The sequence below is a fragment of the Enterobacter sp. V87_3 genome, assembly GCF_029967835.1.
Classification (GTDB): domain Bacteria; phylum Pseudomonadota; class Gammaproteobacteria; order Enterobacterales; family Enterobacteriaceae; genus Enterobacter; species Enterobacter cancerogenus.
Genome location: NZ_JASCAM010000024.1, coordinates 1 through 115,343 on the forward strand (window position 1 = coordinate 1; position 115,343 = coordinate 115,343).

The window sequence follows — 115,343 nt, forward strand, 5'->3', positions numbered from 1 at the left end:
CCGTAGCGCCGATGGTAGTGTGGGGTCTCCCCATGTGAGAGTAGGGAACTGCCAGACATCAAATAAGTGAAGAGGCCATCCGAAAGGATGGCCTTTTTGCGTTTTGGGCCGTATGAATCTGCAGGCCCGGTAAGCGTAGCGCTTCCGGGCACAAAACGCTTAATGGATCACCTGAGATAAAAACGCCCGTGTACGCTCTGACTTAGGATGATCAAAGAACTCATCTGGCGGAGCCTGCTCAACAATTTCACCGCGATCCATAAAGATCACCCTGTCAGCTACGGTTCTCGCAAATCCCATCTCATGCGTCACGCACAGCATGGTCATCCCCGATTGCGCCAGCCCGATCATGGTATCCAGCACCTCTTTGACCATTTCCGGATCGAGAGCGGACGTTGGCTCATCAAACAGCATGATTTTCGGTTTCATGCACAGCGACCGCGCGATAGCGACGCGTTGCTGCTGACCACCGGAGATCTGTCCCGGGAATTTATGAGCATGTTCTGCAATGCGCACGCGTTCCAGGTAGTGCATCGCCAGCGCTTCAGCCTCTTTTTTCGGCATCTTTTGAACCCAAATGGGTGCCAGCGTGCAGTTCTGCAAAACGGTCAGGTGCGGGAACAGATTAAAGTGCTGAAACACCATCCCCACTTCCTGGCGAACGCGTTCGATATTGCGGATATCTTCATTCAGCTCAATACCATCCACCACAATCCGCCCCTGCTGATGCTCTTCAAGATGGTTAATACAACGAATTGTCGTTGATTTTCCCGATCCAGAAGGACCGCACAGGACAATCCTTTCCCCCTGTTTTACCTTCAGATTAATGTCTTTTAACACGTGAAACTGCCCGTACCATTTATTGACGTTTTCCAGCGTAATCATCGCGTCGGCGGGGGTCATTGTTATTTGGCTCATCATTTCCTCAGTGCGGTGTACGCCCGGTGTTAAAGCGCTTTTCCAGGTGTTGGCTATAGCGCGACATGCTAAAACAGAAGATCCAGTAGATCAGCGCGGCAAAGACATACCCTTCCGTGGACATCCCGAGCCAGGCGGGATCAACGGTGGCTTGCTGCACGCTGCTAAAGAGATCGAACAACCCGATGATGATCACCAGGCTGGTATCTTTAAAAAGCGCGATGATCGTGTTGACCAGCCCGGGAATAACCAGCTTGAGCGCCTGGGGGAGGATCACCAGCCCCTGCGTTTTCCAGTAACCCAGCGCCAGGGATTCTGCGGCTTCGTACTGTCCTTTAGGCAGCGCCTGAAGTCCGCCACGAACCACTTCAGCCACATAGGCGGACTGGAAGAGAATGACCCCGACCAGGGCACGGATCAGCTTGTCTATGGTGGTGCCCTCCGCCATAAACAGCGGCAGCATGACCGATGACATAAACAGAACGGTGATGAGCGGCACGCCGCGCCAGAATTCAATAAAAATAACGGAGAGCACGCGTACCACCGGCATGGTGGAGCGCCGTCCCAGTGCGAGCAAAATCCCCCACGGCAACGCGCCGGCAATCCCAACGGAAGCAATGATCAACGTCAGCGTCAGGCCGCCCCACTGGCGGGTTTCGACGCGTTCCAGCCCCAGAAAACCACCGTACAGCAGCACCCATACGACAACGGGATACACAACCGCCCAGCAGGCGATATAGCGTCCACGGTGAGGCACTTTTTTCCAGAACATAACGGCGATGGAGAACAACCCGATCGCCAGCGCCAGATTGATCCGCCAGCGCTGTTCATGAGGGTATAACCCATACATGAACTGGCCAAATCGCTGGTGAATAAACACCCAGCATGCCCCCGCTTTAGTACAGTCTTCGCGAGTCGTCCCCGTCCAGTTTGCCTGTAATAAGGCCCAGTTCAGCAGCGGAGGAAGTAGTTCCCACATCAGCCACAGGCAAACCACTGTCAGAAGCGAGTTACCCCAGCTGGAAAACAGATTCTTACGTGCCCAGGTTACATAGCGCCCGCCCGGAGAGAGGGATGGGCGCGAAGAGTGAGACAATATTGCTTTACTCATCATCGTTCCTTAGCGCTCAACCAGCGCGATGCGGCGGTTGTAGAGGTTCATCAGCAACGAGATGACCAGGCTGATGATCAGGTAGACGGACATGGTGATGGCGATGGTTTCAATCGCCTGGCCGGTCTGATTAAGCACGGTTCCGGCGAACAGCGACACCATATCCGGATAGCCAATCGCGGCAGCTAGCGACGAGTTTTTCACAATATTCAGATACTGACTGGTCAGTGGCGGAATGATGACCCGTAGAGCCTGAGGAATAATGACCTGGCGCAGCGTCACCGTATTTGGCAAGCCCAGAGAGCGTGCGGCCTCGTGTTGTCCATAGGGTACGGCCTGGAGCCCTGCGCGAATGATCTCAGCAATAAACGCTGAGGTATAAATAGACAGTGCCAGCGTCAGGGCGGCCAGCTCCGGGATTAAAACCATGCCACCCTGGAAATTAAACCCGCGCAGGTGGGGAACATCCCAGTGCAGCGCGGCGCCAAACAGACTCCGGGCAGCCCATGGCAGGACAACAATCAACGCTAGCGCGAACGGCCATGTCTTACGAAGTTGTCCGGTTTTAACCTGGTGTTTCCGGTTATAGCGAAACAGCCCGCCAGAGATGACAAGCGCAAGTGCAATAGCGATAACAAAGGCGTGTATCCCCTCAGCAACCTGAGGGGAAGGGATGTAGAGCCCCCGGTTGCTGAGAAAAAGCAGGTCGAAAGCGTCTATGGCCTGGCGCGGCCCCGGGAGGTTGCGCAGGACAGCGAAATACCAGAAAAAGATCTGCAACAAGGGCGGGATATTGCGGAACGTCTCGATGTAAAAGGTCGACAGTTTCCTCAACAGCCAGTTATCGGAAAGCCGCGCCAGGCCAATGAAGAACCCAAGCAGCGACGCGAAAACGATGCACAGAGCCGAGATCAGTAGCGTATTCAGCAGACCAACCACAAACACGCGCCCGTAGGTATCACCTTCCTGGTAATCGATAAGATGCTGAACAATTCCAAAACCCGCGCTGCGATCCAGGAATGCAAAGCCGGATGTAATACCGCGATTATTCAGATTGGTCACGGTGTTATGAATCAAATAAGCGGCAATGACGATAACCGCGATAACAGCAATAATCTGGAATAGCCAGGCGCGGACCGCGGGATGAGAAAAGGATAGCGATCCTTTTATGGCAGAGCGGCGATGGGGCATAAACAAACCTCGGTAACCATGTCTCCGGAGTGGGCACCGCGTGCGCAGTGCCCGTTACAGCCGATGCTTAACGTACAGGTGGGGCGTACTGAATGCCGCCGTTGTTCCAGAGATTGTTCTGGCCGCGTTTTATCTTCAGCGGACTTTCAGAACCCACGTTGCGCTCAAAAATTTCGCCATAATTCCCGACCTGTTTAACGATGTGGTAAGCCCATTTGTTATCAAGCTTCAGGTCTTTGCCGAAATCGCCCTCTTTGCCCAGCAGGTGTGACATATCCGGTGTCGATGGATTTGCAGCTTTCTCATCGACGTTTTTCGAGGTGATGCCCATCTCCTCTGCATTCAACATGGCGAACAGCGTCCAGCGCACGATGGAGAACCAGTCTTCATCACCACGGCGAACGACGGGGCCGAGAGGTTCTTTAGAAATAACCTCAGGAAGGACAATCCATTCAGCCGGATTACTCAGCTTAATTCGCAGGGCATACAGCTGCGACTGGTCCGACGCCAGCGTATCGCAACGTCCTGATTCCAGCGCTTTCGCTGACTCATCTGAGCGGTCAAAGGTGACCGGGGTGTACTTCATGCTATTTGCTTTGAAGTAATCTGCGACGTTAAGCTCAGTATCCGTTCCCGCCTGAATACACACAGTTGCGCCGTCCAGCTCTTTGGCACTTTTCAGGCCAGCTTTATTGTGGGTGAGGAACCCGATACCGTCGTAATAGGTTACGCCGGTGAATGACATGCCCATACCGGCATCACGTGAAGATGTCCAGGTGGTATTACGCGACAGCATATCCACTTCGCCTGACTGCAACGCCGTGAAACGTTCTTTTGCCGTAAGCGGGGTATATTTCACTTTGCTGTCATCACCGAAAACCGCAGCGGCAACGCCACGGCAGACATCAACGTCGATGCCGGTAAATTTGCCGTTTGCATCGGCATAAGAGAAGCCAGGCAAACCGTCGCTGATCCCACATTGTACAAAACCTTTCTTTTTAACGGCATCCAGCGTCGTGCCCGCATGGGCCTGGCTGGCAACAGCAAACAACACGCCCGCTGCGGCCAGGCTGGCTATCATCGTCTTTTTCATAATGCATCCTGTGTGGCGAAATTATCGTTATAAAGGCGTTTTGAAACGCTTTGACCTGTCTGTGGATGTGGCCGACGTTTATAAAGCAAACGTAATGCCAGGTTTACGCCCGATAAAATAAACGAGAACAGGGCGCACAATGCTGAGTGTAGACAGGGTTAAATAAATCGAATGCTCTGGAATGGTGCGAAATTCCAACCTGCGCCACAAATTGGAGCAAAAGTTTATTTAAGCGCATGTTTAAACGAAAGATAGTTTCTGACGTGAATATTGGCAGGGTATTGAATGTAATTAATATGTGAAAATAATCACGAAGGAAGATGAAATTAAATAGACGATACAAAAAAAGATGTGACGGGTTTTTGAATGACGGTTTTTCCTGAATTTAACATTAATCTTTTACGTCCAGGGAGGGGGAAGCAAAAGCGCGGACAGAGCCGCGCTTTCAAAGACGTTTTTATTTGGTCAGGGCGACGATGCCCAGCGTCAGACCTGCGATAGCGGCAGCGCCACCGGCAATGGCCCCTGCGGTTTCCCAGTTATCCTGAGTGGTGCCTTTCATGCAGGTATTGGTATGAACCAGTCGGCCCTGATCGTCGTATACCGGTACACATGGAGAATCGTGTGCGCAACCGGCAAGCAGCGCAGCGAGAAGTGCAACGGAAATGAATCTTTTCATGATGTTACCTCAGTGTTTTCTCACATTCGCTTTAAAGCCAGAGCGGCAATTAACGAATTAGCGCCTATTTTACCACTGCTATAAGCCCATCCCGCATGGGGAATAATCTCAAATTATGTGGTTTGTAAAAATCATGGAGAAAAACGGACGTTAAAAGTAATTAATGGAGAAAGTGTGGAGCACATGGAACGTTATTTTCGCGGGAATTAAAAAAGGCACCAGAGGTGCCTTTTCAGTCATTCATTAATCTTTATGTTTCGTGAAACGTCGCCGCACCACCACAAAGAAGACGGGCACGAAGAAGATGGCCAGCAGGGTCGCTGAAAGCATCCCTCCCATTACGCCCGTGCCGACGGCGTTTTGCGCACCGCTGCCTGCACCACTGCTAATGACCAGCGGCATGACGCCGAGAATAAATGCCAGAGACGTCATCAGGATAGGGCGCAAGCGCATTCGCGAGGCCTCAAGCGTCGCTTCGATAATGCCTTTACCCTCTTTATCCATGAGATCTTTAGCAAATTCAACGATCAAAATGGCGTTCTTGGCTGCCAAACCGATGGTTGTGAGCAGGCCCACCTGGAAGTAAACATCGTTGTTCAGCCCGCGCAGCGATGCGGCAAGAAGCGCACCGATGACGCCCAACGGTACAACCAGCATGACTGAGAACGGAATAGACCAGCTTTCATAAAGAGCGGCCAGGCATAAGAACACCACAATCAGTGAAATGGCGTACAACGCCGGTGCCTGGTTACCGGAAAGTCGTTCCTGGTAAGACATCCCCGTCCAGTCATAGCCGATGCCAGCAGGCAGTTTTGAGGCCAGGCTTTCCATTAACGCCATTGCTTCACCGGTACTTTTTCCCGGTGCGGACTCACCAAGGATCTCCATTGACGGCATCCCATTGAAGCGCTCCAGACGTGGCGAACCGTACACCCAGTGCGAGCTGCTAAAGGCCGAGAAGGGGACCATTTCACCGTTCGCGCTACGGACATACAGGCTGTTAATATCGCCAGGCAACATACGGAAACGGGCATCGGCCTGAACGTACACTTTTTTCACGCGTCCATGGTCGATAAAGTCGTTTACATAGGTGCCACCCAACGCCGTTGAGACGGTCTGGTTTACATCAGAAACGCTTACGCCTAAGGCCTGGGCTTTCTCCTGATCGACATCCAGCTTGAACTGAGGCGTATCTTCCAGGCCGTTAGGACGCACGCGAACCAGCAGGTCAGGATGCTCTCTTACCATACCAAGCAGCTGATTACGTGCCTGCGTAAGTTGCGTATGTCCCAGGTTTGCCTGATCTATCAACTCAAAGTCGAAGCCAGTCGCGGTACCCAGCTCAATAATAGCGGGTAGGTTGAACGGGAAGACCAGGCCATCTTTGATTTGGCTGAAGGCTTTCGTTGCGCGGCTCACAATTGCACCTACGCCATTTTCCTTACCCGGACGTTCTTCCCAGGGCTTGAGACTGACAAACGCGATGCCTGAGTTTTGGCCCTGGCCGCTAAAGCTGAACCCGTTTACCGTGAAGACAGATTCAACGTTCGCTTTCTCTTTCGTCAGATAGTAATCCTGAACCTGATCCAACACCTTCTGGGTGCGCATCTGCGTAGCACCGGCTGGCAGCTGCACCATCGTCATGAACACCCCCTGATCCTCTTCGGGCAGGAAGGAGGTCGGCAGGCGCAGGAACAGCACCGCCATGCCGCCGACGATAATGAGATAGACCAGCAGATAACGCCCGGTTTTGCGTAAGATCCCGCTCACGCTGTTACTGTAATGATCCACGCTTCTGTCAAACAGCGCGTTAAACCAGCCAAAGAACCCCCCTTTCTTCTCGTGGTGATCGCCGGAAACGGGTTTAAGCAGTGTGGCGCACAGCGCAGGCGTTAAAATCAGCGCAACCAGCACCGAGAGCGCCATGGCAGAGACGATAGTCAGTGAGAACTGGCGGTAGATGGCGCCGGTCGAGCCGCCAAAGAAGGCCATCGGAATAAAGACCGCCGAAAGAACCATGGCGATGCCGACCAGGGCGCCCTGGATCTGTTCCATCGACTTCTGCGTCGCCTCTTTGGGCGGCAGTTTGTCTTCAACCATGACGCGCTCGACGTTCTCGACGACCACGATGGCATCATCCACCAGCAAGCCTATCGCCAGCACCATCCCAAACATCGTCAGGGTGTTTATGGAGAAACCAAACGCCGCCAGGATGGCGAAGGTGCCAAGCAGCACGACCGGCACGGCAATTGTCGGGATCAGCGTTGCCCGCAGATTTTGCAGGAACAGATACATCACCAGGAAAACGAGAATGATCGCTTCAAACAGCGTTTTCACCACTTCGTGAATAGAGATCTTCACGAAAGGTGTGGTGTCGTACGGATAAACGACTCTCAGGCCCTGTGGAAAGAAGGGTTGCAGCTGCGCCAGCTTGCTCTTAATGGCGGCAGCTGTATCCAGCGCGTTTGCACCGGTAGCCAGTTTGATCCCAAGGCCGGTTGCCGCCTGGCCATTTATCTTGGTGACCATGTTGTAGTTTTCGCCGCCCAACTCAATTCGGGCAACATCCTTCAGATGCACCATTGAGCCATCCGGGTTGACCTTCAGCGTGACCCGACCAAACTCTTCCGGCGATTTCAAACGCGTTTGAGCAATAATTGAGGCGTTTAACTGCTGTCCGGGTATAGACGGTGTACCGCCTAACTGACCCGCTGCAATCTGGTTGTTCTGCGTCTTTAACTGGTTAATCACATCCAGAGGGGTAAGCTGGTATTTGTTCATGGCGTTACTGTCGAGCCAGATACGCATCGCGTACTGCGCACCAAACAGCTGAACATCGCCAACCCCTGAGGTCCGGCTAATCGCATCTTTCACGTTCGAGGCGACATAGTCAGAGATGTCATCCTGGCTCAGACTTTTATTATCAGAAACAAATCCCGCCACCAGCAGGAAGCTACTGCTGGATTTTTCTACGCCGATCCCTTGCTGCTGTACTTCTTGTGGGAGCAGCGGCATCGCCAGCTGAAGTTTGTTTTGAACCTGAACCTGAGCAATGTCAGGGTCGGTCCCCGACTGGAACGTCAGGGTAATGGTCACATTACCTGCGGAATCGCTGGTGGACGACATGTACATCAGGTTATCGATGCCGTTCATGTTCTGCTCGATAACCTGGGTGACGGTATCCTGAACCGTCTGCGCATCCGCACCCGGGTACGTCGCCGTGACGGCGACCGCAGGGGGAGCAATGGTTGGATATTGTGCGACGGGCAGTTTTAAAATGGCGAGGCCGCCCGCAATCATCAAAATAATGGCGAGCACCCAGGCGAAAACTGGCCGCTGAATAAAGAAATTAGCCATGAAGTCTTCCCTTAACTGGCAGGAGTAGCGGCGGTATCAGGCGTTGCCACAACGGTGACGCCAGGACGGACTTTCTGCAGGCCGCTAACGATCACGCGCTCCCCATTTTTCAGCCCTTTCGTTACCAGCCAGCGATCGCCAATGGCCTGTGGCGCAACGATCGTACGTGTTTCAACCTGATTTTTGTCGTTCACGACCAGCACGGTTGCATCGCCGCGTGGCGTACGGGTGACGCCCTGCTGCGGAACCAGAATGGCATCCGGTTGCGTACCTTCATCTATGCGGGCGCGCACAAACATGCCGGGTAAAAGTATGTGCTGTGGGTTCGGGAACAGCGCTCGCAGGGTGATAGATCCGGTGCTTTCATCGACGGTGACATCGGAGAACTGAAGCGTGCCTTTCAGCGGATAGGGTTGACCATTTTCCATGATCAGTTCAACCGAGCTGGCATTTTCGCCTTTCTGCAGGCTCGTCTGCTTCAGACGCATAAATTCGCCGCTGGATTGGGTAACGTCGACATAAATCGGGTCGAGCTGTTGCACCGTCGCCAGCGCAGTAGACTGCCCGTTCGTGACGAGCGCGCCTTCGGTGACGCTGGATTTACCAATACGACCGTCAATAGGAGAAGTGACTTTGGTATAGGCAAGATTGATACGTGCGCTTTCCATACCGGCTTTTGCTGCCACGACGCTGGCATCGGCCTGTTGCGCGTTTGCCACGGCCTGATCGTACTCTTGCTTACTGACGTACTGCGTACCGACCAGGGGGACATAACGCTTCACGGTCAGATGAGCAATATTCGCCGCCGCCTGTGCTTTTACCAGATCGCCTTTTGCGCTGTCGTAAGCCGCCTGGTAGGTGGCAGGGTCGATTTGATAAAGAGACTGGCCCGCTTTGACATCACTGCCTTCAGTAAAATTACGACGCAGAATGATTCCACTCACCTGAGGACGAACCTCCGCAACGCGAAAAGCATCCGTTCTGCCCGGTAACTCTGTGGTGACCGCCAGCGGGGCGCTTTTAACGATGTGAACGCTAACCTGTGGCGGCTGCGCATGCTGCTGTACATTATCCTGCCCATCACATCCGGCGAGCAGCGCGGCGCAGACAATGAAACCGGATAAAGGTAAGAGTCTGAAATGATTGGTCATTACGGTTCCTTTAAATACCCGTTTACCGATATTTGTCGTGAATCGGTGAACAGGGTAGGGGGCAAAAAATAAAAATGTAGCTGCGTATAATAGTGAGGAAAGATAATGTTTTTTAATTTATAAGTGCGACGCCAGGTCGTGCGAGTTAAAAATCGGAATCTGACCAGGTGCTTTTATGAATAAACTTCTGGCAATTTAGTTAGATAATGGAGGATGTAGTTAAACTACATTCATAAATTACGTGAATTTAATCGTGATGATGTATTTGCCATAATTATAAATAAATGCAATTGACCTTTTTTGTGCAAACTTATTTCCCGTTATAGGGAATACTTTTGTTTACACGACAATCCCGCTTTTCTTCATAGTGCATTCATCCTGAGAGCAATGAGTAGCAATTTATGGCGCGAAAAAAGAAAGAAGATGCACAGAAAACCCGACAACAGCTGATTGAAGCTGCCATCGAACAGTTCGCCACGCGTGGCGTCACCAACACGACCCTCACCGACATTGCGGACGCCGCGCAGGTGACGCGCGGGGCGATCTACTGGCATTTTTCCAGTAAATCAGAAATATTCAACGCTATCTGGGAACAACAGCTTCCCTTGCGCGACATTATTCGCGAACGCCTGCCGTTCACCGAAAATGACGACCCTTTAAGGATGCTTCGCGAACAATTTATCGCGGCGCTGCAATATATTGCCCGGGAGCCACGCCAGTGCGCCCTGTTACAAATTCTGTATCATAAATGTGAATTTAATAACGATATGATTTCAGAGTGTGAAATTAGACGGCGTATCGGCTTTAATGATGAGCATCTACGCGCGACGCTGGAAAAGTGTATCGCCAGAAAATTTATCTCTCCGCAGGTAAATATTGATCTGGTCCTGATCGTTTTTCATGGTTTCTTTAGCGGAATAATTAAAAACTGGTTAATGAACAGTACCCGTTTCAATCTTTATCAACAGGCACCCGCGCTGGTGGATAATATTTTGACGACGCTGCAAATCACGCGAGTGCCGTCAGTGGCATACGATACGGCGTCATGATGAGGTATGTGAAGGTGAAAACGTCCCGCTCTGGCAAAGCGCTTCAACGGCTTGTGCGGTAACAGGTTTCCCCAGGAGATAACCCTGCAGCGTATTGCAGCCGAGTTGCGTTAAAAATGCCTGCTGGGCTTCGGTTTCAACACCTTCCGCCACCACTTTCAGATTCAGCGTTTTTGCCAGCGCCACAATGGCCGAGACGATGGTGGCGTCTTCGCTCTCTCCACTCAGTTCCTTCACAAAGGCGCGGTCAATTTTCAACTCGCAGGCCGGGAGCTTTTTGAGATAGAGCAGGCTGGAATAGCCAGTACCAAAATCGTCAATCGACGCCTTCACGCCCGCGTCAGTAAGCTCCGTCAGCACTCGCACGCTTTCATCGGGATCGCTCATCGCGGTGGTTTCCGTCACTTCAAGGATCAGCATCTCCGGCGGCACGTTATGGCGCGCCAGACAGTCGAGCACCGTCTGCACCAGCGAAGGCTGTTCGAACTGCAGCGTTGACAGATTCACCGCCATCGACCAGTCGTTATGCCCCTGAAGATGCCACTGGCGCAGCTGCCGGCAGGCTTCATCGATAACCCAGTTGCCAATCGGAACGATCAGCCCTGTTTTCTCCGCCAGAGGCAGGAAAAGGTCCGGCGTCAGTAACCCCTGCGTGGGGTGTTGCCAGCGCAGCAGCGCCTCAAAACCCAAAACAGGCCCGGCGGGCGCGTGGAATTTTGGCTGATACAGCAGGCGCAGCTCGGCACGATCCACGGCCATCCACAGGTCGTTCATCAGCTGCAAATGGGTCTGCGCCAGGGTGTTCATCGACGGCTGGAAGAAGTGATAGCCATTTCGGCCCATATGTTTGGTGTGATACATCGCCGCATCGGCGTTAAACATCAGCTCGCGATCTGTTTTACCGTCGTGAGGATAGAGCGCAATGCCGATGCTGAGCGTCACCACCAGTTCGTAAGGCTCCAGGGCAAACGGGCTATCAATGGCACGAACCAGGGCGCTGGCCAACGAGGCGGCATCGTCTGGCCCGTCAGTCTCGGCGAGAAGCACAAACTCATCCCCGCCAATACGGGCAAGCGTGTACTGTCCCTTCAGGGGCTGCAGCAGGCGCTGTGTGACCGCCACCAGCAGCTTATCGCCCACGTCATGACCATAGGCATCATTCACCGTTTTAAACCCGTCGAGGTCCATAAACATGAGCGCGAAATGGCGGCCTTCCCGATCGGCTTTACTGATGGCCTGGCCGAGACGGTCCTCAAGCAGGAGCCGGTTTGGCAGGCGGGTCAGCGTATCCTGAAGTGCCAGCTGGGCCAGCTCGCGGTTGGCTTCCGCCAGGGAGGAGGCCAGCAGAGACGTGCGTGCCTGAAGCCGTGCATCGAGTATCGAGACCAGCAGGGTGATGCCCAAAATGGAGAGCGCAATGACGCTCACCAGTACCGCCAGCCAGCTGCCGTTAATGCCATGGTGGTGAAGCATGGTTGACGTCGGGAACTGCGCCGCCTTCATGCCCGCGTAATGCATACCGGCAATGGCGACCCCCATGGTGATGGCGGCGCCCAGCCTCATCAGCGCAACCTGCGCGGCATCATGACGCAAACGAAACGTCAGCCACAGGGCGACCAGGGAGGCGGCGAGGGCGATCGCCACGGAAACCGCCACCCATACTTTATCCCAGACGATGCCGGGCGTGACTTCCAGGGCCGCCATGCCGGTGTAATGCATGGCGACGATACCCGTCCCCATGACCAGTGCGCCAGGGAGGAGTCGGCGTAAACGAAGCCGATCGCAGCTGACGAGCCACAGGGCAAAGAGCGACGAGCCGATGGCGATGATCATCGAGAGCACCGTCAGCGCGATGCTATAGCTCATGCTCATGGAGAGGTCCATCGCCAGCATGCCAATAAAGTGCATGGCCCAAATGCCGATACCCATCGAAATGCCGCCACCGGCCAGCCAGACGCGGGACGCCATGCCCTGACTTCCGGCAACGCGCGCAGCCATATTCAGCGCGGTGTAGGCGGCCAGGATAGCAACGACGAAGGAGATGACGACAAGGATTTGGTTGTATTGGCTAACCAGCATGGTTGTTCACTCGTAATGAGAGATTTAACAAGGGCAGTTAAGAAGGGCTGAGACATTATCATCGTCAGATAATGACTAAAAGGGATTTAAGGCCCTGTTTTTAGTAGGTAATAACAGGGTTTTTGAACGACGTCAGGCAGTTAGTCGAGTTCGGAACAGTTCACAAGTTTCAGTGGATTGACGGAATTCATATTGCGGCACTTATCGGTTTCAGTACTTAACAGTTCAATCCACTGCATCAGCAGGGCATCGAAAAGGAAAACTGAGACAGCAAAGACAACCAGCCACCAGTATTTACGAATCATTGTGTCATTCCGGACGAAAAGAGCCTGTAAGGTGGTGGAAATATACACGAAATGCGGGCGTTTAAAAGTGGGAGAGCTGAAGGTTTACAAAGCGTTGACGGACGAGCAAAACAGGCGATAAAAAAGGCGCTTCCCCATGCCGAGTAGCGCCTTTTTAAACAAGCATTTCGCTAATCGAAATTAGTTCATGCCGTATTTTTTCAGCTTCTTACGAAGGGTACCACGGTTGATACCCATCATCAGGGCAGCGCGGGTTTGGTTACCGCGGGTGTATTGCATCACCATGTCCAACAGTGGCTGTTCAACTTCAGCCAGTACCAGCTCATACAGGTCATTAACATCCTGACCGTTCAGTTGAGCAAAATAGTTCTTCAGTGCCTGTTTAACCGAGTCACGCAGGGGCTTTTGAGTCACCTGATCCTGAGAGTTAACGGTAGAAACGGTCAGTACGTCAGAATTTACGCGTTGTTCGAACATAGTTCTGTCAGCTCTTTATTTCATTACGCAAAATTTTCGAAGTATGCCTCCAACGCCTCCAGCTGTACGCTGGCATCCTCTATGGCGTTGAATGTGCGCCGAAACTGGTCATTTGGAGCGTGCTCCTGGAGATACCAGGAAACGTGTTTACGCGCAATTCGGTACCCTTTTGCCTGGCCGTAAAAGTCATGCAATTCCCGAACGTGCGAACAAAGCAAGCGCTTAACCTCTGCCAGAGGCAGTGGAGCAAGCAGCTCTCCAGTGTCCAGATAATGCTGGATTTCCCGAAAGATCCAGGGTCTTCCCTGAGCTGCACGTCCTATCATCAGAGCATCAGCTCCCGTATAGTCGAGCACAGCTCTGGCTTTAAGCGGGTCAGTAATGTCACCATTCGCGATAATCGGAATGGAAACTTTCTGCTTAACTGCCCGAATGCTGTCGTATTCAGCGTAACCATTGAACAAGCAGGCGCGAGTGCGTCCGTGTATGGTCAGAGCCTGAATGCCACAATCTTCGGCCAGTTGGGCAATCTCTACACAGTTACGGTGTTCCGGCGACCAACCCGTGCGAATCTTTAACGTAACAGGAACGTCCACTGCGCTGACAACCGCCGTCAGGATCGCTTTGACCTGGTCGGGGTATTGCAGAAGGGCTGAGCCTGCAAGCTTGCGATTCACCTTTTTGGCCGGGCACCCCATATTGATATCAATAATCTGGGCACCACTTTCCACGTTAATACGCGCGGCATCTGCCATCTCTTCAGGCACGCTTCCGGCAATTTGCACGGTGCGAATACCTGGCTCATCAACGTGCACCATCCGTAGACGGGACTTATCGCTTTCCCAAACCTGCGGGTTAGACGACATCATCTCGGAAACGGTTAATCCGGCTCCCATCTCGTAGCACAGCGTCCTGAACGGCCGGTCGGTAATACCTGCCATAGGGGCTGCGATCAGGCGATTTCTGAGCTGGTGGTGTCCGATGCGCATGAGTTAAGAAATGACCATACTGTGACTGCAAGGCGGCGTATATTACGCATTTTTTGCACGAGATGAAAGGCCAAACTTTGAACAATCCTCTGTTGTAGATCAAGGAATCAGCGGCCTGACGTGGTGATGAGATTTATTCACTATTTAAATCATTGAGTTATGTGTTAACGCTTATTTTATAGGCGCTTACAATTTCCCGTAACTTCTCATCGTTTCTGAATAAATGAATCGGTTTAGCGGGATAATCTGCTGTTTTTAGCAGCAGTTTATCCCGCTTCAATGCGATCTGCGTCGCATTTTAGAACATGATCTTAGTGCGAAAAATGCACATTACTCCACGACGACACGGCCATGGAGTGACTGTACCGAGCGGTTATTATCGTGGTGCATGGTATGGGTGAATTTCTCCAGTTGTTCAGCAGAGAGCGTCAAAGGATGTTTAAGGACAACCCAGATAACGCCTTCGGAACACGGAGGAGTAGTAAGCGAGCCGCTAAAACGCCAGTAGGTTTTGTCTTTCGGCAGAAGGTTATTCAGATTAAGGTTCTGATTAATGGTCGCATTTTGCTCCGCATGTTCAGGCATCACTTTCCACAGCTTTTCCAGCTCGGCGTTCGGTGCGCCCTTATCAAACATTACCGCAACCACGACCAGTTCGCCTTCAGCATTCTTGTGCACCAGGTGCATTTCCATCGCATAGTTTTTGCCATGGATCGTGTTTTCACTCGGCGCATGGAAATGGAATTGCTGAAGAGACCAGGTCTGTTTATCCAGGGTAATGCTGTCGCGCGTGTCCGCTTTTTCTCCAGCCTGAATGGTGTGCCCGTTGTTCGTCAGCGTGATGGGACCCTCAGTGTAGTGCGTTTGTAACGGGGTGAGGTGGGCCTTAAGTGTGGAATCAATGTTAATCGGGGACTGATTCATACCGCTTTGACAGGTTTTATACGCCTCATCCAGTTCGCCCCAGTGCTCCGGAGCGCCTTCGCCTTCATAGCTCCAGTGTGATGCATACGCTGAAGCGGAAATGATGCTCAGCGCCAGCAGCGCTGCCTTGCCAGTGATGTGTTTCATAATATTCTTCCGGTGAATTTTATTGTTCAAATCATTTAATTAACGCATGATCTGTAAGGGTATTTTACCGGAGAAAACCAGGAGGCGGGAGCAATATCAGAGAGGAAAGGCGTGGTCAGATGACCACGCCAAAAGATCACTTTTTACGGCCGGTAATACGGCACCACTCTTCTTTCTCAACCACCGGATCGAGCGTAAAGAGATCGGCATAGGCTTCGCAGACGCTGTCGGCCTGGCTGGCGAGGATGCCGGAAAGGCCCAGCAGGCCGCCTTCAACGGGCAGCACGCTGATTAACGGTGCCAGCTCGCGCAAAGGGCCTGCCAGAATGTTCGCGACGACGACGTCGGCTTTCATCGCTTCTGGCTGCGCGTCTGGCAGGTACAGCTCCAGACGATCGGAGACGCCGTTACGTTCAGCGTTATCGCGGCTGGCCTGGATAGCCTGGGGATCGATGTCGATCCCGATCGCTTTCGCAGCGCCCAGCTTCAGCGCGGCAATCGCGAGGATCCCCGAGCCGCAGCCAAAGTCGATCACGGTCTTGCCTTCCAGATCCAGCCCGTCCAGCCACTGCAGGCACAGCGACGTAGTAGGGTGCGTGCCTGTACCAAATGCCAGACCCGGATCGAGCATAACGTTCACCGCGTTTTCATCGGGAACGTCGCGCCAGCTCGGGCAGATCCACAGGCGTTTACCGAACTGCATTGGATGGAAGTTATCCATCCACTCGCGTTCCCAGTCTTTGTCTTCGATCTGCTCGATCTTATGGACAAAGCCTGCGCCCAGAAGCGGGTGGTTTTCCAGAATCGCGACGACCTCGTTCATGTCGGTTTCGGCATCGAACAGGCCGATAACGTCGGTGTCGCCCCACAGGCGGGTTTCACCCGGAAGCGGCTCGAAAACCGGCGTATCATGCGTGTCCTGGAAGGTGATGGAAACCGAGCCGGCCTCCATCAGCGCATCGCTCAGCTCTTCGGCATTCGCGCCGGTTGTATTCAGTTTCAGTTGGATCCACGGCATGGCAAAACTCTTTATTTATCAGTAGAAATCATAGCGGGCTGTGGGACGGGTTGACCAAAACGGTTCCCTACCACAAACGCCAGTAAGCTTAACAGTAACGAAGGCACAATCGGATGGAAGCCCAGATACTGAATATTAAACGTCGCAAGAACGGCGTACAGCACGCCGCCGACAATCATAGCGCTCAGCGCGCCTGCGGCATTGGCCCGCTCCCAGTAAAGCCCCAGCACCAGCGGCCACAGGAAGACCGCCTCAAGCCCACCGAACGCGAGCAGGTTGAGCCAGATGATCATCTCCGGCGGACGCCAGGCGGCCAGCAGCAACAACGCCCCTAACAGCAGCGTAATCACGGCTGACATCCGCTTCAGGCGTCGCTCGTTTTCGACCTGCTCCGGGCGCAGGTTCAGATAGAGGTCTTTAATGATCGTAGCGGAACTTTGCAGGAGCTGAGCATTGATCGTCGACATAATGGCGGCCATAGGTGCGGCGAGGAATATCCCGGCAGCAAAGGGCGGAAGCACTTTGACCATCAGCGTTGGGATCACTAAATCGGGGACCGTCAGGTCCGGGATCACCGCGCGGCCTAACGCGCCTGCCAGGTGCATACCAAACATCAGGATCGCCACAACGATGGTGCCGATGATGATGCCTCTGTGCACCGCTTTGCTGTCTTTATAAGAGATGCATCGCACTGCGGTATGTGGCAGGCCAATCACCCCAAAGCACACCAGCACCCAGAACGAGGTCATAAACGTCGGGGAGAGGATATCGTCCGCGCCCTGCGGCGAGACCAGTTTCGGGTCGATCGCTTCCAGGGTTTCCACGGCATGGCTCAGGCCGCCTGCCGCATGCACAATCCCCACCAGCAGAACGATAGTGCCAATAAGCATCACCATCCCCTGCATCGTATCGTTCAGCACGCTGGCACGGAACCCGCCAAAGGCGGTGTACAGCGCAATACTCACCCCGAAGATGATAAGGCCGGTCTCATAGGGGATCCCCGCTGCCGTCTCCAGCAAACGCGCGCCGCCGATAAACTGCACCGTCATCGCACCAATAAAGGCGACCAGCAGGCTCAGGCTTGCGAGCCAGACCAGCAGACGGCTCTGATAGCGCGCAAACAGCATATCGTTGAGCGTCACGGCGTTATAGCGGCGAGCCAGAATGGCAAATTTTTTGCCAAGGATCCCCAAAGAGAGCCAGACGGCAGGCAGCTGGATCATCGCCAGCAGCACCCAGCCTAACCCGTATTTATAGGCGGCACCGGGACCACCGATAAACGAGCTGGCGCTGATATAGGTGGCGGTAAGCGTCATGGCCAGCACAACGCCGCCCATCGAGCGGCTACCGAGAAAATACTCATTCAGGAAGGTGCCGGTGGTCCTCTTACGCATCGCATAAACGGACAAACCAAACACCACTAACAGGTAAGCGATAAGCGGCAGAATGACTTCAGGCTGCATCATCGTCCTCCAGCGGAATATCGCGATAAATGAATTTCACCATTGCCCAGCACAGCAGGATAAAGACCAGCGGCACCAGCAGACACGCCATCTCAAACCAGTGAGGCAGGCCGGTAATGCCGATAGCTGAATCAGGTAAGTAAGCGGTTACTAACCAAGCGGCGAGATAGAGAAGGGTCAGCCACAGCGCCCAGCGCGCTTCTTTATGGGCCTGAACAAAACGCTTGTCCATTTTTTGTCCCTTGTGGATGAAGAAAGCGGGGATTGTACATGATGGGGCATAGCTCCCCCCAGAAATAAAAAAAGGCCGGATTAACCGGCCTTTTCGCGTTGCTGCAAACTTACTTCTCGTTCAGACCGAGTTTCTTCTCCAGATAGTGGATGTTAGTTCCACCATTCTGGAAGTGCTCGTCGCTCATGATGCGCATCTGCAGATCAATGTTGGTTTTGATACCGTCGATGATCAGCTCCTGCAGGGCGTTCTTCATGCGGGCAATCGCCACGTCACGGTTCTCGCCGTAGCAGATGAGTTTACCGATCATTGAGTCATAGTACGGCGGTACGGTGTAACCGGCGTAAATATGAGACTCCCAGCGCACACCAAAGCCACCCGGCGCGTGGAAACGCGTGATTTTACCCGGGCTTGGCAGGAAGGTGTTCGGGTCTTCGGCGTTGATACGGCATTCTACCGCATGGCCTTTGACCACAACTTCATCCTGCTTGATGGACAGAGGCTGGCCGGCAGCGATACGCAGCTGCTCTTTGATCAGGTCAACGCCGGTGATCATTTCGGTAACCGGGTGTTCAACCTGAATACGGGTGTTCATCTCAATGAAGTAGAACTCGCCGTTTTCGAACAGGAACTCGAAAGTACCCGCGCCGCGATAGCCGATATCCACACAGGCCTTGGAGCAACGCTCGCCGATGTAGCGACGCAGTTCCGGAGTAATGCCCGGTGCTGGTGCTTCTTCGACCACTTTCTGGTGACGACGCTGCATGGAGCAGTCGCGTTCTGCCAGATAGATGGCGTTACCCTGACCGTCAGCCAACACCTGAATTTCGATGTGGCGTGGGTTTTCCAGGTACTTTTCCATGTAAACCATGTCATTGCTGAAAGCCGCTTTCGCTTCCGCTTTTGTCATGGCAATGGACTGGGCCAGTTCTGCATCGCTGCGCACAACGCGCATACCACGACCGCCGCCGCCGCCGGACGCCTTGATGATCACCGGGTAGCCAATGCGTTTCGCATGGGCACGGTTAACATCCATATCGTCGCCCAGAGGGCCGTCGGAGCCTGGTACGGTTGGAACACCGGCTTTCTTCATCGCGGTGATCGCAGACACTTTGTCGCCCATCAGGCGAATGGTGTCGGCTTTCGGGCCGATGAAGATAAAGCCAGAGCGTTCAACCTGCTCGGCAAAGTTGGCGTTCTCAGAGAGGAAGCCGTAACCCGGATGAATTGCCACCGCGCCGGTGATTTCAGCGGCGCTGATGATAGCCGGGATGTTCAGATAGCTTTTTACGGACGGAGCCGGGCCAATACAGACCGTCTCATCCGCCAGCAATACGTGTTTTAAATCGCGATCCGCGCTTGAGTGCACGGCCACGGTCTTGATGCCCAGTTCTTTACAGGCACGAAGAATACGCAGTGCAATCTCGCCACGGTTGGCGATAACAATTTTATCCAGCATGTTCGCCTCGTTACTCGATGACGACCAGCGGCTCGTCAAATTCTACCGGCTGACCACTTTCGACCAGAATCGCTTTCACAGTACCTGACTTGTCAGCTTCGATCTGGTTCATCATTTTCATGGCTTCGACGATGCACAGGGTATCGCCTGCATTGACTTTCTGACCCACTTCGATGAACGCTTTCGCGTCCGGGCTCGGGGTGCGGTAGAAAGTCCCAACCATTGGGGAACGTACGATGTGACCACTGATTTCTGCGGCAGCGGCAGGTGCAGCGTCTGCTGCTGGTGCAACGGCTGCGGCAAGCGCAGGCTGCTGCTGCATCATCGGCGTTGCATAAGCCTGCTGCATTACCGGGAAGCTAGCGGCTGGGGCTGCACGGCTGATGCGTACAGACTCTTCGCCTTCAGAAATTTCCAGTTCGGAGATGCCTGATTCTTCAACCAGCTCGATCAGTTTTTTAATCTTACGAATATCCATGAGTGGGTTCCGTACTCTTGTTTAGTGTGATTGTGACAGGCGTTTTACCGCTGTCTGTAAAGCGTATGAATAACCGTCTGCACCCAGTCCACAGATAACACCAGCGGCGATATCCGACAGGTAGGAATGGTGGCGGAACGGTTCTCGGGCATGCACGTTACTCAGGTGGATCTCGATAAACGGGATACTCACCGCAAGCAGTGCGTCGCGGATAGCAACACTGGTGTGCGTAAACGCGGCCGGATTGATCAGGATATAGTCCACATTGTCTTTAGCCTGATGAATACGGTCGATGATTGCGTACTCCGCGTTTGACTGAAAATGATCCAAATCCACATCTAATGACGCTGCTTCCGTACCCAGACGGTTAACAATTTCACTCAATGTTAGCGTGCCATACTTCTCTGGCTCACGGGTTCCGAGCATGTTCAGGTTCGGTCCGTTAAGGACTAAGATTTGAAATTTACCAGCCATTGTGCCGCTATCTCCTGCGAATCTCGGGTAAAAAACAAAATATACCTTCGATGCGCGATTGTCACCTTTTCAGAGGCCTAAAACCCCTGTCAGGAAAACCAAAGTCGCACATTATAACGATTTCGTAGCATTTGGCAGCTAAATACTGGTCTTATCAGGGAAGATTATCAACCGCAAACCCAAAAAGATTCACGGATGATAAGTATTCTGCGGGAAAACGCACAGTTTCGCGCACTATCGCAACCACTGGCGGAACTTCTTATAACGCCACGCCAGCAGGCCCAGCGCCAGGAGCGCATAGAGGATGGGCTGCGGCGAGAGAATTTTCACCGACCACAGGTAATGAATGGGGGCGAGGATCGCAACCAGATAGACGACGTTGTGCAAATACTGCCACCGTCGGCCCAGTTTTCGCTGGGCATACTGCGTGGAGGTGAGCGTCAGCGCCAGCAAAATCAGCCAGCTCACAATGCCCAGCGTCAGGTAGGGGCGCGTCACCAGTTCGCGGCCCAGTAGCGACAAATTGTTAATCCCCAGCTCAAGCAGCGCATAGCTGGTGAGATGGATCGTCGCCCAGGCAAAACACCATAGCCCTAACAGACGACGGGTGCGTATCAATAATGGCTGTTTAGCGTAACGCGCCAGCGGTGAGACCAGCAAGGTCGCCAGTAAAAATTTCAGAGCCATCCTACCCGTAAAGTGCTGGATATCCTTCGCCGGGTCGGCGCTGAACGCGCCTGCATTCACCGCCCAGAACAGCCAGATAAAAGGAAGCAAACCGGCCAGGTGCAGCAGCACCTTCAGCCAGACGATCTGCTTTGCGGTTAAGCGCACTAGAAATTCTCCCGTAAATTCAGCCCACGGTACAGAGACGCCACCTCATCCGCGTAGCCGTTAAACAGTAGCGTCGGCTGGCGTTTAACGTCCAGCGCACCGCCCGACCCGATAAACCGTTCGGTGGCCTGCGACCAGCGCGGGTGATCCACATGCGGGTTCACGTTCGCAAAAAAGCCGTATTCGCCCGGTGCCGCCAGGTTCCAGGTGGTGGGTGGGCGCTCGCGGGTGAGTTTGATGCTGACAATGGACTTAATCCCTTTAAAGCCGTACTTCCACGGCACGGTCAGGCGAATGGGCGCCCCGTTCTGCGGCGGCAGCGCTTTGCCGTAAACGCCCACGGTCAGCAGCGTAAGCGGATGCATGGCTTCGTCGAGGCGCAATCCTTCCACATAGGGGTATTCAAGCCCGCCGCCGATAAAGCGGTCCTTTTGACCCGGCATCTCGTCTGGCGCATAGCGCGTCTGGAACGCGACGTACTTCGCGTTGCTGGTGGGCTCAACCATCGCCAGCAGCTTATGCAGCGGGAAGCCAACCCATGGAACCACCATGGACCAGGCCTCCACGCAGCGCATCCGGTAGATGCGCTCCTCCAGCGGAAAACGGGTGGTGAGGTCGTGGTGATCCAGCGTCAGCGGTTTAGCAACCTCGCCGTCAATTTTCAGCGTCCACGGATCGGTTTTCATGCTGCCCGCGTTGGCCGCAGGATCGGCCTTATCAAGGCCAAATTCATAGAAGTTGTTATAGCCCGTGACTTTATCTTCTGGCGTCAGCGCCAGTTTATTTTGCCATTGTGCGGGTTTCGTAAAGGTGAGGGGCGCACCGGAGGGCGCTTTTGGGCGGTCGTTACCCTTAAACCAGTCGAGCAGGTCGGCGTGGGCCGCAGGGGTAAGCGTTAAGGCGGTCGCGCTGATGCCAAGCATTTTCAGGATCTGGCGGCGCTGTAACATAAAGACAGATTCAGACGTTACGTCGGCTTCCGTCAGCTTTCGGGTTTTCATGGCATCCTCCGTCATGCGTTTTTGTAAGCATGACGGAGGAGAGCGGTTAGCGCGAATATGTCACGAAAATTTGAAGATTAGGCTATTTTCACCAGCGCGCGGCCATGGAACTGGTTGTCCATGATCTTATTGGCATAGTCAGGTGCCTGGCTGAGAGAAATTTCGGTGGCACTTTGGGTAAAGAAGGACTCCGGCAGATCACGCACCAGACGCTCCCAGGCTTCAGCGCGACGGGCCGCAGGCGTCATCACAGAATCGACCCCCTGCAGACGCACGTTACGCAGAATAAACGGCATCACGGTGGTTGGCAGGGCAAAACCGCCCGCCAGGCCGCAGGCTGCCACGCAGCCGCCGTAGTTCATCTGCGCCAGGACTTTCGCGAGCACTTTGTCACCTACGGTATCAACTGCGCCTGCCCAAAGCTGTTTTTCCAGCGGACGGGTTTCGGCAAACTCTTCCCGGCCAAGGATGCGGCTCGCCCCCAGTTGACGCAGGTAGTCATGCGTACTCTCACGGCCAGAGACGGCCACAACCTGATAACCCAGCCTGTGCAGCAGGGCAACGGCGGTGCTGCCTACGCCACCGCTCGCGCCGGTCACGACAATTTCGCCGGATTCCGGGCGGATCCCGGCGTCTTCCAGCGCCATCACGCACAGCATAGCGGTAAAGCCGGCTGTCCCTACGATCATCGCTTTACGGCCATCTAACCCCGCCGGCATCGGTACCAGCCAGTCGCCCTTCACGCGCGCCTGAGAAGCCAGGCCACCCCAGTGGTTTTCACCCACGCCCCAGCCGGTGAGCAGCACCTGCTGCCCGGCGTGGAAGCGCGGATCTTCGCTGGTGTGCACATGGCCCGCAAAATCAATTCCTGGCACCATCGGGAAATTTCGGATGATTTTACCTTTGCCGGTAATCGCCAGCGCATCCTTATAGTTCAGGCTGGACCAGTCAATGTCCACGGTGACGTCGCCTTCGGGCAGACGGCCCTCTTCAATGGCTTGCACCGAGGCAAGGGTTTTACCGTCCTGCTGTTCTAAAATCAAAGCCTGCATACTGGTTCCTCACGACTCAGATGATTGGAAAATAATTCCTTAAGACTATACTCGCACAATGAAACGTTATGCCGATTTAACGCAATAAATTGCCAGATAGGCCAGGTTTGGTAGTATGTCGCATCTCAAATGCAAGTTAGCGCTTACTCGCTATTCCATCAACCCACGGAGTAATCTCAAGGATGCGATTAACCACGAAATTTTCAGCGTTTATCACGCTGCTGACGGGGCTCACCATCTTCGTCACGCTGATTGGCTGTTCCCTGAGCTTTTACAATGCCATTCAGGATAAGCTGGTCAATCGCGTTCAGTCGGTGGCATCGGTCATTGATACCCGTCTGATTACCACCTCGCTCCCGGCGCTGTCGCGCGAGCTGGACGAGCTGATGGTGCCGGTAGATATTGTTCAGATCGATATCACCCAGGGCAAAAAAACGGTTTTTAGCCATGCCCGACAAACAAGCTATCGGCCTGCCGGCACGGTGAATCAGTACCGGGAGGTCGCGGTTAATTCGCTCAAACATCCCGGCATGACCATCAGGATGGTCTATCTGGACCCGATGTCCAATTACTTCCGCTCGTTGATGACCACCGCGCCGCTGACCATGGCCGTTGGCTTTATCGTGGTGTTGATTTTTCTCGCCGTGCGCTGGCTGCGTCGTCAGCTCTCGGGCCAGGAGCTGCTGGAGAACCGTTCGGTACGAATACTGAACGGCGAACGTGGTCCGCAGGTGCGCGGTTCGGTCTATGAATGGCCGACACGCACCAGCAGCGCGCTGGACGTTCTGCTGTCTGAAATTCAGTTCGCCAGCGATCAGCGTAGCCGCATGGATACCTTGATCCGCTCCTACGCCGCGCAGGATAACAAAACGGGCCTGAATAACCGTCTCTTCTTTGATAATCAGCTGGCCACGCTGCTGGATGATGCCGAAAAGGTGGGGGCGCACGGGGTGGTGATGATGATCCGCCTGCCTGATTTCGATCTGCTGCGCGATACCTGGGGCCGCCGCGTGGCGGAAGAGAATCTCTTTACGCTCATCAACCTGCTCTCAACGTTTATCATGCGCTACCCGGGTTCGCTTCTGGCGCGCTATCACCGCAGTGATTTCGCCGTGTTGCTCCCCCATCGCACGCTGAAAGAGTCAGAGAGTATTGCCAGCCAACTGCTGAAAGCCGTCGATGCCTTGCCGCAAAGCAAGTTGTTCGACAGAGACGATATGGTGCACATTGGCATCTGCGCATGGCGCGGCGGGCAGGCAACCGAACAGGTGATGGAGCATGCGGAAGCGGCAACCCGCAATGCGGTCCTGCAGGGGGCGAACGGCTGGGCGATTTATGATGATTCGCTGCCGGAAAAGGGGCGCGGCAACGTGCGCTGGCGTACGCTGATCGAGCAGATGTTAAGTCGCGGCGGGCCGCGCATTTACCAAAAACCGGCGGTTATGAAAAATGGCCTGGTTCATCATCGCGAGCTGATGTGCCGTATTTTTGACGGCACGGAAGAGGTCATCTCCGCCGAATACCTGCCGATGGTGCTGCAGTTTGGCCTGTCCGAAGAGTACGACCGCCAGCAAATCTCCCGCCTGATCCCGTTCCTGTCGTTCTGGCCCGAGGAAAACCTGGCATTACAGGTCACCGTTGAGTCACTGATTCGCCCGCGTTTTCAGCGCTGGCTACGCGATACGTTAATGCAATGCGAAAAATCGCAACGTAAACGCATTATTTTTGAACTTGCAGAGGCAGATGTAGGTCAACACATCAGCCGGTTACGTCCTGTGGTACGGTTAATCAATGCGCTTGGTGCTCGCGTCGCGGTGACGCAGGCGGGCCTGACGCTGGTCAGTACCAGCTGGATCAAGGAGCTGGGTGCCGAGCTACTGAAGCTGCATCCGGGGCTGGTAAGGAATATTGAAAAACGCACGGAAAACCAGCTGCTGGTACAGAGCCTGGTGGAAGCGTGTAAGGGAACACAAACACAGGTATTTGCCGCTGGCGTGCGCTCGCGGGGTGAATGGCAGATGTTGACAGAGCGCGGGGTTGCAGGTGGTCAGGGTGATTTTTTTGCCGCCTCTCAGCCGCTTGACACCAATGTGAAAAAATATTTGCAAAGATACTCTGTTTGACCTGCCGTTTAATCAGTTTTCACGTAGAATATCGCGCCTGTAGCTTTGAGTATGACGAGCAGAAGCCAGTGAACGACCTTTAACGGGTTACAAATGCAAGTGAGGACGCTACTGTTTACTCAGCCCTGAGGGATTCAGGGGATGAATTTGTAACAAAGGAAACGTACTGCACTAATTTTCACCGTAGCTGACGATTTTTGCGCCTTGTCGCTGCTACGTGTGGTTGGTAAAGTAAGCGGATTTTGTATTCCGCCCCAGCTTTCAGGATTATCCCTTAGTATGTTGAAAAAATTTCGTGGCATGTTTTCAAATGACCTGTCCATTGACCTGGGTACCGCGAATACCCTTATTTATGTAAAAGGACAAGGCATCGTACTGAATGAGCCTTCCGTTGTGGCCATTCGTCAGGATCGTGCCGGCTCGCCAAAAAGCGTAGCTGCAGTCGGTCATGATGCGAAGCAAATGCTGGGCCGTACCCCAGGCAACATCGCCGCGATCCGCCCAATGAAAGACGGCGTTATTGCTGACTTCTTCGTGACTGAGAAAATGCTTCAGCACTTCATCAAGCAGGTTCACAGCAACAGCTTCATGCGTCCAAGCCCGCGTGTTCTGGTGTGTGTGCCGGTTGGCGCAACCCAGGTAGAACGTCGCGCAATCCGTGAATCCGCTCAGGGTGCAGGCGCGCGTGAAGTGTTCCTGATTGAAGAACCTATGGCGGCAGCTATCGGTGCAGGCCTGCCGGTTTCTGAAGCGACCGGTTCCATGGTTGTGGATATCGGTGGCGGTACCACTGAAGTGGCCGTGATCTCCCTGAACGGTGTGGTGTACTCCTCTTCCGTGCGTATCGGGGGCGACCGTTTCGACGAAGCCATTATTAATTATGTGCGCCGTAACTACGGTTCCCTGATCGGTGAAGCCACCGCAGAACGTATCAAACACGAAATCGGTTCTGCTTACCCAGGCGATGAAGTGCGTGAGATCGAAGTGCGCGGTCGTAACCTGGCAGAAGGCGTTCCACGTGGCTTTACCCTGAACTCCAACGAAATCCTCGAAGCGCTGCAAGAGCCGCTGACCGGTATCGTGAGCGCGGTGATGGTTGCGCTGGAACAGTGCCCACCAGAACTGGCGTCTGATATCTCCGAGCGCGGTATGGTGCTGACCGGTGGTGGTGCGCTGCTGCGTAACCTCGACCGCCTGTTGATGGAAGAGACAGGTATTCCTGTCGTAGTTGCAGAAGATCCACTGACTTGCGTCGCCCGTGGTGGTGGCAAGGCGCTGGAAATGATCGACATGCACGGCGGCGACTTGTTCAGCGAAGAGTAGTCGGGTGTGAAAGGGTAGCAAATGGCTACCCTTTCTCTCTGACGCGAGAAGACGCATAGCCTATGAAGCCAATTTTTAGCCGTGGCCCATCGCTACAGTTTCGCCTTATCCTGGCGGTGCTGGTTGCGCTTGGGGTCATTATTGCCGATAGCCGCCTCGGTACGTTCAGCCAGATCAGAACGTACATGGATACCGCCGTCAGTCCTTTCTACTTTATATCAAATGGTCCCCGTGAATTACTCGACTCCGTTTCGCAAACGCTGTCTTCGCGTGACCAACTCGAACTCGAAAACCGGGCGTTACGCCAGGAACTGCTGCTGAAAAACAGCGAGCTGTTAATGCTGGGTCAATATAAGCAGGAAAACGCGCGACTGCGTGAACTGCTTGGCTCGCCGCTGCGTCAGGATGAGCAGAAAATGGTCACCCAGGTGATCTCAACCGTCAACGATCCTTACAGCGATCAGGTTGTTATCGATAAAGGTAGTGTTAACGGCGTCTATGAAGGTCAGCCGGTCATCAGCGATAAGGGCGTTGTCGGCCAGGTGGTGGCGGTTGCTAAATTGACCAGCCGCGTGCTGCTCATTTGTGATGCTACCCATGCGCTGCCGATTCAGGTGCTGCGTAATGATATCCGCGTGATCGCGGCCGGTAACGGCTGCACGGACGATCTGCAGCTTGAACATCTACCTGCCAATACGGATATCCGTGTGGGCGACGTGCTGGTGACATCAGGTCTCGGCGGTCGTTTCCCTGAGGGCTATCCGGTTGCGGTGGTCTCCTCCGTGAGGCTTGATACGCAACGTGCCTACACCGTGATTCAGGCGCGTCCAACGGCCGGGTTACAGCGTCTGCGCTATCTGCTGCTGCTGTGGGGGGCCGATCGTAACGGATCAAATCCGATGACGCCGGAAGAGGTGCACCGCGTGGCGAATGAGCGTCTTATGCAGATGATGCCGCAGGTTCTCCCTTCGCCGGATTCGATGGGGCCGCCTGCGCCCGTCCCGGCTCCTGCAACGGGCTTAACGCAGCCGCTGCCGGACGCACCGCCACCGCCTCAGCGCTCGTCGGGAGGGCAGTAGTGGCAAGCTATCGTAGCCAGGGACGCTGGGTTATCTGGCTCTCATTTCTTATCGCACTGCTGTTGCAGATTATGCCCTGGCCGGACGACATCCTCGTTTTCCGGCCTAACTGGGTATTGCTCATTCTGCTCTACTGGATCCTGGCCCTGCCGCACCGCGTAAATGTCGGCACGGGTTTTGTGATGGGTGCCATACTGGATCTCATTAGCGGCTCTACGCTTGGCGTGCGTGCCTTATCCATGAGCATTATCGCGTATCTCGTCGCGCTTAAATTCCAGCTTTTTCGTAATCTCGCGCTCTGGCAACAGGCGCTGGTGGTGATGTTGCTGTCGCTCGCTGCGGATGTTGTTGTTTTCTGGGCAGAGTTTTTAGTGATCAACGTCTCTTTCCGACCGGAAGTGTTCTGGAGTAGTGTAGTAAACGGTGTGCTCTGGCCATGGCTGTTCCTGCTGATGCGTAAAATTCGCCAGCAGTTTGCCGTGCAATAAAAGGTTTCTATGACGTCTGTTTATCTTGCTTCTGGTTCACCGCGTCGTCAGGAGTTGCTCACGCAGCTGGGCATCTCCTTCGAGCGCATCGTTACGGGTATCGAAGAGAAACGTGCAGAGGGCGAAAGCGCACAGCAGTACGTTTGCCGCCTGGCGCGAGAAAAAGCGCAGGCTGGTGTGGCGCAAGTGCCGCACGATCTTCCGGTGTTGGGTGCCGATACCATCGTCATCCTGAACGGTGAAGTGCTTGAGAAACCGCACGACGCGGACCATGCGGCGCGCATGCTGCGCAACATGTCCGGGCAAACGCATCAGGTCATGACGGCGGTCGCACTGGCCGACAGTCAGGATGTGCTGGATTGCCTGGTGGTGACGGACGTCACGTTCAGAGTGCTTACCGATGACGAGATCGCCGCCTATATCGCGAGCGGTGAACCGATGGATAAAGCAGGTGCATACGGTATTCAAGGGTTGGGTGGCTGTTTTGTCAGGAAGATTAATGGCAGCTATCACGCCGTAGTCGGCTTACCGCTGGTGGAAACGTATGAGTTGCTGAGCAATTTTAACTCACTGCGTGAGGGAAGGGATAATTATGACGGCTGAATTGTTGGTAAACGTAACGCCCTCGGAAACCCGTGTGGCCTACATTGATGGTGGCATTCTTCAGGAAATTCACATTGAGCGTGAGGCGCGACGCGGAATAGTAGGCAATATCTACAAAGGTCGGGTCAGTCGCGTACTGCCGGGTATGCAGGCGGCTTTTGTAGATATTGGACTCGATAAAGCCGCGTTTCTGCACGCCTCCGACATCATGCCGCACACCGAGTGCGTGGCGGGTGAAGAGCAGAAGCAGTTTGCCGTACGCGATATTTCTGAACTGGTGCGCCAGGGCCAGGACCTGATGGTGCAGGTGGTGAAAGATCCGCTCGGCACTAAAGGCGCGCGTCTGACCACCGACATCACCTTACCTTCCCGCTATCTGGTCTTTATGCCGGGTGCCTCGCACGTCGGGGTGTCGCAGCGTATTGAGAGCGAAAGCGAGCGCGAGCGCCTGAAAAAGGTGGTCAGCGCCTACTGCGACGAGCAGGGTGGGTTTATCATCCGTACCGCAGCGGAAGGGATCAGCGAAGAGGATCTGGCCTCCGATGCGGCCTATCTTAAGCGTGTCTGGACCAAGGTGATGGAGCGTAAAAAACGCAACCAGACCCGTTATCAGCTTTACGGTGAGCTGGCGCTTGCCCAGCGCGTACTGCGTGATTTCGCCGATGCGCAGCTCGACCGCATTCGCGTGGACTCCCGTCTGACCTACGAAGCGCTGCTGGAGTTTACCGCCGAGTACATCCCTGAGATGCCGGGCCTGCTGGAGCACTACACCGGGCGTCAGCCGATTTTCGATCTCTTTGACGTCGAAAACGAAATCCAGCGCGCGCTTGAGCGTAAGGTGGAGCTGAAATCCGGCGGCTATCTGATCATCGATCAGACCGAAGCCATGACCACCGTTGACATCAATACCGGGGCGTTTGTCGGCCATCGCAACCTGGATGACACCATCTTCAACACCAACATCGAAGCGACGCAGGCCATTGCGCGCCAGCTTCGTCTGCGCAATCTGGGCGGCATTATCATCATCGACTTTATCGATATGAATAATGAGGATCACCGCCGCCGCGTGCTGCATTCCCTGGAGCAGGCGCTGAGCAAAGACCGCGTAAAAACCAGCATCAACGGCTTCTCGCAGCTGGGTCTGGTGGAAATGACCCGGAAACGGACCCGTGAAAGCGTGGAACATGTGCTGTGTAACGAGTGTCCTACCTGTCATGGACGCGGCACGGTAAAGACGGTGGAGACCGTCTGCTACGAAATCATGCGTGAAATTGTCCGCGTTCATCATGCCTACGACTCCGACCGTTTTCTGGTCTATGCTTCCCCTTCGGTGGCGGAAGCGCTCAAAGGCGAAGAGTCCCACGCGCTGGCAGAAGTGGAAATTTTTGTCGGCAAGCAGGTCAAAGTGCAAATTGAACCGCTCTACAATCAGGAGCAATTTGACGTAGTCATGATGTAAGGCGCGATGCGCTGCGAGAATAAAGGCTGACAAGGAGAGACGCGTGAGGCGATTGCCGGGGATTTTACTGCTTACAGGGGCAACGCTCGTCGTGATTGTCGCGTTGCTCGTGAGCGGGCTGCGTCTCGTTTTACCGCATCTGGACAGCTGGCGTCCGCAGCTGCTGGCGAAAATCGAATCCTCCACCGGGGTGCCGGTGGATGTCAGCCAGATCAGCGCCAGCTGGCAAAACTTTGGCCCGACGCTGGACGTGCGGGATATCAATGCCAGCCTGAAAGACGGCGGCTACCTCAAAATTAAACGTGTCACCCTGGCGCTGGACGTCTGGCAAAGTTTGCTGCACCTGCGCTGGCAGTTCCGCGATCTCACCTTTTACCAACTTAGGTTCCTGACCAACACGCCGATCAGCAGCGATGGCTCCAGCAAGGGGCTAGAGACCAACCGGTTTAGCGATCTTTTCCTGCGCCAGTTCGATCACTTCGATCTGCGTGACAGTGAGGTGAGCTTCATTACGCTTTCCGGCCAGCGATCGTCGCTGGCGATCCCCCAGCTGACCTGGCTTAATGGCAAAGACCGCCATCGCGCCGAAGGGCAGGTGAGCCTCTCGAGCCTTAACGGGCAGCACGGTGTTATGCAGGTGCGAATGGATCTGCGTGATGACGATGGCTTGTTAAACAACGGCAAAGTGTGGCTGCAGGCTGACGACGTGGATGTCAAGCCGTGGCTGGGCGACTGGATCCAGCAAAATATGCAGCTCGAAACCGCCCGTTTTAGCCTGGAAGGCTGGATGACCCTGACGAAAGGGGAATTTGCCAGCGGGGATATCTGGCTGAAGCAGGGGGGCGCAAGCTGGAAAGATGAAAAACAACCACATCAGCTCTCCGTTGATAACCTCACCGCGCATGTGACCCAGGTGAAAGGGGGCTGGCAATTTGCCATTCCCGATACGCGTATCACCATGGACAGCAAGCCCTGGCCGCGCGGCGCGCTGACGCTCGCCTGGATGCCGGAGCAGGATGTGGGAGGCACGAACAGTAAACGCAGCGATGAGCTGCGCATTCGTGCCAGCAATCTCGATCTGGAGGCGATAGAAGGGCTGCGCTCAATGGCGACGAAGCTCTCTCCGGAACTTGGTGATATCTGGCTGGCAACACAGCCAACGGGAACGGTAGACGCGCTGGCGCTGGACATTCCGCTGCAGGCAACAGAGAAAACCCGATTTCTCGCGTCCTGGACCGGTCTTGCCTGGAAACAGTGGAAACTCTTGCCGGGCGCTGAACATTTCAGCGGTAAGCTGGAAGGCAGCGTGGAAGACGGCAGGCTGACGGCAGAAATGCGCGATGCCAAAATGCCGTACGAAACGGTTTTCCGTGCTCCGCTTGAGATTGAAAAAGGCTCCGCCGTTCTCAACTGGCTGCACAACGATAAAGGCTTTCAGCTGGATGGCCGCCAGATCGATGTAAAAGCCAAAGCGGTGCATGCGCGCGGTGATTTCCGCTATTTGCAGCCTAAAGGCGAAGAGCCATGGCTGGGTATTCTGGCGGGGATCAGCACCGACGATGGCGCGCAGGCCTGGCGTTATTTCCCGGAAAATCTGATGGGCAAAGCGCTGGTGGACTACCTCAGCGGTGCGATCCAGGGCGGCCAGGCAGATAACGCCACGCTGGTTTATGGAGGCAATCCGCATCTCTTCCCGTACAAACACAACGAAGGGCAGTTCCAGGTGCTGGTGCCGTTACACAACGCGACCTTTGCCTTCCAGCCGGACTGGCCTGCGCTGCAAAACCTCAATATCGAACTGAACTTCCTCAATGACGGGCTGTGGATGAAGACGGACAGCGTGGCGCTGGGCGGCGTAACCGCCAGCAACCTGACGGCAAACATCCCGGATTACTCCAAAGAGAAGCTGCTCATTGATGCGGACATCAAGGGGCCCGGCAAGGCGGTTGGCCCCTACTTTGAAGGAACGCCGCTAAAGGAATCGCTGGCGGCAACGCTCGATCAGCTGCAGCTGGATGGCGATGTGAATGCTCGCTTACATCTGGACATCCCGCTTGATGGCGAAATGACGACCGCTAAAGGTGACGTCCGGCTCCAGAACAACAGCCTCTTTATCAAGCCGCTGAACAGCACGCTGACCAACCTCAACGGGCAGTTCAGCTTTGTAAACGGCAACCTCAAGAGCGAGCCGCTCAACGCTACCTGGTTTAACCAGCCGATCAATATCGATTTTTCCACCACCGAGGGTGAGAAAGCCTACCAGGTGGCGGTCAACATGAATGCCAGCTGGCAGCCATCGCGCATGGGCGTGCTGCCCCGGCAGATCGAAAGTGCGGTCGGCGGCGCGGTTGACTGGAGTGGCAAGGTTGGTATCGAGCTGCCTTATCACGCCGGGGCGCGGTATAACGTAGATATCACCGGCGATCTGAAAAACATCAGCAGTCAGTTGCCTGCCCCGCTGGACAAAAAAGCCGGGCAGCCGCTGCCGGTGAAAATCAACGTGGCGGGTGGCCTCAACAGCTTTGACTTAACCGGCAGCGCGGGCGGGACAAACCACTTTAATAGCCGCTGGCTGCTTAACCGCAAGCTAACGCTCGACAGAGCCATATGGACGACGGACAGCCGAAGCACGCCTCCGCTGCCTGAGCAGGCGGGCGTTGAACTGAACCTGCCTCCTCTGGACGGCGCTGAATGGCTGGCCCTGTTCCAGAAAGGCGTGGGACAAAACGCGAACGATGTCGTGCAGATCCCACAGACCATCACCGCGCGCACGCCAGCGCTAACGCTGGGCGGGCAAACGTGGAATAACCTCAGCATCGTTTCGCAACCTGCGGCAAACGGTACGAAGGTTGAGGCGCAGGGACGGGAGATCAACGGCACCCTGACCATGCGAGATCACGCCCCATGGCAGGCGGCGATCCGTTACCTTTATTACAACCCTGCCACGGCGAAGGCAAAAGAGCCGTCTGCGAGCACGCCGCCGCTGAGCAATGCTTCTCGCGTGGATTTCAGCGGCTGGCCCGATCTGCAACTGCGCTGCGCGGAGTGCTGGCTGTGGGGACAAAAATATGGCCGCATCGACGGTGATTTCGCTATTCGCGGGAATACGCTGAGTTTGACCGGCGGCCTGGTGGATACCGGCTTTGGCCGCCTGACGGCGCAGGGCGAGTGGGTGAACAATCCTGGCGGGCAGCGCACCTCGCTGAAGGGCGATATCAAAGGCAATAAGCTGGACGCCGCCGCCAACTTCTTTGGCATCAGCACGCCGCTTCGCGGCTCGTCCTTTGATGTTAACTACGACCTGCACTGGCGCGCGGCACCGTGGACGCCAGACGAGGCCTCTCTGAACGGCATCCTGAAAACCCGCTTCGGTAAGGGCGAAATTGCGGACGTGAGCACCGGCCACGCCGGACAGATTTTGCGCCTGCTGAGCTTCGATGCCCTGCTGCGTAAGCTGCGCTTCGATTTCAGCGACACCTTCAGCGAAGGTTTCTACTATGACTCCATTCGCAGCACAGCGTGGATCAAGGACGGTGTGATGCACACTGACGATACGCTGGTGGATGGTCTCGAAGCAGACATTGCCATGAAAGGCTCGGTAAACCTCGTGCGCCGCGAACTGGATATGGAAGCCGTGGTTGCGCCGGAAATCTCCGCCACCGTGGGCGTCGCGGCGGCCTTTGTGGTGAACCCGATTGTCGGCGCGGCGGTGTTTGCCGCCAGTAAGGTGCTGGGGCCGCTGTGGAGCAAGGTCTCCATTCTGCGCTACCGCATTACCGGCCCGATCGATAAACCGCAGATTAATGAGGTGCTGCGCCAGCCGCGCAAAGATGCACAGCAATGATTTGACGTGGGCGGGTAATTGCCTCACTCTCAATAAATATGAATTTTTTACCGCCCAAGCGGCAACGAACGAGTAGCAATACGATGAGTCTGAACCTGGTAAGTGAACATTTGCTCGCAGCGAACGGCCTGAGCCATCAGGACCTGTTCTCCATTCTTGGTCAACTGACCGAACGCCGTCTCGACTACGGCGATCTCTATTTCCAGTCGAGCTATCACGAATCCTGGGTTTTAGAAGACAGCATCATCAAAGATGGCTCTTATAACATTGACCAGGGCGTTGGTGTGCGCGCCGTCAGCGGCGAGAAAACCGGCTTTGCCTATGCCGACCAGATTAGCCTGGCGGCACTTGAGCAGAGCGCGCAGGCCGCGCGTACTATCGTGCGCGATACCGGCGATGGCCGTGTGAAAACGTTGGGTGAAATTCAGCACTCTGCACTCTATACCAGCCTCGATCCGCTGCAGAGCATGAGCCGTGAAGAGAAACTGGATATTCTGCGCCGCGTGGACAAAGTGGCCCGCGCTGCGGACAAACGCGTGCAGGAAGTCTCTGCCAGCCTGAGCGGCGTATACGAGCTGATCCTCGTCGCAGCGACCGACGGAACGCTGGCTGCCGACGTGCGTCCTCTGGTCCGCCTCTCAATTAGCGTGCAGGTGGAAGACGATGGCAAACGTGAACGCGGCTCCAGCGGCGGCGGCGGTCGTTTTGGCTATGACTGGTTCCTGGGTGACGTCGACGGTGAAGCCCGTGCCGATGCGTGGGCCAAAGAGGCCGTGCGCATGGCAATGGTGAACCTTTCTGCGGTGGCCGCGCCGGCGGGGACCTTCCCGGTCGTGCTGGGTGCTGGCTGGCCGGGCGTACTGCTGCACGAAGCGGTGGGCCACGGTCTGGAAGGCGACTTCAACCGTCGCGGTACGTCGGTATTTAGCGGCCAGATAGGGCAGCTCGTCTCCTCCGAACTGTGCACCGTGGTTGATGACGGTACTATGGTTGACCGTCGTGGCTCTGTGGCTATCGACGACGAAGGAACGCCGGGCCAGTACAACGTGCTTATCGAAAACGGCGTACTGAAAGGTTACATGCAGGACAAGCTCAACGCGCGTCTGATGGGCGTGGCGCCAACGGGTAACGGCCGTCGCGAATCTTACGCGCACCTGCCGATGCCGCGCATGACCAACACCTATATGCTGCCGGGGCAATCCACGCCGCAGGAGATTATCGAATCCGTTGATTACGGTATCTTCGCGCCAAACTTTGGCGGCGGTCAGGTGGATATCACCTCCGGTAAGTTTGTCTTCTCGACCTCAGAAGCTTATCTGATTGAGAAGGGCAAAGTGACCAAAGCGGTGAAAGGCGCGACCCTGATTGGCTCCGGTATTGAAGCCATGCAGCAGATTTCCATGGTCGGTAACGATCTGAAACTCGATAACGGCGTGGGCGTGTGTGGCAAAGAAGGCCAGAGCCTGCCGGTTGGCGTGGGGCAACCTACCCTGAAGGTCGACAGCTTAACGGTGGGCGGCACCGCGTAATTCCCCCGCCCCCTGACCCTCTCCCCACGCGGGAGAGGGTCGGTGAACCTACTCTTTACGTCTTCCCCGCATTCCCTGAAACAGTTCCGCCACGTCCACAAAATACTCGGTCAGATAGTTAATACAGACCTGCACCTTCAGCGGCAACTTATCTTTTTCGGTATACAGCGCGTAGACCGGACGGGGATCGGACTGGTAGCGCGGGAATAAAATCTCCAGCTCGCCGCTGTTGATCTCGTTGATCACCCACATCAACGGGACGTAGGCGATGCCTGCACCCGCCACCAGCCATCGTGAGATGGTCATCGGATCGTTTGTCACGAAACGCCCCACGGGCAGTAGCTTCGTGGAAAGCCCTTCCGGGGCAATCAGTTCAAACTCGTTATCCGGACGCACGCTGTATTCCAGCCAGGAGTGGTTCGTCAAGTCGGCAGGCTTTTCCGGAACGCCGTACTGTGCCAGATAGCTTTTCGAGGCGCAGACCACCATCGGCATGCTGCCCAGGCGGCGGGAGAAGAGGCTGGAATCCTGCAGTGCGCCGACGCGGATCACTACATCCAGCCCGTCTGCGATCAAATCCGGCGCAGGTATGCCGGTCACCAGATTTACGGTTAAACCCGGGTACTCTTTGAGCATATCCGCCGTCATGGCAGCGAGGACATTTTGTGCCATAGTTGAAGAACAACCGATGCGCAGCGTACCGATAGGCGTGTTGTTAAAAGCGTAAAGCTGCTCGTGGACATCCTGCACTTCATGCAGCATCCGGCGGCAGCCCTGGTAGTAAATTTTGCCCGCTTCGGTTAACCCGATGCTCCGGGTGCTGCGGTTGAGCAGCTTGACCTGAAGTTCATCTTCCAGTTTTGACACCGTCTGGCTGATGGACGAGACGCTCATTTGCAGCTGCCTGGCGGCGGCGGTAAAGGAGCCCAGTTCAACCACTTTGGCAAACACCGACATGCGTTTTAAACGTTCCATTGTTCACTCTGGCTTAAAAGTGATTTAGATCACATATTATAGATAACAGCATAACAGTTACGTTAATATATTATTAATTACATAACGGCGTCGCCACTCTCGCCCGGCTTTTCTTGCTCTCCTGCGGCGGCGCACGCTGAAAAATACCGTAGCCTGCACTCTCTCTAATCAAGGTCAACATGAGTCTGTTTCCCGTTATCGTGGTGTTCGGTTTGTCGTTCCCACCGATATTCTTTGAGCTTCTTTTGTCACTGGCGATTTTCTGGCTGGTGCGCAAGGTGCTGGTCCCAACCGGGATCTATGATTTTGTCTGGCACCCTGCACTGTTTAATACGGCGCTGTATTGCTGCCTGTTCTATCTGATATCGCGCATGTTTGTTTGAGGTTGATGTGAAAACGCTAACAAGAAAAATCTCCCGCACTGCCATTACCATGGCGCTGGTTGTCCTGGCGTTCATCGCGATCTTTCGCGCCTGGGTTTATTACACCGAATCACCGTGGACGCGTGACGCGCGTTTCAGCGCGGATGTTGTGGCGATAGCGCCCGACGTCGCCGGGCTGATTACCGCAGTCAACGTCCACGATAACCAACTGGTGAAGAAAGATCAGGTTCTGTTCACTATCGATCAGCCTCGCTACCAGAAAGCATTAGAAGAGGCGGAAGCGGACGTGGCCTATTATCAGGCGCTGGCTTCCGAGAAACGTCGTGAGGCGGGCCGCCGTAACCGACTTGGCGTGCAGGCCATGTCCCGTGAAGAGATCGACCAGTCCAACAACGTGCTGCAAACCGTGCTTCACCAGCTTGCGAAGGCGCAAGCGACGCGCGATCTCGCCCGGCTCGATCTGGAGCGTACGGTGATCCGCGCGCCGTCTGACGGCTGGGTCACCAACCTGAACGTCTACGCCGGGGAGTTTATCACCCGTGGCTCCACCGCGGTGGCGCTGGTGAAACAGAACTCCTTCTACGTTCTGGCCTATATGGAAGAGACGAAGCTGGAAGGCGTGCGTCCGGGTTACCGTGCGGAAATCACGCCGCTTGGCAGCAACCGCGTCTTTAAAGGCACGGTCGACAGCGTGGCCGCAGGCGTCACCAACTCCAGCAGCAGCAATGACACCAAAGGGATGGCGACCGTGGACTCAAACCTTGAGTGGGTCCGTCTGGCGCAGCGTGTACCGGTACGTATTCATCTTGATGAACAGCAGGGCAATCTCTGGCCTGCAGGCACCACGGCCACCGTGGTGATCACCGGCGAAAAAGACCGCGACGCCAGCCAGGACTCGCTCTTCCGTAAAATCGCCCACCGCCTGCGCGAGTTTGGTTAATCGCTATGGGTATCTTTTCCATCGCCAGCCAGCACCTCCGCTTCGCCGTGAAGCTGGCGTGCGCCATCGTGCTGGCGCTGTTTGTCGGCTTTCATTTTCAGCTTGAAACGCCCCGCTGGGCGGTGCTGACGGCGGCGATTGTCGCGGCGGGGCCGGCCTTTGCGGCGGGTGGTGAACCCTACTCGGGCGCCATTCGCTACCGCGGGATGTTGCGTATCGTCGGGACGTTTATCGGCTGTATCGCGGCGCTTACCATTATTATTCTGATGATCCGCACGCCGCTGCTGATGCTGATGGTGTGCTGCATCTGGGCGGGCTTCTGTACCTGGGTCTCCTCGCTGGTAAAAGTAGAGAACTCCTACGCTTGGGGACTTTCGGGTTATACCGCGCTGATTATCATCATCACCATTCAGGCAGAGCCGCTGCTTGCCCCACAGTTTGCCGTCGAACGCTGCAGTGAAATTGTCATTGGTATTGTTTGCGCCATCGTGGCCGACCTGCTGTTTTCGCCACGTTCCATCAAGCAGGAAGTGGATCGCGAACTGGATGCGTTAATTGTCGACCAGTACAAACTGATGCAGCTGTGCATTAAGCATGGCGACAGTGAAGAGGTTGATAACGCCTGGGGTGGCCTGGTACGGCGCACCACCGCGCTGGAAGGGATGCGCAGCAACCTGAATATGGAGTCTTCCCGCTGGTCCCGGGCAAACCGTCGTCTTAAGGCGATCAACACCGTGGCCTTAACGCTGATAACCCAGGCGTGTGAAACCTACCTGATCCAAAATACCCGTCCTGAAGTCGTGACCGACACCTTCCGCGAACTCTTCGCCGAGCCGGTTGAAACGGTGCAGGACGTGCATAAGCAGCTCAAGCGCATGCGTCGCGTCATCGCCTGGACCGGCGAGCGCGATACGCCAGTGACCATTTACACCTGGGTCGGGGCGGCAACGCGCTACCTCTTGCTCAAGCGCGGCGTCATCGGGAATGCCAAAATCAGTGCCGCAGAAGAAGAGGTGCTGCAGGGTGAAGTGGTGATCAAAGCCGAGTCGGCGGAACGCCACCACGCGATGGTGAACTTCTGGCGCACCACGCTGGCCTGTATGCTCGGTACGCTGTTCTGGCTGTGGACCGGCTGGACCTCCGGCAGCGGGGCGATGGTGATGATCGCCGTTGTCACCTCCCTGGCGATGCGTCTGCCGAACCCGCGCATGGTCGCTATCGACTTCCTGTACGGCACGATAGCCGCCCTGCCGCTTGGGGCTTTCTATTTCCTGGTAATTTTACCCTCGACGCAGCAGAGCATGCTGTTGCTCTGTATCAGCCTTGCGGTCATGGCGTTCTTTATCGGTATCGAAGTGCAGAAACGTCGCCTGGGATCGCTGGGGGCGCTGGCAAGCACCATCAATATCCTCGTGCTGGATAACCCGATGACGTTCCACTTCAGCCAGTTCCTCGACAGCGCGTTAGGTCAGCTGGTGGGCTGCTTCCTGGCGATGATGGTGATCCTGCTGGTGCGGGATAATTCGCAGGCGCGCACCGGCCGCGTGCTGTTAAACCAGTTCGTTTCGGCGGCCGTATCGTCGTTGACCACCAACACCGCGCGCCGTAAACAGAACCATCTGCCTGCGCTCTATCAGCAGCTGTTTTTACTGCTGAATAAATTCCCGGGCGACGTTGCCAAGTTCCGCCTGGCGTTAACTATGATCATCGCGCACCAGCGTCTGCGTAATGCGCCGGTGCCCATCAATGACGATCTCTCCAGTTTCCACCGTCAGCTTCGTCACACCGCCGATCATGTGCTCTCGGCGACCAGTGACGACAAACGTCGGCGTTACTTTAACCAGCTGCTTGAGGAGCTGGATATCTACCAGGAGAAGCTGCGGTACTGGGACGCGCCGCCGCAGGTGACCGAGCCGGTTGGGCGTCTGGTGTATATGCTGCATCGATATCAAAACGCGCTAACCAATAGCTGACTACGTAAAAAGCCGACGCCAGAAGCGTCGGTTTTTTTATGGCTATACTTATTTCTGCAGGCTCTTACATTCAGACAGGGAGGACACATGACTACCCAGGCTCTCCAGGACCACATCCTTTTTCAGAACGGCTATCTGGTTAACGGCATCTGGAAAACGCTCGACACCACCTTTGAGGTGCTGAATCCGGCCACCGGTGAAGTGATCACCCGCGTGGCGAAAGCTGGCAAAGCCGAAACCGAAGAGGCGATTGCGGCGGCAACAAAAGCGTTTCCCGCATGGCGTGCCAAAACCGCGAAAGAGCGCTCGGCGATCCTCTATCGCTGGTATGAACTGATTATTGAGAACAAAAGCTGGCTCGGGCGGCTGATGACCACCGAGCAGGGGAAGCCGCTGAAGGAAGCCGAAGGCGAGGTAGAGTATGCCGCCAGCTTCATTCAGTGGTTTGCCGAACAGGCGAAGCGCGCAAACGGGGAAATCATCCCACCGATCAAACCCGGCTCCCGCATTCTGGCGACCCGCGAACCCATTGGCGTGGTTGCCGCCATCACGCCGTGGAACTTTCCTATGGCGATGCTGACGCGCAAACTCGGCCCGGCACTGGCCGCAGGTTGCACCGGCGTGATCAAGCCCGCCAATAACACGCCCCTGAGCGCCTTCGCGCTGCTTACCCTGGCGAAGCAGGCGGGCGTGCCGGATGGCGTGCTGAACGCCGTGGCTGGGAGCACATCTGAAATCAGCGATGCCATTATGGCCAGTCATGACGTGCGGAAAATCTCGTTTACCGGCTCGACCGCCGTGGGCAAAACGCTGGTGCGTAACGCGGCCGAGACCATGAAAAAAGTCTCGATGGAGCTGGGGGGAAATGCCCCGTATATCGTTTTTGAAGACGCGGATATCGATGCCGCGGTGAAAGGCGCTATCGCCAACAAATTCCGCAATGCCGGTCAGGTGTGCGTCAGCGTAAACCGTTTCTACATCCAGGAAACGGTCTATGACAAGTTTGTTAATCAGTTGGCCGACGCGGTGAAGGCGCTGAAGGCCGGCAACGGCCTCGACGAGGGGGTGGTTGTCGGTCCGCTGATCGAACCATCGGCGGTGAAGAAAGTACAAGAGCACGTTGAAGATGCCGTTGCGAAAGGCGCGACCGTGCTGGCCGGTGGTAAACCCCATGAGTTGGGCGGCAACTTCTGGATGCCAACCGTGCTGGGGGATTGCCATGAAGGCATGAAGCTGGCGGAAGAGGAGACGTTTGGCCCGGTGGCGGCCTGCTTCCGCTTTACCTCAGAAGATGAAGTTATTATGCGCGCCAACAATACCCCTTACGGGCTGGCGGCATACTTCTACACCCAGAATTTGTCGCGCGTGTTCCGCGTCTCGCAGGCGATTGAGAGCGGGATGATTGGCATCAACGAGTGTGCAGTCTCTACGGAGCTGGGACCGTTCGGCGGCGTGAAAGAGTCCGGGCTGGGCCGGGAAGGTTCCGTACTGGGGCTGGAAGAGTTTCTGGAAGTCAAAACCCTGCATATCGGGGGATTATAATAGTCAGGGCGGCGTTTGCCGCCCGCCTGGATCGGGTGGCTGGCAATGAAAATTTATACCTTTGATTTTGACGAGATCGACAGTCAGGAAGACTTCTATCGTGAATTTAGTCGGGTGTTTGGGCTGGAACAGGGAAGCGTAACCGATCTTGATACGCTGTGGGATGTGGTCACCGGTAATCAGCTACCGTTACCGTTTGAGATAGAATTTATCCATTTGCCTGACAAGCTGCGCCGACGTTTTGGCGCGCTGGTGCTTCTGTTTGATGAAGCCGAAGAGGAGCTGGAAGGGCAGCTGCGTTTCAACGCGCGGCAGTAATAAAAAAGCCCCTGACCGGGAGGTCAGGGGCAAGTCGTATGATGAGATACGACGAGGGTTTATTTATACAGTTCAGCCGTGGCGTGCCAGTGGTCACCCTGATTCAGTTCGGTGACGCGGTAGCTGCTGGCACCCGCTTTTTCAGCTTTTGCTGCCAGATCGTGACGGATATCCATCGGCGAGCCGGTAATAGATGTTACGGATACGCTACCCATGGACTGCAGATTTTGTGCCTGCTCCGCATTGACCTGCTGAACGGCTGCGCTCGCGCCGAAAGAGAGAACGGATGCTAAGCCAAGGGTTGCGATGATTAATTTGGTTTTCATAGTCTTTACTCCTGAAATTATTTGCTCAACAGCGAGAAGGGTTGAACTGCTATTTTTATGCCTGGTGCCGTTGAGGGGTAATTCGTCTTCTGCTACTAAAACTTATTTGTACAGCTCTGCGGTAGCGTGCCAGTGATCGCCTGAACGTGCTTCGATGACACGGTAAGATGATGCACCTTGTTCTTCCGCTTTCTTGTTCAGCATCTCATGCATGTCCATTGGGGAAGTCCCCACTGCACCAACGGAGACCGTACCAATCGCCTGACGGGATTGCGCCTGATCGGCGTTGATGGAATCGGCTGCGAAAGCACCGAATGACAGGACAGAGAGAACGCTAAGTGCTGCTACAGTTGTTTTGATTTTCATGATTCTTTACCTCGTCGAATTTTTTACTGGGGGCTTCATTTCGTGACCCTCATCACAAAATCAAGTATACACTAATAACGGAAAAAATTAATACCAGACTAATGGTTTCGCGTGTAATTACGCGTTAATAAGACTCATTTTTATAACCAAAATGCATAAAATTGGTTGCTTATTAGCCATGTTGCGTTTTTATTCATAAGAAAATCATAGGGATATGTCGCTTTGATTTTTCGTGCGATCTTGGGCGGTGATATTCACTGGATGAATGTTAATGGGAGGTAAAAAGCACTATTTGCTAAAGTAAGCGCAGTGGAAAGCAGGGGGAAATACATGAGGAGCAGAACAATCCCCGCAGACGGGCCACGGGGAGAGGGGATTACAGTTCTTGTTCGAACAGCACCAGAATAGCTTCGTAAAGGTCTTTAACCGAGAAGCCGTTTGCCGGGGTAGTAAAGATAGTGTCGTCACCGGCGATGGTGCCGAGAATACCTTCCGCTTTGCCGAGGGAGTCCAGCAGACGCGCAATTAACTGCGCCGCGCCCGGGCTGGTGTGGATAACCACCACGGCATCGTTATAGTCGATATCCAGTACCAGATTCTTCAGCGGGCTGGAGGTTGTCGGCACGCCAAGTTCAGCCGGCAGGCAATAGACCATCTCCATTTTGGCGTTACGCGTACGCACCGCCCCAAATTTGGTTAACATGCGGGAGACTTTCGACTGGTTGATGTTGTCGAAGCCTTGTTCCTGTAGCGCGTGAACAATTTCTCCCTGAGAACTGAATTTCTCTTCTTTAAGCAGCGCTTTGAACGCCCTTACTAACTCTTCTTGCTTAGACGAGCTTCGCATAAGTCACCCGAAATATGACGGTAGAAACAACATTATTATGCATGTGGATGAATTTTTATGCAAACAATCTGCCAGGGGCCTGGCTGAAATAATGTTATGAAAAGGGAGTGATTTTATCAGGTTTCGTTATCAGAAAACATGCCTGGCTCACGCCACGCAAATAAGCTTAAAAGTAAATTAAATGTTATCAAAATGATGTTGTTTTGATGGCGGGGCAGGGTGTATTGTTAACCCCTCTTAAATCGTTGCCGCTGTTGCCCGGATGGCATTCTGGCAATAAAGGCGTGTGACCTCAAAATATTTAGCGACGAAAATTGTAATTATTTACCTGCTGAATTATGGTCCCCGCAACGGATTTACAGATACTAAAGTTAACCATAATAAGGAGTTTAGGATGAAAGTCGCAGTCCTCGGCGCTGCTGGTGGTATCGGCCAGGCGCTTGCCCTACTACTGAAAACCCAACTGCCTTCCGGCTCAGAACTCTCCCTGTACGATATTGCTCCTGTCACCCCTGGTGTGGCGGTCGATCTGAGCCACATCCCGACAGCTGTGAAAATCAAAGGCTTCTCCGGTGAAGATGCGCGTCCTGCTCTGCAGGGTGCAGACGTCGTGCTGATCTCCGCAGGCGTAGCGCGTAAACCAGGTATGGATCGCTCAGACCTGTTCAACGTGAACGCGGGCATCGTGAAAAACCTGGTGCAGCAGATCGCTGAAACCTGCCCGAAAGCGTGCATCGGCATTATCACCAACCCGGTGAACACCACGGTTGCTATCGCTGCCGAAGTGCTGAAGAAAGCCGGTGTTTACGATAAGAACAAACTGTTCGGCGTCACTACTCTGGACATTATCCGTTCCAATACCTTTGTGGCTGAGCTGAAAGGCAAACAGCCTGCGGAGATTGAGGTTCCTGTGATTGGCGGCCACTCTGGCGTGACCATTCTGCCTCTGCTGTCGCAGATCCCGGGCGTGAGCTTCACCGAGCAGGAAGTGGCTGACCTGACCAAACGCATTCAGAACGCGGGTACCGAAGTGGTCGAAGCGAAGGCGGGTGGCGGATCGGCAACGCTCTCTATGGGCCAGGCGGCGGCGCGTTTCGGTCTGTCTCTGGTGCGTGCGCTGCAGGGCGAGAAAGACGTTGTGGAATGCGCTTACGTTGAAGGCGACGGCGAACACGCTCGCTTCTTCTCTCAGCCGCTGCTGCTGGGCAAAAACGGTATCGAAGAGCGTAAGTCTATTGGCACGCTGAGCGCGTTTGAACAACACGCGATGGAAGGCATGCTGGACACGCTGAAGAAAGATATCACCCTGGGCGAAGAGTTCGTTAACAAGTAAAACATACTCTTCTGCTATAGGCCGGGTAAGCGTGAGCGCCACCCGGCAAAAAAAACCGAAGCACAGGCTTCGGTTTTTTTATGGCTGTCAGTTCGTCGCCGGGTATTCCTGTATCGTTACCTGAATGGTCAGTTTCTTATCGTTACGCATGACTTCGACAGGGATGATGGAGCCTGGGCGGATCTCTGCCACCTGGTCCATGGTTTCCAGCGCGGAAACGGCCGGGACACCGTTAACCGATACGATGACGTCGTTCACCTGAATCCCCGCGTTGGCCGCCGGGCCGCCCGGAGAGACTTCGTTCACCACGATACCCTGGATCGGATCGATACCGCCGCCCTGCGAGTGCATTGGCGCAATTTCACGTCCGCCGATGCCGATATAGCCACGGATCACCCGGCCATCGCGGATCAGCTTGTCCATAATCTTTGTGGCCAGCTGGAAGGGAATGGCAAAACCGATGCCTTCCGGCGTTTCACCGTCGTTGCTCTTATCGAACGAAAGGGTGTTGATCCCCATCAGCTCGCCCAGCGAGTTCACCAGCGCGCCGCCGGAGTTCCCGTGGTTGATTGATGCGTCGGTTTGAAGGAAGTTCTGCCGTCCTGACGGGTTCAGGCCGATTCGCCCGGTGGCGCTAATAATCCCCTGGGTGATGGTTTGCCCCAGGTTATAGGGGTTACCGATGGCCAGCACCACATCACCGATGTGCGGGGTGCGTTTGCGGTTAATCGGAATAGTCGGCAGACCGCCCGTGGCGTTGATTTTCAGAACGGCCAGATCGGTCAGGCTGTCAGAACCGACCAGAAGCGCCTCAAACACGCGGCCATCCTGCAAGGCGACGATGATCTGGTCAGCATCATTGATGACGTGTTTGTTGGTAATGATGTAGCCACGTTCGTCCATAATGACGCCGGAGCCGAGCGTGCGGATCTCCAGCTGATTATGGCTTGAGGAGTTAAGCCCGCGATTATAGACATTCACCACGGCGGGCGCGGCACGGCGAACGGCCTGATTGTAGGTGGCAGGCGTGTCATCCGTGCTGTCGAACTGAGGGGCCGTCAGTTTGTTGAACTGGCGTAAAGACGGCATCGCCACTAGCAGCAGGCCAGCGACAAGTAAACCAATGACAATCGAACGAGTGAGCTTTAAAAGCATGATGCGCGCGTCGGTAATAAAGGAACGGTTTGCAGCATAACATGAGTTATCCGGACATCACACGCGACGGCGATGTCCGGAGTCGCAAATGCTTAACGCAGTAAAATGTAGATCGTATCGTTGCCACGAACAATCTGCAGGGCAACGACGGCCGGTTTGCTTTCCAGGATCTTGCGCATTTCCGCAATGGACTGCACGCGATTGCGGTTAACACCGATGATAACGTCCTCCTGGTGTAAACCCGCCTGGGCAGCCGGACTGCTCTTCTCGACCGTATCGACGGTAATGCCTTTGGTGCCGTCTTTAAGCTGGCCATCGCTCAGCGTCGCCCCTTGCAAGGCTGGCGCAATAAGCTCTGCGCTGGCGGAGGAGGAGGTGCTCTTGTCGAGCGTCACTTCCACGTCCATCGGCTTGCCATCGCGGATCAGACCCAGCTTCACTTTGGCCCCCGGCTCGGTGGTCGCGATGCGCGAACGCAGCTCGGCGAAGCTGCTGAGCGGCTTATCGTTCAGGCTGACAATCACATCACCGGATTTCACCCCCGCTTTGGCCGAGCCGGAGTTGGCGAGCACTTCGCTGACAAACGCCCCGCGCTGCACGTTAAGGTTGAACGCTTTGGCGATATCCGCGCTCATCTCCATGCCCTTGATCCCCAGCAGGCCACGTTTGACTTCGCCAAACTGAATCAGCTGCTGAGAGAGGGTTTTGGCCATATTGCTGGGAATGGCAAAGCCAATCCCGACGCTGCCGCCGCTTGGGGCGAGGATAGCGGTGTTAATGCCGATGAGCTCGCCGTTGAGGTTAAGCAGCGCGCCGCCGGAGTTCCCCCGGTTGATGGAGGCGTCGGTCTGGATAAAGTTTTCCAGCCCTTCCAGATTCAGGCCGCTGCGCCCAAGCGCAGAGACAATGCCGGAGGTAGCGGTCTGGCCTAAACCGAACGGGTTACCCACCGCGACGGCAAAATCACCCACGCGCAGTTTGTCGGAGTCGGCAATGGCAATCTGGGTCAGCTTGCTCGGATTCTGTATCTGGACCAGCGCGATATCGCTCTGGTCGTCTCCGCCAATCAGTTTGGCATCAAACTCGCGTCCGTCATTAAGCTGGACGCTGATTTTATCCGCCTGGCTGATGACGTGGTTATTGGTCAGGATATAGCCTTTGGCCGCATCAATGATGACTCCGGAGCCGAGGCCTTCAAACGGCTGTGCCTGCTGGTCGGGGGCTTCGTCGCCAAAGAATTTCTTCAGCTCTTCAGGGACGCGCTGGCTTTGCAGCGCGGTGCCTTCAACTTTCACGCTGACCACGGCGGGCAAGACTTTTTCCAGCATCGGCGCGAGGCTAGGAATGGCCGTCTGGCCGGGAACCTGTGCAGGCAGCGTTGCGGTAGCCGGGAAGGATGCCGAGAGCGATAACCCGACACTTAACGCGATAGCGCTTAACAGCTGGTTTTTTTTCTTCATCGATGCTGACTCTCGTATCCTGGAATGAAAGAAGAACGGCCCAAAAACATATTGATGTTATTGAATTTTAATCCACTGAACAATGAGACGTTAGACTAAATAATAGCTGGGGACGAGAAGAAAGGACGGGCGCAACCGAGGCGCCCGTAAAATTTATTCAGGTTGTGCGATTAATCGCGTTTTGCGCCACCGCGCAGCAGGCCGGATGCGCCGTCTGAGTAGTCACGAGGCATCTGAACCGGCGCCTGATCGTTACCCGCTTCGGAGTCAGCCAGGCGGTTGCGGAACGGGTTGGTTTCCGCGGTCATTTCCGGCAGCAGGCTGCTGGAGCTTTTTGCCATGTGCTGATACAGCTGGCGATAGTCGGTTGCCATGTTATCCAGCAACTCCGCGCTACGCGCAAAATGGCTCACCAGCTCTTCACGATACTCTTCCAGCTCGGCTTTGTTCTTTTCCAGTTCGTACTGCAGTGACTGCTGCTGACGCAATTTGCGATTACCGAAACGCATGGCCACAGCACCAATGATAATGCCGACGACTAACCCGATTAGCGCGTATTCCCAGGTCATGAACTTCTCCCGTTGTCTTGTTGTTCCGTAGGGTGTTGGCTCGGCTCCTGCCTGTGCCTGATTATGCCACTATAACCGCTATTTCCGCAGAAGTGGAATCCTGACGTATCATCGCGTAGTGTAGAACGGCCTTTTTTTCATCAGTCACGCCTGCTGGTGAGTATTAACCGAAGGAATAACAATAAGATTATGCAAAGCCTTTCCCCCTCATCGCGATATCAACAGGCCCTGGATACGGGCTCACACCAGCCAGATAACGTACAGCGTGAAGCGGTCAACCGCCTCGATAAGATTTATCAGGCGCTGACGCACAAACCCGAAGAAACGGCGCAGGGCGGCGGGTTGAAAGCGGCCTTTGGCCGGTTGCTGGGCAAAAAAACGCCTCAGGCTGATGCACCGGTTCGCGGCTTATATATGTGGGGTGGTGTAGGGCGGGGCAAAACCTGGCTGATGGACATGTTCTACCAGAGCCTGCCGGGGACGCGTAAGCAGCGTCTGCACTTCCACCGTTTTATGCTGCGGGTGCATGAAGAGCTGACGGAACTACAGGGCAAAAGCGATCCGCTGGAGATTGTTGCCGATCGCTTTAAGGCCGAAACGGACGTGCTTTGCTTTGACGAATTTTTTGTCTCCGATATCACCGACGCCATGCTGCTGGGCGGCCTGATGAAGGCCCTGTTTGCGCGGGGGATCACGCTGGTGGCAACCTCGAATATTCCACCGGATGAGTTGTACCATAACGGGCTGCAGCGCCCGCGTTTCCTGCCAGCCATTGATGCCATCAAACAGCACTGTGACGTGATGAACGTCGATGCGGGCGTCGATTATCGTCTGCGCACGTTAACTCAGGCGCACCTGTGGCTTTCGCCGCTGGACGCGCAGACCACGAGCCAGATGGATAAACTGTGGCAGGCGCTGGCCGGGGCAAAACGTGAGAATGCGCCGGTGCTGGAAATAAACCATCGCCCGTTACAAACGCTGGGCGTAGAGAATCAAACCCTGGCCGTTTCCTTTGCCACGCTCTGCGTTGATGCCCGCAGCCAGCATGATTACATTGCGTTATCGCGCCTCTTCCATACCGTGATGCTGTTTGATGTGCCGGTGATGACGCTGCTGATGGAGAGCGAGGCGCGCCGCTTCATCGCGCTGGTCGATGAGTTTTATGAACGGCACGTCAAGCTGGTGGTCAGCGCGGCCGTGCCTTTATATGAGATCTATCAGGGCGAACGCCTGAAGTTTGAGTTCCAGCGCTGTCTGTCGCGCCTGCAGGAGATGCAGAGCGAAGAGTACCTCAAGCGCGAGCATATGCCATAAACGGCACTTGGGGGCAATATCAGCCTTTATTACGCTACCCTCTCCCCGTGGGAGAGGGGCTGGGGGTGAGGGCATCGGCTTTATTACGCTACCCTCTCCCTGTGGGAGAGGGGCTGGGGGTGAGGGCACCAGACCGCACAAATCCCACCCCCGAAAAACCCACTCCGAATCACATTTAGGGGTCGATCTTTGACCTCAACTTCTCTATAATCTTGCGACCCCACGTTACGAGAAGGTTTTTTTCCCGAAACTTTCTATGTGTCGGCATGTGCTATTCGAAGGGGTAGGTTTGCCGGACTCTGTCGTGTGAACCTCAACTGACTAAACGTTTGGGTGTTCACCAACGTGTAACTTATTTATTTGGGTAAGCTTTTAATGAAAACTTTTACAGCTAAACCAGAAACCGTACAACGCGACTGGTATGTTGTTGACGCGACCGGTAAAACTCTGGGCCGTCTGGCTACTGAACTGGCTCGTCGCCTGCGCGGTAAGCATAAAGCGGAATACACTCCGCACGTTGATACCGGTGATTACATCATCGTTCTGAACGCTGACAAAGTTGCTGTTACCGGCAACAAGCGTACTGACAAAGTGTATTACCATCACACCGGCCACATCGGTGGTATCAAAGAAGCGACCTTTGAAGAGATGATTGCTCGCCGTCCTGAGCGTGTGATTGAAATCGCGGTTAAAGGCATGCTGCCAAAAGGCCCGCTGGGTCGTGCTATGTTCCGTAAACTGAAAGTTTACGCAGGCAACGAGCACAACCACGCGGCACAGCAACCGCAAGTTCTTGACATCTAATCGGGATTATAGGCAATGGCTGAAAATCAATACTACGGCACTGGTCGCCGCAAAAGTTCCGCAGCTCGCGTGTTCATCAAACCGGGCAGTGGTAAAATCGTTATCAACCAACGTTCTCTGGAACAGTACTTCGGTCGTGAAACTGCCCGCATGGTAGTTCGCCAGCCGCTGGAACTGGTTGATATGGTAGAAAAACTGGATCTGTACATCACCGTTAAAGGTGGTGGTATCTCCGGTCAGGCAGGTGCGATCCGTCACGGTATCACCCGCGCTCTGATGGAGTACGACGAATCCCTGCGTTCTGAACTGCGTAAAGCTGGCTTCGTTACTCGTGACGCGCGTCAGGTTGAACGTAAGAAAGTGGGTCTGCGTAAAGCACGTCGTCGTCCACAGTTCTCCAAACGTTAATCCTTTTCTGCTCACGCAGAACGATTGGCGAAAAACCCGCTTCGGCGGGTTTTTTTTATGGATAATGCGTAGGTTATCCACAGCATCAAGGCATATATCTTCTCTTTTTCCACATTTCCAGAATCCCCTCACCACAAAGCCATCAAAATCTGGTAAACTATCATCCAATTTTCTGCCCAAATATCAGTGAATACTCGGTTTTTGTTCGATTCTTGAACAGTGTGTCTTCTCTGGGATGGGCGATACTTCATCTGGCTGGCCTCGTTGGGCCAGTAGCAGTAAAATTCTGAATATACCTGGAGGTTTTCATGGCTGTCGCTGCCAACAAACGTTCGGTAATGACGCTGTTTTCTGGTCCTACTGACATTTATAGCCATCAGGTTCGTATCGTGCTGGCCGAGAAGGGTGTCAGTTTTGAGATCGAGCATGTGGAAAAGGATAACCCGCCTCAGGATCTGATCGATCTCAACCCGAGCCAAAGCGTACCGACGCTGGTGGATCGCGAACTGACCCTGTGGGAATCCCGTATCATTATGGAATACCTGGATGAGCGTTTCCCGCATCCGCCGCTGATGCCTGTTTACCCTGTTGCACGTGGTGAAAGCCGCCTGTACATGCAGCGCATCGAAAAAGACTGGTACACGCTGATGAACGTTATCGTCAACGGTTCCTCTTCTGAAGCCGATGCTGCACGTAAGCAACTGCGTGAAGAACTGCTGGCTATCGCACCTGTCTTTGGTCAGAAACCTTTCTTCCTGAGTGACGAATTCAGCCTGGTGGATTGCTACCTGGCTCCGCTGCTCTGGCGTTTGCCAACCCTGGGCGTCGAGTTCAGCGGTCCGGGCGCGAAAGAACTGAAAGGCTACATGACGCGCGTCTTTGAGCGCGACTCATTCCTGGCATCTTTAACTGAACCGGAACGTGAAATGCGTCTCGGCCGAGGCTAATGACTGTGGAAATGTCACAACTTTCACCACGCCGTCCGTATCTGCTGCGCGCCTTCTATGAATGGCTGCTGGACAACCAGCTCACGCCGCACCTGGTTGTGGATGTGACGTTGCCAGGCGTGCAGGTTCCGATGGAATATGCGCGTGACGGGCAGATCGTGCTGAACATTGCGCCGCGTGCGGTAGGCAACCTTGAACTGGCTAACGATGAAGTGCGTTTTAATGCGCGCTTCGGCGGTGTGCCACGCGTGGTTTCCGTTCCGCTGGCTGCAGTGCTGGCTATTTATGCGCGTGAAAACGGCGCGGGGACCATGTTCGAGCCGGAAACGGCTTATGATGAAGATGTCGCCAGCCTCAATGATGAAGAAGGCGCGTCGGAAAACGAGACGGTGATGTCAGTTATCGAGGGTGATAAACCTGATGATAGCGACGATAACGATCCCGATGACGATCCGCCACCGCGCGGTGGTCGCCCGGCCTTACGCGTGGTTAAATAGTACAAATGACGTTGTACTGATAATCCAGTTGGTTAATAGCCAACTGGATTTTTTATTTATGGAAGCAAAATATCATTAAAAATAATTATTAGAGAATTTTTTAAGCGTGCTGAATTGAAACCATTCTTATACCGGATGCATTGATACGCCAGCGGCTGCGTTTGCAGCACATCCCTACAGCCCACGCGGCTTTATCGTCAAAATGAAGACATAAAATTGTACCGCTAAGCCTGTTAAGTCGTGCAGAACGCCGCATATCCCGTTACCTTTTTTTATCCCTGCTCTTATCTCAATTCATTAAAAAATAACATATAAATGTAATAAATCATTAATAATGTAATTAGGGGGAAGCGTAACGTAAATATCGCGTCAATCGAGGCGTGAGCATTCGTATCATGAATGAAAATAGCAATAAGTACGCTATTAGCACGTAGTTAATAATCACAGCTTATAGATCTTATAATGCTAAAGAGAGTCGTTAAATTTCCTAAATTGAATCTATTAATAAAAAATATATTATCACACCATGCTTTAACGCATGCCAAAACAGAAAGAGATAAATTGAATTTATCAAAACTGTATAAAATATTTCATGATTCAATGTTAAGGATTAACAAGTGAAAAAGGTTCTTCTCGCTACTGCGCTTTCCCTGTGTGTCACTTCTGCTTTCGCAGCAAACCCAACTGCGGTACTGAAGGTTAGAGGTACACTGACCAATGCGGCATGTACGCCAGTATTAAGCAACGGTGGTACCGTTGACTACGGTACTATTAACCTGGGTAGCCTGAGCCCAACTAACGTCAACCAGCTGGGTCAGAAAAATATCGACCTGACCATCAACTGTGCTGCAGCAACACGCGTTTCCTGGAATATGGTTGACGATCGCGCTGATACCAACGCCAACCTGGAAGTCGCAAACGCACGCTTCGACGGTGATGCCCTGACTTCTACCGACCAGACTTTTGGTGTCGGCAAAACTGCCGGTAACGTTAAAATCGGTTCCTATTCTCTGTTTGTGAAAACAGACAGTGTTAAAGCCGATAACGTTACTGTCGATCCAATCATCCGTTCCGGTACTACCGGTGCATGGACTAAGACCACGAACGGTTCCGCTCAGGGGCAGAGCCTGCGTGACTTTACCGTTGCGACCACTGGCTCTGTAGACCCGCTGGCATTCCAGACCGCTACCTTCCCACTGGTAACGTCTCTGGCAATCGACAAAACGTCTACCCTGGCGATCACTGATGACACTAATCTGGACGGTCAGATCACCATCAGCCTGCGTTACCTGTAATTTTTTATAGCGTAAACGACAGCTAAATTAACGCAGAGAGTAAATGGCATACATTTACTCTCTTTGTCTTAGCGCGATCAACATGGAATGTGAAGTTGTAGCTATCAAGGAGATAACACGATGCAATGCTTAAAATCAGATGTTTTTAAAACGCTCATTGCTGCCGCATTATTGTCGATGAATGTTGCCGCGCATGCGGAAGGGATGGTTCCGGAGACCAGTTTGCTCATTATTGATGAGGCAACACATAGCGGAACGATTAATATAAAAAACACCGATTCTCATCCCTCACTACTCTATACAAATATTATTGACCTGCCGGATGATCAAGGCCTGAAACTGATTGTGACGCAACCCGTGGTTCGCCTTGAGCCGGGTCAAACACAGCAGTTGCGCTTTATTCTGCAGAGTAAACAACCCCTGGATGTAGAACATTATAAACGTGTTACCTTCGATGGTATTCCACCGAAAAAAGACGATAACAAAATAAAAATTGGGATCAATATCCGTCAGGATATCCCGGTACTGATCCGTCCTGCAAAACTGGGTGTGGTGACGGATGCGTGGAAATATTTGAAATGGTCGTCGACGGGTTCAACCGTCACCGCCACTAACCCGAGCAAATATGTTGTTCGACTGGCACAAAAAGTCGTACTTCAGCCGTCTGGGGCCATTGGGACGTTTGATAAAACCTATATTTTGCCGGGCGAAACGATGTCCGCTTCGTTAAACAAATCGGCAAGCGGCGACGCTAACGTAAAATTCTTCCCTGCAAGCCGCTATGGCGTAGAAGTACCGAGCTTTATTTCGGAATTAAACAAATAAAACAGGACGTTGACGGTGAGTAAACGAAGCCGCCTTGCAATTTGTGTCCGCGCTATTCTTTGCGGCACACTACCTCTGGTTATCCTCGAGCCCACTTCCGTCCTGGCGAGGGAAGTGATGTTTGATATGGGCGTCATGCAAACGCTGGGTTTAAATGCAGATTTAAACAAGTATTTTGCAGAAGCTCCCCGGTTTTTACCCGGCACTCACTCCGTCAACGTAAAAGTTAACGGCCAGGAGCGCGGGGTAGCTGCCGTCCGGTTTAACCAGGACGGCAAGCTTTGTTTTGATAACGATCTTCTCGATTTTGCGGGATTGATGCCCGTTCCGATTGGGGCGAAGGAGAGTTGTCATGATATCCACGACGACTATCCCCGCGCGGTCATCAACGCCCTGCCGAACCAGGAAGCCGTTGAGCTGTATCTCCCGCCTGAAGCCGTTAACAGCCTCTCCTCGGACATTAAAAACTTTCAGCATGGCGGCACCGCAGGGCTTCTGAACTATACGCTGTTCAGCACCCTGAACGAATACGGTGATAGCGATAGCAGTCGCTACTCACAGGCAAACCTGGAAGCGGGCTTTAACGCCTTCGACTGGTCGCTGCGCAGCAACTACATCCTGACGGATGATGAAGGCAAAAAAAGCGCGGATAGCATTTATACCTATGCGGAGCATGTCTTTGTTCCGCAAAAGCTCACGATGCAGATCGGCGAAATCAACGCCAACTCAAACGTGCTCAGCGGCGTTCCCATTACCGGTATTCAGCTTATGCCGACGGACGGCCTCACCCAGAGTGGCTCTGGCGTGAGCGTCTCCGGTATCGCGCGTTCTTCGCAGGCCCGCGTTGAAATTCGCCAGAACGGGCAGATGATTTTCAGCACCCTGGTACCCGCCGGTCCCTTTACTCTTGATGACGTTCCCGTCGCGCGTAACAACGTGAATCTTGATGTGTCCGTGGTTGAAGCGGATGGCGCCATCAACCGCTTTATTGTGCCTGCCACCGCCGTGAAGGCGCGCAACCTGTCGCGGCCGCAGGGTTTGACCGTTTCCGCCGGGCAGGTGAGAAATATTGACAGCGAATACAGCGATCCGCTGGTGATGAACGTGTCCGACGGCTGGCGAATTTTCCCGTGGATGAACCTGGTTGCTTCCGCCGCGGCTGCGGAAGATTACCAGGCCGTGGGCGGAAAAACAGATTTCCTCGTTACCGATGACTGGACGTTGTCGACTACCGCGGCGGCAAGTAAAGCGTCGTTCGGAGACAGCAATAACGGCTTGAAAACCGAGCTGGAAAGTAATGTCCGGCTGAGCGAAGACGTTGGGTTTTCCGCCAGCGCAACCCACTACAGCGGGGGATATCGTGAGCTATCCGATGCCATGGACGATGAGTACACGGGATATGACAACACCTATAGCGGTAGCCTCAACATCTCTGCCGGCGCGGCTGGCAACATTAGCGCCGGGTTTACCTACAACCAGAGCAGCGGGGACTATCAGGACTCGCGCTATCTGCTGCTCTCGTGGGGCAAAACCTTCAAATACGCGTCCGTGACGGCGAACTGGCAGAGCGCGGTAGGCAACGTTGATGACGATCAGGACAACGATCTGCTGTACATCAACGTGAGCATTCCGCTGAGTAGCGGCCAGTCGGTCAGCACCTATATGCGTAAAGAGGGTGATAGCACCAGCTACGGCGTGTCTAACAGCGGGTCCATTGGGGATAACACCCACTACTACATCTCCGCCGACCGCGACCAGGACTCTAAACAGAACAGCGTTAACGGCAACCTCAACACCAACCTGCACTACACGCAGGTCAGCGTCGGGGGCGGCACCAGCGGTGATAACCAACGCAACTACAACGCTACCCTTTCAGGCGGCGTGGCGGTGCACAAAAACGGCGTGACCTTCTCGCCATATGCCATCCGGGATACCTTCGCTATCGCCCGGTTGAGCGAGAAGAAAAGTGGGGTAGAGATATCCTCACCGCAGGGCACCATCTGGACCGATGCCTGGGGGCAGGCCGTTATTCCTTCTCTGAATGAATGGCAAAACTCACGTATCGAAGTGGATGCGAACAAGCTGCCGCAAAACATGACCCTGGCAAACGGGACCAAGTACCTTGCCGCAGGCCACGCCTCGGTAAGCGAAGTCGACTTCAGGGTACTCAACAGCCGACGCGTCATGCTGCGCGTGAAGATGAGCAATGGGCAGGCGCTGAAAAAAGGGCTGACGATTGAGGATGCCAGGGGCAATTACATTGTGACCAGCGTGGACGATGGCCACGTCTTTATCAACGACGCAGAGCAACTTTCAGGGCTGTACGCCATAGACGACAACAACAATCGCCTGTGCAAAATTAACTACAGCCTGCCTGAGAAGCGTGATGAAGAGGCGTTTTACGAAGAAATTAATGGAGTATGCCAATGAATAATCGACGTTTAGGCGGCCTGGCGGCACTGATGATGGTTGGCATGTCGTCTTTTGCCTGGGCCGATGAGTGCCAAATCACGCTCTCTCAGCCCGTGGTGGACTACCACACGATGCGCCGCGAGGATATCAAAGCCACGCAGCAGGACTGGCATAAAATGGCCGATCGTGACGTGAACGTGAACGTCTTCTGCCCGGAGCCGCAGAAGATGGCGGTGTTAGTGCAGGGCGCTTCCGGTGAAAAAGGGCGCTTTATGCTGGGCCAGTCCGGCGGCGTTGCGGTGAAAATTGCCGATCTGTTCGTTGATGGTAAAAGCTATACCGCGGGTAAGACGGTCGATCAGCTGAACTTCACGCCGGTCAGCGGCAGCCCTTCGCCGTTCTATCTGCACAACAATGAAGCGGTTATCGCGGTGGAAAATAACCAGATCCCATCCGGACGGCAGATGAGCTTTAAGGTAACGCTATCGCCGGTGTTAAAAGACGCTGCCTTTAGCCATGTTACCGATCAAACGTCCCTTGAGAGTGATTTAACCTGGAGTCTGCTGACTAAGTAGCCCCGCCTCCCACGTCCTGCCGTCCCTTCCCGGCGGCAGGGCGCTGTTTCGCGCCCTCAGATATCCTGTGTTATGATGAAGCGTTTTCCTTCTCCGGCACCGGACTGCTATGAAACCGATTGATCTCAAAGCTGAAAAGTCATCCGAAACGATGGGGCGCATGCTGCGCCGGCGTCCGCTGGCGCGTAAAAAGTTGTCCGACATGGTGGAAGAAGAGCTGGAGCAGATGATCCGCCGTCAGGAGTTTGCCCAGGGAGAACAGCTTCCCTCCGAGCGTGAACTGATGGAATTCTTCAACGTCGGTCGTCCCTCGGTGCGTGAGGCGCTGGCGGCGCTGAAGCGTAAAGGGCTGGTGCAGATCAACAACGGCGAACGTGCCCGCGTCACCGTCCCTTCGGCTGATACCATCATCAGCGAGCTGTCGGGGATGGCGAAAGATTTCCTGACCCAGCCTGGCGGCATTGCCCACTTCGAGCAGCTGCGCCTGTTCTTTGAATCCAGCCTGGTGCGCTATGCCGCAGAGTACGCCACAGACGATCAGATCGATCGCCTGACCAGGGCGCTGGACATTAACAGCCAGTCGCTCAACGACAACGCGCTGTTTATTCGATCCGACGTCGATTTCCACCGCGTGCTGGCCGAGATCCCCGGCAACCCGATTTTTAATGCCATCCACGTTGCGCTGCTTGACTGGCTGATTGCCGCCCGTCCTCAGGTGCCCGATGCCGAACTGTATCAGCACAATGAAGTCAGCTACCGTCAGCACATTGCGATCGTCGATGCGATCCGCCGACGCGATCCTGATGAAGCCGATCGCGCGCTACAAACCCATCTCAACAGCGTTTCCGCCACCTGGCACGCTTTCGGCCAGCATTCCAGCGCCAAATAATCACGATCCTTTAGTGAAGTAGATCGCAATATACGCGTTCTCTATGATACTGCTGCATAAGTGATCTGGTATAACAGGTATAAAGGTATATCGTTATAACAAACACACGATCGCTCGAGGTAATTATGGCAATGCAACTACGCGGCGTAATGGCCGCACTCCTGACCCCGTTTAACCAGCAGCAAATGCTGGACGAAGAGAGCCTGCGCCGACTGGTGCAGTTCAATATTGCGCAGGGAATCGACGGGCTTTACGTCGGCGGATCAACAGGGGAGGCCTTTGTACAAAGCCTTTCCGAACGCGAACAGGTGATGGCGATCGTAGCGGACGAGGCGAAGGGCAAAATCACCTTGATCGCCCACGTCGGCTGCGTGAGCACAGCGGAAAGCCAGCAGCTCGCAGCCTCTGCGGCGCGCCTTGGCTTTGATGCTGTGTCCGCCGTCACGCCGTTCTACTATCCGTTCAGCTTTGAGGAACATTGCGATCACTACCGTGCAATTATTGATTCTGCGGATGGTTTGCCGATGGTGGTCTATAACATTCCGGCGCTGAGCGGGGTCAAACTGACGCTCGATCAGATCAACACGCTGGTGACTCTCCCGGGCGTGGGGGCGTTGAAGCAAACCTCAGGGGATCTTTTCCAGATGGAGCAGATCCGCCGGGCGCATCCGGATCTGGTGCTCTACAACGGCTACGACGAAATCTTTGCATCCGGTCTGCTGGCAGGGGCTGACGGCGGCATCGGCAGCACCTACAACATCATGGGCTGGCGCTATCAGGCCATTGCCCGGGCGGTACGCGAGGGGGATAACGCCACCGCGCAGCGTCTGCAAAGCGAATGCAACAAGGTCATCGACCTGCTGATCAAGGCCGGCGTCTTCCGCGGCCTGAAAACAGTGCTGCACTATATGGATGTGGTCTCCGTCCCGCTGTGCCGTAAGCCATTTGCGCCGGTAGACGAAAAATTTGTGCCGGCGCTTAAAGCCCTGGCAGAGCAACTGATGGCGGAAAAACGCTAACGCACTGCCGGATGGCGTTTCGTTTATCCGGCCTGTAAAAACGCGATACGTAGGCCGGATAAGGCGCAGCCGCCATCCGGCTCAACGACCGAGAAATCGTCGGGAGAGTCAAATGAGTATGTCTACCCAAAGCATCCCGTGGTATCGCCATCTTAGCCGCCCCCAGTGGCGTGCGTTCTCCGCCGCCTGGCTGGGATATCTGCTTGATGGCTTCGATTTTGTATTAATAGCCTTAGTTCTGACGGAAATAAAAAGTGAATTTGGCCTCACCACGGTGGAAGCGGCAAGCCTGATATCGGCGGCCTTTATTTCACGCTGGTTCGGTGGCCTGCTGCTGGGCGCAATGGGCGATCGCTATGGCCGCAAGCTGGCGATGATCACAAGCATTGTACTCTTCTCCTGCGGCACGCTGGCCTGCGGTTTTGCGCCGGGCTACGTCACCCTGTTTATCGCCCGCATGGTGATCGGTATGGGGATGGCGGGGGAATACGGTTCCAGCGCAACCTACGTGATTGAAAGCTGGCCGACGCAGCTGCGCAACAAGGCAAGCGGTTTTCTGATCTCCGGATTTTCCGTGGGTGCGGTGATAGCCGCTCAGGTCTACAGCCTGGTCGTGCCGGTGTGGGGCTGGCGCGCGCTGTTCTTTATCGGCATTTTGCCTATCGTTTTTGCTCTCTGGCTGCGTAAAAACATACCGGAAGCGGAAGACTGGAAGGCGAAGCACGAAGGTAAAGCGCCAGTACGCACCATGGTCGACATTCTCTATCGCGGCCCATACCGCGTGATTAACATCCTGATGACCGTGTTTGCCGGTACCGCGCTGTGGTTCTGCTTTGCCGGAGAGCTGAATAATGCGGGGCTGGTGGTGATCCTGGGCCTGCTGTGCGCCATCGTGTTCATCAGCTTTATGGTGCAAAGCAGCGGCAAACGCTGGCCTACGGGCGTCACGCTGATGGTGGTGGTGCTGTTTGCTTTTCTCTACTCATGGCCGATTCAGGCGCTGTTGCCCACCTGGCTTAAAACCGAGCTGGGGTATGACCCGTCAACGGTGGCGCGCGTGCTGTTCTTTAGTGGGTTTGGGGCAGCGGTAGGCTGCTGCGTGGGCGGTTTCCTCGGAGACTGGCTGGGCACGCGCAAGGCGTACGTCTACAGCCTGATGGCCTCGCAGCTGCTGATCATCCCCGTCTTTGCGATCGGTGGCGCAAATGTCTGGGTACTGGGCTTGCTACTCTTTTTCCAGCAGATGCTGGGGCAGGGCATTTCCGGGATCTTACCCAAGCTCATTGGCGGCTATTTCGATACAGACCAGCGTGCCGCCGGGCTGGGCTTTACCTACAACGTCGGGGCGCTGGGCGGGGCCATTGCGCCGGTGATTGGCGCCTTGCTGGCGCAAAACATGGAGCTGGGCACGGCATTGGGGTCGCTCTCGTTTGGCCTGACGTTCGTGGTGATCCTGCTCATCGGTCTGGACATGCCCTCACGCGTTCAGCGCTGGGTCCGCCCGGAAGCCCTGCGTACGCACGACGCGATTGACGGTAAACCGCTGAGTGGCGCAGTGCCGTTGGGTGCCGACAAACGCGGCCCGATCAAACATAAAGGATAATGTGATGTCGTTGATTGAAACCCTGAGCCAGAAAATAAACGTCACGGGCGGGCTGATCGTCTCCTGCCAGCCGGTGCCGGGAAGCCCGTTAGACAAGCCTGAGATCGTCGCGGCGATGGCGCTTGCCGCTGAACACGCCGATGCCATTGCCGTTCGCATTGAGGGCCTTGCCAACCTGCGTGCCGCGCGACCGCTGCTCTCAATTCCGGTAATTGGCATCATCAAACGCGATCTCCCCGATTCGCCGGTACGCATCACGCCGTTTCTTGAGGATGTGGACGATCTGGCGCACGCCGGGGCGGATATTATTGCCTTTGACGGCACCGATCGCCTGCGGCCCGCCACTCGAGAGGCGATTGTGGCAAGGATCCACCACCATGGGCGGCTGGCGATGGCCGACTGTTCCTCGCCTGAAGATGGACGCTATTGCCAGCAGCTCGGGGCCGAATTTATCGGCTCGACGCTCTCGGGCTACCTGACGCCGGACACGCCCGACGAGCCTGATCTGGCGCTGGTACGTGCCCTGAGCGAAGCTGGCTGTCGGGTTATCGCCGAAGGACGCTATAACTCCCCGGAACTGGCCGCTCAGGCAATGCAGCATGGGGCGTGGGCGGTAACCGTGGGGTCTGCGATCACCCGGCTGGAGCATATCTGCCAGTGGTTTAACGATGCGATGCGTGAGGTGCGCCATGACAACCCTGGCCATTGATATCGGCGGGACAAAGCTCGCCGCCGCGCGGGTTGAGGGCCGCAGCATTACCGCTCGCCGCGAGTGCGCAACCCCCGCCAGCCAGACGCCGCAGGCGTTGCAGGAGGCGTTACGCACGCTGATCGCGCCGCTAAGGGCGCAGGCCGTGCGGGTGGCGGTAGCCTCCACGGGCATCATCCACGAAGGCGTACTGACCTCCATTAACCCGTCGAATCTGGGCGGGCTGGCGCAGTTTCCGCTGGTGGCGTCTCTCTCTGCAATGACCGATTTGCCCGTGACGGCAATCAACGATGCGCAGGCCGCGGCATGGGCCGAGTTCTGCGCGCTGCCCGACAATGACGATATGGTCTTTCTGACCGTATCAACCGGCGTGGGCGGCGGCGTGGTGCTTAATGGCAAACTCCAGACGGGCCGCGGTGGGCTGGCCGGCCATCTGGGGCACACTCAGGCCGACCCGGCGGGGCCGCTGTGCGGCTGCGGGCGACGCGGCTGCGTCGAGGCCATTGCCTCCGGGCGCGGAATTGCGGCGGCAGCACACGGTGAACTGGCCGGGCTGGATGCAAAAGCGATATTCGCCCGCGCGGCGCAGGGCGATCCTCAGGCCCGTCAGCTGGTGGCGCACTCCGCGCGAACGCTGGCCGCCCTCATTGCAGACGTCAAAGCCGTCACCGACTGTCAGACCGTGGTGGTAGGCGGTAGCGTGGGGCTGGCAGAAGGGTATTTACCGCAGGTTGCCGGATATCTGTCTCAGCAGCCGGGTGTTTATCAGGTCGCGCTTCGGGCGGCGCATTATCGCTACGATGCCGGGCTGTTGGGTGCCGCGCTTGTGGCTCAGGGAGGCACGTTATGATATTGGGCGAGTTACCGTTGCTGGCGTCATCAGGGTTACCCCCACACTTGCAGCACGCCATAACCCTGGCGTTTGCCGCACGGCCGCAGGAGAAAGCGCCCGGCCATTACGCGCTGCAGGGCGAGGAGATCTTTATGAACGTCATGCAGTTTGCCACCCAGTGGCCGGAGCAGAAGCAGGCCGAGCTGCACGAAGCGTATATTGATATCCAGCTGCTGCTGGCGGGTGAAGAACGTATCCTGTTTGGTGTCGCGGGGGCCGCGCGCGAATGCGGGGAATGGCATAGCAGTGAAGATTATCAGCTGTGTAGCCGCATTGAAGGGGAGCAATCGCTGGTACTGCAACCGGGAATGTTTGTGGTCTTTATGCCGGGAGAGTCGCACAAGCCGGGCTGCGCGGTGGCTTCGACGGGGGAGATCAAAAAGGCCGTTGTGAAGGTCCGTGCCAGCCTGTTAACCGCGTAAAAAAAGCCGGATGGCGTGTGCTCATCCGGCTCGTCTTTTACACTTCCAGGTAGTTCAGGATCCCGTCAGCCGCTTTACGACCTTCGGCAATCGCTGTGACCACCAGGTCGGAACCGCGAACGATATCGCCACCGGCGAAGATTTTCGGGTTGCTGGTCTGGAAGGCATTGTCGCTGCCTTCCGGAGCAATCACGCGGCCCTGCGAATCCAGCTCAACGCTGTGCTTCGCCAGCCACTCCATGCTGTGTGGACGGAAGCCGAACGCCATCACCACCGCATCCGCCGGGATCACATGCTCGGAGCCCGCCACGATTTCTGCACGGCGACGGCCTTTCGCATCCGGCGCACCCATCTCGGTACGCGCCATTTTCACGCCGCTCACTCTGCCGTTGGCATTCACTTCCACGCCCAGAGGCTGAATGTTGAACTGGAACTCCACACCCTCTTCACGCGCGTTTTTCACTTCACGCTTAGAGCCGGGCATGTTCTCTTCATCACGGCGATAGGCACAGATAACGTGCGCCGCATTCTGACGAATGGAGGTTCGCACACAGTCCATGGCGGTATCACCGCCGCCCAGAACCACCACGCGTTTGCCTTCCATGCTGACGAACGGCTCGTCGGCCGTTTCGCCGTAACCCATGATCTGCTTCGTATTGGCAATCAGGAACGGCAGCGCATCATACACGCCTGGCGCATCTTCGTTTTCCAGCCCGCCGCGCATGGACTGATACGTCCCTACGCCGAGGAACACGGCATCGTAATCCTTCAGCAGGTCGTCGAGCTGCACGTCGCGGCCCACTTCCACGTTCAGTTTGAACTCAATGCCCATGCCGGTGAAGATTTCGCGGCGGCGGGTCATGACCTCTTTTTCCAGCTTGAAGGCCGGGATGCCGAACGTCAGCAGGCCGCCGATTTCTGGATGACGGTCGAAGACCACCGCTTTGACGCCGTTACGGGTCAACACGTCCGCACAGGCCAGACCCGCCGGGCCTGCACCAATGATGGCTACGCGTTTGTCGGTTTGACGCACGCCGGTCATATCCGGACGCCAGCCCATTTCGAACGCTTTATCGTTGATATAGCGTTCGATGTTACCGATGGTCACCGCACCAAACTCGTCGTTCAGCGTACAGGAGCCTTCACACAGGCGGTCCTGCGGGCAGACGCGGCCACACACTTCCGGCAGGGTGTTGGTCTGGTGAGACAGCTCGGCGGCTTCAAAAATACGTCCTTCGTTGGCGAGCTTCAGCCAGTTTGGGATGTAGTTATGGACCGGGCATTTCCATTCGCAGTAAGGGTTACCGCAGGACAGGCAGCGGTCTGCCTGCGCTTTGGCCTGGCCTTCTGAAAACGGCTCATAGATTTCTACAAATTCAATTTTACGGATCTTCAGCGGTTTCTTTGGCGGATCAACGCGCTGCAGGTCGATAAACTGGTATACGTTCTGGCTCATTGCTACCCCTTACTGCGCCTGCACACGCAGCTCTGCTGCGCTACGACTACGGTGACCCAACAGTGCTTTCACATCGCTGGACTTCGGCTTAACCAGCGCGAATTTCGCAGAGAACGCTGGCCAGTTCGCCAGGATCTCTTCGCCGCGCGAAGAACCGGTATGCTGCACGTGTTCGGTAATCAAACCGCGCAGGTGTTCTTCGTGGATTGCCAGGGTATCAACGTCCAGCACTTCCACCAGTTCCGGGTTCACGCGCTTGCGGAACTCGCCGTCTTCGTCCAGGACGTAAGCAAACCCGCCCGTCATGCCTGCGCCGAAGTTCACGCCGGTTTTACCCATGACGCACACAATCCCGCCCGTCATGTATTCACAGCCGTTATCGCCGATGCCTTCCACCACGGTGATGGCACCGGAGTTACGCACCGCAAAACGCTCACCTGCCCGACCGGCTGCAAACAGACGACCGCCGGTTGCGCCGTACAGACAGGTGTTACCGATGATGCTGGCTTCGTGGCTGCGGAAGGCGGAGCCGACCGGCGGACGTACCGCCAGCAGACCGCCTGCCATGCCTTTGCCGACGTAGTCGTTGGCATCGCCGGTCAAGTACAGCTCAACGCCGCCCGCGTTCCACACGCCAAAGCTCTGACCCGCCGTGCCGCTGAAATGCGCGGTAATCGGATCGGATGCCAGACCCTGGTCGCCGTGCGTTTGCGCGATGTAGCCCGAGAGCGAGGCACCGACGGAACGGTCGGTGTTGCGGATATCAAACCAGAACGTTTTGCTCTGCTTATCATCCACATACGGCTTCGCCTGCTGCAACAGCTGCGCATTCAGCACGCCGTTGTCGAAAGGCGGGTTTTTCTCGGTGCAGTAGACCGCTTTGCCAGGATGCGGCTGCGCGGTTTCAAGCAGTTTGCCCAACGCCAGTTTCTGCTGTTTGGCAGTAAACCCTTCCAGCTCTTTCAGCAGGTCGGTACGGCCAATCAGATCCACCAGACGCTTCACGCCCAGCAGCGCCATCAGCTCGCGGGTCTCGCGGGCGATGAAATCAAAGTAGTTGGTCACTTTGAACGGCAGACCGTGATAGTGATTCTTACGCAGCTTCTCGTCCTGGGTTGCCACACCGGTTGCGCAGTTGTTGAGGTGGCAAATACGCAGGTATTTACAGCCCAGCGCCACCATCGGGCCGGTGCCGAAGCCAAAGCTTTCCGCACCCAGAATCGCTGCCTTGATGATGTCGAGGCCGGTTTTCAGGCCCCCGTCCACCTGCAGGCGGATCTTGTGGCGCAGGCCGTTAGCCACCAGCGCCTGCTGGGTTTCCACCAGGCCCAGCTCCCACGGACAGCCCGCGTATTTCACAGAGGAGAGCGGGCTTGCGCCGGTACCGCCGTCGTAGCCGGCGATGGTGATGAGGTCTGCGTAGGCTTTTGCCACGCCGGTGGCGATGGTGCCGACGCCCGGTTCGGAAACCAGCTTCACGGAGATCATCGCCTTCGGGTTAACCTGTTTCAGGTCGAAAATCAGCTGCGCTAAGTCCTCGATAGAGTAGATATCGTGGTGCGGCGGCGGGGAGATCAGCGTCACGCCCGGCACCGAGTAGCGCAGTTTGGCGATGTACGGCGTGACTTTATCACCCGGCAACTGACCGCCTTCGCCCGGTTTAGCCCCCTGAGCGACTTTAATCTGAATCACGTCGGCGTTGACCAGGTACGCAGGCGTTACGCCAAAGCGACCGGATGCCACCTGCTTGATACGCGACACTTTATTGGTGCCGTAGCGGGCAGGATCTTCGCCGCCTTCGCCGGAGTTCGAGTTGCCGCCGATGCTGTTCATGGCTTCCGCCAGGGCTTCATGGGCTTCCGGGCTGAGCGCGCCGATAGACATCGCCGCGGTATCGAAGCGTTTGAACAGCTCGGTTGCTGGCTCCACGTCGTCGATGCTAACCGCCTCGTCGCCCGGGTTAAGGGCAATAAGATCGCGCAGCGTCGCCGCCGGACGGTTATTCACCAGCTCAGCGTACTGCTGATAATCACGGTATTCACCGCTCTGCACCGCCTGCTGCAGCGTGCGCACAACGTCCGGGTTGTAGGCGTGGTATTCGCCACCGTGAACGTATTTCAGCAGGCCGCCCTGATCCAGCGGCTTACGTGCCAGCCAGGCGCGTTTCGACAGGTTCACCAGATCCTGCTGGAAATCAGCAAAACCGGCTCCGCCGATACGGCTGATCACGCCCTGGAAGCACAGATTCGCCACATCGTCGTGCAGGCCAACCGCTTCAAACAGCTTCGAGCAACGGTAAGAGGCAATGGTCGAGATGCCCATTTTGGACATGATCTTGTACAGGCCTTTGTTGATGCCGTTACGGTAGTTCAGCATCACGGCGCGGTAGTCTTTGTCGATCGCGCGAGTATCCACCAGGCGTGCCAGCGTTTCGTAGGCCAGGTAAGGGTAGATGGCCGTCGCACCAAAGCCTAACAGCACGGCAAAGTGGTGCGGGTCACGGGCGCTTGCGGTTTCAACAATGATGTTGGCGTCGCAGCGCAGGCTCTTATCCACAAGACGCGTCTGGATCGCTCCTACGGCCATCGGCGCAGGCACTGGCAGACGGTTTTTGGCGATGTTGCGGTCGGAGAGCACCAGCAGAACGGTGCCGTTGCGCACCATCTGTTCGGCTTTATCACACAGCGCGTTCACCGTCTCTTCGAGGCTCGTTTCGGTCACGTCGAAAGTGATATCGAGCGTGTCGGCGCGATAGTGCTCCTCTTTCATGGTGGTCAACTGCTTGAAATCGGAGTAGAGCAGGATCGGCGATTTAAAAGTCAGACGGTGGGCCTGGCCTTCGGCTTCGCAGAAGACGTTCATCTCGCGACCGATGCTGGTGGCCAGCGACATGACGTGCGCTTCACGCAGCGGATCGATTGGCGGGTTGGTTACCTGCGCAAACTGCTGGCGGAAGTAGTCGTAAATGATGCGCGGCTGGCTGGAGAGCACGGCAAATGGGGTGTCATCGCCCATTGAGCCGACCGCTTCCTGGCCGTTTTCACCGAGCACGCGGATCACCGAGTCCAGCTCTTCCGCGCTGTAGTTAAACTGTTTCTGGAAGCTCGCGAGGGTGTCGTCGTCCATCTCGCGGCTGCCCACTTCGTCGTCGGACAGGTCTTCGAACGGCACCAGACGGCGGACGTTTTTCTCCATCCATTCTTTGTACGGGTGGCGGCTTTTCAGGTCGTTATCGGTTTCGGCGGAGTGAAGAATACGCCCGCCACGGGTATCGATAACCATCAGCTCGCCCGGGCCAACGCGGCCTTTCTCGACCACTTCGTCAGGCTGGTAATCCCAGATCCCGACTTCAGACGCGCAGGTGATGAGCTTATCTTTGGTGATAACGTAGCGCGCCGGACGCAGGCCGTTACGGTCCAGGTTACAGGCGGCAAAGCGGCCGTCGGACATGACGATGCCCGCCGGGCCGTCCCACGGCTCCATGTGCATGGAGTTAAAGTCAAAGAACGCGCGCAGCTCCGGATCCATATCCGGGTTATTCTGCCAGGCCGGTGGCACGAGCAGACGCATGGCGCGAACGATGTCCATCCCGCCTGCCAGCAGCAGCTCAAGCATGTTATCCATGGAGCTGGAGTCCGAGCCGGTTTCGTTCACGAACGGTGCGGCGTCGTGCAGATCGGGGATCAGCGGCGTCTGGAATTTATAGGTACGGGCGCGCGCCCACTGGCGGTTACCGGTGATGGTGTTGATCTCGCCGTTGTGTGCCAGATAGCGGAACGGTTGAGCCAGCGGCCAGCGTGGAACGGTGTTGGTGGAGAAGCGCTGGTGGAACAGGCAAATGGCCGATTCCAGACGCAGGTCCGCCAGGTCCAGGTAGAAGCGCGGCAGGTCAGCCGGCATACACAGACCTTTATAGATGTTCACCATGTTGGAGAGGCTACAGACGTAGAACTCTTTATCGTCCTGGAGACGTTTTTCAATGCGGCGGCGAGCGATAAACAGACGGCGTTCCATATCACGTGGACGCCAGCCCGCAGGCGCGTTGACAAAAATTTGTTCAATGCGAGGCAGCGAGGAGAGGGCAATTTCACCGAGCACCCCTTCATTGGTTGGCACATCGCGCCAGCCGACAATCGACAGGGTTTCGCGCTGAAGTTCTTCTTCAACGATGCGGCGTGAGGCGGCTGCTTTTTCAGGATCCTGATTCAGGAACAGCATGCCGACAGCGTAGTTTTTGGCTAAACGCCAGCCGCGCTCTTCCGCCACGATACGGAAGAAACGATCCGGTTTTTGCAGCAGCAGACCGCAACCGTCGCCGGTTTTACCATCGGCAAGGATGGCACCACGGTGCTGCATACGGGCCAGTGCGTGAATGGCAGTACGCACTACCTTGTGGCTAGGTTCGCCTTCTATGTGGGCGATCAGGCCGAAACCACAGTTATCCTTCTCAAGGGATTTATCGTACAACATATCAGTGAACCTCCCCAGGCTCGTCGGGCTTCTCTCTGAACGTTACCGTGGCGCACAGGCACAGAAAGAGCATGGCGACGGGGATTGCGTTTCATACGCGCACCTCGCATTCGCCCTCTTTTTCATCCTTTCGCGCAGGTAAACAAGTTTGAGGACTTGCTTCAGAGGGAATCTCAATTACTGCATAAATATGATGAGCAGATTGCTCATCCAGAAAGCTTCCAGCGGATTTCCAACTTATCGGGAATTGGTACACAGGTCAAATGGCAATCTTATTTATACAAAAATGTGCTAAGAGGTAGGTAACTTTCTGTTTAAAAAGATAATTTATCTATTTTTACAACCACGCTTTGCTCCGGGAAGCGCGCAGGGAGTGTGATCTGACTCACTATATGAAAGCGGTATTATCCCCGCAGCGTGCTGAATAGCCGTTTTAAAGCAGAATAATCATCTGGGCTGGGGTGCAAACCCGCATAAAGTCACTGTTTTTACGCGCTGGCGCTATAAATGAAAAAAACCATCAGAACATAAGGAAAAGTAATTACGGTTTGTTTGAATGAAACTGCAGTTATAGTGATTATTTATTCATAGGGGTAAAGGCCGTCCAGAGCGATTGATCCAGGTCATCGCCGACAGAGGCTAAAAATGGCAGGCTTGTCCCCTTTCTCCGGGACGGTCTATCAGATTATGCAGTTACAGAAATTAGTCAATATGTTTGGTGGGGATCTTTCGCAGCGTTACGGGCAAAAGGTTCATAAGCTGACGCTGCACGGCGGTTTTAGCTGCCCGAATCGCGACGGCACCATCGGGCGTGGTGGCTGCACGTTCTGTAACGTGGCCTCGTTTGCCGACGAAGCCCAGCAGCACAAATCCATTGCTGAACAGCTTGCGCATCAGGCAAGCCGGGTAAACCGCGCGAAGCAATATCTGGCCTATTTTCAGGCCTATACCAGCACATGGGCGGAGGTGCAGGTGCTTCGCGGGATGTATCAGCAGGCGGTCAGTCAGGCCAACATTGTGGGGCTGTGTGTGGGCACACGCCCGGATTGCGTCCCGGACGCGGTGCTGGATTTGCTCAGCGAGTATAAAGAACAGGGTTACGAGATCTGGCTTGAGCTGGGGTTGCAGACCGCGCACGATAAAACCCTGCATCGCATCAACCGTGGACACGATTTTGCCTGCTATCAGCGCACCACCCGTCTGGCGCGCGAGCGTGGGCTAAAAGTTTGCTCGCATCTGATTGTCGGCTTGCCGGGGGAAGGGCAGCAGCACGGGCTTGAGACGCTTGAAAAAGTGGTCGAAACCGGCGTCGACGGCATCAAGCTGCATCCACTGCATATTGTGAAAGGCAGCATTATGGCGAAAGCCTGGGAAGCAGGCCGCCTGAACGGTATCGAACTTGAAGACTATACGGTGACCGCCGGGGAGATGATTCGCCATACGCCGCCGGAAATTGTCTACCATCGCATCTCCGCCAGCGCCCGCCGTCCAACGCTGCTGGCACCGCTGTGGTGCGAGAACCGCTGGACGGGGATGGTGGAAATCGACCGCTTCCTGCAGGAGCACGGTGTACAGGGTTCTGCCCTGGGGAGACCGTGGGTTCCCCGCCTACCGACGACGGCCGCCTAACAGGCTTCCCAGCATGCCGCGGATGATCTGATTGGTGACCTGACGCGCTGCGCTTTTCGCCATCGTCTGCACCACGCCGTCGCGCTTGCCGCCGCGCGGCCCGGTGGTACCAAACAGAATGTCCTTCAGGCCGCCCAGGATCCCGTCGTCCACGGCCACGGACTGGCCTTTGGCGGGCGGCGCGCCCTGCGATTCTGCCGTTGCCTGCACCCCTTTTTGCAGCATTTCGAACGCGGACTCCCGATCCACCTCATCTTCGTATTTGCCGTAGAGAGGGGAATGGTTAATCAGGCCGTTACGCTCATCATCGGTGACTGGCCCCATACGCGAGCACGGGGCGATAACCATGGCACGCTCGACCACCGACGGGCTACCCTTCGCGTCCAGGAAGGAAATCAGTGCCTCACCGGTGCCCAGCGCCTGAATAGCCGCTTCGGTATCAAAAGCCGGATTGGCGCGCATGGTTTGCGCGGCGGCTTTGACCGCCTTCTGATCCTTCGGCGTAAAGGCGCGTAAGGCATGCTGTACGCGGTTGCCGAGTTGCCCGAGAACATTGTCCGGGATGTCCGACGGGTTTTGCGAAACAAACCAGACGCCGACGCCTTTTGAACGGATCAGGCGGATCACCTGCTCAATTTTATCCAGCAACACCTGCGGCGCATCGTTGAACAGCAGGTGCGCTTCGTCAAAGAAGAACACCAGCTTCGGTTTATCAAGGTCGCCTGCCTCAGGCAATTGCTCATAAAGTTCAGAGAGCATCCACAGCAGGCTGGCGGCATAGAGCTTCGGCATTTGATAGAGCTTTTCTGAACTCAGTATGTTGATGATGCCTTTGCCCTGACTGTCGGTACGCATCCAGTCTTTAATATCCAGCATCGGCTCACCGAAGAAATGCTCGGCGCCCTGTTGCTCCAGCGTCAGCAAACCGCGCTGGATGGCACCCACCGAGGCGCTGCTGATATTGCCGTACTGGTTCTGGAAGGATTTAGCGTTATCGCCGATATACTGGGTGATGGCGCGCAGATCTTTGAAATCAAGCAGCAGCAGCCCCTGGTCGTCCGCAATACGGAAGATAATATTCAGGACGCCGGTTTGCACCTCGTTAAGATCGAGAAGACGCGCCAGCAGCAACGGACCGAGATCGGAGACGGTGGCGCGCACCGGATGCCCCTTCTCACCGAAAATGTCCCACACCACGACCGGGTTGCTGTGCGGGGTCCAGTCAGTGATGCCAATATTTTTCAGACGTTCGAGCAGCTTTTCTGAAGCCGTCCCTTCCTGAGCCACCCCGGTGAGATCGCCTTTCACATCGGCCATAAATACCGGTACGCCCGCCTCTGAAAGCGACTCTGCCAGCTTCTGCAGGGTAACGGTTTTTCCCGTCCCCGTCGCGCCGGTGATCAAACCGTGTCGGTTGGTCATAGCGGGGAGTAAAAACAGCTCTTTTTCCAGCGTCCGGGCGATTAGCAGCGGTGTACTCATGATCCACATCCTCTCATTTTCATGAGTGGAGTATAGGCAACCCGACGGCAAATTGTCTGCGCAAATTCCTGACTTTGCGGCGCATTATCCAGCGCAGACTATGCTTTTTCATACGGTAAACAAAATTTTGGGAAGCTATGTCCAGATTCTTTTTTAATGACCGCAAACAGCTGGTCAACGACGCTATTGAAGGCATACTGCTTTCGGCTCCGCACGCTAACCTCGTCAAACTGGATATCGATCCGGCTATTCGCATAGTGGCTCGCGGCGACTGGGACAAAAGCCGCGTGGCGGTGATCTCCGGTGGAGGCTCAGGCCATGAACCGGCACACGCCGGGTTTGTCGGCAAGGGGATGTTAACGGCGGCAGTGTGCGGCGACGTGTTTGCTTCGCCGAGCGTGGATGCCGTGCTGAATGCCATTGTGGCGGTGACGGGTGAGCAGGGCTGTTTGCTGATCGTAAAAAACTATACCGGTGACAGGCTGAACTTTGGCCTGGCGGCGGAGAAAGCGAAACGCTACGGGCTGAACGTTGAGATGGTCATTGTGGCGGACGATATCGCCCTGCCGGATAACAAACAGCCGCGCGGCATTGCGGGCACGGTGCTGGTGCATAAAATTGCGGGCTATGCGGCGGAGCAGGGTAAACCGCTGAGTGAAGTCCGGAAGATTGCGCAGCAGGCTTGCGATAACCTCTGGAGCCTGGGTGTGGCGATGCAAACCTGCAACCTGCCGGGCAGCGATGATGATGAAGAGGGGCGCATTAAGCAAGGCCATGTGGAGCTGGGGCTGGGTATTCACGGTGAGCCGGGGGCGACCGTTGTCGACACGCAAAACAGCAAAGCGATTATCGAGACGCTGGTGACGCCGCTTATCGCGAAGGCGGGCGAGGGGCGCTTTGCGGTGCTCATTAACAACCTTGGCGGCGTCTCGGCGCTGGAGATGGCGCAATTAACCAAAGAGCTGGCGCATTCAGCCCTTAAAGAAAGCATCGACTGTCTGATTGGGCCCGCGCCGCTGGTGAGTGCGCTGGATATGAAGGGATTTTCGCTGACGCTGCTCAAGCTCAACGATCTGTTCGAAAAAGCGCTGGATGCCGATGTTGAAACGCTCGGCTGGCAGAAACCGGTGGCGTTTGCGCCAGTGCGTACCGTTGCGCACAGCGCCCTTCACGATCGCGTGGAATATACCCCGTCAGCGAACCCGCAGGTCGGGAAGGCTGTCTCCTCGGTCACGAGCACGCTGATACAACTGGAGAACCACCTCAATGCGCTGGATGCAAAAGTGGGCGACGGTGATACCGGCTCCACCTTTGCGCAGGGCGCCCGGGATATTGCGCAACGTCTGGAAGAGAACACACTTCCGCTGAACGACCTGCCGACCCTGCTCTCGCTGGTGGGCGAGCGCCTTGCCACGGTGATGGGCGGATCGAGCGGCGTATTGATGTCGATATTCTTTACCGCTGCCGGGCAGAAGCTGGATGAAGGCCAGGCATTACCGGAAGCGCTGCTGAGCGGCCTGGGGCAGATGAAGCAGTATGGTGGTGCGGATCTGGGCGATCGCACCCTGATCGACGCGCTGCAACCAGCGCTGGAGGCGCTGCTGAAAGGCGATCTTCAGGCCGCGGCGCAGGCCGCACAGCAGGGCGCGGAGGCAACGGCCAAAATGGCGAAAGCCGGCGCGGGGCGCTCGTCGTATGTTAATCAAGAGAATCTGGATGGCGTGATGGACCCGGGAGCGGTAGCGGTGGCGGAGGTGTTTAAAGCCCTGGCGCAGTAGCGAAAAAGCCCGGTGGCGCGACGCTTACCGGGCCTACAAAACCGGGTGTAGGCCGGGTAGGGCGATGCCGCCACCCGGCCTGTTTACATTAAAAATCCGCTTTCAACACCACGCGGTAGCGGGCTTTGCCGTCGCGCACGTGCTGAATGGCTTCGTTGATTTTCGACATCGGATACAGCTCGGTGGTTGGTGCCACTTTAGTGCGTCCGGCAAACTTCATCAGCTTGCGCAGTTCAAAAGGCGTACCGGTGGCGGAGCCTGAAACGCTGCGATCGCCGCCAATCAGCGTAAACGCCGGGACAGGTAGCGGCTTCATCACCGCGCCAACGGTGTGGAAGTTGCCGCCGTAGGCCAGCGCTTCAAAGTACGGCTGCCAGTCGAGATCGACGTTGACGGTGTTAATGATCAGATCAAACTGGCCCGCCAGCGCGTTCAGCGCCTGCGGATCGCGGCTGTTTACGACTTTATCCGCGCCCATCGCCAGCACTTCTTGCTCTTTTGACGGGTTAGAGCTGAACGCCGTCACTTCGCAGCCCATGGCGTGCAGCAGCTTGATGGCGATATGGCCCAGACCGCCGATACCAATCACGCCCACGCGGCTGGTGGCGGTGATGTGGTGCATCAGCAGCGGTTTAAATACCGTAATACCGCCGCACAGCAGCGGGCCTGCGGATTCGATATCAATGCTGTCCGGCAGCGGGATCACCCATTGCCAGTCGGCGCGCAGTTTATCGGCGAAACCGCCTCTGTTCACGATGGTTGGCACAGCGCCTTCAAGGCAGTTGATCTGGTTGCCGCTGATACAGGCATCACAGTGACCGCAGCTGCGTGCGGTCCAGCCGATGCCAACACGCTGGCCAACCTTCAGCCCTTTATCCTGCGCGGCGGTACCGAGCGCGACCACGCGGCCAATCACTTCGTGACCGGCGACCAGCGGATACTGCGAGAAGCCCCATTCGTTGTCGATCATGGAGAGATCCGAGTGGCAGATCCCGCAATAATCCACCTGTACCTCGACGTCTTCAGCTTTCAGTTCGCCCGCATCGTACTCGTACAGTTCAAGTTCTGCACCCGCCTGCGGTGCGGCGTAGCTTTTTATCTTCGACATCGTGTTTCCCCCGTTATGGTGTGAACTGAGAGTGTAGAGCATTCAGTTTACAGTCGCTTAACAGAAGGCGGCAGGAACGGGAATTACAGACTTTTCAGCATTCTGACTTCGCAATCAACGTGGCCGGTGCAGCCCAGCGGCGCATCGATATGCTCGAAGCCCAGATGTTCATACAGGCCAATGGCCTCTTTGAGGAACGCGGTGGTTTCAAGATAACAGCGGGTGAAGCCTTCTGCGCGGGCGTGTTCAAGTGCAACCAGCGCCAGCTTTTTCGCCAGCCCCTGGCCGCGAATGGTGGGCAGAAAGTACATCTTCTGCAGCTCACAGATATCCGGCTCGCTGCAGGTCAAAGGCGCCACGCCGCCACCGCCCACGACTTTGCCTGCCTGCTCAATGATCCAGTAGGCGTGGCCCGGCTGGCTGTAAAGCTGGAACAGTTCGTCAAGATTGGGGTCGGCTACGGTGTAGCCTTTATCGGCCGTAAGGCCATATTCGGCGGAAACGGTGCGGATAACGGCGGCGATAGCCGGGTTGTCCTGTTCAGTGATACGACGCATCGTCGTCGCGACGGGGGCAATCACGCTCATAGCATTACTCATGACAAAATTGACACACAGGTGCTGTTAATAGCACTGGAGCAAGGGGAGTGCAAGCGAGGAGTTTTCAGGGAGGAAACCCCTTACGCCCTGAAGCGTAAGGGGTAAAGCATTACAGGGCTGCAATAACCGCCTGCTGCTCAATCAGTTTGGACTTCGCATCTGCGAAAGCGACCAGACGCTCACGCTCTTTAGCGATGACCGCTTCCGGCGCGCGGGCGACAAAGCCTTCGTTCGCCAGTTTGCTTTCGATTTTGCCGATTTCCACGTCGACTTTTGCCACTTCCTTCGCCAGACGCGCCAGCTCGGCGTCTTTGTCGATAAGACCCGCCATCGGGATCAGCAGCTCGGCACCGTCGATGATTTTGGTCACGGAAACCGGACCTTTGTCATCGGCAGGCAGCACGGTGATGCTTTCCAGACGCGCCATGGTTTTCAGGAAGGTGCTGTTTTCGTTCACGCGACGAACGGCAGCCTCGCTGCAGCCGCGCAGCAGCAGTTCCAGCGGTTTGCTCGGGGCGATGTTCATTTCTGCACGAACGTTACGTACGGCAACAATCGCCTGCTTCAGCCATTCAGTATCGGCAGCGGCGGCTTCATCAACGCGCTCAGCATCGAATTCCGGGAACGGCTGCAGCATGATGGTGTCGGCATCAATGCCTGCAATCAGCTTCACGCGCTGCCAGATGGTTTCGGTAATGAACGGGATGACCGGATGCGCCAGGCGCAGCAGTCCTTCCAGTACGGTGATCAGCGTGTTGCGCGTGCCGCGCAGCTCGGCTTCGGATCCGCCGTTCATCACCGGCTTCGCCAGCTCCAGATACCAGTCACAGAACTGGTTCCAGGTGAATTCGTACAGGATGCCTGCCGCGATGTCGAAGCGGTAGCTGTCCAGCGCCTCACGGAAGGCTTTCACCGTCTGGTTGAATTCCGCCAGGATCCAGCGGTCAGCCAGCGACAGCGTCATCTCGCCGCCGTTAAAGCCGCAATCCTGATCTTCGGTATTCATCAGCACGAAACGGCTGGCGTTCCACAGCTTGTTACAGAAGTTACGGTAACCTTCCAGACGCTTCATGTCCCAGTTGATGTCGCGGCCGGTAGAGGCCAGCGCCGCCAGGGTGAAACGCAGGGCATCGGTACCGTGAGACTCAATCCCGTTCGGGAACTGTTTCTCGGTGCGCTTGCGGATCTTCTCGGCCAGCTGCGGCTGCATCATGTTGCCGGTACGTTTTTCCAGCAGCTCTTCCAGCGAAATACCGTCGACCATATCCAGCGGGTCGATAACGTTACCCTTGGATTTGGACATCTTCTGGCCTTCGTCATCACGGATGAGGCCGGTCATGTAGACGGTATGGAACGGAACCTGCGGCTTGCCGTTTTCATCTTTGATGAAGTGCATGGTCATCATGATCATGCGGGCGATCCAGAAGAAGATGATGTCGAAGCCGGATACCATCACGCTGGTTGGGTGGAACTGACGCAGCGCGTCGGTATTTTCCGGCCAGCCGAGGGTAGAGAAGGTCCAGAGCGCGGAGGAGAACCAGGTATCCAGCACGTCTTCGTCCTGACGCAGGGCAACGTCAGCGCCCAGGTTGTTTTCCTGACGCACTTCGTCTTCGGTGCGGCCAACGTAGACGTTGCCGTCGTTGTCATACCACGCCGGAATACGGTGGCCCCACCACAGTTGACGGGAGATACACCAGTCCTGAATGTCACGCATCCAGGAGAAGTACATGTTTTCGTACTGCTTCGGCACGAACTGAATGTCGCCATTCTCAACCGCCTCAACGGCCGGTTTCGCCAGCACGTCGGCACGCACGTACCACTGGTCGGTCAGCATAGGTTCGATTACCACGCCGCCACGGTCGCCGTACGGCACGGTCAGATCGTGAGGCTTGATCTCTTCCAGCAGGCCCAGCGCGTCAACGGCAGCGACGATGGCTTTACGCGCGGCAAAACGCTCCAGCTTCTGGAACTCGGCCGGGATATCGCTTGCGTAAACGTCAGACTCTTCGCCTTTCGTGTCAAAGACCTGCGCGCTTTCGCGGATGTCACCGTCGAAGGTCAGGATGTTGATCATCGGCAGGGCGTGACGACGGCCCACTTCGTAGTCGTTGAAGTCGTGCGCCGGGGTGATTTTCACGCAGCCGGTGCCTTTTTCCATGTCGGCGTGTTCGTCGCCCACAATCGGAATACGGCGGTTAACCAGCGGCAGGACCACGAATTTACCGATCAGATCTTTGTAACGTGGATCTTCCGGGTTAACGGCCACGCCGGTATCGCCCAGCAGGGTTTCCGGACGGGTGGTAGCGACCACCAGGTAATCTTTACCGTCTGCGGTTTTTGCGCCGTCGGCCAGTGGATAGCGGATGTGCCACATCGAGCCTTTTGACTCGCGGTTTTCCACTTCCAGGTCAGAGATGGCGGTGCGCAGTTTCGGGTCCCAGTTCACCAGGCGTTTGCCACGGTAAATCAGGTCCTCTTTATACAGACGGACAAACACTTCTTTCACGGCGTTGGAGAGGCCTTCGTCCATGGTGAAGCGCTCGCGCTCCCAGTCCACGGAGTTGCCGAGACGACGCATCTGGCGGGTAATGGTGCCGCCGGATTCTGCCTTCCACTGCCAGATTTTGTCGATGAACGCGTCGCGACCGTAGTCGTGGCGGGTTTTACCTTCTTCAGCGGCAATTTTACGTTCAACCACCATCTGGGTCGCGATACCCGCGTGGTCAGTCCCCGCCTGCCACAGGGTGTTTTTACCCTGCATGCGCTGGTAGCGGATCATGGTGTCCATGATGGTTTGCTGGAAAGCATGACCCATATGCAAACTGCCGGTGACGTTCGGCGGCGGGATCATGATGCAGAAGGACTCTTTGCTTTCATCGCCGTTAGGCTTGAAATAGCCCTGCTGTTCCCAGTGCTCGTAAAGCGGCTGTTCGATATCGCGTGGGTTATATGTCTTTTCCATTATTTCCAGGTTGCCGTATTCAGGTTAAAACCGGCCAGGCGGTACGCTTTATAGCGTTCGCGAGCCAGTTGTTTCAAAGATTCTTCGTGAGGGACAAAGTCTACCACTTCTGTGAAAGCGGTGGCAAAATCTGCAAAGTCTATCCGCAGGCTGATAAGAATATCGCGCGCGCTGCTGTTGCGCTTTTGCGGCCAGGCAATTTCAACCGGCGCACCGCCGCGTGGCCCTTCACCCGATAAGTTGTGCGGGACAAAACTTTCCGGCGGGCGTGCCCACAGCGCTTCATCAAGGCGAATCGCCTGCTGCTCATCTTCACAGGCAATCAACACGCGTTTGCCTTCGCGCCAACGTTCTGCGGCAATGTCACACACCAGTTGTTCTACGGCGCTGAGGCCGTCCTGTTGGGTGGCATTGTCCAGAAGGTAGAACGTTGCATTCTTCATATATGGGGCTTCTTGTCGTGGATTTAAATGCAAAGCCGGGTGGCGCTACGCTTACCCGGCCTACGGTTGAGCGACGTTGTAGGCCGGGTAAGGCGAAGCCGCCACCCGGCGTTTAACATCACTCGTCGCCGTTAAAACCCGCGCGGTTCAGCAGGAACTGCGACAGCAGCGCGACCGGACGACCGGTTGCGCCTTTGGCCTTACCGGAGCGCCACGCGGTGCCTGCGATGTCCAGGTGCGCCCAGTTGTACTTGCGGGTGAAGCGCGAGAGGAAGCAGCCTGCGGTAATCGCTCCGCCAGGACGGCCGCCGATGTTTGCCATATCGGCAAAGTTGGATTCCAGCTGATCCTGGAACTCGTCGGCCAGCGGCAGTCGCCATGCGCGGTCGCCAGCCTGCTCGGACGCTCCGATCAGCTCGTGCGCCAGCGGGTTATGGTTCGACATCAGGCCGGTGATGTGGTGGCCCAGCGCGATGACGCAGGCACCGGTCAGGGTTGCCACGTCTATAACCGCCTCAGGTTCGAAGCGTTCCACGTAGGTCAGCACGTCGCACAGCACCAGACGGCCTTCGGCGTCGGTGTTTAGCACTTCAACGGTCTGGCCGGACATGGTGGTCAGCACGTCACCCGGACGATAGGCGCGGCCACCAGGCATGTTTTCACAGCCCGCCAGTACGCCGATAACGTTAATCGGGAGCTGGAGCTCGGCGACCATCCGCATGACGCCGTATACCGCTGCCGCGCCGCACATATCGTACTTCATCTCGTCCATGCCTTCGGCAGGCTTGATGGAGATACCGCCGGAGTCAAAGGTCAGGCCTTTACCCACCAGCACCACAGGACGCGCGTCCTCGGACGGGTTGCCTTTATATTCGATGACCGACATCAGGGACTCATTCTGGGAGCCGTTACCGACCGCCAGATACGAATGCATGCCCAGCTCTTTCATCTGCTGCTCGCCGATGACGCGGGTAATAACGTTTTTACTGTAAGCATCAGCCAGCTGGCGAGCCTGAGAGGCAAGGTATGCAGCGTTGCAGATGTTTGGCGGCATATTGCCCAGATCTTTTGCGGCTTTGATCCCGGCGGCAATCGCCAGACCGTGCTGGATAGCGCGCTCGCCGCTGGTCAGCTCGCGGCGGGTAGGGACGTTAAAGACCATTTTACGCAGCGGGCGACGCGGCTCGCTTTTGTTGGTCTTCAGCTGATCAAAGCTGTAGAGGCTCTCTTTTGCGGTCTCGACGGCCTGGCGTACTTTCCAGTAGGTGTTGCGGCCTTTAACGTGCAGTTCGGTCAGGAAGCAAACGGCTTCCATCGAGCCGGTATCATTCAGCGTATTTATCGTTTTTTGAATGACCTGCTTATACTGACGCTCATCCAGCTCGCGTTCTTTACCGCAGCCAATCAGCAGAATACGTTCAGACAGTACGTTCGGAACATGGTGCAGCAACAGCGTCTGCCCAGGTTTGCCTTCCAGTTCGCCACGGCGCAGCAGGGCGCTGATATAGCCGTCACTGATCTTATCGAGTTGTTCGGCGATGGGGGAGAGTCGGCGTGGTTCAAAGACGCCCACAACGATGCAGGCACTCCGCTGTTTCTCCGGGCTACCGCTTTTTACACTGAACTCCATGCACTACGCTCCTGAATCTTAAAGACAACGACGGCTGCTACGGATAGAATTGAAACCTTTCGTAACTCATGTCCGCGGTTGTGGTGACTTCGTGTTAATCTTACGTTACTACGGTTTCGACACGTCATGTAATGAGCTGTATCGCGATTCCGCCGGGTTTTTTAATCTTAGCGATGATTTCGACGACTCAAGAGAATAAATGACGTTTAAGCCATGAAACAAGCTAAATTCCTGCAAAAGACGAGTTTTTACGGGCGTATTTAAAGTGATAATCATAAGATATCTGGTGCGGGAGACGCTGAAGAGCCAACTGGCGATCCTCTTTATCCTTCTTCTGATCTTTTTCTGTCAGAAGCTGGTCAAGATCCTCGGCGCGGCGGTTGACGGCGAAATCCCAACGAATCTGGTGCTTTCCCTGCTGGGGTTAGGCGTGCCGGAAATGGCGCAGCTGATCCTGCCGTTAAGCCTTTTCCTCGGCCTGCTGATGACGCTCGGTAAGCTCTATACCGAAAGTGAAATTACGGTGATGCACGCCTGCGGCTTGAGTAAAGCTGTGCTGGTGAAGGCGGCCATGGTGCTGGCACTGTTCACCGGTATTATTGCTGCCGTGAATGTGATGTGGGCGGGGCCCGCCTCCTCCCGGCATCAGGATGAGGTGCTGGCCGAAGCGAAAGCCAACCCGGGACTCGCCGCGTTAGCGCAAGGGCAGTTCCAGCAGGCCAGCGACGGCAACTCTGTGCTGTTTATCGAAAGCGTGAATGGCAACCGGTTTAACGATGTCTTCCTTGCTCAGCTGCGCCCAAAAGGTAACGCTCGCCCCTCCGTGGTGGTGGCGGACTCAGGTCAACTGTCGCAGCGTAAAGATGGCTCTCAGGTCGTGACGCTCAATAAAGGCACACGTTTTGAAGGCACGGCGATGCTGCGCGACTTCCGCATTACCGATTTCCAGAACTATCAGGCGATTGTCGGTCATCAGACCGTTGCGCTCGACCCCACTGATACCGAACAGATGAACATGCGTACTCTGATCGCGACCGACAGCGACCGCGCGCGCGCTGAGCTGCACTGGCGTATCACTCTGGTCTTCACGGTGTTTATGATGGCGCTGATGGTGGTGCCACTGAGCGTGGTGAACCCACGTCAGGGGCGTGTGCTCTCCATGCTGCCCGCCATGCTGCTTTACCTGGTGTTCTTCCTGTTACAAACCTCGATTAAGTCTAACGGTGGCAAAGGTAAGATTGATCCAGCCATCTGGACCTGGGTGGTCAATGGGCTGTATCTGTTGTTGGCAGTGGGGCTTAATGTATGGGATACGGTGCCTGTGCGCAGGATCCGCGCCCGTTTTACGCGTAAAGGAGCCATCTAATGCAGGCATTTGGCGTTCTTGATCGCTATATCGGTAAAACGATTTTTACCACCATCATGATGACGCTTTTCATGCTGGTGTCGCTCTCGGGCATTATCAAATTTGTCGATCAGCTGAAAAAAGCCGGACAGGGCAACTATGACGCGTTGGGCGCGGGGATGTATACCCTGCTCAGCGTGCCAAAAGACGTGCAGATCTTCTTCCCGATGGCGGCTCTGTTGGGGGCGCTGCTGGGTCTGGGGATGCTGGCACAGCGCAGCGAGTTGGTCGTGATGCAGGCGTCAGGCTTCACCCGTATGCAGGTTGCGCTGTCGGTGATGAAAACCGCGATTCCGCTGGTGCTGCTGACCATGGCGATTGGCGAGTGGGTCGCGCCGCAGGGCGAACAGATGGCGCGTAACTATCGTGCGCAGGCCATGTACGGCGGCTCGCTGCTTTCAACGCAGCAGGGGCTGTGGGCGAAAGACGGCAACAACTTCGTCTATATCGAACGTGTGAAAGGTGACGACGAGCTGGGCGGGGTGAGTATTTACGCGTTCAACAACGAGCGCCGCCTGCAGTCGGTTCGTCACGCCTCGTCGGCGAAGTTCGACCACGAGCACAAACAGTGGCGTCTTTCGCAGGTGGATGAATCAAACCTGACCGATCCGAAGCAAATCACCGGTACGCAGACGGTCACTGGCACCTGGAAAACCGACCTGACGCCGGACAAGCTGGGCGTGGTGGCGCTTGATCCTGATGCGCTCTCCATCAGCGGCCTGCATAATTACGTCAAGTACCTGAAGTCGAGCGGCCAGGATGCCGGGCGCTATCAGCTCAATATGTGGAGCAAAATCTTCCAGCCGCTGTCGGTGGCGGTAATGATGCTGATGGCCTTGTCATTTATCTTTGGCCCGCTGCGTAGCGTGCCGATGGGCGTGCGCGTGGTCACCGGGATCAGCTTTGGTTTCGTGTTCTACGTGCTTGACCAGATCTTTGGTCCGCTGACGCTGGTATACGGCATCCCGCCCATCATCGGTGCGCTGCTGCCAAGCGCCAGCTTCTTGCTGATCAGTCTCTGGATGTTGCTGAGACGCTCCTGATAACGCGTCTTTCTCGCTCCCGGATCCCCGGGGGCGAGGCTAATCTCCTGTTTCACCCCGCACTTTTTCTCACAACCTTCCACGCCTCGCCGCGAATTTGAGTATTATTGAGCGATAACGTCGTGAAGGGATCCTCTATGAAGCAAATTCGAATGCTGGCCCAGTATTACGTCGATCTGATGATGAAGCTCGGGCTGGTGCGTTTCTCCATGCTGCTGGCTTTGGCACTGGTCGTCCTGGCAATTGTGGTGCAAATGGCCGTGACCATGGTTCTGCATGGCCAGGTCGAGAGCATCGACGTCATCCGCTCCATTTTCTTTGGCCTGTTAATTACGCCGTGGGCGGTCTATTTCCTCTCTGTGGTGGTGGAACAACTGGAGGAGTCTCGCCAGCGCCTGTCAAAGCTGGTTGATAAGCTGGAGGAGATGCGCGAGCGCGATCTTAAGCTCAACGTCCAGCTCAAAGACAATATCGCCCAGTTGAATCAGGAAATTACTGACCGCGAGAAGGCTGAAGCCGAGCGTCAGACCACGCTTGAGCAGCTCAAAATTGAGATGAAGGAGCGCGAAGTCACGCAGATCCAGCTCGAGCAGCAATCCTCTTTCCTGCGTTCTTTCCTTGATGCCTCGCCAGATCTGGTGTTCTACCGAAACGAAGATAAAGAGTTCTCCGGCTGTAACCGCGCGATGGAGCTGCTGACCGGGAAAAGTGAAAAACAGCTGGTGAACCTGAAGCCGCAGGACGTTTACTCCGAGGAGGCGGCCGCCAAGGTGATGGAGACCGACGAAAAGGTGTTCCGCCACAACGTCTCACTGACCTACGAACAATGGCTGGACTACCCGGACGGGCGTAAGGCCTGCTTTGAGATCCGCAAGGTGCCGTACTACGACCGCGTGGGTAAACGTCACGGTCTGATGGGGTTTGGTCGCGATATCACCGAGCGTAAGCGCTATCAGGACGCGCTGGAACGCGCCAGCCGCGATAAGACCACCTTTATCTCCACCATCAGCCACGAGCTGCGTACGCCGCTCAACGGTATTGTGGGGCTGAGCCGTATTTTGCTCGACACCGACCTGACCGCTGAGCAGGAAAAATACCTTAAAACGATCCACGTTTCTGCGGTTACGCTGGGCAATATCTTCAACGATATTATCGACATGGATAAGATGGAGCGCCGCAAGGTACAGCTCGATAACCAGCCGGTAGACTTCACCGGCTTCCTGGCAGACCTGGAAAACCTCTCCGGCCTTCAGGCGCAGCAAAAAGGGCTGAGCTTCGTGATGGAGCCAACCCTGCCGTTGCCGCACAAAGTGGTGACGGACGGCACGCGCCTGCGGCAGATCCTGTGGAACCTCATCAGCAACGCGGTGAAATTTACCCCGCACGGGGGCCGCGTCGCGGTGCGTATTCGCAATGAAGAAGGGGACATGCTGCGCTTTGAGGTAGAAGACTCGGGGATCGGCATCCCGCAGGAGGAGCAGGATAAAATCTTTGCCATGTATTATCAGGTCAAAGACAGCCAGGGCGGCAAGCCCGCGACGGGTACCGGCATTGGTCTGGCCGTCTCAAAACGTCTGGCGAAGAGCATGGGAGGAGATATCACCGTCTCCAGCCAGCCGGGTAAAGGCTCGACCTTCACCCTGACGGTCCATGCGCCAGCGGTGGCCGAAGAGGTCGAAGACACGTTTGAAAGTGACGATATGCCGCTGCCGGCGCTGCACGTTTTGCTGGTGGAAGACATTGAGCTGAACGTGATTGTCGCCCGCTCGGTGCTGGAAAAACTCGGTAACAGCGTGGACGTCGCCATGACCGGTAAAGCCGCGCTGGAGATGTTCACACCGGGGGAATATGACCTCGTTCTGCTGGATATCCAGCTGCCGGACATGACCGGCCTGGACATCTCCCGCGAGCTGACCCGCACCTATGCGGCGGAAGATCTGCCGCCGCTGGTTGCGCTGACGGCGAACGTGCTGAAGGATAAAAAAGAGTACCTCGATGCCGGTATGGATGATGTGCTCAGCAAGCCGCTGGCGGTGCCTGCCCTGACCGCCATGATCAAGAAGTTCTGGGATACCCGAGATGAAGAGGAGAGCACCATGACGTCTGTTGATAGCGCGAAAGCCCAAACGATACTGGATACTGCCATGCTGGAGCAGTATATCGATTTGGTCGGACCTAAGCTGATTACCGATGGCCTGGCCATATTTGAGAAAATGATGCCGGGCTATCTGAGCGTGCTCGAGTCCAACCTGACCGCGCGGGATCAAAAAGGCATTGTCGAGGAAGGGCATAAAATCAAAGGTGCCGCCGGTTCGGTCGGCCTGCGCCATCTGCAGCAGCTTGGCCAGCAGATCCAGTCGCCGGATCTTCCTGCCTGGGAAGATAATGTGGCTGAATGGGTTGAAGAGATGAAACAGGAGTGGCAAAACGATGTGGCGGTGCTGAAAGCCTGGGTGGACGCCAGAAAAAAATGACCCCGGCTTAACCGGGGTGCGCGAATACTGCGCCAACACCAGGGAAATCGTGGCTGCGCCGGATTTTTTGTGTTGTTTTCGCATGGACGCCGCCTGAATATTTAGGCCGCACGCAGATAAGATAGCAAATCTTAAATGATTTGTTACATGAATCAGTGAAATGTGTGAAGCATAGCGTTTTAATCAAAATTATTAATGTGCTTCAGTACGTTGCAAAGAAGGATCCTCAAGATGAAAAAAATAGGTGTTGTGCTGAGTGGCTGCGGTGTTTACGACGGTTCGGAGATCCATGAAGCGGTATTAACCCTTCTGGCGCTCTCCCGCCAGGGCGCTGAGGTGGTCTGCTTTGCGCCGGATAAAAGCCAGGCGGATGTGATCAATCATCTCACCGGCGAACCGATGGCGGAAAGCCGTAACGTGCTGATTGAAGCGGCGCGCATCGCCCGTGGGGATATTCATCCGCTGGGGCAGGCAGACGCGTCACAGCTCGATGCGTTAATCGTGCCGGGAGGCTTTGGTGCGGCCAAAAATCTCAGCACCTTCGCTGCCCAGGGGGCGGAGTGCCATGTCGATCCCGATTTACGCTCCCTCGCCAGGGCAATGCATGCGGCGGGTAAACCGCTGGGCTTTATCTGTATTGCGCCCGCGATGCTGCCGAAAATCTTTGATTTCCCGCTGCGTCTGACCATCGGGACCGATATCGATACGGCCGACCTTATCGAAGAGATGGGGGGCGAACATGTTCCTTGCCCGGTGGACGACATCGTGGTCGATGAAGAGAACAAGATTATCACCACGCCCGCGTACATGCTGGCGCAGAGTATCGCTGAGGCCGCCACGGGCATTGATAAGCTGGTGGATCGGGTGCTGGTTCTGAGCGAATGAAGCGTAAATGGGGAGCAGGCGCATGGGTGAAACGCATCCTGGTGCGCATCGTGGTGGTGCTGGCGGTTTTCTGGGGCGGCGGGATTGCCCTGTTCAGCATCGTACCGGTACCTTTCTCCGCCGTCATGGTCGAACGGCAGCTGAGTGCCTGGCTCACCGGGGATTTTGGCTACGTTGCACACTCTGATTGGGTGAGCACGGAGGCGATTTCGCCGTGGATGGGGCTGGCGGTGATGGCGGCAGAAGATCAGAAATTCCCGGAGCACTGGGGTTTTGACGTGGCGGCGATCGAAAAGGCGCTTGCTCATAACGAACGCCATGAGAACCGGGTGCGCGGCGCATCGACGATATCGCAGCAAACCGCGAAAAATCTCTTTTTGTGGGATGGCCGTAGCTGGGTGAGAAAAGGGCTGGAGGCTGGGCTGACGCTGGGCATTGAAACTGTCTGGAGTAAAAAGCGTATTTTGACCGTCTATCTCAATATCGCAGAATTCGGTGACGGCGTGTTTGGCGTGGAGGCCGCTTCACAACGTTATTTCAATAAGCCCGCAAGCCGGTTAAGTATGTCTGAAGCGGCGCTGCTGGCTGCCGTCCTGCCGAATCCGATCCGCTTTAAAGCAAACGCGCCGACAGGGTATGTGCGTAGCCGTCAGGCGTGGATCATGCGGCAGATGCGCCAGCTGGGTGGGGAAGGGTTTATGGAGCGTAACAAGCTTATGTAGGGCGGGGCAGCAACGCTCCACCCGCCTTTGCGCTGAGGGTTAGTCTTCGTCAAACCCAGCGTTAAACAGTGCAATCACCGCGGCCAGCGCTTCTTCTTCCTGCGGGCCGGTGGCCTCCACCTCAATCTGACGACCTTTGGCAGAATCCAGCATCAGCAACGCAATCACGCTGTTGGCTTCTGCCTCGGTCCCCTCATCGTTGCGCAGCAACACCTCTGCGTCAAAGCCCTGCATCAGTTCAAACAGCTTCATCGCCGGACGGGCGTGCATACCCAGCTTATTGGTGATCTCAACGGTCTGTTTTACGGTCATGTTTTACGTTTTTCCAGCGTGCGATGACGGGACTGAACGTTCTTGCCGCGTGAGCGGAAGTAATCGGCCAGCTGCTCGGCAATATAAACCGAGCGATGTTTACCGCCGGTACAGCCAATCGCCACCGTCAGGTAGCTACGGTTGTTGGTCTCCAGCATAGGTAACCATAGCTCAAGGTAGCTTCGCGTCTGGTAGATAAAATTGTGAACTTCTGTGTGTCTGTCGAGGAACGCCGCGACGGGCTTATCCAGACCGGTCATTGGACGCAGTTTGGGATCCCAGTGGGGGTTCGGCAGGAAGCGCACGTCGAAGACATAATCCGCGTCGATCGGAATACCGTGCTTAAAGCCGAAGGATTCGAATACCATTGTCAGTTCACGCTCGCGTTTGCCCAGTAGACGGGTACGCAGCATCTCTGCCAGCTCGTGGACGGACATTTCGGAGGTGTCGACAATCAGGTCGGCGCGGGAGCGCAGCGGCTCCAGCAGGTCGCTCTCCTGATCGATGGCGCTTTCCAGGGAGAGATTTTTACTGGAGAGCGGGTGCAAACGACGCGTGTCGCTGTAGCGACGGATCAGCGTGTTACGGTCGGCGTCAAGGAACAGCAGCTGAGGCGAGAAAGCCTCCGGCAGGTTGCTCATCGCCTGCTCAAACACTTCCGGTGACTCTGGCATGTTGCGGACGTCGATACTCACTGCCGCCGAGATCTGCCTGTCCGCGAGCGTTTGGGCCAGCTCGGGCAAGAGCACCACCGGCAGGTTATCTACGCAGTAAAAGCCCATATCTTCCAGCGCGCGCAGGGCGACGGATTTCCCCGACCCTGAACGACCGCTGACGATCATCAACACCATGTTCCGTTTCTCCTCAGGGCAACAGATGTGAAGGCCATCTCCCGGTTATGCATCATCCTGATTGCCTTCTGCTTCAGTGATAATTTGATACAGCTCCTCATCACTTTGGGCTGAGCGCAGTCGACGGCAAATGGTTTTATCGGCCAGCCGCTTAGCAACCAGTGACAGCGTATGCAGATGGGTTTTCGTCTGATCGGCTGGCACCAGCAGGGCGAAGAGGAGATCGACCGGCTGATTATCAATGGCATCGAACGCGATGGGCGTTTCGAGCTGCACAAACACGCCGACGGCACGCAGGGTGTCTTCTTCCAGCTTGCCGTGCGGGATCGCGATGCCGTTGCCGATACCGGTACTGCCCATTTTTTCACGGGTCAGAATCGCTTCAAATACCAGCTGCGGCGGCAGGCCCAACTGCTTTGCGGCCAGCTCACTGATAATCTCCAGCGCACGTTTCTTGCTCTGGCAGTGAACGCCACTGCGGGTACATTCCTGGTTCAGGACATTGCTCAATTGAAGAGCGGAATCGTTGTTCATCATAATTTCACCTAAGCGCTAACTGTACAAATGGCCTGTTGTGTTTCACAACAGGCCTTCCTGCACCCGTTAACTGCCCGGACAATTAGTGTTGTTTCAGTTTATCTTTATGTTTATTGAGCTGTCGTGCAAGCTTATCAATCAAGCCGTCGATAGCCGCGTACATGTCTTGCCCTTCCGCACTCGCATGCAGTTCACCCCCGTTTACGTGCAGGGTGGCATCCGAGATATGAGTCACTTTCTCCACTTTCAACACAATATAGACCTGGTTGATCCTTTCGAAATACTGCTCTAATTTCGCGAACTTCGTGTTCAGGAAATCGCGCAGGGCCTCAGTAATTTCGACGTTTTGTCCAGTGATGTTGAGCTGCATAGTGTCTTCCTTATCGGTTGAGTCAGACCAGTTGTTTACGCTGGTTAGACGGCGGAATGGATAAAGACTCTCGGTACTTCGCAACGGTACGACGAGCCACCATAATACCCTGATCGGAGAGAAGGGTGGTCAACTTACTGTCGCTCAGTGGCTTCGCGGGGTTTTCCGCGGCGATCAACTTCTTCACCAGTGCACGGATTGCCGTTGACGAGGCTTCGCCGCCGCCTTCGGTATTCACATGGCTGGAGAAGAAATACTTAAGCTCAAAAATACCGCGTGGGCTGTGCAGATACTTCTGCGTGGTCACACGGGAAATGGTTGATTCATGCATCTCGACGGCCTGGGCGATATCCGCCAGCACCATCGGCTTCATAAATTCTTCGCCCTGTTCGAAGAACGCCTGCTGCTGCTCGACAATACAGCGGCTTACGCGCAGTAGCGTATCATTTCGGCTCTCCAGACTTTTGATTAACCATCGCGCTTCCTGAAGGTTGCTACGAATATATTGATTGTCGGAGTCGTTGCGAACGCTGGTGCACATGGAGGCGTACTGCTGGTTAATTTGCAAACGAGGGATGCTGTCTGAATTCAGTTCAACCACCCAGCGACCGTTATGCTTTCGCACCAGCACATCAGGGATCACGTATTCCGGTTCGCTGGTCTGGATCGACTGGCCGGGGCGCGGATCGAGGGACTGAATGACATTCACCGCCTCTTTCAGCACCTCTTCTTTCAGACGCGTGACGCGCATCAGCGAACGGAAGTCATGGTTGGCGAGCAGATCCAGATGATCGCTGATGATTAAGCGGGCTTCGTCGATCCACGGCGTCTCTTTGGCGAACTGCGAAAGCTGGATAAGCAGGCAGTCGCGCAGATCTTTCGCCGCCACACCGACCGGGTCGAAGCGCTGGATGCGCTTTAACACGGCTTCAATTTCTTCCAGCTCAACGTCTTCGTCGCCGATGCTTTCCAGAATGTCGTCCAGCGTGACGGTCAGATAGCCTGTGTCATCCACGGCATCGACAATGGAGGTCGCAATGGCGCGATCGGTATCGGAGAACGGCGTAAGCTCCACCTGCCACATCAGGTAATCCTGCAGAGACTGGGTGGTTTCGCCCTGGTAGACCGGCAGCTCGTCGTCCTGGTAGTCTGCACGCGTTCCGGAAGGGGTACCGGCGGTGTAGAGTTCATCCCAGCTGGCATCCAGCGGAAGCTCGTCCGGCATCTCTTTTTGTTCGAGCGCCTCAACGGTGTCGAGCATTTCTGCGTCTTGCGTTTGCTGGGTGTCTACCTCGTCATGAAGATCGGTTTGCTCCAGCAACGGATTGCTGTCCAGCGCCTGCTGGAGCTCCTGCTGAAGTTCTAACGTGGACAGCTGCAGCAGACGGATCGCCTGCTGGAGCTGCGGCGTCATCGCCAGTTGCTGGCTCAGCCTTAATTGCAAACCTTGCTTCATATTCAGAGCATTTTTCTCCGGTTCGGCGCTACGTTGCCTCTACCCTATCAGAGTCTGAAGTCTTCCCCAAGGTACACGCGCTTAACATGCTCATCCTGGAGGATTTGCTGCGGCGTACCGTGGGCAATCAGATGGCCCTGGCTAACAATGTAGGCGCGTTCGCAGACGGCCAGCGTTTCACGGACGTTATGGTCAGTGATGAGTACGCCAAGCCCGCTATCGCGCAGGTGCTCAATAATGCGTTTGATATCAATAACGGAAATGGGGTCAACGCCCGCGAAAGGTTCATCAAGCAGGATGAATTTCGGGTTAGCGGCCAGCGCACGTGCAATCTCAACGCGGCGACGTTCACCGCCAGAGAGCGCCTGACCGAGGCTGTCGCGAAGATGTTCAATGTGGAACTCTTCCATCAGCTCGTTCGCGCGGTCGGTGCGCTGCTCGCTGGTCAGATCGTCACGGATCTGCAGCACGGCCATCAGGTTATCGAAGACGCTTAAGCGACGGAAGATTGACGCTTCCTGCGGCAGGTAGCCGATACCACGGCGCGCACGCGCGTGCAGCGGCAGCAGGCTGATGTCTTCATCGTCGATGATAATGTTACCTGCATCGCGCGGCACAATACCGACCACCATGTAGAAGGTGGTGGTTTTACCTGCACCGTTAGGGCCAAGCAGGCCCACAATTTCGCCGGAGTTGACGGTCAGACTGACATCTTCGACGACGCGGCGGCCTTTATACGCTTTCGCGAGGTTTTTAGCAGTTAATGTTGCCATAACGAATTAGTTACTCTTCTTCTGTGCCGGGGCCTGGCCTTTGCCTTTATCCTGCAGCTGCGAAGGCACAAGCACGGTGGTGACGCGTTTCCCTTTCTCGCTGGTGGCCTGCATTTTCTGCTCTTTCACCAGGTAGGTGATCTTGTCGCCGGTAATGTTGCTGTCCAGCTGTTCCAGATAGGCGTTACCGGTCAGGATAACCAGATCCTTCGCCAGCTCGTAATGCATATGCGAGGCGCGGCCTTTTACCGGTTTGCCGTTGTCCTGCATCTGGTAGAAGGTGGCAGGGTTACCGTAACCATCAATGATCTCTTTACCCTGCTCGCCGCCAGGGCGGGTGACCACCACTTTGTCGGCGTTAATTTTAATGGTGCCCTGGGTCATGACGACGTTGCCCGTAAAGGTGACGACGTTACCCTGCATATCAAGCGACTGGGCGTCAGACTCGATATGGATCGGCTGTTCGGTATCGCCAGTCACAGCGAGCGCGGGAAGACTGGCGGCCAGCAGTGCGCTGGCGATAAGTACTTTAAGGCTGAGTTTGTTTGTTTTGAATTTCATAGGAGGTTCTAACCTTTTCAATCAGCTCGGCGTTTTTGCTGCGTAAGTTCCCGCGCATTCTCAAACCGCTGGAATTAAATGTCGTGCCGTACAATGTGACCAGATCCTGAGATGTCACGTCCTGGGTAACCAGGTTGATCTGGGCGTTATCCGTGGTAATTCTGCGCAGTTGAGCATCAGCGGTCAGGGCGATGACCTCAACATGGCCATACAGATAAAGCATACGGTCATTCGTCAGTTTTGCGCGGTCAGACTTGATTGACCACGTCGGGACTTTATCCGTATCAAAGGTGGTCATCACCGGTTTGGTAAACCACGAGACCCCATCATCTGAGAAATATTCAACGTGCTGGGCAATCAGGCGATAGTTCAGCGCACCTTCCGGGCTATATACCACGGTATCGCTGTGATCGCTTTTGTAGGTTGGATCGCTTGTGTTGACCGTATCCGGTTGCGTATCGTCACGGTCAGCGAGATTCACGCCAATCAGTACCAGTACGACAAGCGTCAGCAGAATGATAACCCAACGTCTGGTTTTACTCATATCGATTGCCCTTTGGCCTCATCAAGCTTGTCCTGCGCCAGCAGAAGCAGATCGCAGACTTCACGTACGGCACCGCGGCCACCGTTAATGTGAGTAACATAGTCAGCGCGCGGAATAAGCAGCGGATGGGCGTCGGCAACGGCGATACTCAGCCCCACCTCTGACATGACCGGCCAGTCAATCAAATCGTCGCCCACGTAGGCAACGTTTTCCGGCGCGACAGCCAGTTTCCCAAGTAAATCCCTGAAGGCCATCATTTTGTCAGACTGCCCCTGATAGAGGTGGGTAATCCCCAGCGTTTCGCAGCGATCTTCTACCAGTTTAGCTTTCCGTCCTGTGATGATAGCAACTTCAATGCCCGACGTGAGGGCACAGCGAATGCCGTAGCCGTCGCGTACGTTAAATGCTTTCAGCTCTTCGCCGTTATTGCCCATATAAATCAGGCCGTCGGAGAGCACACCGTCCACATCGAGGATCAACAGGCGAATATTTTTCGCCTTTGCCATCATGTGGGTACTGACCGGGCCATAACAGGTTGCAAGGGATGCACCCGCATTACTCATTGTCTTATCCTTCATTACACTACGCCCGCGCGCAGCAGATCATGCATATGTACCACACCCAGCAGTTGGTCGCCATCGGCAACCATCACTGAGGTAATATGACGGGACTGCATCAGGTTGAGCACTTCAACCGCCAGCGTGCCGGGACGCACGCGGATGCCGCCTGACGTCATGACGTCGGCAATGCCCAGCGTGCGGACATCCACACCCATATCAAACACGCGGCGCAAGTCTCCATCGGTGAAGATCCCCTGGATTTTCATCAGGTCATCGCAGATAACCGTCATCCCCAGATTTTTTCGCGTGATTTCCAGTAACGCATCGCGCAGTGAGGCCTCTTTGCTTACGTGAGGGATCTCATCGCCGGTGTGCATAATATCGTTTACCCGCAGCAGCAGCTTACGCCCCAGCGCGCCTCCGGGATGAGAAAGGGCGAAATCTTCGGGCGTAAAGCCGCGTGCTTCCAGTAGCGCAACGGCAAGCGCGTCGCCCATGACTAACGCCGCGGTGGTGCTGGAGGTCGGTGCCAGACCCAGCGGGCAGGCTTCTTTCGGCACTTTCACGCACAGGTGGATATCGGCGGCGCGCGCCATGCTGCTCTCCGGACGGCTGGTCATGCAAATCAGGGGCACCTGCAGCCGCTTCAGAACCGGGATCAGCGCTAAAATCTCGTTGGACTCGCCCGAGTTCGACAGGGCGATCACGACGTCCTGCGGCGTGACCATACCCAGGTCGCCGTGTGCGGCCTCACCAGGATGGACAAAAAAGGACGAGGTGCCGGTGCTGGCAAAGGTCGCCGCCATTTTGCGCCCAATGTGGCCGGATTTGCCCATACCCATCACCACGACTTTACCGGCACAGTAGAACATCTTCTCACAGGCCAGACTAAAATCCTGATTAATGTACTGATCTAACTGCGCCAGGCCTTCACGTTCAATCTCCAGAACGTCTTTACCTGCTTTCTGAAAGTCAAAACCCGGCTGCAATTCTATTTGCGACATAATGCGTTTCCGTTTACCCAGAGAGAAGAGGCGAAAGCCAGTACAGCATCGCCATCCATACGATAAAACCACCCGTCAGCAGCGCGCCTGCGCCTTTACCAATCTGTCGTTGCTTGCGCCAGCAGAGCAGGGCAAATATCACGCTCACCAGCAGCATCACGCCGTAATCGCGCGAGAAGACCATCGGGTTAAACGGCCCCGGCGCAATCAGCGCCGGCAAACCCGTGACAATCGCGATATTGAAAATGTTCGAGCCGATGATATTGCCTATCGCGATATCATCTTCGCCTTTACGCGCGCCCGCAATGGCGGTGGCGAGTTCCGGCAAGCTGGTCCCGATGGCGATCACCGTCAGGCCAATTGTCAGTTCGCTCATCGCGAAGTAATTTGCCAGCACGGTCGCGTTATCCACCACCATACGCGTGGCCATTGGCATGATGATCAGCGCGACGCCCAGCCACAGCAGGGCGACGGGTAACGTCCCCTCACGCGGCAGTTCAGCGATGTGCTCACGCGTGAGGGTGTCATTTCCTTGTTTCTCGGCGTTACGGGCAATTTTAACGCTATACAGCAGCCAAATCGCGGCCAGCGCGAGCAGGAAAATGCCGTCATCAATGCTCAACACACCGTCGTGCAGCACGTAGCCAGCCAGCAGGCTTACGACTAACATTAGCGGCAGTTCGCGGCGCAGAACATCAGAATGTACGCGAAATGGATGCAGCAGGGCGGCTAAGCCTAAAATGAGTAAAATGTTGACGATGTTTGAGCCAATCGCCGTGCCAATCGCCAGATCAACCTGGCCATGCAGCGATGCCGAGACCGAAACGATGATTTCCGGAAGAGAGGTTCCGACGCTAACCACCGTCATCCCAATGACGATAGGCGGGACGCCCATCAACCGGCACAGGATTGATGCGGCAAACACCAAACGGTCAGCACTGTAGACCACCAAAAGTAAACCAATAATTAACAGTGCTGTTGCTAAAAGCATCAAAAGTCCTTTCTTCAGGTATACTCGCCGGTCCACCGCGCAAAAATTATTGTGGGCGCTGCATACAGTCTGAGGCGTAACGAATTCCTAATTTTGACTTTATGCGCCGGAAAAGTAAAACAAATGCCAGCTTTCGCTAACCTCCACGGCTAATATTCTGTAAAAATGTGGGGTTTAGGGCTGATTTAGGCTTCATGCAAACGTGAAGCACGGTAAGAAAGGAACCATAAATGAGCCAAACGATGGCGAATTTAGTCGATGTCCGTGGCGTCAGTTTCTCTCGCGGCAACCGATTGATATTTGAAGATATTTCTCTGACTGTCCCGCGAGGCAAGATCACTGCCATCATGGGGCCATCCGGGATCGGTAAAACGACGCTGCTGCGGTTGATCGGTGGGCAAATTCCACCTGACGGCGGCGAAATCCTCTTCGACGGTGAAAACGTCCCGGCAATGTCACGTTCGCGTTTGTATACTGTCCGCAAACGGATGAGCATGCTTTTTCAGTCCGGGGCGCTGTTCACCGATATGAACGTCTTTGATAACGTAGCCTATCCGCTGCGTGAGCATACGAGCCTGCCGCCTGAGTTGCTGAAAAGCACGGTGATGATGAAGCTTGAGGCCGTTGGGCTTCGCGGAGCCGCCAAATTAATGCCGTCGGAGCTGTCTGGTGGGATGGCCCGCCGTGCCGCATTAGCGCGCGCTATCGCCTTAGAGCCTGATTTGATCATGTTCGACGAGCCGTTTGTCGGACAGGACCCCATTACCATGGGCGTGCTGGTGAAGTTAATTTCTGAGTTAAACAGCGCGCTCGGTGTAACCTGCATCGTGGTGTCACACGACGTGCCGGAAGTGCTGAGCATTGCTGATTACGCCTACATAGTGGCAGACAAAAGGATCGTCGCGCACGGCAGCGCTCAGGCGCTGCAGGAAAATTGCGATCCGCGCGTGCGGCAGTTCCTCGACGGTATTGCGGACGGGCCTGTCCCGTTCCACTATCCGGCGGGTGATTATCGTGACGATTTACTGGGAATAGGGAGTTAAGCCACTCATGCTGTTAAATGCGTTGGCCGCTCTTGGACACCGTGGCATAAAAACCATCAGGACGTTCGGGCGTGCCGGATTGATGTTATTCAACGCGCTGGTCGGCAAACCGGAATTCCGCAAGCATGCGCCGCTGCTGGTGCGGCAGCTCTATAACGTCGGCGTACTGTCGATGGTTATCATCATCGTTTCCGGTCTGTTTATCGGCATGGTGCTTGGGCTGCAGGGTTACCTGGTTTTGACGACCTACAGTGCGGAAACGAGCCTCGGGATGCTGGTGGCCCTGTCCCTGCTGCGTGAGCTCGGGCCGGTGGTGGCCGCGTTGCTGTTTGCCGGACGTGCCGGCTCGGCATTAACCGCCGAAATTGGCCTGATGCGCGCCACCGAGCAGCTCTCCAGCATGGAGATGATGGCGGTCGATCCGCTGCGCCGCGTGATCTCTCCCCGCTTCTGGGCGGGAGTCATTTCGTTACCGCTGCTGACTATTCTTTTTGTCGCCGTCGGGATTTGGGGCGGTTCGCTGGTCGGCGTGCACTGGAAAGGGATCGACGCCGGGTTCTTCTGGTCCGCGATGCAGGACGCCATCGACCTGCGGATGGATCTGATCAACTGCCTGATTAAGAGCCTGGTATTTGCCGTTACGGTTACCTGGATTGCGTTGTTCAATGGTTACGACGCAATCCCTACGTCGGCGGGCATTAGCCGCGCGACAACACGTACTGTCGTTCATTCGTCGCTGGCCGTACTGGGTCTGGATTTTGTGCTCACCGCACTGATGTTTGGGAATTGAGTTCATGCAAACGAGAAAAAATGAAATTTGGGTCGGCGTATTTCTGCTTCTGGCGCTTCTGGCAGCACTCTTCATCTGCCTGCGAGCGGCGGATATCACCTCTATCCGGACTGAACCGACTTACCGTGTTTATGCCACCTTCGATAACATCGGCGGCCTGAAAGCGCGTTCACCGATCCGCATCGGTGGCGTGGTGATTGGCCGCGTGGCGGATATCACGCTTGACGAGAAAACCTATCTGCCGCGCGTCGCGATGGATATCGAAGAGCGTTACAACCACATTCCCGATACCAGTTCGCTTTCCATTCGTACCTCGGGGCTGCTGGGTGAACAATATCTGGCACTTAACGTTGGTTTCGAAGATCCCGAGCTGGGAACGACTATCCTTAAAGATGGCAGCGTGATTCAGGATACGAAATCCGCCATGGTGCTGGAGGATATGATTGGTCAATTCCTTTACAACAGTAAAGGGGATGATAAAAAGTCTGACGCTGCCCCTGCGCAGAGTGAGGACCCTACCAATGTCGCACCGACGCCTGGTGCAGCGAATTAATATCAGGAGAAGTCATTCATGTTTAAACGACTATTAATGGTTGCCATGCTGGTCATCGCCCCTCTTACCGCAGCCCACGCGGCGGATCAGAGCAACCCGTACAAACTGATGGATGAGGCCGCGAAGAAAACCTTCGATCGTCTTAAAAACGAACAGCCAAAAATTCGCGCCAACCCTGACTATCTTCGCGATGTGGTCGATCAGGAACTGCTGCCGTACGTGCAGATCAAATACGCGGGTGCGCTGGTGCTGGGTCGCTATTACAAAGATGCTACCCCTGCGCAGCGTGAAGCCTACTTTGCCGCATTCCGTGAATACCTGAAGCAGGCATATGGTCAGGCGCTGGCGATGTACCACGGCCAGACGTACCAGATCGCCCCGGAGCAACCGCTGGGTGATGCCACGATTGTGCCTATTCGTGTCACTATCATCGATCCCAATGGCCGTCCGCCGGTTCGCCTGGATTTCCAGTGGCGTAAAAACAGCCAGACCGGTAACTGGCAGGCCTATGACATGATCGCCGAAGGCGTAAGCATGATCACCACTAAACAGAACGAGTGGAGCGATCTGCTGCGCACCAAGGGCATTGATGGCCTGACTGCACAGCTTCAGTCTATCTCTCGTCAGAAAATTTCCCTGGACGAGAAGAAGTAATGACGCAGCAACTTAGCTGGTCGCGTGAAGGTGAAACGTTGAAGCTTAAGGGTGAGCTGGACCAGGATCTGCTCAACCCGCTTTGGGACGCGCGCGATGACGCGATGAAGGGCGTGACGCTGATTGATTTGAACAGCGTCACCCGCGTGGATACCGCCGGTGTTGCGATGCTGGCACATCTTGTCGCCGTAGGGAAAAAGCACGGAACGCAAGTCCGGCTTGCTGGCGCGAGCGACAATGTTGTGACCCTTGCGCAGCTCTACAATTTGCCCGACGACGTTTTACCTCGCTAACATTTTCAGTGCGTTACTTCCGAAAGCCCCGACAGTTTCACCGTCGGGGCTTTTTGCTTGTTTAAGACAACGCCACTTTGCTCTAAGATGTTGGGCTTGTTTTCACAATCAGATGATAAAGACCCCATGGAAAATAATGAAATCCAGACTGTGCTGATGAATGCACTCTCCCTTCAGGAAGCCCACGTCTCTGGCGATGGCAGTCACTTCCAGGTTATTGCTGTGGGTGAGATCTTCGACGGTATGAGTCGTGTGAAGAAACAGCAGGCTGTGTATGCGCCGCTGATGGAATACATTGCGGACAACCGCATCCACGCCCTGTCGATTAAAGCGTTCACCCCGCAAGAGTGGGCACGCGATCGCAAACTAAACGGTTTCTAAGCTGCGGGCGACAGCCCGCAGCACGGTTGAATTTATAAGAGAGCAAACAATGGACAAATTTCGTGTACAGGGGCCAACGCGTCTCCAGGGCGAAGTCACTATTTCCGGCGCCAAAAACGCCGCGCTGCCTATCCTCTTTGCGGCGCTGCTCGCCGAAGAGCCGGTAGAGATCCAGAACGTACCGAAGCTGAAAGATATCGACACGACCATGAAGTTGCTTGCTCAACTGGGTACTAAGGTGGAGCGCAATGGTTCCGTCTGGATCGACGCCAGCCAGGTTAACAACTTCTCCGCGCCCTATGATCTGGTGAAAACCATGCGTGCCTCCATCTGGGCGCTTGGTCCGCTGGTGGCGCGTTTTGGCCAGGGACAGGTTTCCCTGCCGGGCGGCTGCGCGATTGGTGCTCGTCCGGTCGATCTGCACATCTTTGGCTTAGAGAAGCTGGGCGCAGAGATCAAGCTTGAAGAAGGTTACGTTAAGGCATCCGTGAACGGTCGTCTGAAAGGCGCGCACATCGTCATGGACAAAGTGAGCGTGGGCGCAACGGTGACCATTATGTCTGCGGCAACGCTGGCGGAAGGCACCACCATCATCGAAAACGCCGCACGCGAGCCGGAAATTGTGGATACCGCAAACTTCCTCGTGGCGCTGGGCGCGAAAATTTCAGGTCAGGGCACCGATCGCATCACCATTGAGGGCGTAGAGCGCCTGGGCGGCGGCGTGTACCGCGTGCTGCCGGACCGTATCGAAACCGGTACCTTCCTGGTGGCCGCTGCGATTTCCGGCGGGAAAATCACCTGCCGCAATGCACAGCCAGATACTCTGGACGCCGTGCTGGCGAAACTGCGTGATGCGGGCGCCGATATCGAAATTGGTGAAGACTGGATCAGCCTGGACATGCACGGCAATCGCCCTAAAGCGGTCAACGTGCGTACCGCTCCGCACCCGGCTTTCCCGACCGATATGCAGGCGCAGTTCACCCTGCTGAACCTGGTGGCCGAAGGGACGGGCTTTATTACCGAGACCATCTTTGAAAACCGCTTTATGCACGTACCGGAACTGATCCGTATGGGCGCGCATGCGGAAATCGAAAGCAATACGGTGATCTGCCACGGCGTTGAAAAACTGTCTGGTGCGCAGGTGATGGCAACCGATCTGCGTGCGTCTGCAAGCCTGGTGCTGGCAGGTTGTATTGCGGAAGGGACTACCGTTGTCGATCGTATCTACCATATCGATCGCGGCTATGAGCGTATTGAAGATAAACTGCGCGCGCTGGGTGCAAATATCGAGCGTGTGAAGGGCGAGTAATCGTTCCGGCAGCCCCCTGCCAGAGATGGTCGGGGGATTGCTGTTCCTGTCAAAATGCGCGTGTTACCTCAACAGCGCTTCACGTCGTTTTTTTCTGGCGCATCATGCGCGTTCTGTCGATAAACTCATGGGTAACGGGATCGTGGTAGCGTGAAGGCCAGATTACCCACGGCTGGGTGTCCAGCGCGGTGGCGATAATCAATTCACCCTTAGGCCATGGTCGGGTCAGTGCGTTCGCCAGTGTGGAAGAACTGAGCCCGTTGCGACGCGACTCTGCAGCCAGAGATGTCCCTTTTTTGCGAAGTGCTGCAATAATATCAGCCGAATGCCAGTCGATAAATTTCGTATCCATTGAAGCTGTCCTTGTGTTCATGTTCACCCATGCCATTTCTCCTGAAATGACGGGGTTACTATACCGTCTTCGAACAGCGGTTCTAAAAAGTTCGAGTTACTGGAAGCAATATTCAGAATAAGACATGACTTTATTCATGCGGCCTGTAAACCGATGATTTAACGTGAAAATGGAGTTTTTAAGAACGTACTGGAAGCTCCCTGCGCGGCGGCAGGGAGCCCGGGGAAGAGGATTAACGATCGCGCTGAACGGCAATGTGGGCAAGGCCAATAAGCGCATCGCGCCATGGGCTGTCCGGGATCACCTTAAGTGCTGCAATGGCTTTATCGGCTTCTTCTTCGGCACGCTGACGCGTCCATTCAAGTGAACCGCTGATCGCCATGGCTTCCAGGACAGGTTCCAGAAGATGTCGACCATTTCCCTGCTCGATCGCTTCACGGATCATTTTTTCCTGCTCGGGTGTACCGTTGCGCATGGCGTGTAGCAGCGGGAGGGTCGGTTTGCCTTCGTTCAGGTCGTCGCCGACGTTTTTGCCCAGCGTCTCGCCATCGGCACTGTAGTCCAGTAGATCGTCAATCAGCTGGAACGCGGTGCCAAGATAACGGCCATAGTCCTGCAGCCCTTTTTCCTGGACATCGGTGCAGCCGCCGAGGATGCCGGAACACTGAGCCGCGGCTTCAAACAGACGCGCGGTCTTGCTGTATATCACGCGCATGTAGCTCTCTTCGGTAATGTCCGGATCGTTGACGTTCATCAACTGCAGCACTTCGCCTTCGGCGATCACGTTCACCGCTTCAGACATCACTTCCAGCACCTTTAGCGAGCCGAGGCTGGTCATCATCTGGAAAGCACGGGTATAGATAAAATCACCCACCAGTACGCTTGCCGCATTGCCAAACGCGGCGTTAGCCGTGGCTTTGCCGCGACGCATGTCAGATTCATCCACAACGTCATCATGAAGGAGCGTGGCGGTGTGGATAAACTCGATCAGCGCCGCGATCGTCACATGGGCATTTCCCTGATAGCCAACGGCTCTAGCGGCCAAAATGGCAATCATCGGGCGAATGCGTTTACCGCCGCCGCTGACGATGTAATAGCCCAACTGATTGATCAGTTGAACGTCAGAGTTGAGTTGTTCCAGGATTGCTGCATTCACACCCGCCATATCTTGCGCGGTTAACTCGTTGATTTTATCTAAATTCATCGCAAAAGCCGGGCTTTTTATCCTGTTTAACCCACGGGATGTGGGTTCACAAAGGGTTTCGGTTTATCAATAGTATCGCTGATTGTACTGAAAAAACGGCGCAGATAAACGTTACCGTACGTGTTGTGTTTTTTTTCTTCATCTATTGATGGTAGCACTTGTCAAAGGCTCGCGTTTTGCGTAATATTCGCGCCCTATTGTGAATATTTATAGCGCACTCTGAATCATACGAGGATGTGCGCGGAAGCGGAGTTTATATGTACGCGGTTTTCCAAAGTGGTGGTAAACAACACCGAGTAAGCGAAGGTCAGACCGTTCGCCTGGAAAAGCTGGACATCGCAACTGGCGAATCTGTTGAATTCGCTGAAGTTCTGATGATCGCAAACGGTGAAGAAGTCAAAATCGGCGTTCCTTTCGTTGATGGCGGCGTTATCAAAGCTGAAGTTGTTGCACACGGTCGTGGCGAGAAAGTTAAAATCGTTAAGTTTCGTCGTCGTAAGCACTACCGTAAGCAGCAGGGCCACCGTCAGTGGTTCACTGATGTGAAAATTACTGGCATCAGCGCCTAAGACCTGAGGAGAGATTTAAATGGCACATAAAAAGGCTGGCGGCTCCACACGTAACGGTCGCGATTCAGAAGCTAAACGCCTTGGCGTTAAGCGTTTCGGTGGCGAATCCGTTCTGGCGGGTAGCATCATCGTTCGTCAACGTGGTACCAAATTCCACGCTGGCAACAACGTAGGTTGCGGTCGTGACCACACTCTGTTTGCTAAAGCAGACGGTAAAGTGAAATTTGAAGTTAAAGGCCCGAACAACCGTAAATACATCAGCATCGTTGCTGAGTAAGGTTTTCTCGGTCCGGTAACGGATTAAAGCCCCGCAACGTGTTGCGGGGCTTTTTACATTGGAAACCCGGAAAATTTTCTGTAGGGAAAACGGGCATGAAGCAGCAGGCCGGCATTGGTATTCTTTTGGCGCTGACCACCGCGATGTGTTGGGGTGCATTGCCAATTGCAATGAAGCAGGTTCTGGAAGTGATGGAGCCGCCGACGGTGGTGTTTTATCGCTTTTTGATGGCGAGTATTGGCCTCGGTGCCATTCTGGCGATCAAGGGCAAGCTTCCGCCGCTGCGCCTCTTCCGTAAACCGCGCTGGCTGGTATTACTGGCTATCGCGACGGGCGGGCTGTTCGGGAACTTCATTCTGTTCAGCTCTTCCCTGCAGTATCTTAGCCCCACGGCGTCGCAGGTGATTGGTCAACTTTCACCGGTGGGCATGATGGTCGCCAGCGTCTTCATCCTCAAAGAGAAGATGCGCGGGACGCAGATTGTGGGGGCGAGTATGTTGCTCTGCGGGCTGGTGATGTTCTTCAACACCAGCCTGATTGAGATTTTCACCCGGCTGACGGATTACACCTGGGGTGTGATTTTTGGCGTGGGTGCAGCAACGGTCTGGGTGAGTTACGGCGTCGCGCAAAAGGTGTTATTGCGTCGCCTGGCCTCACAGCAGATCCTCCTTTTGTTGTACACTTTGTGTACAATAGCACTGTTGCCGTTAGCAAAACCGGGTGTGATTACCCAACTGAGCGACTGGCAGCTGGCGTGTCTCATTTTTTGTGGGCTAAACACGCTGGTCGGTTATGGCGCGCTGGCCGAAGCAATGGCGCGCTGGCAGGCAGCGCAGGTGAGCGCATTAATCACGCTGACTCCGCTGTTTACGCTGTTATTTTCAGATTTGTTATCAATGGCCTGGCCCGATGTTTTCGTCAGACCGATGCTCAACCTGTTGGGCTATCTCGGTGCGTTTGTCGTGGTTGCGGGCGCGATGTATTCCGCCATTGGTCATCGTCTCTGGGGGCGCTGGCGCAAAAATGAAGCGGTTGTAACGATCCCCCGCTCAGGCGAATGATTTACGGAGAAGTAAAATGAAGTTTGTTGATGAAGCGACGATTCTGGTCGTTGCAGGTGATGGCGGTAACGGTTGTGTCAGCTTCCGCCGTGAAAAATATATTCCACGTGGCGGCCCTGACGGCGGCGACGGCGGAGATGGCGGCGATGTGTGGCTTGAGGCGGATGAAAACCTCAACACGCTGATCGACTACCGTTTCGAAAAATCTTTCCGCGCTGAACGTGGTCAAAACGGCCAGAGCCGTGACTGTACCGGTAAACGCGGTAAAGACGTGGTCATTAAAGTGCCTGTCGGGACCCGCGTTATCGATCAGGGTACCGGTGAAACCATGGGTGACATGACCAAACACGGTCAGCGCCTGATGGTGGCAAAAGGCGGATGGCACGGTCTGGGCAACAGCCGTTTTAAATCCTCCGTGAACCGTGCTCCTCGTCAGAAAACCATGGGTACGCCGGGTGACACGCGCGATCTGCAGCTTGAACTGATGCTGCTGGCTGACGTGGGTATGCTGGGTATGCCAAATGCAGGTAAATCAACCTTCATTCGTGCCGTGTCTGCCGCGAAGCCGAAAGTGGCAGATTATCCCTTCACCACGCTGGTACCAAGCCTGGGCGTTGTCCGCATGGACCACGAAAAGAGCTTCGTGGTAGCAGATATTCCGGGCCTGATCGAAGGCGCGGCAGAGGGCGCGGGTCTGGGGATTCGCTTCCTGAAGCACCTTGAGCGTTGCCGTGTCCTGCTGCATATCATCGATATTAACCCTATTGATGAATCCGATCCGGTGGATAACGCCCGTATCATTATTGGCGAGCTGGAAAAATACAGCGAAAAACTGGCAGGTAAGCCGCGCTGGCTGGTCTTTAACAAGATCGACCTGATGGACAAAGCGGAAGCTGAAGCCAAAGCGAAAGCCATTGCTGAAGCGATGGGTTGGGAAGATAAATACTATCTGATCTCTGCGGCAAGCCAGATTGGCGTGAAAGATCTCTGCTGGGATGTGATGAACTTTATCATCGAAAACCCAATCGTTCAGGCTGAAGAAGTGAAACAGCCAGAAAAAGTCGAATTCATGTGGGATGACTACCACCGCCAGCAGCTCGAAGAGCAGGAAGCGGAAGAAGATGATGAAGACTGGGACGATGACTGGGATGAAGATGACGAAGAAGGCGTCGAGTTCATCTACAAGCATTGATTCCTGCAAGAAGCCCCTGTTAAGGGGCTTTTTTTTATCCTAACCTCGAAGGCAGCCAGCAACTGGCAATTAAGCCGCCTTGTGGGCCGTTCTCCAGCGTTAAATGACCGTGGTGGAGCTGAACGATACGCTGCACGATGCTCAGCCCCAGGCCGCTTCCACCGTAACGCTGGTCAAGACGTCTGAACGGTTCGGTGATTGACTGCCGATGCGCTTCCTCGATGCCCGGCCCCTCATCAATTACGCTGACCTGCGTTCCCCCGTCCCGCTCGGTGAGCGTCACCTCGATAGTTGTCCCCACAGGGCTGTAGCGGGCGGCGTTCTCAAGCAGGTTCCTTAGCATCAGACGCAGCAGGACAGGGTCTCCCTGCACCGTAAGTGCGCTGTCAGCGGGCCATATCACCTTGTGCTCTTTGGCTTCATGCTCAAGGCCCAGCGGGGCGATGATGGTTTCAGTCCAGTTGACGGTATCGTAATGCCCGCTGGCCATCGCCTGCCCTGCACGGGCCAGCATCAGCAGTTGTTCTACGGTATGCATGAGCTGGTCGATGCGGCTTATCAGCGGGGCCGCCTGAGGCGAGCCGGATTGCGCCATCAGCTCCAGATGCAGCCGGATACCGGCAAGCGGCGTTCGCAGTTCGTGGGCCGCGTCAGCGGTGAACAGGCGCTCCTGCTGGATAGTGTGATCCAGACGCGCCAGCAGCTGATTTAATGAGGTCGTGACCGCGCCAATCTCTTCCATATCAGAATACATGGGCAGAGGGGTGAGATTATCCGCCGAGCGGTTGGCGAGGCTGACGCGCAGCTTATTGAGCGGTCGGGTTATCCAGGTCACCGCCCAGAACGAAAACAGAAGGGTAAAGCCGACCATGACCAGCGAGGGGACCAGCAGCGAAGCAATGGCCTCGCGGATCTCTTTTTCGACGTGGCTGTTACGCGCTTTCGCCGACAGGGTTTCACTGACCAGAAAGCCAATCTGCTCGCGGCTCTCATGCCACAGCCAAATCACGCTGATCAACTGGAAAAATAACAGGATAACCGCCAGCAACACCATTAATCGCCGACGCATGCTGTTCATTTCTGACTCTCAAGGCGATAGCCTACGCCGCGTACAGTTTTAATTCTGTCCTTGCCGAGCTTGCGCCGCAGGTTATGGATGTGAACTTCAAGGGTGTTAGAACCTGGATCGTCCTGCCAGGAGTAAATGTCCTGCTGCAGCGTTTCACGGTGCACTGTCTGCCCGCTGCGCATAATCAGGCGGGTCAGGAGGGCGAACTCTTTTGGCGTGACTTCAACGGGCTGAGACTGGCGCAGCACCTGCTGGGTTTGCAGATTGAGCGTGATGTCTCCGTCCGTCAGCAGATTATCGCTGTGCCCCTGATAGCGGCGGATAAGCGCCCGCACGCGGGCCTGAAGCTCTGCGAGCGCAAAGGGTTTCACCAGATAGTCATCTGCGCCCGAGTCGAGGCCGTTAATGCGGTCTTCAATGGCATCGCGCGCCGTGAGGATCAGCACCGGGTTTTCAACGCCCCGGCGACGCCACTGGCTTAACAGCGTGGCACCGTCTTTATCTGGCAGGCCCAAATCAAGGATTACCAGGCTGTACTCGCCGCTCTGGATCAGGGCGTCCGCTTCTGCTGCCGTCGCGGCACAATCGAGCGCATAACCCTCATTGGTCAGCGCAAGCGCCAGCCCTTCCTGCAATAACAGATCGTCTTCAACTATCAGGAGTTTCATCTCAGTTTGTTCTGCCTTTTATCCTTTCAATTTCATGATTATGGCAGAAAGGAAGACTCGTGCCTTGCTGCATTCTGCCTTTAATCTTAATAAAATCCTAATTTATTTTAAATGAATAGTGAGGCTGTGACTCAAAAGATATACTAATAATCTTTTTCATAAACTGTCATTGTCAGTAGCGTCCAGCAATTAACGAGTAATAGAATGGAATCTTTTAGTTTATTAATGCTTTCTGCATGCTGTATTTTCTGTGCAACGGCTGTTTACCGATATAAAACTCAACAAAATGCTTACATTTCAGTATTCATTTTTGTACTGACCGTTGTCTCTGTCTTCCTGGATGGTTTCTGGGTCGTATGTCAGTACTTTACCGGTGATGGGGTCAACGAGTCCGTTCTTTACACGCTGACGACAACAATGGAAGGCGGTGAAATTAATGATTACATTTTGCCATCAATATTAGCAATTCTGTTTTGTGTTTTAACCATTATTGTCATTCATAGAATCTTATTTTATGGTGACTCGGGTAAAAAACAAAGTTGGAGTTACGCGTTTTTAGCGACGTGCTGCAGTGTCCTTGCATTGCTGATATCACCAGCATTTTCACAAATTAGCAGAAATACATTACTGGCAGAAAAAATAGATGGATCTGATTTTAATGAATATTTTGTTAATGAGGCCAGTCAGATAGACAAACCAAAATTCAATCTGGTCTATATCTATGGTGAAAGTCTGGAACGCACTTATTTTAATAATGACGTGTTTCCTGACTTGCTGCCCGATTTGAATACGTTCCGTGAAAAAAGTATGGATTTTTCCGAAACATTACAAATGCCAGCCACCGATTTTACCATCGCCGGTATTGTTGCTTCGCAATGTGGGCTACCATTATTTAAACCCACGGCGTTTAATGGCCAAAACACGGCCAGTAGTTTTTATCCTGAAAGTCATTGCCTTGGCGATATACTCAGCGCATCAGGTTATGAGACGTATTTTTATCAAGGTGCCAACTTACACTTCGCTGATAAAGATGCTTTTTTTAAGGTTCACGGCATAAAGCATGTATGGGGTCTTACTGAGTCGGGCCTGCAGGATAATTTTGACGTACAAAATAACTGGGGGCTTTATGACAATGTGGTGTTTGATAAAGCCTGGGAAAAATTTAGCGAATTATCCGCCTCAGGCCAGCGTTTCGCACTGTTCACGCTGACAGTCGATACGCATCCTCCTAGAGGCTATATTTCACCCGGTTGCAGCAAGAAAAATTACCAGATTGATGGGCGCTCGGTTGAAGCGTTAAGCGCTGTGCTGTGCAGTCAGGAAGATATTGCCCGGTTTGTTGAACGCATCCAATCCTCTCCCTGGGCCCGTAACACGATTATAGTTCTTTCATCAGATCATCTGGCTATGCCCAGCACGGCGGTTTCAGTCGACTATCTGAACAAACTCGAGCGTCGGGATCTGTTTTTCGTCCTTGGGCCCCAGGTGAAACCTGGTGTAAAAGCGCAGCCCAGAACCACCCTGGATAACGGTGCGACCGTTCTTGATCTGTTGGGGGGGGGAACAAAAATAGGTCTGGGAAGGAGTTCCGCCAGCGAAAAATCTCTCGCGGAAAGCGTACCCGACTTCAAGAATAAGCTTTACGCATGGGGCGATAGCATACGTAACCTCTGGGGGACGCCGAACCATATTGATCGTTTTACCGTTAATACTCGAGAAAAGACATTTTCGTTTAGCGGCCGTACCTACCCCTTGCCGATAGTCATTGATATCAAAAAGGATCAAGTATTGCCTGTCATTGATGATGACAGTCGAGACATCTCATTAAGGCAATCGCTGGCGTATTTATCCGAAGGCGAAAAATTTATATGGGTTGATAAATGTTTCCATCCAGGAACCGTCTGGATGAACAGTCTGGTGCTTTCTGAAGCGTGGTGCGTGACTCAGGGGAGAGCCGGTGGAAATATCGTAGTCAAAAAAATCGATGGTGAGAAATATGACGGCAAAGTGAATACTGATGATACGCCGACAAATACCGCGCGCTATCAGCGTGAGCAGGCGCTGTTGAAAGTGAATCCTGAAGATATTCGTTATGTCTCTGATACCTTCAAATTTGGTCTGGATGGCAGACCTACTTTCATCGAAAACATAATGGGGATTGGTCGACAAGAACCCTGGGGGCGCTGGTCGGATGCGCTTACTTCTCCTATGGTGATGCTGTTATATAAATCGCCTTTTCCTCAGAAATTTGATGTAGAAATTGAAGCGAAAGCCTATGGCAAAAATATCAATGCTCCGGTAGCAATTACCATCGGAGATCAGACGCAATACGCTAAATTCGGGGAAAATCCGACTCGCGTAACCCTTCATTACACGGGTGATATGTACTCACGTTTGATCACCCTTACTCCGCCTGAGCCAACACTAAGCCGTGAAGGCAGCATATTAGGGCAAAGTTTCACCTCACCCGTCAGGAAGATAGGTATAGGGCTGGTTGAAATAAAAATTGTGCCAGTAGCAGGAACGGCTGAGCGGAAATGAAGTATAGCGGTGGCCTGCACGCGATACAGGCCACCGTTATCGTCAATTATTTTGATAAATGTCTTTGTATAGCCTGCTTTCGAAGCGCACCAGGGGAATACGACGATTACGCTGGTCTGCTGGTTCGACGGCATAGCCGGAAAGATACTGTACGAACGCCATGCGTTGTCCACTGGCGGTCGTGATAAAACCTGCCAGGTTATACACGCCCTGCAGCGAGCCTGTTTTAGCCGAGACCTTTCCATCCACTCCCGCAGCATGAAGCCCGGCGCGGTACTGAAGGGAGCCATCGTGCCCGGCAAGCGGCAGCATCGTAATAAAGTTTAGTTCAGTGTCGTGCTGTGCAATGTACTGCAGCACCTGCATCATGGTCGCGGGGGAGATCAGGTTATGGCGTGACAGCCCTGATCCATCGACGGCAATCGTATTGCCAAGGTCGATCCCCGCCTGCTGACGCAGGATCTGCCGTACAGCGTCAGACCCCGCACGCCAGGTACCCGGCACGCCGAAACGCGCATGGCCAATCATGCGGAACACCGTATCCGCGATCATATTGTCCGATTTTTTCAGCATAATCCTAAGCAGATCGTGCAGCGGCGCGGACTGTTTGCTGGCGATGACGTTACCCGGCTGATTAACCTGCGTCTGGCGCAGCAGGGTGCCAGAATAGGTAATTCCGGCCTGTTTGAGTTCGTCTTTAAGAATGGCGCCTGCGTAACCCGCACCGTCCTGAATAGCAAAGGCCAGCGGTAGCGGGTCGGCACGCTGCGTGAGGCAGCCGGTGAGCGTGTAGCGGTTTAAATCACCCGGGACGACGTCCAGCTCGCAGTACTGCGCATCCGGCGATCCTTTCGCCAGCGTACGCACCTGGCTGAACATCGTGACCGGGTAGTAAGAGGCGACACGAATAAAGGCTAAATCATTCGGCTTTGGTGCACTGTAAAGCGACACGGAGAAGCAGTTACGGTCAACGATAGCCGCGGCCGGCGGGGCGCTAAAGCACTGCGTCATGTCGTTCCACGGCCAGCCTGGGGCTTTATCATGGCTGGCAAAAATAGAGGTGTCGATCAGTACGTTGCCATCGATCTTTTGCACGCCAGATTTTTTCAGCACCGCCACCATGTTGCGAATATCCTGGCGCTTGAACGTGGGGTCACCGCCGAATCGGGCGATAAGATCGCCTTTCAGCTCGCCACCGTCGATGTTACCTTTGGTCTCAAGGGTGGTGGTAAAGCGGAAGTCAGGACCAAGCTGAAGCAGCGCGGCGAGGGCGGTGATCACCTTTTGGGTACTGGCAGGCAGCGCCATCTGTTGACTGTGATAGTCAATATCGGGTGCCTGGGCTCCAACCTTCTGCACCATCAGCGCAAGGTTAGCCCCTGCGGGCAGCTGGTTAATGTACTCATCAACATTCGCGGCCTGAACGGTGAACGTGATACTGGTAGTCAATCCGATGATAAATCTGGAAAATCGCATAGTCTCGCGCTAACAACCCGAAAACAAACCGTCATACTACGGTGCATGGCACTGCAAAGTAAACGATGACCCATAGTGAACTTCGCGGTAAAATGCGTATCAAATTGAAAAATTGCTGCTGACCTGGGATTTTGTTCCCGGGTCGGTTTTCTTTTTGCTTCTGGCCCGCCCATGGTTGGATGTACATGGGCGCAGGGGCCGGAGCAGGTGACGCTGCTCCCAACAGGAATGTTCAAGAGGTATAACAAATGCAAGCTATTCCGATGACCTTACGTGGCGCAGAAAAACTGCGCGAAGAGCTGGATTTCCTTAAATCCGTACGTCGCCCTGAAATCATTGCTGCTATCGCGGATGCGCGTGAGCACGGCGACCTGAAAGAAAATGCTGAATACCACGCCGCGCGTGAGCAGCAGGGCTTTTGCGAAGGCCGTATTAAAGATATCGAAGCAAAGCTGTCTAATGCGCAGGTTATCGATATCACCAAAATGCCAAACAATGGTCGCGTAATTTTCGGTGCTACCGTTACCGTGCTGAACCTGGACAACGACGAAGAGCAGAAATACCGCATCGTTGGGGATGACGAAGCTGACTTTAAGCAGAACCTCATCTCGGTAAACTCGCCGATTGCGCGCGGCCTGATTGGCAAAGAGCAGGACGATGTTGTCGTCATCCGCACCCCGGGTGGTGAAGTGGAATACGAAATTATTAAGGTTGAATACCTGTAATTCGCATCTCCAATAAGATGTTGATACATTGTAAAGATAAGAAAAAGGCCGCATAGCGGCCTTTTATCAACTTAAGTAGCGTGGCATTTTGCTCACCTGCTGACAGAAATCCCTCGTTTTACACAGAAAATGTGTTCGATTCAGGATATCCTTAGCGTGGCAGCGAGATTTTACGCTCTTTAGATGGGCGATAGAGCACCAGCGTTTTACCGATGACCTGTACATTACAGGCGCCGGTTTCGCGCACGATGGCTTCCACGATCAGGTTTTTAGTGTCTCTGTCTTCAGAGGCGATTTTCACCTTGATCAGCTCGTGGTGTTCCAGCGCTTGTTCAATCTCGGCAAGCACCCCTTCGGTCAAACCATTGTTGCCAAGCATAACTACCGGCTTGAGCGGATGTGCCAGACCTTTAAGGTGCTGTTTTTGTTTAGTACTCAGATTCATCGTATATTTTTGCTTACGTTGGGATTGAAAACGGTTCATTCTACCGCCATCTCCCTAATATCGCCAAATAGCTGCGTAGAAATTTACGTCACAGGCAAGCAACGATGAACCAGGACGGAAATGTTAAATGACAGGTAAAAAGCGTTCTGCCAGCTCCAGCCGCTGGCTACAGGAACACTTTAGCGATAAATATGTTCAACAGGCGCAGAAAAAGGGGTTGCGTTCCCGCGCCTGGTTTAAACTTGATGAAATACAGCAAAGTGACAAACTTTTTAAGCCGGGAATGACGGTTGTCGATCTCGGTGCAGCACCTGGCGGATGGTCTCAGTATGCGGTTACGCAAATCGGCGGAACGGGCCGAATCATCGCATGCGATCTTTTACCAATGGATCCTATCGTTGGTGTGGACTTCCTTCAGGGCGACTTTCGTGATGAATTAGTACTGAAAGCGTTACTTGATCGTGTAGGTGACAGTAAGGTCCAGGTTGTCATGTCTGATATGGCACCAAATATGTGTGGAACACCGGCGGTGGATATCCCCCGCGCCATGTATCTGGTGGAGCTAGCGTTAGAAATGAGTCGTGATGTACTAGCGCCTGGTGGTAGTTTTGTTGTGAAGGTGTTTCAGGGCGAAGGTTTCGAGGAGTATCTTAAGGAAATTCGCTCCCTGTTTGCGAAGGTCAAAGTTCGTAAGCCGGACTCTTCCCGGGCTCGTTCTCGAGAAGTGTATATTGTAGCGACCGGGCGAAAATGATAACCGGTGGATTTCAAACGAAAGTTTGAATGACACTGGATATAGAGTATCCTGACGCTGTTTTTAACACAGTTGTAATATGAGGTTAATCCCTTGAGTGACATGGCGAAAAACCTAATACTCTGGCTGGTCATTGCCGTTGTGCTGATGTCAGTATTCCAGAGCTTTGGGCCCAGCGAGTCGAATGGCCGCAAGGTGGATTATTCTACCTTCCTGCAGGAGGTCAATCAGGACCAGGTTCGCGAAGCGCGTATCAACGGACGTGAGATCAACGTTACCAAGAAAGATAGTAACCGTTACACGACCTACATCCCGGTGAACGATCCTAAGCTGCTTGATAACCTTCTGACTAAAAACGTCAAAGTGGTTGGTGAGCCGCCAGAAGAACCAAGCCTGCTGGCTTCTATCTTCATCTCCTGGTTCCCGATGCTGCTTCTTATTGGCGTCTGGATCTTCTTTATGCGTCAGATGCAGGGCGGCGGTGGCAAAGGTGCCATGTCGTTCGGTAAGAGCAAGGCGCGTATGCTAACGGAAGACCAGATCAAGACCACCTTTGCCGACGTTGCAGGTTGTGACGAAGCGAAAGAAGAGGTGGGCGAGCTGGTTGAATACCTGCGCGAGCCGAGCCGTTTCCAGAAGCTGGGCGGTAAGATCCCGAAAGGCGTGCTGATGGTTGGCCCTCCGGGTACCGGTAAAACCCTGCTGGCGAAAGCCATCGCAGGCGAAGCGAAGGTGCCGTTCTTTACTATTTCAGGTTCTGACTTCGTTGAAATGTTCGTGGGTGTCGGTGCATCTCGTGTGCGTGACATGTTCGAGCAGGCCAAGAAAGCAGCACCGTGCATTATCTTCATCGATGAAATCGATGCCGTAGGCCGCCAGCGTGGCGCAGGCCTGGGCGGCGGTCACGATGAACGTGAACAGACGCTGAACCAGATGCTGGTTGAGATGGACGGCTTTGAAGGTAACGAAGGTATCATCGTTATCGCGGCAACTAACCGTCCGGACGTTCTTGACCCTGCGCTTCTGCGTCCAGGTCGTTTCGACCGTCAGGTTGTGGTCGGTCTGCCGGATGTTCGCGGTCGTGAACAGATTCTGAAAGTTCACATGCGTCGCGTACCGCTGGCACCTGATATCGACGCGGCAATTATCGCGCGTGGTACCCCGGGCTTCTCCGGTGCGGACCTGGCGAACCTGGTCAACGAAGCGGCGCTGTTTGCTGCTCGCGGCAACAAGCGCGTCGTGTCCATGGTCGAGTTCGAAAAAGCGAAAGACAAAATCATGATGGGTGCGGAACGTCGCTCCATGGTGATGACGGAAGCGCAGAAAGAGTCCACGGCATATCACGAAGCAGGCCACGCGATTATTGGTCGCCTGGTACCGGAACACGATCCGGTGCATAAAGTGACGATTATTCCGCGCGGTCGTGCGCTGGGCGTGACGTTCTTCCTGCCGGAAGGCGATGCAATCAGCGCCAGCCGTCAGAAGCTGGAAAGCCAGATTTCGACCCTGTACGGTGGTCGTCTGGCGGAAGAGATTATCTACGGTGTGGAACATGTTTCGACCGGTGCGTCCAACGATATTAAAGTGGCGACAAACCTGGCGCGTAACATGGTGACCCAGTGGGGCTTCTCCGACAAACTCGGTCCGCTGCTGTATGCAGAGGAAGAGGGTGAAGTATTCCTGGGCCGTTCCGTCGCGAAAGCCAAACATATGTCCGATGAAACTGCACGTATCATCGACCAGGAAGTGAAAGCGCTGATCGAACGTAACTACGCTCGCGCACGTCAGATCCTGAACGACAATATGGACATTCTGCATTCGATGAAAGATGCGCTCATGAAATATGAGACTATCGATGCTCCGCAGATTGACGACCTGATGGCACGTCGCGAAGTGCGTCCGCCAGCGGGCTGGGAAGACCCAGGCGCTTCCAACAATTCTGACAACAATGGCACCCCGCGTGCACCGCGTCCGGTCGATGAACCGCGTACGCCAAACCCGGGTAACACCATGTCAGAACAGTTGGGTGACAAGTAAGTCACTGCTGTTGATGCGTTTGTCTTAACTTCAAACCCTGGAGCTTGCTCCGGGGTTTTTCTTTTTCGCTAAACCATATAGATACCAGGGATTTTTGCCATGAAACTTTTCGCCCAGGATTCGCATCTTGAACTCTCACATCCTCATGTGATGGGTATCCTGAATGTTACCCCTGACTCCTTCTCCGACGGCGGTACGCACAACACGCTTATTGAGGCGGTTAAGCACGCGAATTTGATGATCAATGCGGGTGCCACCATCATTGATGTTGGCGGGGAGTCCACGCGTCCGGGGGCGGCGGATGTTTCATTAGACGAAGAGTTAGCGCGTGTGGTGCCGGTGGTTGAGGCGATTGCTCAGCGTTTTGAGGTATGGATTTCTGTCGATACATCAAAGCCTGAAGTGATTCGCGAAGTGGCGAGAGTGGGTGCTCACATCATCAATGACATTCGCTCGCTGTCCGAGCCGGGCGCGCTGGAGGCGGCGGCAGAAACCGGTTTACCGGTGTGCCTGATGCATATGCAGGGGCAGCCGAAAACGATGCAGGAAGCGCCTAAGTACGACGATGTCTTTGCCGATGTAAATCGCTTCTTTATTGACCATATCGCACGCTGTGAACGTGCCGGCATCCCAAAAGAGAAATTGCTGCTCGACCCGGGGTTCGGTTTCGGTAAAAATCTCTCACACAACTATGCACTGCTTGCACGCTTGTCCGAATTCCATCATTTCGGCCTTCCGCTGCTGGTGGGTATGTCGAGAAAGTCGATGATCGGACAATTGCTGAATATCGGACCGAGTGAGCGTCTCAGCGGCAGCCTCGCTTGTGCGGTAATTGCAGCGATGCAGGGAGCACACATTATTCGCGTCCATGACGTAAAAGAAACAGTAGAAGCCATGCGCGTGGTAGAAGCCACCCTGGCAGCCAAGGAAAACAAACGCTATGAGTAATCGTAAATATTTTGGTACCGATGGTATCCGTGGGCGCGTTGGCGATGCTCCAATCACTCCTGATTTTGTTCTGAAGCTGGGTTGGGCGGCAGGTAAGGTGCTGGCGCGTCACGGTTCGCGTAAGATCATCATCGGTAAAGATACCCGCATTTCAGGCTATATGCTGGAATCAGCGCTGGAAGCAGGTCTGTCGGCTGCGGGGCTTTCCGCCTCCTTTACAGGCCCAA

Annotated in this window: 107 protein-coding genes (1 of these 107 running past the window's edge); 54 read left to right on the top strand and 53 right to left on the bottom strand. The window is 55.1% G+C overall.

Translation table 11 applies throughout. The annotated features are described in order from the left end of the window. Positions 1–159 precede the first annotated feature (159 nt). The 7 genes from QLG21_RS12650 to QLG21_RS12680 form a co-directional block, all read right to left on the bottom strand. A complete protein-coding gene (locus QLG21_RS12650) occupies positions 160–918 on the bottom strand; it encodes an amino acid ABC transporter ATP-binding protein (RefSeq protein WP_282484545.1) in 759 nt (252 codons plus the stop codon). 7 nt (positions 919–925) lie between these two features. Beyond that, positions 926–2,029 (bottom strand): amino acid ABC transporter permease, encoded by a 1,104-nt coding sequence (locus QLG21_RS12655; RefSeq protein ID WP_282484546.1) that lies wholly within the window; start codon positions 2,027–2,029, stop codon positions 926–928. Positions 2,030–2,038: 9 nt separating this feature from the next. Continuing rightward, a complete protein-coding gene (locus QLG21_RS12660) occupies positions 2,039–3,220 on the bottom strand; it encodes an amino acid ABC transporter permease (protein ID WP_282484547.1) in 1,182 nt (393 codons plus the stop codon). Between the two features lie 67 nt (positions 3,221–3,287). Further along, on the bottom strand, positions 3,288–4,313 hold the full coding sequence (locus QLG21_RS12665) for an amino acid ABC transporter substrate-binding protein (RefSeq protein ID WP_006178894.1): 1,026 nt from the start codon (positions 4,311–4,313) through the stop codon (positions 3,288–3,290). Between the two features lie 457 nt (positions 4,314–4,770). Beyond that, a complete protein-coding gene (locus tag QLG21_RS12670) occupies positions 4,771–4,992 on the bottom strand; it encodes a lipoprotein (protein ID WP_006178893.1) in 222 nt (73 codons plus the stop codon). 243 nt (positions 4,993–5,235) lie between these two features. Then, complete coding sequence (locus QLG21_RS12675) at positions 5,236–8,349, bottom strand: efflux RND transporter permease subunit (protein WP_006178892.1); 3,114 nt, start codon at positions 8,347–8,349, stop codon at positions 5,236–5,238. An 11-nt stretch (positions 8,350–8,360) separates the two neighbouring features. Continuing rightward, entirely contained in the window at positions 8,361–9,500 is a 1,140-nt protein-coding gene (locus tag QLG21_RS12680) for an efflux RND transporter periplasmic adaptor subunit (protein ID WP_282484548.1), read from the bottom strand. 401 nt (positions 9,501–9,901) lie between these two features. Here QLG21_RS12680 and envR point away from each other — a divergent pair, with 401 nt between their 5' ends. Continuing rightward, positions 9,902–10,549, top strand: coding sequence for an acrEF/envCD operon transcriptional regulator (envR, locus tag QLG21_RS12685; protein ID WP_137903540.1), 648 nt, complete (start codon positions 9,902–9,904; stop codon positions 10,547–10,549). Here the strand turns inward: envR and QLG21_RS12690 are convergent. The 14 genes from QLG21_RS12690 to QLG21_RS12755 form a co-directional block, all read right to left on the bottom strand. Further along, the gene (locus tag QLG21_RS12690) at positions 10,544–12,628 is read right to left on the bottom strand and encodes a bifunctional diguanylate cyclase/phosphodiesterase (RefSeq protein ID WP_137903539.1); all 2,085 of its coding nucleotides are present in this window, start codon (positions 12,626–12,628) and stop codon (positions 10,544–10,546) included. The two genes, envR and QLG21_RS12690, sit on opposite strands and share 6 nt — an antisense overlap. 140 nt (positions 12,629–12,768) lie before the next feature. Continuing rightward, positions 12,769–12,933, bottom strand: a complete 165-nt coding sequence (locus QLG21_RS12695) for a DUF2556 family protein (RefSeq protein WP_006178888.1) — start codon at positions 12,931–12,933, stop codon at positions 12,769–12,771. Positions 12,934–13,113: 180 nt separating this feature from the next. Further along, positions 13,114–13,410, bottom strand: coding sequence for a DNA-binding transcriptional regulator Fis (fis, locus tag QLG21_RS12700; protein WP_000462905.1), 297 nt, complete (start codon positions 13,408–13,410; stop codon positions 13,114–13,116). Positions 13,411–13,433: 23 nt separating this feature from the next. Then, positions 13,434–14,399 (bottom strand): tRNA dihydrouridine synthase DusB, encoded by a 966-nt coding sequence (dusB, locus tag QLG21_RS12705; RefSeq protein ID WP_006178865.1) that lies wholly within the window; start codon positions 14,397–14,399, stop codon positions 13,434–13,436. 330 nt (positions 14,400–14,729) lie between these two features. After that, on the bottom strand, positions 14,730–15,470 hold the full coding sequence (locus QLG21_RS12710; protein WP_088208420.1) for a carbonic anhydrase family protein: 741 nt from the start codon (positions 15,468–15,470) through the stop codon (positions 14,730–14,732). A gap of 136 nt (positions 15,471–15,606) precedes the next feature. Beyond that, positions 15,607–16,488 (bottom strand): 50S ribosomal protein L11 methyltransferase, encoded by an 882-nt coding sequence (gene prmA, locus QLG21_RS12715; RefSeq protein WP_006178862.1) that lies wholly within the window; start codon positions 16,486–16,488, stop codon positions 15,607–15,609. A gap of 11 nt (positions 16,489–16,499) precedes the next feature. Next, entirely contained in the window at positions 16,500–17,951 is a 1,452-nt protein-coding gene (gene panF / locus QLG21_RS12720; RefSeq protein ID WP_046885748.1) for a sodium/pantothenate symporter, read from the bottom strand. Continuing rightward, positions 17,941–18,183: a YhdT family protein gene (locus QLG21_RS12725; RefSeq protein ID WP_006178860.1), complete on the bottom strand. Its 243-nt coding sequence runs from the start codon at positions 18,181–18,183 to the stop codon at positions 17,941–17,943. The genes panF and QLG21_RS12725 overlap by 11 nt, the downstream gene beginning before the upstream one ends. A gap of 109 nt (positions 18,184–18,292) precedes the next feature. Further along, on the bottom strand, positions 18,293–19,642 hold the full coding sequence (gene accC / locus QLG21_RS12730; RefSeq protein WP_282484549.1) for an acetyl-CoA carboxylase biotin carboxylase subunit: 1,350 nt from the start codon (positions 19,640–19,642) through the stop codon (positions 18,293–18,295). A 10-nt stretch (positions 19,643–19,652) separates the two neighbouring features. Next, the gene (accB, locus tag QLG21_RS12735) at positions 19,653–20,120 is read right to left on the bottom strand and encodes an acetyl-CoA carboxylase biotin carboxyl carrier protein (protein WP_137903538.1); all 468 of its coding nucleotides are present in this window, start codon (positions 20,118–20,120) and stop codon (positions 19,653–19,655) included. A 21-nt stretch (positions 20,121–20,141) separates the two neighbouring features. Then, entirely contained in the window at positions 20,142–20,594 is a 453-nt protein-coding gene (aroQ, locus tag QLG21_RS12740) for a type II 3-dehydroquinate dehydratase (RefSeq protein ID WP_006178857.1), read from the bottom strand. A 234-nt stretch (positions 20,595–20,828) separates the two neighbouring features. Then, positions 20,829–21,428 (bottom strand): protein-methionine-sulfoxide reductase heme-binding subunit MsrQ, encoded by a 600-nt coding sequence (gene msrQ / locus QLG21_RS12745; RefSeq protein WP_006178856.1) that lies wholly within the window; start codon positions 21,426–21,428, stop codon positions 20,829–20,831. Beyond that, entirely contained in the window at positions 21,428–22,429 is a 1,002-nt protein-coding gene (gene msrP, locus QLG21_RS12750) for a protein-methionine-sulfoxide reductase catalytic subunit MsrP (protein WP_042322160.1), read from the bottom strand. Before msrP ends, msrQ begins: the two co-directional genes overlap by 1 nt. 77 nt (positions 22,430–22,506) lie before the next feature. Continuing rightward, positions 22,507–23,481 carry an MDR family oxidoreductase gene (locus QLG21_RS12755; protein WP_102890114.1) on the bottom strand — a complete coding sequence of 325 codons (975 nt, stop codon included), beginning with the start codon at positions 23,479–23,481 and terminating at the stop codon, positions 22,507–22,509. Between the two features lie 182 nt (positions 23,482–23,663). On the opposite strand from QLG21_RS12755, the gene csrD reads away from it, so the two are divergent. The 8 genes from csrD (at position 23,664) to tldD (ending at position 35,929) form a co-directional block, all read left to right on the top strand. Next, positions 23,664–25,604, top strand: a complete 1,941-nt coding sequence (gene csrD / locus QLG21_RS12760; protein ID WP_088208426.1) for an RNase E specificity factor CsrD — start codon at positions 23,664–23,666, stop codon at positions 25,602–25,604. A gap of 279 nt (positions 25,605–25,883) precedes the next feature. Beyond that, positions 25,884–26,927: a rod shape-determining protein MreB gene (gene mreB / locus QLG21_RS12765; protein WP_000913396.1), complete on the top strand. Its 1,044-nt coding sequence runs from the start codon at positions 25,884–25,886 to the stop codon at positions 26,925–26,927. A gap of 62 nt (positions 26,928–26,989) precedes the next feature. After that, positions 26,990–28,006: a rod shape-determining protein MreC gene (gene mreC / locus QLG21_RS12770; protein ID WP_006178851.1), complete on the top strand. Its 1,017-nt coding sequence runs from the start codon at positions 26,990–26,992 to the stop codon at positions 28,004–28,006. Then, positions 28,006–28,494, top strand: coding sequence for a rod shape-determining protein MreD (gene mreD / locus QLG21_RS12775; RefSeq protein ID WP_006178850.1), 489 nt, complete (start codon positions 28,006–28,008; stop codon positions 28,492–28,494). The genes mreC and mreD overlap by 1 nt, the downstream gene beginning before the upstream one ends. A gap of 9 nt (positions 28,495–28,503) precedes the next feature. Beyond that, the gene (locus QLG21_RS12780) at positions 28,504–29,097 is read left to right on the top strand and encodes a Maf family protein (RefSeq protein WP_006178849.1); all 594 of its coding nucleotides are present in this window, start codon (positions 28,504–28,506) and stop codon (positions 29,095–29,097) included. After that, the gene (gene rng, locus QLG21_RS12785) at positions 29,087–30,556 is read left to right on the top strand and encodes a ribonuclease G (protein ID WP_006178848.1); all 1,470 of its coding nucleotides are present in this window, start codon (positions 29,087–29,089) and stop codon (positions 30,554–30,556) included. The genes QLG21_RS12780 and rng overlap by 11 nt, the downstream gene beginning before the upstream one ends. A gap of 43 nt (positions 30,557–30,599) precedes the next feature. Then, complete coding sequence (gene yhdP, locus QLG21_RS12790; protein ID WP_282484550.1) at positions 30,600–34,400, top strand: AsmA2 domain-containing protein YhdP; 3,801 nt, start codon at positions 30,600–30,602, stop codon at positions 34,398–34,400. Positions 34,401–34,483: 83 nt separating this feature from the next. Next, positions 34,484–35,929, top strand: coding sequence for a metalloprotease TldD (gene tldD, locus QLG21_RS12795; RefSeq protein ID WP_282484551.1), 1,446 nt, complete (start codon positions 34,484–34,486; stop codon positions 35,927–35,929). A 48-nt stretch (positions 35,930–35,977) separates the two neighbouring features. Here tldD and aaeR read toward each other — a convergent pair whose 3' ends face one another. Then, positions 35,978–36,904 (bottom strand): HTH-type transcriptional activator AaeR, encoded by a 927-nt coding sequence (gene aaeR, locus QLG21_RS12800; RefSeq protein WP_042322147.1) that lies wholly within the window; start codon positions 36,902–36,904, stop codon positions 35,978–35,980. 179 nt (positions 36,905–37,083) lie between these two features. Here aaeR and aaeX point away from each other — a divergent pair, with 179 nt between their 5' ends. From aaeX to QLG21_RS12825, 5 genes are all read left to right on the top strand, one after another. Further along, positions 37,084–37,287: a p-hydroxybenzoic acid efflux pump operon protein AaeX gene (aaeX, locus tag QLG21_RS12805; protein WP_003860416.1), complete on the top strand. Its 204-nt coding sequence runs from the start codon at positions 37,084–37,086 to the stop codon at positions 37,285–37,287. Between the two features lie 7 nt (positions 37,288–37,294). Continuing rightward, on the top strand, positions 37,295–38,227 hold the full coding sequence (gene aaeA, locus QLG21_RS12810) for a p-hydroxybenzoic acid efflux pump subunit AaeA (RefSeq protein WP_042322362.1): 933 nt from the start codon (positions 37,295–37,297) through the stop codon (positions 38,225–38,227). Between the two features lie 5 nt (positions 38,228–38,232). Next, a complete protein-coding gene (gene aaeB, locus QLG21_RS12815) occupies positions 38,233–40,200 on the top strand; it encodes a p-hydroxybenzoic acid efflux pump subunit AaeB (RefSeq protein ID WP_088208428.1) in 1,968 nt (655 codons plus the stop codon). Positions 40,201–40,287: 87 nt separating this feature from the next. Beyond that, a complete protein-coding gene (locus QLG21_RS12820; protein ID WP_282484552.1) occupies positions 40,288–41,742 on the top strand; it encodes an NAD-dependent succinate-semialdehyde dehydrogenase in 1,455 nt (484 codons plus the stop codon). A gap of 45 nt (positions 41,743–41,787) precedes the next feature. Further along, positions 41,788–42,060, top strand: coding sequence for a barstar family protein (locus QLG21_RS12825; RefSeq protein WP_006178838.1), 273 nt, complete (start codon positions 41,788–41,790; stop codon positions 42,058–42,060). A gap of 59 nt (positions 42,061–42,119) precedes the next feature. Here QLG21_RS12825 and yhcN (QLG21_RS12830) read toward each other — a convergent pair whose 3' ends face one another. The 3 genes from yhcN (QLG21_RS12830) to argR form a co-directional block, all read right to left on the bottom strand. Next, a complete protein-coding gene (gene yhcN, locus QLG21_RS12830; RefSeq protein ID WP_006178837.1) occupies positions 42,120–42,386 on the bottom strand; it encodes a peroxide/acid stress response protein YhcN in 267 nt (88 codons plus the stop codon). Positions 42,387–42,488: 102 nt separating this feature from the next. After that, positions 42,489–42,752, bottom strand: a complete 264-nt coding sequence (yhcN, locus tag QLG21_RS12835) for a peroxide/acid stress response protein YhcN (RefSeq protein ID WP_006178835.1) — start codon at positions 42,750–42,752, stop codon at positions 42,489–42,491. A gap of 376 nt (positions 42,753–43,128) precedes the next feature. Continuing rightward, on the bottom strand, positions 43,129–43,599 hold the full coding sequence (gene argR, locus QLG21_RS12840) for a transcriptional regulator ArgR (RefSeq protein WP_006178832.1): 471 nt from the start codon (positions 43,597–43,599) through the stop codon (positions 43,129–43,131). Positions 43,600–43,993: 394 nt separating this feature from the next. On the opposite strand from argR, the gene mdh reads away from it, so the two are divergent. After that, positions 43,994–44,932 (top strand): malate dehydrogenase, encoded by a 939-nt coding sequence (mdh, locus tag QLG21_RS12845; protein WP_088208430.1) that lies wholly within the window; start codon positions 43,994–43,996, stop codon positions 44,930–44,932. A gap of 87 nt (positions 44,933–45,019) precedes the next feature. Here mdh and degS read toward each other — a convergent pair whose 3' ends face one another. The 3 genes from degS to zapG form a co-directional block, all read right to left on the bottom strand. Next, positions 45,020–46,087 carry an outer membrane-stress sensor serine endopeptidase DegS gene (gene degS, locus QLG21_RS12850; protein ID WP_006178829.1) on the bottom strand — a complete coding sequence of 356 codons (1,068 nt, stop codon included), beginning with the start codon at positions 46,085–46,087 and terminating at the stop codon, positions 45,020–45,022. A gap of 92 nt (positions 46,088–46,179) precedes the next feature. Beyond that, positions 46,180–47,547, bottom strand: coding sequence for a serine endoprotease DegQ (gene degQ, locus QLG21_RS12855; protein WP_006178828.1), 1,368 nt, complete (start codon positions 47,545–47,547; stop codon positions 46,180–46,182). 170 nt (positions 47,548–47,717) lie between these two features. Next, the gene (zapG, locus tag QLG21_RS12860) at positions 47,718–48,116 is read right to left on the bottom strand and encodes a Z-ring associated protein ZapG (RefSeq protein ID WP_006178827.1); all 399 of its coding nucleotides are present in this window, start codon (positions 48,114–48,116) and stop codon (positions 47,718–47,720) included. A gap of 189 nt (positions 48,117–48,305) precedes the next feature. Between zapG and zapE the strand changes: the two genes are divergently transcribed. The 15 genes from zapE to nanQ all read left to right on the top strand — a co-directional run bounded on the left by zapE (position 48,306) and on the right by nanQ (position 62,727). After that, complete coding sequence (zapE, locus tag QLG21_RS12865; RefSeq protein ID WP_137272581.1) at positions 48,306–49,430, top strand: cell division protein ZapE; 1,125 nt, start codon at positions 48,306–48,308, stop codon at positions 49,428–49,430. A gap of 375 nt (positions 49,431–49,805) precedes the next feature. Then, positions 49,806–50,234, top strand: coding sequence for a 50S ribosomal protein L13 (gene rplM, locus QLG21_RS12870; protein WP_006178824.1), 429 nt, complete (start codon positions 49,806–49,808; stop codon positions 50,232–50,234). A gap of 15 nt (positions 50,235–50,249) precedes the next feature. Next, positions 50,250–50,642, top strand: coding sequence for a 30S ribosomal protein S9 (gene rpsI / locus QLG21_RS12875; RefSeq protein ID WP_003860436.1), 393 nt, complete (start codon positions 50,250–50,252; stop codon positions 50,640–50,642). A gap of 308 nt (positions 50,643–50,950) precedes the next feature. Next, a complete protein-coding gene (gene sspA / locus QLG21_RS12880) occupies positions 50,951–51,589 on the top strand; it encodes a stringent starvation protein SspA (RefSeq protein ID WP_014071978.1) in 639 nt (212 codons plus the stop codon). A gap of 5 nt (positions 51,590–51,594) precedes the next feature. Further along, complete coding sequence (gene sspB, locus QLG21_RS12885; protein WP_042322359.1) at positions 51,595–52,086, top strand: ClpXP protease specificity-enhancing factor; 492 nt, start codon at positions 51,595–51,597, stop codon at positions 52,084–52,086. A 617-nt stretch (positions 52,087–52,703) separates the two neighbouring features. Next, complete coding sequence (locus QLG21_RS12890; RefSeq protein WP_137903528.1) at positions 52,704–53,381, top strand: DUF1120 domain-containing protein; 678 nt, start codon at positions 52,704–52,706, stop codon at positions 53,379–53,381. Positions 53,382–53,501: 120 nt separating this feature from the next. After that, positions 53,502–54,206 (top strand): fimbria/pilus chaperone family protein, encoded by a 705-nt coding sequence (locus tag QLG21_RS12895; protein WP_137903527.1) that lies wholly within the window; start codon positions 53,502–53,504, stop codon positions 54,204–54,206. A gap of 9 nt (positions 54,207–54,215) precedes the next feature. After that, complete coding sequence (locus tag QLG21_RS12900; protein WP_282484553.1) at positions 54,216–56,636, top strand: fimbrial biogenesis usher protein; 2,421 nt, start codon at positions 54,216–54,218, stop codon at positions 56,634–56,636. Further along, positions 56,633–57,193, top strand: a complete 561-nt coding sequence (locus QLG21_RS12905; protein ID WP_282484554.1) for a hypothetical protein — start codon at positions 56,633–56,635, stop codon at positions 57,191–57,193. Before QLG21_RS12900 ends, QLG21_RS12905 begins: the two co-directional genes overlap by 4 nt. A 109-nt stretch (positions 57,194–57,302) precedes the next feature. Next, the gene (gene nanR / locus QLG21_RS12910) at positions 57,303–58,082 is read left to right on the top strand and encodes a transcriptional regulator NanR (RefSeq protein WP_006178815.1); all 780 of its coding nucleotides are present in this window, start codon (positions 57,303–57,305) and stop codon (positions 58,080–58,082) included. A gap of 125 nt (positions 58,083–58,207) precedes the next feature. Beyond that, entirely contained in the window at positions 58,208–59,101 is an 894-nt protein-coding gene (gene nanA, locus QLG21_RS12915) for an N-acetylneuraminate lyase (protein ID WP_101736886.1), read from the top strand. A 112-nt stretch (positions 59,102–59,213) separates the two neighbouring features. Further along, positions 59,214–60,704 carry an MFS transporter gene (locus QLG21_RS12920; protein WP_006178813.1) on the top strand — a complete coding sequence of 497 codons (1,491 nt, stop codon included), beginning with the start codon at positions 59,214–59,216 and terminating at the stop codon, positions 60,702–60,704. 4 nt (positions 60,705–60,708) lie between these two features. Beyond that, positions 60,709–61,413 (top strand): N-acetylmannosamine-6-phosphate 2-epimerase, encoded by a 705-nt coding sequence (locus QLG21_RS12925; RefSeq protein ID WP_101736888.1) that lies wholly within the window; start codon positions 60,709–60,711, stop codon positions 61,411–61,413. Continuing rightward, positions 61,394–62,263 carry an N-acetylmannosamine kinase gene (locus QLG21_RS12930; protein WP_282484555.1) on the top strand — a complete coding sequence of 290 codons (870 nt, stop codon included), beginning with the start codon at positions 61,394–61,396 and terminating at the stop codon, positions 62,261–62,263. Before QLG21_RS12925 ends, QLG21_RS12930 begins: the two co-directional genes overlap by 20 nt. Beyond that, positions 62,260–62,727: an N-acetylneuraminate anomerase gene (gene nanQ / locus QLG21_RS12935; RefSeq protein WP_282484556.1), complete on the top strand. Its 468-nt coding sequence runs from the start codon at positions 62,260–62,262 to the stop codon at positions 62,725–62,727. The genes QLG21_RS12930 and nanQ overlap by 4 nt, the downstream gene beginning before the upstream one ends. Positions 62,728–62,764: 37 nt before the next feature. On the opposite strand, the gene QLG21_RS12940 is transcribed toward nanQ, so the two are convergent. Both QLG21_RS12940 and gltB read right to left on the bottom strand, forming a co-directional pair. Then, complete coding sequence (locus tag QLG21_RS12940) at positions 62,765–64,183, bottom strand: glutamate synthase small subunit (RefSeq protein WP_088208441.1); 1,419 nt, start codon at positions 64,181–64,183, stop codon at positions 62,765–62,767. A gap of 9 nt (positions 64,184–64,192) precedes the next feature. Beyond that, positions 64,193–68,653, bottom strand: a complete 4,461-nt coding sequence (gltB, locus tag QLG21_RS12945) for a glutamate synthase large subunit (RefSeq protein ID WP_282484557.1) — start codon at positions 68,651–68,653, stop codon at positions 64,193–64,195. Positions 68,654–69,340: 687 nt separating this feature from the next. Between gltB and QLG21_RS12950 the strand changes: the two genes are divergently transcribed. Continuing rightward, positions 69,341–70,282, top strand: a complete 942-nt coding sequence (locus tag QLG21_RS12950; RefSeq protein WP_140418810.1) for a TIGR01212 family radical SAM protein — start codon at positions 69,341–69,343, stop codon at positions 70,280–70,282. Here QLG21_RS12950 and QLG21_RS12955 read toward each other — a convergent pair. Further along, positions 70,262–71,764: a helicase HerA-like C-terminal domain-containing protein gene (locus tag QLG21_RS12955; RefSeq protein WP_088208443.1), complete on the bottom strand. Its 1,503-nt coding sequence runs from the start codon at positions 71,762–71,764 to the stop codon at positions 70,262–70,264. The genes QLG21_RS12950 and QLG21_RS12955 overlap by 21 nt on opposite strands. Before the next feature lie 137 nt (positions 71,765–71,901). On the opposite strand from QLG21_RS12955, the gene QLG21_RS12960 reads away from it, so the two are divergent. Further along, the gene (locus tag QLG21_RS12960; RefSeq protein ID WP_282484558.1) at positions 71,902–73,542 is read left to right on the top strand and encodes a glycerone kinase; all 1,641 of its coding nucleotides are present in this window, start codon (positions 71,902–71,904) and stop codon (positions 73,540–73,542) included. Positions 73,543–73,630: 88 nt separating this feature from the next. Here the strand turns inward: QLG21_RS12960 and QLG21_RS12965 are convergent, their stop codons facing one another. From QLG21_RS12965 to pepA, 5 genes are all read right to left on the bottom strand, one after another. After that, complete coding sequence (locus QLG21_RS12965) at positions 73,631–74,650, bottom strand: NAD(P)-dependent alcohol dehydrogenase (protein WP_006178803.1); 1,020 nt, start codon at positions 74,648–74,650, stop codon at positions 73,631–73,633. 83 nt (positions 74,651–74,733) lie between these two features. Beyond that, positions 74,734–75,237: a GNAT family N-acetyltransferase gene (locus QLG21_RS12970; RefSeq protein WP_042322128.1), complete on the bottom strand. Its 504-nt coding sequence runs from the start codon at positions 75,235–75,237 to the stop codon at positions 74,734–74,736. 121 nt (positions 75,238–75,358) lie between these two features. Then, positions 75,359–78,214 carry a valine--tRNA ligase gene (locus QLG21_RS12975; RefSeq protein WP_282484559.1) on the bottom strand — a complete coding sequence of 952 codons (2,856 nt, stop codon included), beginning with the start codon at positions 78,212–78,214 and terminating at the stop codon, positions 75,359–75,361. Continuing rightward, a complete protein-coding gene (gene holC, locus QLG21_RS12980; protein ID WP_282484560.1) occupies positions 78,214–78,657 on the bottom strand; it encodes a DNA polymerase III subunit chi in 444 nt (147 codons plus the stop codon). Before holC ends, QLG21_RS12975 begins: the two co-directional genes overlap by 1 nt. 118 nt (positions 78,658–78,775) lie before the next feature. Beyond that, positions 78,776–80,287 carry a leucyl aminopeptidase gene (gene pepA, locus QLG21_RS12985; protein ID WP_042322124.1) on the bottom strand — a complete coding sequence of 504 codons (1,512 nt, stop codon included), beginning with the start codon at positions 80,285–80,287 and terminating at the stop codon, positions 78,776–78,778. Positions 80,288–80,552: 265 nt separating this feature from the next. On the opposite strand from pepA, the gene lptF reads away from it, so the two are divergent. The 5 genes from lptF to mtgA all read left to right on the top strand — a co-directional run bounded on the left by lptF (position 80,553) and on the right by mtgA (position 86,816). Further along, entirely contained in the window at positions 80,553–81,653 is a 1,101-nt protein-coding gene (lptF, locus tag QLG21_RS12990) for an LPS export ABC transporter permease LptF (RefSeq protein WP_282484561.1), read from the top strand. Next, positions 81,653–82,735 (top strand): LPS export ABC transporter permease LptG, encoded by a 1,083-nt coding sequence (gene lptG / locus QLG21_RS12995; protein ID WP_137903519.1) that lies wholly within the window; start codon positions 81,653–81,655, stop codon positions 82,733–82,735. Before lptF ends, lptG begins: the two co-directional genes overlap by 1 nt. Positions 82,736–82,872: 137 nt before the next feature. Beyond that, on the top strand, positions 82,873–85,209 hold the full coding sequence (gene arcB / locus QLG21_RS13000; RefSeq protein WP_006178795.1) for an aerobic respiration two-component sensor histidine kinase ArcB: 2,337 nt from the start codon (positions 82,873–82,875) through the stop codon (positions 85,207–85,209). Positions 85,210–85,440: 231 nt separating this feature from the next. Continuing rightward, positions 85,441–86,094: an isoprenoid biosynthesis glyoxalase ElbB gene (gene elbB / locus QLG21_RS13005; RefSeq protein ID WP_137903518.1), complete on the top strand. Its 654-nt coding sequence runs from the start codon at positions 85,441–85,443 to the stop codon at positions 86,092–86,094. Then, complete coding sequence (gene mtgA / locus QLG21_RS13010; protein WP_282484562.1) at positions 86,091–86,816, top strand: monofunctional biosynthetic peptidoglycan transglycosylase; 726 nt, start codon at positions 86,091–86,093, stop codon at positions 86,814–86,816. The genes elbB and mtgA overlap by 4 nt, the downstream gene beginning before the upstream one ends. A 39-nt stretch (positions 86,817–86,855) precedes the next feature. Here mtgA and npr read toward each other — a convergent pair whose 3' ends face one another. The 11 genes from npr to QLG21_RS13065 form a co-directional block, all read right to left on the bottom strand. After that, positions 86,856–87,128: a PTS phosphocarrier protein NPr gene (npr, locus tag QLG21_RS13015; RefSeq protein ID WP_003861872.1), complete on the bottom strand. Its 273-nt coding sequence runs from the start codon at positions 87,126–87,128 to the stop codon at positions 86,856–86,858. Beyond that, positions 87,125–87,979 (bottom strand): RNase adapter RapZ, encoded by an 855-nt coding sequence (gene rapZ, locus QLG21_RS13020; RefSeq protein WP_006178792.1) that lies wholly within the window; start codon positions 87,977–87,979, stop codon positions 87,125–87,127. Before rapZ ends, npr begins: the two co-directional genes overlap by 4 nt. 45 nt (positions 87,980–88,024) lie before the next feature. Further along, on the bottom strand, positions 88,025–88,516 hold the full coding sequence (gene ptsN, locus QLG21_RS13025) for a PTS IIA-like nitrogen regulatory protein PtsN (protein WP_006178791.1): 492 nt from the start codon (positions 88,514–88,516) through the stop codon (positions 88,025–88,027). A gap of 82 nt (positions 88,517–88,598) precedes the next feature. Continuing rightward, positions 88,599–88,886, bottom strand: a complete 288-nt coding sequence (gene hpf, locus QLG21_RS13030; protein WP_006178790.1) for a ribosome hibernation promoting factor — start codon at positions 88,884–88,886, stop codon at positions 88,599–88,601. Positions 88,887–88,908: 22 nt separating this feature from the next. Beyond that, on the bottom strand, positions 88,909–90,342 hold the full coding sequence (gene rpoN / locus QLG21_RS13035) for an RNA polymerase factor sigma-54 (RefSeq protein WP_137903515.1): 1,434 nt from the start codon (positions 90,340–90,342) through the stop codon (positions 88,909–88,911). 47 nt (positions 90,343–90,389) lie between these two features. Further along, positions 90,390–91,115 carry an LPS export ABC transporter ATP-binding protein gene (lptB, locus tag QLG21_RS13040; protein WP_006178788.1) on the bottom strand — a complete coding sequence of 242 codons (726 nt, stop codon included), beginning with the start codon at positions 91,113–91,115 and terminating at the stop codon, positions 90,390–90,392. A 6-nt stretch (positions 91,116–91,121) separates the two neighbouring features. Beyond that, complete coding sequence (gene lptA / locus QLG21_RS13045; RefSeq protein WP_006178787.1) at positions 91,122–91,676, bottom strand: lipopolysaccharide ABC transporter substrate-binding protein LptA; 555 nt, start codon at positions 91,674–91,676, stop codon at positions 91,122–91,124. Then, positions 91,645–92,220: an LPS export ABC transporter periplasmic protein LptC gene (gene lptC, locus QLG21_RS13050; RefSeq protein ID WP_006178786.1), complete on the bottom strand. Its 576-nt coding sequence runs from the start codon at positions 92,218–92,220 to the stop codon at positions 91,645–91,647. The genes lptA and lptC overlap by 32 nt, the downstream gene beginning before the upstream one ends. Further along, positions 92,217–92,783 carry a 3-deoxy-manno-octulosonate-8-phosphatase KdsC gene (gene kdsC / locus QLG21_RS13055; protein ID WP_282484563.1) on the bottom strand — a complete coding sequence of 189 codons (567 nt, stop codon included), beginning with the start codon at positions 92,781–92,783 and terminating at the stop codon, positions 92,217–92,219. The genes lptC and kdsC overlap by 4 nt, the downstream gene beginning before the upstream one ends. Positions 92,784–92,797: 14 nt before the next feature. Further along, positions 92,798–93,784 carry an arabinose-5-phosphate isomerase KdsD gene (gene kdsD / locus QLG21_RS13060; protein WP_006178784.1) on the bottom strand — a complete coding sequence of 329 codons (987 nt, stop codon included), beginning with the start codon at positions 93,782–93,784 and terminating at the stop codon, positions 92,798–92,800. Between the two features lie 13 nt (positions 93,785–93,797). After that, positions 93,798–94,775 carry a calcium/sodium antiporter gene (locus QLG21_RS13065; protein ID WP_153689316.1) on the bottom strand — a complete coding sequence of 326 codons (978 nt, stop codon included), beginning with the start codon at positions 94,773–94,775 and terminating at the stop codon, positions 93,798–93,800. 230 nt (positions 94,776–95,005) lie between these two features. Between QLG21_RS13065 and mlaF the strand changes: the two genes are divergently transcribed. From mlaF to murA, 7 genes are all read left to right on the top strand, one after another. Then, on the top strand, positions 95,006–95,818 hold the full coding sequence (mlaF, locus tag QLG21_RS13070; protein ID WP_006178782.1) for a phospholipid ABC transporter ATP-binding protein MlaF: 813 nt from the start codon (positions 95,006–95,008) through the stop codon (positions 95,816–95,818). A 7-nt stretch (positions 95,819–95,825) separates the two neighbouring features. Beyond that, the gene (gene mlaE, locus QLG21_RS13075; protein ID WP_006178781.1) at positions 95,826–96,608 is read left to right on the top strand and encodes a lipid asymmetry maintenance ABC transporter permease subunit MlaE; all 783 of its coding nucleotides are present in this window, start codon (positions 95,826–95,828) and stop codon (positions 96,606–96,608) included. 4 nt (positions 96,609–96,612) lie between these two features. Next, entirely contained in the window at positions 96,613–97,161 is a 549-nt protein-coding gene (gene mlaD / locus QLG21_RS13080) for an outer membrane lipid asymmetry maintenance protein MlaD (RefSeq protein WP_006178780.1), read from the top strand. Positions 97,162–97,179: 18 nt separating this feature from the next. After that, positions 97,180–97,815, top strand: coding sequence for a phospholipid-binding protein MlaC (gene mlaC, locus QLG21_RS13085; RefSeq protein WP_006178779.1), 636 nt, complete (start codon positions 97,180–97,182; stop codon positions 97,813–97,815). Further along, complete coding sequence (mlaB, locus tag QLG21_RS13090) at positions 97,815–98,108, top strand: lipid asymmetry maintenance protein MlaB (RefSeq protein ID WP_058609401.1); 294 nt, start codon at positions 97,815–97,817, stop codon at positions 98,106–98,108. Before mlaC ends, mlaB begins: the two co-directional genes overlap by 1 nt. A gap of 126 nt (positions 98,109–98,234) precedes the next feature. Continuing rightward, the gene (gene ibaG, locus QLG21_RS13095; RefSeq protein ID WP_042322109.1) at positions 98,235–98,489 is read left to right on the top strand and encodes a BolA family iron metabolism protein IbaG; all 255 of its coding nucleotides are present in this window, start codon (positions 98,235–98,237) and stop codon (positions 98,487–98,489) included. Between the two features lie 49 nt (positions 98,490–98,538). Further along, entirely contained in the window at positions 98,539–99,798 is a 1,260-nt protein-coding gene (murA, locus tag QLG21_RS13100; protein WP_006178776.1) for a UDP-N-acetylglucosamine 1-carboxyvinyltransferase, read from the top strand. Positions 99,799–99,877: 79 nt separating this feature from the next. Here the strand turns inward: murA and sfsB are convergent, their stop codons facing one another. Together sfsB and ispB are read right to left on the bottom strand one after the other, a co-directional pair. Then, positions 99,878–100,150, bottom strand: coding sequence for a DNA-binding transcriptional regulator SfsB (sfsB, locus tag QLG21_RS13105; protein ID WP_042322106.1), 273 nt, complete (start codon positions 100,148–100,150; stop codon positions 99,878–99,880). A 232-nt stretch (positions 100,151–100,382) separates the two neighbouring features. Further along, a complete protein-coding gene (gene ispB / locus QLG21_RS13110) occupies positions 100,383–101,354 on the bottom strand; it encodes an octaprenyl diphosphate synthase (protein WP_137903514.1) in 972 nt (323 codons plus the stop codon). Between the two features lie 257 nt (positions 101,355–101,611). On the opposite strand from ispB, the gene rplU reads away from it, so the two are divergent. The 4 genes from rplU to cgtA all read left to right on the top strand — a co-directional run bounded on the left by rplU (position 101,612) and on the right by cgtA (position 104,453). After that, positions 101,612–101,923 carry a 50S ribosomal protein L21 gene (rplU, locus tag QLG21_RS13115; protein WP_003025032.1) on the top strand — a complete coding sequence of 104 codons (312 nt, stop codon included), beginning with the start codon at positions 101,612–101,614 and terminating at the stop codon, positions 101,921–101,923. A 19-nt stretch (positions 101,924–101,942) separates the two neighbouring features. After that, a complete protein-coding gene (gene rpmA / locus QLG21_RS13120; RefSeq protein WP_004385076.1) occupies positions 101,943–102,200 on the top strand; it encodes a 50S ribosomal protein L27 in 258 nt (85 codons plus the stop codon). A gap of 95 nt (positions 102,201–102,295) precedes the next feature. After that, positions 102,296–103,261, top strand: coding sequence for a DMT family transporter (locus tag QLG21_RS13125; RefSeq protein WP_006178773.1), 966 nt, complete (start codon positions 102,296–102,298; stop codon positions 103,259–103,261). A 16-nt stretch (positions 103,262–103,277) separates the two neighbouring features. Next, complete coding sequence (gene cgtA / locus QLG21_RS13130) at positions 103,278–104,453, top strand: Obg family GTPase CgtA (RefSeq protein ID WP_006178772.1); 1,176 nt, start codon at positions 103,278–103,280, stop codon at positions 104,451–104,453. A gap of 34 nt (positions 104,454–104,487) precedes the next feature. On the opposite strand, the gene pmrB is transcribed toward cgtA, so the two are convergent. Together pmrB and pmrA are read right to left on the bottom strand one after the other, a co-directional pair. Beyond that, on the bottom strand, positions 104,488–105,531 hold the full coding sequence (gene pmrB / locus QLG21_RS13135; protein WP_282484564.1) for a two-component system sensor histidine kinase PmrB: 1,044 nt from the start codon (positions 105,529–105,531) through the stop codon (positions 104,488–104,490). Then, the gene (gene pmrA, locus QLG21_RS13140) at positions 105,528–106,190 is read right to left on the bottom strand and encodes a two-component system response regulator PmrA (RefSeq protein ID WP_282484565.1); all 663 of its coding nucleotides are present in this window, start codon (positions 106,188–106,190) and stop codon (positions 105,528–105,530) included. The genes pmrB and pmrA overlap by 4 nt, the downstream gene beginning before the upstream one ends. Before the next feature lie 204 nt (positions 106,191–106,394). On the opposite strand from pmrA, the gene opgB reads away from it, so the two are divergent. After that, positions 106,395–108,731, top strand: coding sequence for a phosphatidylglycerol--membrane-oligosaccharide glycerophosphotransferase (gene opgB / locus QLG21_RS13145; protein ID WP_282484566.1), 2,337 nt, complete (start codon positions 106,395–106,397; stop codon positions 108,729–108,731). 42 nt (positions 108,732–108,773) lie between these two features. Here opgB and dacB read toward each other — a convergent pair whose 3' ends face one another. Beyond that, on the bottom strand, positions 108,774–110,207 hold the full coding sequence (gene dacB, locus QLG21_RS13150) for a serine-type D-Ala-D-Ala carboxypeptidase (protein WP_006178769.1): 1,434 nt from the start codon (positions 110,205–110,207) through the stop codon (positions 108,774–108,776). A 248-nt stretch (positions 110,208–110,455) separates the two neighbouring features. On the opposite strand from dacB, the gene greA reads away from it, so the two are divergent. Further along, complete coding sequence (greA, locus tag QLG21_RS13155) at positions 110,456–110,932, top strand: transcription elongation factor GreA (RefSeq protein ID WP_006178768.1); 477 nt, start codon at positions 110,456–110,458, stop codon at positions 110,930–110,932. 151 nt (positions 110,933–111,083) lie between these two features. Here the strand turns inward: greA and yhbY are convergent, their stop codons facing one another. Next, complete coding sequence (gene yhbY, locus QLG21_RS13160) at positions 111,084–111,377, bottom strand: ribosome assembly RNA-binding protein YhbY (RefSeq protein WP_003861814.1); 294 nt, start codon at positions 111,375–111,377, stop codon at positions 111,084–111,086. Positions 111,378–111,504: 127 nt separating this feature from the next. Between yhbY and rlmE the strand changes: the two genes are divergently transcribed. The 4 genes from rlmE to glmM all read left to right on the top strand — a co-directional run. Beyond that, positions 111,505–112,131, top strand: coding sequence for a 23S rRNA (uridine(2552)-2'-O)-methyltransferase RlmE (rlmE, locus tag QLG21_RS13165; RefSeq protein ID WP_006178766.1), 627 nt, complete (start codon positions 111,505–111,507; stop codon positions 112,129–112,131). Positions 112,132–112,233: 102 nt separating this feature from the next. Further along, the gene (gene ftsH, locus QLG21_RS13170; protein WP_006178765.1) at positions 112,234–114,168 is read left to right on the top strand and encodes an ATP-dependent zinc metalloprotease FtsH; all 1,935 of its coding nucleotides are present in this window, start codon (positions 112,234–112,236) and stop codon (positions 114,166–114,168) included. 99 nt (positions 114,169–114,267) lie between these two features. Beyond that, positions 114,268–115,116 (top strand): dihydropteroate synthase, encoded by an 849-nt coding sequence (gene folP / locus QLG21_RS13175; protein WP_282484567.1) that lies wholly within the window; start codon positions 114,268–114,270, stop codon positions 115,114–115,116. Beyond that, positions 115,109–115,343, top strand: the beginning of a protein-coding gene (gene glmM, locus QLG21_RS13180; RefSeq protein ID WP_282484568.1) for a phosphoglucosamine mutase. It continues 1,103 nt past the right edge of the window; 235 of the gene's 1,338 nt are visible here — the first part of the coding sequence; its start codon is at positions 115,109–115,111; the stop codon falls past the right edge of the window. The genes folP and glmM overlap by 8 nt, the downstream gene beginning before the upstream one ends.

Bases quoted from the DNA above. Each gene is read 5' to 3' on its own strand.
- panF (WP_046885748.1), bottom strand. From the start codon at position 17,951: ATGCAGCCTGAAGTCATTCTGCCGCTTATCGCTTACCTGTTAGTGGTG.
- QLG21_RS13125 (WP_006178773.1), top strand. From the start codon at position 102,296: ATGAAGCAGCAGGCCGGCATTGGTATTCTTTTGGCGCTGACCACCGCG.
- mlaE (WP_006178781.1), top strand. From the start codon at position 95,826: ATGCTGTTAAATGCGTTGGCCGCTCTTGGACACCGTGGCATAAAAACC.
- lptG (WP_137903519.1), top strand. From the start codon at position 81,653: ATGCAGGCATTTGGCGTTCTTGATCGCTATATCGGTAAAACGATTTTT.
- fis (WP_000462905.1), bottom strand. From the start codon at position 13,410: ATGTTCGAACAACGCGTAAATTCTGACGTACTGACCGTTTCTACCGTT.
- QLG21_RS12710 (WP_088208420.1), bottom strand. From the start codon at position 15,470: ATGAAACACATCACTGGCAAGGCAGCGCTGCTGGCGCTGAGCATCATT.
- holC (WP_282484560.1), bottom strand. From the start codon at position 78,657: ATGAAGAATGCAACGTTCTACCTTCTGGACAATGCCACCCAACAGGAC.
- QLG21_RS12725 (WP_006178860.1), bottom strand. From the start codon at position 18,183: ATGGACAAGCGTTTTGTTCAGGCCCATAAAGAAGCGCGCTGGGCGCTG.
- opgB (WP_282484566.1), top strand. From the start codon at position 106,395: ATGGAATCTTTTAGTTTATTAATGCTTTCTGCATGCTGTATTTTCTGT.
- nanR (WP_006178815.1), top strand. From the start codon at position 57,303: ATGAAACCGATTGATCTCAAAGCTGAAAAGTCATCCGAAACGATGGGG.
- lptB (WP_006178788.1), bottom strand. From the start codon at position 91,115: ATGGCAACATTAACTGCTAAAAACCTCGCGAAAGCGTATAAAGGCCGC.
- tldD (WP_282484551.1), top strand. From the start codon at position 34,484: ATGAGTCTGAACCTGGTAAGTGAACATTTGCTCGCAGCGAACGGCCTG.
- argR (WP_006178832.1), bottom strand. From the start codon at position 43,599: ATGCGAAGCTCGTCTAAGCAAGAAGAGTTAGTAAGGGCGTTCAAAGCG.
- zapE (WP_137272581.1), top strand. From the start codon at position 48,306: ATGCAAAGCCTTTCCCCCTCATCGCGATATCAACAGGCCCTGGATACG.
- rapZ (WP_006178792.1), bottom strand. From the start codon at position 87,979: ATGGTGTTGATGATCGTCAGCGGTCGTTCAGGGTCGGGGAAATCCGTC.
- QLG21_RS12950 (WP_140418810.1), top strand. From the start codon at position 69,341: ATGCAGTTACAGAAATTAGTCAATATGTTTGGTGGGGATCTTTCGCAG.
- QLG21_RS12660 (WP_282484547.1), bottom strand. From the start codon at position 3,220: ATGCCCCATCGCCGCTCTGCCATAAAAGGATCGCTATCCTTTTCTCAT.
- gltB (WP_282484557.1), bottom strand. From the start codon at position 68,653: ATGTTGTACGATAAATCCCTTGAGAAGGATAACTGTGGTTTCGGCCTG.
- rplU (WP_003025032.1), top strand. From the start codon at position 101,612: ATGTACGCGGTTTTCCAAAGTGGTGGTAAACAACACCGAGTAAGCGAA.
- QLG21_RS12905 (WP_282484554.1), top strand. From the start codon at position 56,633: ATGAATAATCGACGTTTAGGCGGCCTGGCGGCACTGATGATGGTTGGC.
- QLG21_RS12820 (WP_282484552.1), top strand. From the start codon at position 40,288: ATGACTACCCAGGCTCTCCAGGACCACATCCTTTTTCAGAACGGCTAT.
- QLG21_RS12895 (WP_137903527.1), top strand. From the start codon at position 53,502: ATGCAATGCTTAAAATCAGATGTTTTTAAAACGCTCATTGCTGCCGCA.
- nanQ (WP_282484556.1), top strand. From the start codon at position 62,260: ATGATATTGGGCGAGTTACCGTTGCTGGCGTCATCAGGGTTACCCCCA.
- folP (WP_282484567.1), top strand. From the start codon at position 114,268: ATGAAACTTTTCGCCCAGGATTCGCATCTTGAACTCTCACATCCTCAT.
- arcB (WP_006178795.1), top strand. From the start codon at position 82,873: ATGAAGCAAATTCGAATGCTGGCCCAGTATTACGTCGATCTGATGATG.
- lptC (WP_006178786.1), bottom strand. From the start codon at position 92,220: ATGAGTAAAACCAGACGTTGGGTTATCATTCTGCTGACGCTTGTCGTA.
- QLG21_RS12940 (WP_088208441.1), bottom strand. From the start codon at position 64,183: ATGAGCCAGAACGTATACCAGTTTATCGACCTGCAGCGCGTTGATCCG.
- rpsI (WP_003860436.1), top strand. From the start codon at position 50,250: ATGGCTGAAAATCAATACTACGGCACTGGTCGCCGCAAAAGTTCCGCA.
- envR (WP_137903540.1), top strand. From the start codon at position 9,902: ATGGCGCGAAAAAAGAAAGAAGATGCACAGAAAACCCGACAACAGCTG.
- ispB (WP_137903514.1), bottom strand. From the start codon at position 101,354: ATGAATTTAGATAAAATCAACGAGTTAACCGCGCAAGATATGGCGGGT.
- ibaG (WP_042322109.1), top strand. From the start codon at position 98,235: ATGGAAAATAATGAAATCCAGACTGTGCTGATGAATGCACTCTCCCTT.
- QLG21_RS12920 (WP_006178813.1), top strand. From the start codon at position 59,214: ATGAGTATGTCTACCCAAAGCATCCCGTGGTATCGCCATCTTAGCCGC.
- dusB (WP_006178865.1), bottom strand. From the start codon at position 14,399: ATGCGCATCGGACACCACCAGCTCAGAAATCGCCTGATCGCAGCCCCT.
- lptA (WP_006178787.1), bottom strand. From the start codon at position 91,676: ATGAAATTCAAAACAAACAAACTCAGCCTTAAAGTACTTATCGCCAGC.
- QLG21_RS12665 (WP_006178894.1), bottom strand. From the start codon at position 4,313: ATGAAAAAGACGATGATAGCCAGCCTGGCCGCAGCGGGCGTGTTGTTT.
- murA (WP_006178776.1), top strand. From the start codon at position 98,539: ATGGACAAATTTCGTGTACAGGGGCCAACGCGTCTCCAGGGCGAAGTC.
- csrD (WP_088208426.1), top strand. From the start codon at position 23,664: ATGCGATTAACCACGAAATTTTCAGCGTTTATCACGCTGCTGACGGGG.
- QLG21_RS12975 (WP_282484559.1), bottom strand. From the start codon at position 78,214: ATGGAAAAGACATATAACCCACGCGATATCGAACAGCCGCTTTACGAG.
- QLG21_RS12680 (WP_282484548.1), bottom strand. From the start codon at position 9,500: ATGACCAATCATTTCAGACTCTTACCTTTATCCGGTTTCATTGTCTGC.
- QLG21_RS12970 (WP_042322128.1), bottom strand. From the start codon at position 75,237: ATGAGCGTGATTGCCCCCGTCGCGACGACGATGCGTCGTATCACTGAA.
- msrP (WP_042322160.1), bottom strand. From the start codon at position 22,429: ATGAAAACCCGAAAGCTGACGGAAGCCGACGTAACGTCTGAATCTGTC.
- QLG21_RS12650 (WP_282484545.1), bottom strand. From the start codon at position 918: ATGAGCCAAATAACAATGACCCCCGCCGACGCGATGATTACGCTGGAA.
- mlaF (WP_006178782.1), top strand. From the start codon at position 95,006: ATGAGCCAAACGATGGCGAATTTAGTCGATGTCCGTGGCGTCAGTTTC.
- QLG21_RS12960 (WP_282484558.1), top strand. From the start codon at position 71,902: ATGTCCAGATTCTTTTTTAATGACCGCAAACAGCTGGTCAACGACGCT.
- QLG21_RS12690 (WP_137903539.1), bottom strand. From the start codon at position 12,628: ATGCTGGTTAGCCAATACAACCAAATCCTTGTCGTCATCTCCTTCGTC.
- rpoN (WP_137903515.1), bottom strand. From the start codon at position 90,342: ATGAAGCAAGGTTTGCAATTAAGGCTGAGCCAGCAACTGGCGATGACG.
- QLG21_RS12695 (WP_006178888.1), bottom strand. From the start codon at position 12,933: ATGATTCGTAAATACTGGTGGCTGGTTGTCTTTGCTGTCTCAGTTTTC.
- QLG21_RS12955 (WP_088208443.1), bottom strand. From the start codon at position 71,764: ATGAGTACACCGCTGCTAATCGCCCGGACGCTGGAAAAAGAGCTGTTT.
- mlaD (WP_006178780.1), top strand. From the start codon at position 96,613: ATGCAAACGAGAAAAAATGAAATTTGGGTCGGCGTATTTCTGCTTCTG.
- mtgA (WP_282484562.1), top strand. From the start codon at position 86,091: ATGAAGCGTAAATGGGGAGCAGGCGCATGGGTGAAACGCATCCTGGTG.
- QLG21_RS12755 (WP_102890114.1), bottom strand. From the start codon at position 23,481: ATGCAGGCTTTGATTTTAGAACAGCAGGACGGTAAAACCCTTGCCTCG.
- QLG21_RS12655 (WP_282484546.1), bottom strand. From the start codon at position 2,029: ATGAGTAAAGCAATATTGTCTCACTCTTCGCGCCCATCCCTCTCTCCG.
- QLG21_RS12925 (WP_101736888.1), top strand. From the start codon at position 60,709: ATGTCGTTGATTGAAACCCTGAGCCAGAAAATAAACGTCACGGGCGGG.
- accC (WP_282484549.1), bottom strand. From the start codon at position 19,642: ATGCTGGATAAAATTGTTATCGCCAACCGTGGCGAGATTGCACTGCGT.
- sfsB (WP_042322106.1), bottom strand. From the start codon at position 100,150: ATGGATACGAAATTTATCGACTGGCATTCGGCTGATATTATTGCAGCA.
- rng (WP_006178848.1), top strand. From the start codon at position 29,087: ATGACGGCTGAATTGTTGGTAAACGTAACGCCCTCGGAAACCCGTGTG.
- dacB (WP_006178769.1), bottom strand. From the start codon at position 110,207: ATGCGATTTTCCAGATTTATCATCGGATTGACTACCAGTATCACGTTC.
- yhbY (WP_003861814.1), bottom strand. From the start codon at position 111,377: ATGAATCTGAGTACTAAACAAAAACAGCACCTTAAAGGTCTGGCACAT.
- kdsD (WP_006178784.1), bottom strand. From the start codon at position 93,784: ATGTCGCAAATAGAATTGCAGCCGGGTTTTGACTTTCAGAAAGCAGGT.
- nanA (WP_101736886.1), top strand. From the start codon at position 58,208: ATGGCAATGCAACTACGCGGCGTAATGGCCGCACTCCTGACCCCGTTT.
- mreB (WP_000913396.1), top strand. From the start codon at position 25,884: ATGTTGAAAAAATTTCGTGGCATGTTTTCAAATGACCTGTCCATTGAC.
- aaeR (WP_042322147.1), bottom strand. From the start codon at position 36,904: ATGGAACGTTTAAAACGCATGTCGGTGTTTGCCAAAGTGGTTGAACTG.
- elbB (WP_137903518.1), top strand. From the start codon at position 85,441: ATGAAAAAAATAGGTGTTGTGCTGAGTGGCTGCGGTGTTTACGACGGT.
- sspA (WP_014071978.1), top strand. From the start codon at position 50,951: ATGGCTGTCGCTGCCAACAAACGTTCGGTAATGACGCTGTTTTCTGGT.
- aaeX (WP_003860416.1), top strand. From the start codon at position 37,084: ATGAGTCTGTTTCCCGTTATCGTGGTGTTCGGTTTGTCGTTCCCACCG.
- yhcN (WP_006178835.1), bottom strand. From the start codon at position 42,752: ATGAAAATCAAAACAACTGTAGCAGCACTTAGCGTTCTCTCTGTCCTG.
- rlmE (WP_006178766.1), top strand. From the start codon at position 111,505: ATGACAGGTAAAAAGCGTTCTGCCAGCTCCAGCCGCTGGCTACAGGAA.
- hpf (WP_006178790.1), bottom strand. From the start codon at position 88,886: ATGCAGCTCAACATCACTGGACAAAACGTCGAAATTACTGAGGCCCTG.
- QLG21_RS12675 (WP_006178892.1), bottom strand. From the start codon at position 8,349: ATGGCTAATTTCTTTATTCAGCGGCCAGTTTTCGCCTGGGTGCTCGCC.
- degQ (WP_006178828.1), bottom strand. From the start codon at position 47,547: ATGAAGAAAAAAAACCAGCTGTTAAGCGCTATCGCGTTAAGTGTCGGG.
- QLG21_RS12825 (WP_006178838.1), top strand. From the start codon at position 41,788: ATGAAAATTTATACCTTTGATTTTGACGAGATCGACAGTCAGGAAGAC.
- QLG21_RS12965 (WP_006178803.1), bottom strand. From the start codon at position 74,650: ATGTCGAAGATAAAAAGCTACGCCGCACCGCAGGCGGGTGCAGAACTT.
- QLG21_RS12930 (WP_282484555.1), top strand. From the start codon at position 61,394: ATGACAACCCTGGCCATTGATATCGGCGGGACAAAGCTCGCCGCCGCG.
- npr (WP_003861872.1), bottom strand. From the start codon at position 87,128: ATGACCGTAAAACAGACCGTTGAGATCACCAATAAGCTGGGTATGCAC.
- mreC (WP_006178851.1), top strand. From the start codon at position 26,990: ATGAAGCCAATTTTTAGCCGTGGCCCATCGCTACAGTTTCGCCTTATC.
- greA (WP_006178768.1), top strand. From the start codon at position 110,456: ATGCAAGCTATTCCGATGACCTTACGTGGCGCAGAAAAACTGCGCGAA.
- QLG21_RS13065 (WP_153689316.1), bottom strand. From the start codon at position 94,775: ATGCTTTTAGCAACAGCACTGTTAATTATTGGTTTACTTTTGGTGGTC.
- ftsH (WP_006178765.1), top strand. From the start codon at position 112,234: ATGGCGAAAAACCTAATACTCTGGCTGGTCATTGCCGTTGTGCTGATG.
- QLG21_RS12670 (WP_006178893.1), bottom strand. From the start codon at position 4,992: ATGAAAAGATTCATTTCCGTTGCACTTCTCGCTGCGCTGCTTGCCGGT.
- kdsC (WP_282484563.1), bottom strand. From the start codon at position 92,783: ATGAGTAATGCGGGTGCATCCCTTGCAACCTGTTATGGCCCGGTCAGT.
- QLG21_RS12780 (WP_006178849.1), top strand. From the start codon at position 28,504: ATGACGTCTGTTTATCTTGCTTCTGGTTCACCGCGTCGTCAGGAGTTG.
- zapG (WP_006178827.1), bottom strand. From the start codon at position 48,116: ATGACCTGGGAATACGCGCTAATCGGGTTAGTCGTCGGCATTATCATT.
- aaeB (WP_088208428.1), top strand. From the start codon at position 38,233: ATGGGTATCTTTTCCATCGCCAGCCAGCACCTCCGCTTCGCCGTGAAG.
- mlaC (WP_006178779.1), top strand. From the start codon at position 97,180: ATGTTTAAACGACTATTAATGGTTGCCATGCTGGTCATCGCCCCTCTT.
- mlaB (WP_058609401.1), top strand. From the start codon at position 97,815: ATGACGCAGCAACTTAGCTGGTCGCGTGAAGGTGAAACGTTGAAGCTT.
- yhcN (WP_006178837.1), bottom strand. From the start codon at position 42,386: ATGAAAACCAAATTAATCATCGCAACCCTTGGCTTAGCATCCGTTCTC.
- cgtA (WP_006178772.1), top strand. From the start codon at position 103,278: ATGAAGTTTGTTGATGAAGCGACGATTCTGGTCGTTGCAGGTGATGGC.
- prmA (WP_006178862.1), bottom strand. From the start codon at position 16,488: ATGCCGTGGATCCAACTGAAACTGAATACAACCGGCGCGAATGCCGAA.
- accB (WP_137903538.1), bottom strand. From the start codon at position 20,120: ATGGATATTCGTAAGATTAAAAAACTGATCGAGCTGGTTGAAGAATCA.
- degS (WP_006178829.1), bottom strand. From the start codon at position 46,087: ATGCTTTTAAAGCTCACTCGTTCGATTGTCATTGGTTTACTTGTCGCT.
- pmrA (WP_282484565.1), bottom strand. From the start codon at position 106,190: ATGAAACTCCTGATAGTTGAAGACGATCTGTTATTGCAGGAAGGGCTG.
- mdh (WP_088208430.1), top strand. From the start codon at position 43,994: ATGAAAGTCGCAGTCCTCGGCGCTGCTGGTGGTATCGGCCAGGCGCTT.
- ptsN (WP_006178791.1), bottom strand. From the start codon at position 88,516: ATGATGAACAACGATTCCGCTCTTCAATTGAGCAATGTCCTGAACCAG.
- pmrB (WP_282484564.1), bottom strand. From the start codon at position 105,531: ATGAACAGCATGCGTCGGCGATTAATGGTGTTGCTGGCGGTTATCCTG.
- rpmA (WP_004385076.1), top strand. From the start codon at position 101,943: ATGGCACATAAAAAGGCTGGCGGCTCCACACGTAACGGTCGCGATTCA.
- rplM (WP_006178824.1), top strand. From the start codon at position 49,806: ATGAAAACTTTTACAGCTAAACCAGAAACCGTACAACGCGACTGGTAT.
- aroQ (WP_006178857.1), bottom strand. From the start codon at position 20,594: ATGGCTGGTAAATTTCAAATCTTAGTCCTTAACGGACCGAACCTGAAC.
- pepA (WP_042322124.1), bottom strand. From the start codon at position 80,287: ATGGAGTTCAGTGTAAAAAGCGGTAGCCCGGAGAAACAGCGGAGTGCC.